The 115,343-nt window shown below is 33.1% G+C and carries 99 protein-coding genes and 2 pseudogenes; 69 read left to right on the forward strand and 32 right to left on the reverse strand.

Features of this window, described 5'->3' with window-relative positions:
* Positions 1 to 32: 32 nt before the first annotated feature.
* Complete coding sequence (locus CELAL_RS00830) at positions 33 to 638, forward strand: porin family protein (protein WP_013549013.1); 606 nt, start codon at positions 33 to 35, stop codon at positions 636 to 638.
* A 125-nt stretch (positions 639 to 763) separates the two neighbouring features.
* Here CELAL_RS00830 and CELAL_RS00835 read toward each other — a convergent pair whose 3' ends face one another.
* Entirely contained in the window at positions 764 to 1,315 is a 552-nt protein-coding gene (locus CELAL_RS00835; RefSeq protein WP_013549014.1) for a hypothetical protein, read from the reverse strand.
* A 375-nt stretch (positions 1,316 to 1,690) separates the two neighbouring features.
* Here CELAL_RS00835 and CELAL_RS00840 point away from each other — a divergent pair, with 375 nt between their 5' ends.
* Positions 1,691 to 2,143: a hypothetical protein gene (locus tag CELAL_RS00840; protein ID WP_041557386.1), complete on the forward strand. Its 453-nt coding sequence runs from the start codon at positions 1,691 to 1,693 to the stop codon at positions 2,141 to 2,143.
* A 14-nt stretch (positions 2,144 to 2,157) separates the two neighbouring features.
* Here CELAL_RS00840 and CELAL_RS00845 read toward each other — a convergent pair whose 3' ends face one another.
* Positions 2,158 to 3,021: a bestrophin family protein gene (locus CELAL_RS00845; protein ID WP_041557873.1), complete on the reverse strand. Its 864-nt coding sequence runs from the start codon at positions 3,019 to 3,021 to the stop codon at positions 2,158 to 2,160.
* A 309-nt stretch (positions 3,022 to 3,330) separates the two neighbouring features.
* Here CELAL_RS00845 and CELAL_RS00850 point away from each other — a divergent pair, with 309 nt between their 5' ends.
* The 17 genes from CELAL_RS00850 to CELAL_RS00930 all read left to right on the forward strand — a co-directional run bounded on the left by CELAL_RS00850 (position 3,331) and on the right by CELAL_RS00930 (position 20,080).
* On the forward strand, positions 3,331 to 4,473 hold the full coding sequence (locus CELAL_RS00850; RefSeq protein ID WP_013549017.1) for an alpha/beta fold hydrolase: 1,143 nt from the start codon (positions 3,331 to 3,333) through the stop codon (positions 4,471 to 4,473).
* A gap of 306 nt (positions 4,474 to 4,779) precedes the next feature.
* On the forward strand, positions 4,780 to 5,448 hold the full coding sequence (locus CELAL_RS00855; RefSeq protein WP_013549019.1) for a hypothetical protein: 669 nt from the start codon (positions 4,780 to 4,782) through the stop codon (positions 5,446 to 5,448).
* A gap of 97 nt (positions 5,449 to 5,545) precedes the next feature.
* On the forward strand, positions 5,546 to 6,442 hold the full coding sequence (locus CELAL_RS00860) for a hypothetical protein (RefSeq protein ID WP_013549020.1): 897 nt from the start codon (positions 5,546 to 5,548) through the stop codon (positions 6,440 to 6,442).
* 665 nt (positions 6,443 to 7,107) lie between these two features.
* Complete coding sequence (locus CELAL_RS00865) at positions 7,108 to 7,917, forward strand: RluA family pseudouridine synthase (protein WP_013549021.1); 810 nt, start codon at positions 7,108 to 7,110, stop codon at positions 7,915 to 7,917.
* Between the two features lie 123 nt (positions 7,918 to 8,040).
* Complete coding sequence (locus tag CELAL_RS21285) at positions 8,041 to 8,661, forward strand: leucine-rich repeat domain-containing protein (RefSeq protein ID WP_013549022.1); 621 nt, start codon at positions 8,041 to 8,043, stop codon at positions 8,659 to 8,661.
* 26 nt (positions 8,662 to 8,687) lie between these two features.
* Complete coding sequence (locus tag CELAL_RS00875; RefSeq protein ID WP_013549023.1) at positions 8,688 to 9,308, forward strand: hypothetical protein; 621 nt, start codon at positions 8,688 to 8,690, stop codon at positions 9,306 to 9,308.
* 175 nt (positions 9,309 to 9,483) lie between these two features.
* On the forward strand, positions 9,484 to 10,038 hold the full coding sequence (locus tag CELAL_RS00880) for a glycohydrolase toxin TNT-related protein (protein WP_013549024.1): 555 nt from the start codon (positions 9,484 to 9,486) through the stop codon (positions 10,036 to 10,038).
* 78 nt (positions 10,039 to 10,116) lie between these two features.
* Entirely contained in the window at positions 10,117 to 11,109 is a 993-nt protein-coding gene (locus tag CELAL_RS00885; protein WP_013549025.1) for an XAC2610-related protein, read from the forward strand.
* Between the two features lie 132 nt (positions 11,110 to 11,241).
* Positions 11,242 to 11,664 carry a hypothetical protein gene (locus CELAL_RS00890; protein ID WP_013549026.1) on the forward strand — a complete coding sequence of 141 codons (423 nt, stop codon included), beginning with the start codon at positions 11,242 to 11,244 and terminating at the stop codon, positions 11,662 to 11,664.
* A gap of 102 nt (positions 11,665 to 11,766) precedes the next feature.
* Entirely contained in the window at positions 11,767 to 12,534 is a 768-nt protein-coding gene (locus tag CELAL_RS00895) for a CDP-alcohol phosphatidyltransferase family protein (RefSeq protein ID WP_013549027.1), read from the forward strand.
* Between the two features lie 5 nt (positions 12,535 to 12,539).
* A complete protein-coding gene (locus tag CELAL_RS00900) occupies positions 12,540 to 13,136 on the forward strand; it encodes a methyltransferase (RefSeq protein WP_013549028.1) in 597 nt (198 codons plus the stop codon).
* 85 nt (positions 13,137 to 13,221) lie between these two features.
* Entirely contained in the window at positions 13,222 to 16,476 is a 3,255-nt protein-coding gene (locus CELAL_RS00905; RefSeq protein WP_041557389.1) for a WD40/YVTN/BNR-like repeat-containing protein, read from the forward strand.
* 80 nt (positions 16,477 to 16,556) lie between these two features.
* Positions 16,557 to 17,234, forward strand: coding sequence for a DUF2490 domain-containing protein (locus CELAL_RS00910; RefSeq protein WP_013549030.1), 678 nt, complete (start codon positions 16,557 to 16,559; stop codon positions 17,232 to 17,234).
* An 88-nt stretch (positions 17,235 to 17,322) separates the two neighbouring features.
* The gene (locus CELAL_RS00915) at positions 17,323 to 17,958 is read left to right on the forward strand and encodes a hypothetical protein (protein ID WP_013549031.1); all 636 of its coding nucleotides are present in this window, start codon (positions 17,323 to 17,325) and stop codon (positions 17,956 to 17,958) included.
* Positions 17,959 to 18,071: 113 nt separating this feature from the next.
* Positions 18,072 to 18,671: a superoxide dismutase family protein gene (locus tag CELAL_RS00920; protein WP_013549032.1), complete on the forward strand. Its 600-nt coding sequence runs from the start codon at positions 18,072 to 18,074 to the stop codon at positions 18,669 to 18,671.
* A gap of 76 nt (positions 18,672 to 18,747) precedes the next feature.
* Complete coding sequence (locus tag CELAL_RS00925) at positions 18,748 to 19,278, forward strand: RNA polymerase sigma factor (protein ID WP_013549033.1); 531 nt, start codon at positions 18,748 to 18,750, stop codon at positions 19,276 to 19,278.
* Between the two features lies 1 nt (position 19,279).
* Positions 19,280 to 20,080: an anti-sigma factor gene (locus tag CELAL_RS00930; RefSeq protein WP_013549034.1), complete on the forward strand. Its 801-nt coding sequence runs from the start codon at positions 19,280 to 19,282 to the stop codon at positions 20,078 to 20,080.
* A gap of 13 nt (positions 20,081 to 20,093) precedes the next feature.
* On the opposite strand, the gene CELAL_RS00935 is transcribed toward CELAL_RS00930, so the two are convergent.
* Positions 20,094 to 21,158, reverse strand: coding sequence for a VOC family protein (locus tag CELAL_RS00935; RefSeq protein WP_013549035.1), 1,065 nt, complete (start codon positions 21,156 to 21,158; stop codon positions 20,094 to 20,096).
* A gap of 6 nt (positions 21,159 to 21,164) precedes the next feature.
* Complete coding sequence (locus CELAL_RS00940; RefSeq protein ID WP_013549036.1) at positions 21,165 to 21,872, reverse strand: TIGR04283 family arsenosugar biosynthesis glycosyltransferase; 708 nt, start codon at positions 21,870 to 21,872, stop codon at positions 21,165 to 21,167.
* A 168-nt stretch (positions 21,873 to 22,040) separates the two neighbouring features.
* Between CELAL_RS00940 and CELAL_RS00945 the strand changes: the two genes are divergently transcribed.
* Both CELAL_RS00945 and CELAL_RS00950 read left to right on the forward strand, forming a co-directional pair.
* The gene (locus CELAL_RS00945) at positions 22,041 to 22,823 is read left to right on the forward strand and encodes a DUF547 domain-containing protein (RefSeq protein ID WP_013549037.1); all 783 of its coding nucleotides are present in this window, start codon (positions 22,041 to 22,043) and stop codon (positions 22,821 to 22,823) included.
* 57 nt (positions 22,824 to 22,880) lie between these two features.
* On the forward strand, positions 22,881 to 25,121 hold the full coding sequence (locus CELAL_RS00950) for an efflux RND transporter permease subunit (RefSeq protein WP_013549038.1): 2,241 nt from the start codon (positions 22,881 to 22,883) through the stop codon (positions 25,119 to 25,121).
* Here CELAL_RS00950 and CELAL_RS00955 read toward each other — a convergent pair whose 3' ends face one another.
* From CELAL_RS00955 to CELAL_RS00975, 5 genes are all read right to left on the reverse strand, one after another.
* Complete coding sequence (locus tag CELAL_RS00955) at positions 25,122 to 26,207, reverse strand: BamA/TamA family outer membrane protein (protein ID WP_041557391.1); 1,086 nt, start codon at positions 26,205 to 26,207, stop codon at positions 25,122 to 25,124.
* A 395-nt stretch (positions 26,208 to 26,602) separates the two neighbouring features.
* Positions 26,603 to 28,831, reverse strand: a complete 2,229-nt coding sequence (locus CELAL_RS00960) for a TonB-dependent receptor (RefSeq protein ID WP_013549041.1) — start codon at positions 28,829 to 28,831, stop codon at positions 26,603 to 26,605.
* Between the two features lie 9 nt (positions 28,832 to 28,840).
* On the reverse strand, positions 28,841 to 30,118 hold the full coding sequence (locus CELAL_RS00965) for a tetratricopeptide repeat protein (RefSeq protein ID WP_013549042.1): 1,278 nt from the start codon (positions 30,116 to 30,118) through the stop codon (positions 28,841 to 28,843).
* 83 nt (positions 30,119 to 30,201) lie between these two features.
* Positions 30,202 to 30,891, reverse strand: a complete 690-nt coding sequence (locus CELAL_RS00970) for a DUF4331 family protein (protein ID WP_013549043.1) — start codon at positions 30,889 to 30,891, stop codon at positions 30,202 to 30,204.
* Positions 30,892 to 30,928: 37 nt separating this feature from the next.
* Complete coding sequence (locus CELAL_RS00975) at positions 30,929 to 31,606, reverse strand: DUF4331 family protein (protein ID WP_013549044.1); 678 nt, start codon at positions 31,604 to 31,606, stop codon at positions 30,929 to 30,931.
* A gap of 175 nt (positions 31,607 to 31,781) precedes the next feature.
* On the opposite strand from CELAL_RS00975, the gene CELAL_RS00980 reads away from it, so the two are divergent.
* Complete coding sequence (locus tag CELAL_RS00980; protein ID WP_013549045.1) at positions 31,782 to 32,969, forward strand: LETM1-related biofilm-associated protein; 1,188 nt, start codon at positions 31,782 to 31,784, stop codon at positions 32,967 to 32,969.
* Between the two features lie 90 nt (positions 32,970 to 33,059).
* Here the strand turns inward: CELAL_RS00980 and CELAL_RS00985 are convergent, their stop codons facing one another.
* The 5 genes and pseudogenes from CELAL_RS00985 to CELAL_RS01005 form a co-directional block, all read right to left on the reverse strand.
* Positions 33,060 to 33,815: a LytR/AlgR family response regulator transcription factor gene (locus tag CELAL_RS00985; RefSeq protein ID WP_013549046.1), complete on the reverse strand. Its 756-nt coding sequence runs from the start codon at positions 33,813 to 33,815 to the stop codon at positions 33,060 to 33,062.
* Between the two features lie 73 nt (positions 33,816 to 33,888).
* Positions 33,889 to 34,263: pseudogene (locus CELAL_RS22540) on the reverse strand (2TM domain-containing protein).
* Complete coding sequence (locus CELAL_RS00995; protein ID WP_013549047.1) at positions 34,235 to 34,570, reverse strand: 2TM domain-containing protein; 336 nt, start codon at positions 34,568 to 34,570, stop codon at positions 34,235 to 34,237. The pseudogene CELAL_RS22540 and the gene CELAL_RS00995 overlap by 29 nt, the downstream one beginning before the upstream one ends.
* 26 nt (positions 34,571 to 34,596) lie before the next feature.
* Positions 34,597 to 34,899 (reverse strand): 2TM domain-containing protein, encoded by a 303-nt coding sequence (locus tag CELAL_RS01000; protein WP_013549048.1) that lies wholly within the window; start codon positions 34,897 to 34,899, stop codon positions 34,597 to 34,599.
* Positions 34,900 to 35,007: 108 nt separating this feature from the next.
* A complete protein-coding gene (locus CELAL_RS01005) occupies positions 35,008 to 36,339 on the reverse strand; it encodes a 2TM domain-containing protein (RefSeq protein WP_013549049.1) in 1,332 nt (443 codons plus the stop codon).
* A gap of 411 nt (positions 36,340 to 36,750) precedes the next feature.
* Here CELAL_RS01005 and CELAL_RS21290 point away from each other — a divergent pair, with 411 nt between their 5' ends.
* Both CELAL_RS21290 and CELAL_RS01015 read left to right on the forward strand, forming a co-directional pair.
* Positions 36,751 to 38,328, forward strand: a complete 1,578-nt coding sequence (locus CELAL_RS21290; RefSeq protein ID WP_013549050.1) for a sensor histidine kinase — start codon at positions 36,751 to 36,753, stop codon at positions 38,326 to 38,328.
* A 2-nt stretch (positions 38,329 to 38,330) separates the two neighbouring features.
* Positions 38,331 to 38,732: a response regulator gene (locus tag CELAL_RS01015; protein WP_013549051.1), complete on the forward strand. Its 402-nt coding sequence runs from the start codon at positions 38,331 to 38,333 to the stop codon at positions 38,730 to 38,732.
* Here the strand turns inward: CELAL_RS01015 and CELAL_RS01020 are convergent.
* Positions 38,725 to 39,186: an Lrp/AsnC family transcriptional regulator gene (locus CELAL_RS01020; protein WP_041557395.1), complete on the reverse strand. Its 462-nt coding sequence runs from the start codon at positions 39,184 to 39,186 to the stop codon at positions 38,725 to 38,727. The two genes, CELAL_RS01015 and CELAL_RS01020, sit on opposite strands and share 8 nt — an antisense overlap.
* Before the next feature lie 168 nt (positions 39,187 to 39,354).
* On the opposite strand from CELAL_RS01020, the gene metE reads away from it, so the two are divergent.
* The 4 genes from metE to CELAL_RS01040 all read left to right on the forward strand — a co-directional run bounded on the left by metE (position 39,355) and on the right by CELAL_RS01040 (position 45,964).
* A complete protein-coding gene (metE, locus tag CELAL_RS01025) occupies positions 39,355 to 41,676 on the forward strand; it encodes a 5-methyltetrahydropteroyltriglutamate--homocysteine S-methyltransferase (protein WP_013549053.1) in 2,322 nt (773 codons plus the stop codon).
* A 199-nt stretch (positions 41,677 to 41,875) separates the two neighbouring features.
* Positions 41,876 to 43,429, forward strand: coding sequence for an NAD(P)/FAD-dependent oxidoreductase (locus tag CELAL_RS01030; RefSeq protein WP_013549054.1), 1,554 nt, complete (start codon positions 41,876 to 41,878; stop codon positions 43,427 to 43,429).
* A gap of 211 nt (positions 43,430 to 43,640) precedes the next feature.
* Complete coding sequence (gene rluF / locus CELAL_RS01035; RefSeq protein WP_013549055.1) at positions 43,641 to 44,372, forward strand: 23S rRNA pseudouridine(2604) synthase RluF; 732 nt, start codon at positions 43,641 to 43,643, stop codon at positions 44,370 to 44,372.
* A gap of 302 nt (positions 44,373 to 44,674) precedes the next feature.
* Positions 44,675 to 45,964, forward strand: a complete 1,290-nt coding sequence (locus tag CELAL_RS01040; protein ID WP_013549056.1) for a DEAD/DEAH box helicase — start codon at positions 44,675 to 44,677, stop codon at positions 45,962 to 45,964.
* A 56-nt stretch (positions 45,965 to 46,020) separates the two neighbouring features.
* Here the strand turns inward: CELAL_RS01040 and CELAL_RS01045 are convergent, their stop codons facing one another.
* Complete coding sequence (locus tag CELAL_RS01045; RefSeq protein ID WP_013549057.1) at positions 46,021 to 46,353, reverse strand: single-stranded DNA-binding protein; 333 nt, start codon at positions 46,351 to 46,353, stop codon at positions 46,021 to 46,023.
* A 1,207-nt stretch (positions 46,354 to 47,560) separates the two neighbouring features.
* Here CELAL_RS01045 and CELAL_RS01050 point away from each other — a divergent pair.
* The 8 genes from CELAL_RS01050 (at position 47,561) to CELAL_RS01085 (ending at position 57,433) form a co-directional block, all read left to right on the forward strand.
* Positions 47,561 to 47,827, forward strand: coding sequence for a hypothetical protein (locus CELAL_RS01050; RefSeq protein WP_013549058.1), 267 nt, complete (start codon positions 47,561 to 47,563; stop codon positions 47,825 to 47,827).
* A gap of 466 nt (positions 47,828 to 48,293) precedes the next feature.
* Positions 48,294 to 51,494: an Eco57I restriction-modification methylase domain-containing protein gene (locus CELAL_RS01055; protein ID WP_013549059.1), complete on the forward strand. Its 3,201-nt coding sequence runs from the start codon at positions 48,294 to 48,296 to the stop codon at positions 51,492 to 51,494.
* Positions 51,495 to 51,752: 258 nt separating this feature from the next.
* The gene (locus tag CELAL_RS01060; protein ID WP_013549060.1) at positions 51,753 to 53,669 is read left to right on the forward strand and encodes a hypothetical protein; all 1,917 of its coding nucleotides are present in this window, start codon (positions 51,753 to 51,755) and stop codon (positions 53,667 to 53,669) included.
* A gap of 206 nt (positions 53,670 to 53,875) precedes the next feature.
* On the forward strand, positions 53,876 to 54,385 hold the full coding sequence (locus tag CELAL_RS01065) for a hypothetical protein (protein ID WP_013549061.1): 510 nt from the start codon (positions 53,876 to 53,878) through the stop codon (positions 54,383 to 54,385).
* 264 nt (positions 54,386 to 54,649) lie between these two features.
* A complete protein-coding gene (locus tag CELAL_RS01070) occupies positions 54,650 to 54,916 on the forward strand; it encodes a hypothetical protein (protein ID WP_013549058.1) in 267 nt (88 codons plus the stop codon).
* Between the two features lie 388 nt (positions 54,917 to 55,304).
* Positions 55,305 to 55,778 carry an arsenate-mycothiol transferase ArsC gene (locus CELAL_RS01075; RefSeq protein ID WP_013549062.1) on the forward strand — a complete coding sequence of 158 codons (474 nt, stop codon included), beginning with the start codon at positions 55,305 to 55,307 and terminating at the stop codon, positions 55,776 to 55,778.
* 222 nt (positions 55,779 to 56,000) lie between these two features.
* Positions 56,001 to 56,810 (forward strand): HNH endonuclease, encoded by an 810-nt coding sequence (locus CELAL_RS01080; RefSeq protein ID WP_013549063.1) that lies wholly within the window; start codon positions 56,001 to 56,003, stop codon positions 56,808 to 56,810.
* A 152-nt stretch (positions 56,811 to 56,962) separates the two neighbouring features.
* The gene (locus CELAL_RS01085) at positions 56,963 to 57,433 is read left to right on the forward strand and encodes a hypothetical protein (protein WP_013549064.1); all 471 of its coding nucleotides are present in this window, start codon (positions 56,963 to 56,965) and stop codon (positions 57,431 to 57,433) included.
* 425 nt (positions 57,434 to 57,858) lie between these two features.
* Here the strand turns inward: CELAL_RS01085 and tnpA are convergent, their stop codons facing one another.
* A complete protein-coding gene (gene tnpA / locus CELAL_RS01095) occupies positions 57,859 to 58,296 on the reverse strand; it encodes an IS200/IS605 family transposase (protein ID WP_013549065.1) in 438 nt (145 codons plus the stop codon).
* Positions 58,297 to 58,414: 118 nt separating this feature from the next.
* Between tnpA and CELAL_RS01100 the strand changes: the two genes are divergently transcribed.
* From CELAL_RS01100 to CELAL_RS01170, 15 genes are all read left to right on the forward strand, one after another.
* Positions 58,415 to 61,264: an NERD domain-containing protein gene (locus CELAL_RS01100; RefSeq protein ID WP_013549066.1), complete on the forward strand. Its 2,850-nt coding sequence runs from the start codon at positions 58,415 to 58,417 to the stop codon at positions 61,262 to 61,264.
* A 3-nt stretch (positions 61,265 to 61,267) separates the two neighbouring features.
* Entirely contained in the window at positions 61,268 to 62,695 is a 1,428-nt protein-coding gene (locus tag CELAL_RS01105; RefSeq protein WP_013549067.1) for a hypothetical protein, read from the forward strand.
* Positions 62,696 to 63,126: 431 nt separating this feature from the next.
* Positions 63,127 to 64,020: an IS1595-like element ISCal1 family transposase gene (locus CELAL_RS01110; protein ID WP_013548995.1), complete on the forward strand. Its 894-nt coding sequence runs from the start codon at positions 63,127 to 63,129 to the stop codon at positions 64,018 to 64,020.
* Between the two features lie 12 nt (positions 64,021 to 64,032).
* Entirely contained in the window at positions 64,033 to 64,296 is a 264-nt protein-coding gene (locus CELAL_RS01115) for a barstar family protein (RefSeq protein WP_262481880.1), read from the forward strand.
* A gap of 15 nt (positions 64,297 to 64,311) precedes the next feature.
* Positions 64,312 to 64,743: a hypothetical protein gene (locus tag CELAL_RS01120; RefSeq protein ID WP_013549069.1), complete on the forward strand. Its 432-nt coding sequence runs from the start codon at positions 64,312 to 64,314 to the stop codon at positions 64,741 to 64,743.
* Between the two features lie 147 nt (positions 64,744 to 64,890).
* The gene (locus tag CELAL_RS01125; protein WP_148229640.1) at positions 64,891 to 65,904 is read left to right on the forward strand and encodes a hypothetical protein; all 1,014 of its coding nucleotides are present in this window, start codon (positions 64,891 to 64,893) and stop codon (positions 65,902 to 65,904) included.
* Positions 65,905 to 66,117: 213 nt separating this feature from the next.
* The gene (locus tag CELAL_RS01130; protein ID WP_013549071.1) at positions 66,118 to 66,522 is read left to right on the forward strand and encodes a hypothetical protein; all 405 of its coding nucleotides are present in this window, start codon (positions 66,118 to 66,120) and stop codon (positions 66,520 to 66,522) included.
* Between the two features lie 400 nt (positions 66,523 to 66,922).
* Entirely contained in the window at positions 66,923 to 67,123 is a 201-nt protein-coding gene (locus tag CELAL_RS01135) for a helix-turn-helix domain-containing protein (RefSeq protein ID WP_013549072.1), read from the forward strand.
* Positions 67,120 to 69,918, forward strand: a complete 2,799-nt coding sequence (locus tag CELAL_RS01140) for a type I restriction endonuclease subunit R (RefSeq protein WP_013549073.1) — start codon at positions 67,120 to 67,122, stop codon at positions 69,916 to 69,918. The genes CELAL_RS01135 and CELAL_RS01140 overlap by 4 nt, the downstream gene beginning before the upstream one ends.
* The gene (locus CELAL_RS01145) at positions 69,918 to 71,576 is read left to right on the forward strand and encodes a type I restriction-modification system subunit M (protein WP_013549074.1); all 1,659 of its coding nucleotides are present in this window, start codon (positions 69,918 to 69,920) and stop codon (positions 71,574 to 71,576) included. Before CELAL_RS01140 ends, CELAL_RS01145 begins: the two co-directional genes overlap by 1 nt.
* Positions 71,573 to 73,096 carry a restriction endonuclease subunit S gene (locus CELAL_RS01150; RefSeq protein WP_013549075.1) on the forward strand — a complete coding sequence of 508 codons (1,524 nt, stop codon included), beginning with the start codon at positions 71,573 to 71,575 and terminating at the stop codon, positions 73,094 to 73,096. The genes CELAL_RS01145 and CELAL_RS01150 overlap by 4 nt, the downstream gene beginning before the upstream one ends.
* A complete protein-coding gene (locus CELAL_RS01155) occupies positions 73,077 to 74,816 on the forward strand; it encodes a restriction system-associated AAA family ATPase (protein ID WP_013549076.1) in 1,740 nt (579 codons plus the stop codon). Before CELAL_RS01150 ends, CELAL_RS01155 begins: the two co-directional genes overlap by 20 nt.
* A gap of 2 nt (positions 74,817 to 74,818) precedes the next feature.
* Positions 74,819 to 75,934 (forward strand): HNH endonuclease, encoded by a 1,116-nt coding sequence (locus CELAL_RS01160; protein ID WP_013549077.1) that lies wholly within the window; start codon positions 74,819 to 74,821, stop codon positions 75,932 to 75,934.
* Between the two features lie 324 nt (positions 75,935 to 76,258).
* Positions 76,259 to 76,663, forward strand: coding sequence for a hypothetical protein (locus tag CELAL_RS01165; protein WP_013549071.1), 405 nt, complete (start codon positions 76,259 to 76,261; stop codon positions 76,661 to 76,663).
* Between the two features lie 721 nt (positions 76,664 to 77,384).
* Entirely contained in the window at positions 77,385 to 78,320 is a 936-nt protein-coding gene (locus tag CELAL_RS01170; protein ID WP_013549078.1) for a hypothetical protein, read from the forward strand.
* Between the two features lie 117 nt (positions 78,321 to 78,437).
* On the opposite strand, the gene ltrA is transcribed toward CELAL_RS01170, so the two are convergent.
* From ltrA to CELAL_RS22765, 3 genes are all read right to left on the reverse strand, one after another.
* On the reverse strand, positions 78,438 to 79,691 hold the full coding sequence (gene ltrA, locus CELAL_RS01175) for a group II intron reverse transcriptase/maturase (RefSeq protein ID WP_013549079.1): 1,254 nt from the start codon (positions 79,689 to 79,691) through the stop codon (positions 78,438 to 78,440).
* 593 nt (positions 79,692 to 80,284) lie between these two features.
* Positions 80,285 to 80,968, reverse strand: a complete 684-nt coding sequence (locus CELAL_RS22760) for a group II intron maturase-specific domain-containing protein (protein WP_316928344.1) — start codon at positions 80,966 to 80,968, stop codon at positions 80,285 to 80,287.
* Between the two features lie 43 nt (positions 80,969 to 81,011).
* Complete coding sequence (locus CELAL_RS22765) at positions 81,012 to 81,557, reverse strand: reverse transcriptase domain-containing protein (protein ID WP_316928345.1); 546 nt, start codon at positions 81,555 to 81,557, stop codon at positions 81,012 to 81,014.
* A gap of 698 nt (positions 81,558 to 82,255) precedes the next feature.
* On the opposite strand from CELAL_RS22765, the gene CELAL_RS01185 reads away from it, so the two are divergent.
* Together CELAL_RS01185 and CELAL_RS01190 are read left to right on the forward strand one after the other, a co-directional pair.
* Positions 82,256 to 82,501, forward strand: a complete 246-nt coding sequence (locus CELAL_RS01185) for an AbrB/MazE/SpoVT family DNA-binding domain-containing protein (protein WP_013549080.1) — start codon at positions 82,256 to 82,258, stop codon at positions 82,499 to 82,501.
* Positions 82,492 to 82,815 carry a type II toxin-antitoxin system PemK/MazF family toxin gene (locus CELAL_RS01190; protein WP_013549081.1) on the forward strand — a complete coding sequence of 108 codons (324 nt, stop codon included), beginning with the start codon at positions 82,492 to 82,494 and terminating at the stop codon, positions 82,813 to 82,815. The genes CELAL_RS01185 and CELAL_RS01190 overlap by 10 nt, the downstream gene beginning before the upstream one ends.
* A gap of 156 nt (positions 82,816 to 82,971) precedes the next feature.
* Here CELAL_RS01190 and CELAL_RS01195 read toward each other — a convergent pair whose 3' ends face one another.
* Positions 82,972 to 83,940 carry an IS110 family transposase gene (locus CELAL_RS01195; protein WP_013549082.1) on the reverse strand — a complete coding sequence of 323 codons (969 nt, stop codon included), beginning with the start codon at positions 83,938 to 83,940 and terminating at the stop codon, positions 82,972 to 82,974.
* A 349-nt stretch (positions 83,941 to 84,289) separates the two neighbouring features.
* On the opposite strand from CELAL_RS01195, the gene CELAL_RS01200 reads away from it, so the two are divergent.
* A complete protein-coding gene (locus CELAL_RS01200; protein ID WP_148229641.1) occupies positions 84,290 to 84,724 on the forward strand; it encodes a YxiG-like protein in 435 nt (144 codons plus the stop codon).
* 94 nt (positions 84,725 to 84,818) lie between these two features.
* Here CELAL_RS01200 and CELAL_RS22925 read toward each other — a convergent pair.
* The 3 genes and pseudogenes from CELAL_RS22925 to gap form a co-directional block, all read right to left on the reverse strand.
* Positions 84,819 to 86,321, reverse strand: a pseudogene (locus CELAL_RS22925) (IS1182 family transposase); the annotation flags it as partial.
* Positions 86,288 to 86,449: a hypothetical protein gene (locus CELAL_RS22090; protein ID WP_169311394.1), complete on the reverse strand. Its 162-nt coding sequence runs from the start codon at positions 86,447 to 86,449 to the stop codon at positions 86,288 to 86,290. The gene CELAL_RS22090 and the pseudogene CELAL_RS22925, both read right to left, overlap by 34 nt.
* Before the next feature lie 287 nt (positions 86,450 to 86,736).
* Positions 86,737 to 87,726 (reverse strand): type I glyceraldehyde-3-phosphate dehydrogenase, encoded by a 990-nt coding sequence (gene gap / locus CELAL_RS01210; RefSeq protein WP_013549084.1) that lies wholly within the window; start codon positions 87,724 to 87,726, stop codon positions 86,737 to 86,739.
* Between the two features lie 581 nt (positions 87,727 to 88,307).
* On the opposite strand from gap, the gene CELAL_RS01215 reads away from it, so the two are divergent.
* The 3 genes from CELAL_RS01215 (at position 88,308) to CELAL_RS01225 (ending at position 90,114) form a co-directional block, all read left to right on the forward strand.
* Positions 88,308 to 89,036: a hypothetical protein gene (locus CELAL_RS01215; RefSeq protein WP_041557402.1), complete on the forward strand. Its 729-nt coding sequence runs from the start codon at positions 88,308 to 88,310 to the stop codon at positions 89,034 to 89,036.
* Positions 89,037 to 89,309: 273 nt separating this feature from the next.
* Positions 89,310 to 89,600 (forward strand): putative quinol monooxygenase, encoded by a 291-nt coding sequence (locus CELAL_RS01220; protein ID WP_013549085.1) that lies wholly within the window; start codon positions 89,310 to 89,312, stop codon positions 89,598 to 89,600.
* A gap of 19 nt (positions 89,601 to 89,619) precedes the next feature.
* Complete coding sequence (locus CELAL_RS01225; protein ID WP_013549086.1) at positions 89,620 to 90,114, forward strand: PPC domain-containing DNA-binding protein; 495 nt, start codon at positions 89,620 to 89,622, stop codon at positions 90,112 to 90,114.
* Between the two features lie 158 nt (positions 90,115 to 90,272).
* On the opposite strand, the gene CELAL_RS01230 is transcribed toward CELAL_RS01225, so the two are convergent.
* Positions 90,273 to 90,689, reverse strand: a complete 417-nt coding sequence (locus CELAL_RS01230; protein WP_013549087.1) for a winged helix-turn-helix transcriptional regulator — start codon at positions 90,687 to 90,689, stop codon at positions 90,273 to 90,275.
* A gap of 77 nt (positions 90,690 to 90,766) precedes the next feature.
* Between CELAL_RS01230 and CELAL_RS01235 the strand changes: the two genes are divergently transcribed.
* Both CELAL_RS01235 and CELAL_RS01240 read left to right on the forward strand, forming a co-directional pair.
* The gene (locus tag CELAL_RS01235; RefSeq protein ID WP_013549088.1) at positions 90,767 to 91,459 is read left to right on the forward strand and encodes a hypothetical protein; all 693 of its coding nucleotides are present in this window, start codon (positions 90,767 to 90,769) and stop codon (positions 91,457 to 91,459) included.
* 11 nt (positions 91,460 to 91,470) lie between these two features.
* Positions 91,471 to 92,262 carry a hypothetical protein gene (locus CELAL_RS01240; protein WP_013549089.1) on the forward strand — a complete coding sequence of 264 codons (792 nt, stop codon included), beginning with the start codon at positions 91,471 to 91,473 and terminating at the stop codon, positions 92,260 to 92,262.
* 1,053 nt (positions 92,263 to 93,315) lie between these two features.
* On the opposite strand, the gene CELAL_RS01245 is transcribed toward CELAL_RS01240, so the two are convergent.
* Positions 93,316 to 93,726 carry a hypothetical protein gene (locus CELAL_RS01245; protein WP_013549091.1) on the reverse strand — a complete coding sequence of 137 codons (411 nt, stop codon included), beginning with the start codon at positions 93,724 to 93,726 and terminating at the stop codon, positions 93,316 to 93,318.
* Positions 93,727 to 94,084: 358 nt separating this feature from the next.
* Here CELAL_RS01245 and CELAL_RS21310 point away from each other — a divergent pair, with 358 nt between their 5' ends.
* The 3 genes from CELAL_RS21310 to CELAL_RS01260 all read left to right on the forward strand — a co-directional run bounded on the left by CELAL_RS21310 (position 94,085) and on the right by CELAL_RS01260 (position 97,057).
* Positions 94,085 to 95,389: a sugar phosphate isomerase/epimerase family protein gene (locus tag CELAL_RS21310; RefSeq protein ID WP_013549092.1), complete on the forward strand. Its 1,305-nt coding sequence runs from the start codon at positions 94,085 to 94,087 to the stop codon at positions 95,387 to 95,389.
* 26 nt (positions 95,390 to 95,415) lie between these two features.
* Entirely contained in the window at positions 95,416 to 96,174 is a 759-nt protein-coding gene (locus CELAL_RS01255; protein WP_013549093.1) for a ThuA domain-containing protein, read from the forward strand.
* A 364-nt stretch (positions 96,175 to 96,538) separates the two neighbouring features.
* Positions 96,539 to 97,057 (forward strand): hypothetical protein, encoded by a 519-nt coding sequence (locus CELAL_RS01260; RefSeq protein WP_245529672.1) that lies wholly within the window; start codon positions 96,539 to 96,541, stop codon positions 97,055 to 97,057.
* A 144-nt stretch (positions 97,058 to 97,201) separates the two neighbouring features.
* On the opposite strand, the gene CELAL_RS01265 is transcribed toward CELAL_RS01260, so the two are convergent.
* Positions 97,202 to 99,496: a TonB-dependent receptor family protein gene (locus CELAL_RS01265; RefSeq protein ID WP_013549095.1), complete on the reverse strand. Its 2,295-nt coding sequence runs from the start codon at positions 99,494 to 99,496 to the stop codon at positions 97,202 to 97,204.
* Between the two features lie 26 nt (positions 99,497 to 99,522).
* Positions 99,523 to 100,818 (reverse strand): PQQ-dependent sugar dehydrogenase, encoded by a 1,296-nt coding sequence (locus CELAL_RS01270; RefSeq protein WP_013549096.1) that lies wholly within the window; start codon positions 100,816 to 100,818, stop codon positions 99,523 to 99,525.
* Between the two features lie 609 nt (positions 100,819 to 101,427).
* Between CELAL_RS01270 and CELAL_RS01275 the strand changes: the two genes are divergently transcribed.
* The 4 genes from CELAL_RS01275 (at position 101,428) to CELAL_RS01290 (ending at position 106,522) form a co-directional block, all read left to right on the forward strand.
* Complete coding sequence (locus CELAL_RS01275; RefSeq protein WP_013549097.1) at positions 101,428 to 104,085, forward strand: ligand-binding sensor domain-containing protein; 2,658 nt, start codon at positions 101,428 to 101,430, stop codon at positions 104,083 to 104,085.
* Between the two features lie 75 nt (positions 104,086 to 104,160).
* Complete coding sequence (locus CELAL_RS01280; protein WP_013549098.1) at positions 104,161 to 104,661, forward strand: sensor histidine kinase; 501 nt, start codon at positions 104,161 to 104,163, stop codon at positions 104,659 to 104,661.
* A 494-nt stretch (positions 104,662 to 105,155) separates the two neighbouring features.
* A complete protein-coding gene (locus tag CELAL_RS01285) occupies positions 105,156 to 105,947 on the forward strand; it encodes an aspartate dehydrogenase domain-containing protein (RefSeq protein ID WP_013549099.1) in 792 nt (263 codons plus the stop codon).
* Between the two features lie 194 nt (positions 105,948 to 106,141).
* Positions 106,142 to 106,522, forward strand: coding sequence for a hypothetical protein (locus CELAL_RS01290; protein WP_148229643.1), 381 nt, complete (start codon positions 106,142 to 106,144; stop codon positions 106,520 to 106,522).
* A 10-nt stretch (positions 106,523 to 106,532) separates the two neighbouring features.
* Here the strand turns inward: CELAL_RS01290 and CELAL_RS01295 are convergent, their stop codons facing one another.
* Entirely contained in the window at positions 106,533 to 107,426 is an 894-nt protein-coding gene (locus tag CELAL_RS01295; protein ID WP_013548995.1) for an IS1595-like element ISCal1 family transposase, read from the reverse strand.
* A 315-nt stretch (positions 107,427 to 107,741) separates the two neighbouring features.
* Here CELAL_RS01295 and CELAL_RS01300 point away from each other — a divergent pair, with 315 nt between their 5' ends.
* Positions 107,742 to 108,707, forward strand: coding sequence for a hypothetical protein (locus CELAL_RS01300; protein WP_013549101.1), 966 nt, complete (start codon positions 107,742 to 107,744; stop codon positions 108,705 to 108,707).
* Positions 108,708 to 109,052: 345 nt separating this feature from the next.
* Here CELAL_RS01300 and CELAL_RS01305 read toward each other — a convergent pair whose 3' ends face one another.
* From CELAL_RS01305 to CELAL_RS01315, 3 genes are all read right to left on the reverse strand, one after another.
* Positions 109,053 to 109,652 carry a leucine-rich repeat domain-containing protein gene (locus tag CELAL_RS01305; RefSeq protein ID WP_013549102.1) on the reverse strand — a complete coding sequence of 200 codons (600 nt, stop codon included), beginning with the start codon at positions 109,650 to 109,652 and terminating at the stop codon, positions 109,053 to 109,055.
* 283 nt (positions 109,653 to 109,935) lie between these two features.
* Positions 109,936 to 110,829: an IS1595-like element ISCal1 family transposase gene (locus tag CELAL_RS01310; protein ID WP_013549103.1), complete on the reverse strand. Its 894-nt coding sequence runs from the start codon at positions 110,827 to 110,829 to the stop codon at positions 109,936 to 109,938.
* A gap of 676 nt (positions 110,830 to 111,505) precedes the next feature.
* Positions 111,506 to 112,345, reverse strand: a complete 840-nt coding sequence (locus tag CELAL_RS01315; protein WP_013549104.1) for an oxidoreductase — start codon at positions 112,343 to 112,345, stop codon at positions 111,506 to 111,508.
* 626 nt (positions 112,346 to 112,971) lie between these two features.
* Here CELAL_RS01315 and CELAL_RS01325 point away from each other — a divergent pair.
* A complete protein-coding gene (locus CELAL_RS01325; protein ID WP_245529673.1) occupies positions 112,972 to 113,517 on the forward strand; it encodes a hypothetical protein in 546 nt (181 codons plus the stop codon).
* Between the two features lie 1,086 nt (positions 113,518 to 114,603).
* The gene (locus CELAL_RS01330) at positions 114,604 to 115,287 is read left to right on the forward strand and encodes a hypothetical protein (RefSeq protein ID WP_013549107.1); all 684 of its coding nucleotides are present in this window, start codon (positions 114,604 to 114,606) and stop codon (positions 115,285 to 115,287) included.
* Positions 115,288 to 115,343 lie beyond the last annotated feature (56 nt).

Below are 115,343 nucleotides of genomic sequence, written 5' to 3' on the forward strand. Positions count from 1 at the left end.
ATTCCTATAAATTAAAAGATATAAAATAGAAAATGAAAAAAACTCTACTCCTAACACTTTTCACCTTAATTTCCGCTTCGCTTCATGCTCAAAACTTTGAATTGGGAGCAAGAGCCGGTTTAAATAGTACCAAACTAAAATATGCCGAGGCTAGTACAGAAACACTACTAAGACCTATTATCAGTTTTATCACAGAATATAAGTTATCTGAGCGGTGGTCTCTAGAGGGGTCACTAGGCTACATTGGTAAAGGTGGTGGTAATTTTGAGGAAGAAGAAAAACTTAGCTCCGGCATAGACGGTCTTAGAACAAAGCTTGAGTATATCAGCTTCACCTTAATACTGCGGTATTATCTAATGAAAGAAAACAAACTGAGACCTTTCATTGCAATAGGTCCGGGCATCAGCTATACTATATCTGCTACACAAATGGGTAATGACATTAAAGATGACTTGCGCAGCACGTCTGACTTGAGTTCTAATTTTGGCCTTGGCGTGAAGTATAATGTAAAAAATAAGCTATTTCTAGAAGTAGTGGGTGGTATAGATAGAGGCTGGAGCAAAATCATCAGAGCAGAAGGTGAGAGTTTATTTAATCATTCTTTTGGAGTTACCGTTGGAGTAAAGAAAGTATTATAAGACCTTTAAAGTTGCACTTTACAATGATGCTTTGATAGCAAAATCCTACCATTGATTTTCATGCGCTATCTTTAGCTCAACCAGTACTTCGATAATTTTAGCACAAGTATTACTCAAAAACAACCCTATTTTATTTTCAAGGTATTATTTGAAGCATACATCATTTTATTAATTTCTTGCTTAATTTCATGAAGCTTATCTATTTCATTGGGTATGGTTACCACGTCACCTATTAAACCAGAAACTTTAAACTGAAGTCCTTTTCTTGTTTGATTGATTGATTTAATTTTATGCGCATAAAAGGTTTTATCATCATGCGCACCAAAGCGGTTTATGCGGTTGTAGAAGTACTTTTGCACATAATTTAGTTCCTCCATAAAGGTTGCGCTTGTCCCGATAGTAATTGATTCCTCTGCAATCCTAATAAATCTATGTCTACTTAATTTGAACAGCATATCATTCAATTGTTTTATCAGTAGAGAAAAAAGTACCGTAAATAATAAAACGACTAGAATTAAGGGGATCACAGGAATTTTCGCTCCGTCTTCTGAGAATAAATAAACGGTAAAACCAGTAATCAAAGTCAGTACAATGACTGTAGAAATAATGGTGATTTTTTTAGTTTTTTTCGCTAATTCCTCAATTTTTTTTTGATCTGTGATTGTATACGTTTTCATTATATCTTTTTTATTCAAAACAAGATTATAAAAATACTAAAAGATAATTAAGCTATTCTATTTCTTTTAATGCACCTCTCCTACTCGTTTTTTAATAATCCTTTCTATAGTATTAATTTGCAAACCACTAACACCAAACTCAGAATAGATCATAACATTAAAGATAACGTGAGCAATAGGCCTAATCTGAGTTCTAATTTGGGCTTGGGTCTAAAGTAAAATGTATATAAGAAGATAGGTCTAGAACTAGTAGGTCGTATAGATAGTGACTGGAGGAAAATCATCAGAGGAATTCTGTGACACGTAAAAACCCTTGCATAACTTCATACACAATTTCTAGCGTTATGAGCGTTAGTTACACTGTACCATCAGACTATGAAAAGAATTTTAATCATCGCACTAGTTGTAATTGTTGTCCTAATTATTTCGAAATTATTCAATTCCAAGCCAAAGAAGAAATCAAAAAATATTATGGAAGTAATTGAGGAAAATCCGCTATTTAAAATGATGAACGAAATGTCCGCATCTGAAGAAGAAACTGCCATAGCTGATTATGGAGAATTTGGGTACGAAGCATCGAACCCTATTCCTGTAAAATCTGAATTAGACATCTCTACGTATTTAGGAAGATTAAGAACTATAGCGGGTAAAAAAGTTGCGTATAAAAAACTAGGTATCACCAATACACCTCTTATAGAAACTCCGATTGCTATATATAAAATAACGCTACATGGCACCTTACTTGCTACGTTATATATAAGTGCAAATCAGTTTATAAACTCTGAGCGCGCACCAAAAAACTTTGAATTGGCCGCACTACCCCATTAAATAAACAAACCCTCCTAAAGCACCTCTTCTACATGTTTTTTAATGTTTTCTGATATTTTTTTTATGGGTAAATCATTAGCGTCAAACCCAAATGGGTCTTCAATTTCTTCGGCAATTAATTCTAAACTCGCCAATACGTAAAATACAAATATAACAACCGGAATAGCATAATACCCTAGACTAAATACATAACCAAAGGGCAAGGTCATCACATAGAAAAAGATAAACTTTTTAATAAAAGCACTGTACGAATACGGAATAGGGGTATTTTTAATACGCTCACACGCGCCACAGATATCTGTAAAGGATTGTACTTCACTATTTAAAATAATGAGTTGGTCTCCCGTGATAACCTTCTGTTCATACAAATCATATATTTTTTGATATATCATTTTTGCCACTTGGTTGGGGCGGTGTTTATGGTGATCAATTTCTAAATCTAGATCATCGTAAAGTTGTAAGCCCGTTTCTTTATCGGTTAAATGTTTCACTAAAATAGAAGCATAACTCGGTATCGTACGCTTAAAATAAAACCGATCATGCTCATTTTTTAAAATAACACTTAATTTAAGTGCTAAATTTCTACTATTGTTGACCAGGGCTCCCCATAATTTTCTGCCTTCCCACCAACGATCATAAGCCGTATTAGTTCTAAACACTAATAATAAAGAGATTACGAATCCCAACATACTGTGCATCACCGTGATGTTTGATAAATGGTTTTTATCAGACAATTGCCAGAATTCTAATTCTAAATACCCCACACCATACGTGTAAAGGCCAATGAAAATCATCATAGGAATAAGTTTTCTAAAAGTATCCGATTTGTGAAATCTGAAAATAAACGTTATCCAGTCTTTGGGGTTATACTGTACCATGAAGCAATAAATATTTTGAGAGCCAAAATTAGAGAATGTTAAAGTCATATGTAGTATAAATGAAGTAAAATTACCTATAGCACTGATGAACGCCTTTGGAATAACATAGTTTGTATTATTTAAAACCTCTAGCACTTCTTTTAAAAGTTTAAGAAATTTAATTATTGGTGCCAGAATACTTTAAATAAATAATAAAACAGATCACTATTTTTTTTATATGCGGTTTAAATACTCTAAATTAGTTGGTTCTGCACGTATAGTCATAAATATCAATCGTGTATAGTCCATCAACCTTAAACTAAAATACAAATGAAACATCAGTATGCTATCAGCTCATTATTTTTTATTTTATCGTTCTATATCTGTGCACAAAGTGTAGATAAACATGTAGATATGGGCGAATATACTATGCATTTTAAAATAATAAAAGGAGAAGGTACGCCAATACTTTTTGAAGCTGGCGGTGGTGATGATAGTACAGTTTGGGATCCTATTTTACAAAAAATTCATGACGCTACGGGAGCAACGCTTATTAGCTATGACAGATCTGGATTTGGAAAAAGTGAACTCAACCCGAAGCTGAAAAATGAAGCTGATTTCGGAATCGAGAATGGCATTAAAGAACTAGAAGCTGGTCTTTCTAAGTTGGGTTACACTGATAAAATTATGTTGGTTTCTCATTCTTATGGCGGACTCTACAATTTGTTATACGCACGTAAACATCCTAAAAAAGTTACTGCTGTAGTTTTAATAGATGTTACACTTAGTGATTTCTGGAATGAGGAATTATTGACCATGAGAGATATGAATATTGACATAAGTGCTATTCCTAAGCCTTCTGGTGACTATTATATGAATGCAAATTTTAATAAAATAATGCGCGATGTAAGAGGTTTAAAATTTCCTGAAAGCATGCCTATATTAAATATTTTTCCTGAAAACTCCTTTCCAGGTTTTCCTGAGATACTTTCTAATCGATGGAGAGAACTACACCAAGAACTAGGTGCTCAAAACCAAAATATAACGAATAGCATTGCTAAAGGAAGCAGTCATGGAGTATTTCAAGATAATCCTGCACTCGTAATCAACGCAATTAATAAAATGTATGCAGAAACATTAGACAAAAATCAGCAAAACATAGTATTGAAAAAAGCTTTAGCTATTGCCATGGAATTAGCTATTGAAACAAAAAGTACCAATCGTTCAGAAAATGATTTAATTGCATTAGGGTATTCATTTTTAGGAAATGCGGAATTAGATAAGGCTTTAGAGGTTTTTAAAGTGAATATTGCATTATTTCCGGAGAGTTCTAATGCATATGATAGTTATGGAGAAGCTTTATTGATAGCTGATCAAAAACCAGAAGCTATTGAAATGTATACCAAATCTATTGAATTGGATCCTAATAATGAAAATGCAAAAGCAGTATTGCTTAAAATGAAAGAAGAATAAGTTACAAGACTATTTGTAATTAAGAAGAACCACAAGCATTTATTTATAATAGAACGTTTACCAATTTCTTTTTGGTTAGTAGGCACTAAACTATAGTCTAATTCATGAAAAAATAGTTTAATCATTGCCATCATTAATAGTGCTATACTACTTATTTTTAAAGTACTAAAAACCAAACCGAAGAAAAAATCTTACAAACATTTAGTAATACAAGTAACCATTCATAAACTGGGCATATATTAAGCATCGAAAAAAACTATACACTGTTTTATCTGTACCTTTCTTTAACAAACAAATTTCACAACATTGAAGCTTAAAAAACCAAATAAGCCTTTTAAATATATTTCTACTTTTGAGAATGGTAGTAAAAGTAATCATGAGAGTTTCAAAAATTCATTTAATAGAAAGAATAGTTTATCTAAATCATCACTAGCTCCAAATACCGTTATTATTCAAAAATATAAACGCTTTTTAAATCCATATTTCTACGTATTAATTTTCATTTTATATTCGCAATTCATTTATGAAACTTCTTTCTCATTCTATTCTATATACTATATAGGCTTTAGTGCACTAATTTTCACACTACTCATCGTACATGCGCTAAATAATGGAATATTTAGAAACAAAAAATCTTTCATAAAAATCTCAAAACAAGGAATCATGATAACTGAAAAAAGAAAAATAATTTCAGTTGATTGGTCAAAAATTATTAGAACAGAAATTAAAATTGAAAATAACGATGAACCGCCAATTTTGCAAATTGTTACAGTGCACACTACACATAAAATCATCTTAAGCGGAGCCTCATTAAATTTTAGGGAATTACGGTATTTATTAGACGTATTTAAAGCAAGACATACGAATAAGCCTATGCTTTTAATTATGGAATTTGAAAATAAGTATTTTGAATTGAACAAAAAAAATAGAGACATGTACATTTTAAAAAAGGAAAACCCCAATATCTTTTTTTAAGCAGTAAAACTCAAAAATATACTATTTTTTTCTACACGGCGTTACATATACCATACCATTGTATTAAGAACCACACAACCCTACTAAATCTCCCCAAATGATTAAAAAGATAAGTGTAGCACTATTTATTTTATGCCTACTATCCTGCCAGTCAAAAGCAACCAAAGCTGAAATTAGCCAACTAAAACAAGAAGCCAAAAACCAAAAAATCTTAATAGACTCGCTACAGAATTTTAATCAGGGCTTGATTGGGTTTCAAGATTATTTTAAAAACGAAAGAGAAAATTATTATTTAGATAAAGATAAGCTCTTATTTCTACTAGAAGGTACCTCATGGTTTTCATTGAACAATAAAAAATTACTGCGATACTTTTTTGATGATTTTAACCTAAAAGAATATGATGTATTCAGAGGTATTGAAAATAGTTCTGTACTTTACCCTAGCTCTGATGATGTTCTAGATATATTTAATTCGGAATCTAGTTTTGTGATCCATATGGTTTCAAAAATAGATAGAAGTCCGGCTGCACTAGAAAAACTATGTACTCCGGAACTTAAAGAAATGACATATTCTTTATTAAAAGAAAACGACCTATACAAAGCCTCTGGTGCGTATGCAGGCGTAAAAGCTCTACTGCTGTCTTATGAGGATGTAGAAAATGACAAAGAATTTCTAGCTACTATTCATAAAATAGCCACGAATGCTACTAATGATTATGAAGAAGGTAACAAAGCCTTTAAAAATGCAATTTCAGCAAAAACTTCTGATGAAATTAGAGCTGTTTTAAGTGACGAAAATTACACTACGTATTATGAAAACACTAGATCTAACCAAGATTCAAGACTTATTGAAGTCTATTGTTTTTGGGCAAGACGTCATAAAGAAGGAAATATGGAATTTACGTATACCTTTTTAAAAGAATTGCATGAAAATGTGGCCAATGAGTTTGTGACTACTGACGCCTATTCTTCTATTGACGGACCTAATTCTTAAACTAAGCTTAATGTAGTTTAAAGGTCTGAGGTACTTTAATTAAATGCTGCAAACCATTGAATAATCTATTAATTTCTTAGAAACCGTCATATCTAATTTTATTAATTTAAAAGAGTTAGCTCCTTTTGAGCTGAAGATAAAGTATAGAAGCATCTTTTTTAAAACAATAAAGCGTATTGAAATTATCCATAAAGAAAATGAAATAATCGCTTATTTAGAAGTTACAAGAGAACATATAAAGAATAAGGTATTCACCCTCTTTATCCAACAGCAAGAAATTACTTTAAAAGGTAACAAGAATTTTGATTTTGATAGTATCAATCTCCAAAAAAAGCAACATTGGAAATTTATTAATCCCATAAAACATATAGCTACCACCAATAAATCATACTATGAGCACTAGAATCTCAAAGTGAATTTAAGCGCTAATGGTTTCGGAGTAATGCTATCTTGCAATTCCAATTTTATCGGAAGAATTAGAACAACAGAAATTGATATTAAAAACGATACTTTTGCACATCTTATATTTGCTATTTGCTGTGTAAATAGCATTAGAAATTATGTCTAAAACGTAAATGAATCTAACGCTTAATTAAATTATCAAACCAACAGAAACGCATACCGTCCCTCAACGCACTACTCCTATTCGGTTTCAAGAATATGGTGTGGGACTATTTAGTGCGGCCTTGACTAAATCTGCCTTAAAAAAAGCGATTAAAAAAAGGTACATTACTATTAATGGTATCGCAGCAACTACCGCTACCTTCATTCAGGGCGGTGAGCGCATATCCTTATACATTCCTGAAGAAACTACGGCTAGTAAAACATTAATTTTTCCGTTAAAGGTGTTATTTGAAGATGATTATTTGGCCATCATACACAAACCTGGAGGTATTTTAGTAAGCGGTAATAGCTTTAAAACGATTGCGAATGCACTAACACAAAACCTTAGTCCTAGTACCCTTCCTGATGCTACAAAGCCGCAACCAGTGCACCGTTTAGATTATGCCACCACAGGCATCTTATTAGCCGGAAAAACAAGTAGTAGTATCCGTGCTTTAAACAAAATGTTTGAGGATAAAAAAGTAGCTAAAACTTATTATGCGGTAACCATTGGAACAATGGATGTGGAAGGAGAAATAAGTACTACAATAGATGATAAACCATCGTACTCTATGTACACCGTAATAACATCAGCACCTTCAAAACGCTTTGGCACCCTTAATTTAGTACAGTTAGATCCTAAAACAGGACGAAGGCATCAATTACGCAAACACCTCTCTAGCATAGGAAATCCAATCTTAGGAGATAAAGAGTATGGCACAGCTTCCTTAATTTTAAATGGTAAAGGCATGTACTTACACGCCTATTCCTTGCAGTTTGTTCATCCGTTTACGAAAAAAGAAATAATCCTAAGAGATGATTTTCCAGAACGCTTCAAAAAATTATTCCCAATAGACACCCTTATTAAATAATATTTTGTTTAGAATTTTATCCTAAGTTTTGCGTTAAAATTATAGTGCATCAATTAGAAGCTTCCTAGTTGTTGCACCAACTAGTGCCTTATCATTTGATGCTAGGGTATTAAAACTATATTTATGGAACCTAAAACCGTTATACTACTACTCGCGCTAATTGCCCTCTTGGCCGGTATTTACACGATTTATGCCTCCATTAAAAACAAACATAAAAAGTATGCCCATCGCCAACTAAAACACAGAATTATTCAAAATGTATTAGGCGTAGCTGGTGCTAGAATTTTTTATGGCTTTTTAGGAATTGGACTTATTATTTTCGGGGGCTTCATTTTGTTTCATTTTTATGTAAAACCCAACCTAGGAAACGAATACAATAACAAAACAGACCAATTTACTTTAGTTTCTAAAACGCTTAGTACAGAAGACTATACCATGACCTCCAGTACTACGAGTACCTTAAAACAATTAGAAACAACTCTGAGCGCTACTGGAGAAGAAAAATTACAAGACTATGTTTCGGCAGATTTTAGTAACAATTACCTCAACCAAATTCCTGAAATTGTTTGGAAGATGAAAAATCTAAAACGGATAGACTTAACCTACAATAACATTACCGAAATAGATCTCACGCAACTCTCAAAAATGAATAGTTTAACTATGATTATTTTGAGTAATAACCCTATTTCTACTGCTAAAACTGAAACCTTAAAAGAAAACACCAACCTAGAAATCATACACTAAGAACCACAACCCAAATTGATTTACACATGCTTAAAAAAACCCTACTAATTTCATGCCTTGCCTTAGCATTTTCATGCAATGAACAACCACAAAAACAAAACACTCCCCTAAAATCTGTACAGGAAGAACTAAACAAAAAAGATAAGGCACTAAAAAAACTAGCCACACTTGAAATTCCTGAACCCCAAAACAATTTTACCTACAGAAGCGAAGCTTCTCCAGAAATCAAAGCTATTATAGAAACCTACGAAAAAATAGATTATTCTTTTTGGGAAGAGCATCCTGGTTTTAAACTCAACGTAACGAATGGTAATGAGCATTTAACCGTCTATAATTCTGCTGAAAGCATCCCGATAATGATTGCAGTAGAAAAAGAAGATGAAACTACAAAAAACCATTTTGAAATATACATGAGTGAAACTATGGAAACCATACTGGTCATAGAAAAAGAATCTCCTAAAGATGAAACCTTACCTACTATAGAAAATCACTTCTATTTCAAAAATAATAAACTGATAAAAAAAGTCTCTAATCAAGACTATGCTGCTAAAATTTCTGCAAGTGCCTTAGAAAAAGAAGAAAAGAGAATTAAAATTGCCTGTACGCGTCATGTAGATAAAGCTCTAATAGAACTCATGAATAGCTAAAGCTAATAAGGCAGGAAAACGACTAGAATACACCGGGAATTTAGGTGAAACTATTTTTCGGGTAGTTGATCATATCTCGAACTTTTTTCTATTTTTATAGCACAAACAGCTTTTAAGTAGGTGAATTTATCATTAATACAGCGTAGTTACGCACTTAAAACCTTGAAAGAATACTATGGAATTTGATGCTGAAAAATTTGATTGGTTGATTAATGAGTCCATCCTCACCTTTAATCTAGGTGGTGATCTTCTGATGCATTACCACAACCCAGAAGCGGTAGAAGACAAACATGATCCTTCTTGGCAGAATCAAGCCGTTTATTTTTGGTATGACAATGAACCTTTTGAACGGAAATCACTTCCGGATGAATTTGATAATTTCGAAAAACAGGTATTTACCATCAGCCAAATCCCGGAAGGCATAAAAATAAAATCGGGGCAAGCAATGCCTTGGTTCGGCAAACCTGGTGGTGGTACAAAATTGTTTTTTTCTTATTTAGAAAACCCTATTACCTTACAAGAAGCAGATAAACTAAATGCTATTTGTTATGTTGAAAAGGTACCTTTAACGATAGCTAATCTAGGGATACTTCAAGACCGTGATAACTATAGATTTATTACCGAAAAAGGAGTAAGTTTTGACGGTTCATTACCTGTTTTTGAAGGTGAAAAAACTTCCTTGTCCGCATTGTATGCGGCAGGAAAAATTAGTATCCTAAAATTAAAATAGCCTTTTTTATATAATCCTAAGTAAGCATGAATTCTTGTTTTAATTACAGCAAGATATGTCCTAACGTCTAGCGTAAACATGAAGAAACTTTTTATTTTATTTTTTGTTAGTACTCCATTCTTAATATCGGCACAAACCACCTATACCATTTTAGATTTTTCTACCCACTATAATGCACAAATAGAAATTGAACAAGGGTTTGAAAATCATGAATTTAAAAAAGGAAGCTTTTCTATTGTTAATACCACTACTGACAAACAAATGTTATTTATAGAAAGTGATGAACTCATTATTGAAACCGACCTTACTACCAAAGAAAAAACTACCTCGACCACTTTGCCTTATGACCGCCAAAACTTTCTGATTTTTCAAGATTTTAATTTTGATGGGCTAAAAGATATCGCCTATATGGACGGCCGTAATAGTTGCTACGGTGGGCCTTCCTATCAAATTTACCTGCAAGAGCATCAGGCTTTTGTTTACAGTCCTGAATTTACTAGGCTGTCTTATGAATATTGTGGTATGTTTCAAATAGCGGAGAAAACTAAAACCATACATACCATGACCAAAAGTGGTTGTTGCTGGCATCAATTTTCTGAATTTAAAGTCCAAAATAATATCCCTATTGCCATTAAAATTAGCGAAGAATCTATGAATCCAAATGGAATTCTATTAGATTATGTCGAAAAAGAACGGGTAAATAATCAAATGATAGAAACCAAGTATAGCACTTTACCAGACAGTGGGTTTGATATACAAACCATCTTTTCTTTTCAGTTTAAAAACAGCAAAAAAATGAATTTGGTTCATGCCTTCTCAAATCAGTTATACTATGTATTCACCGACAAAGAAGATAAAGTAGAACTTTTCTACGACGAGGATTTTATTTACCATAAAGATGAAAACACCTTAACATTTACCCGTAAGAATACAAGGTATCAAATTAGTGCTACGGGCATTACAGTACAGACGCCTAGCAAAAATATTCCTATGAATGCTGATGGTGAAACCATAGAAGGTGAATTAGCCAGCTTATTAAGTTTAACTCTTGATAATTTGCGTGTAGAATAACTAGTAAACCTGCGGAGCATTAACGGACATCTCTAAAAAATAAAACTGCTGCGGAGGATGGTAGGACTGTTCTCTTCCTGTTTAATAAAAAAATCAGTATCTTATAAAAAGAATAACCAAAAAACCATTTGTATGAATCCGACCTTAAGGAATATTCTAGCCGTAGCTGCCGGAATACTCATCGGTAGTATGGTAAATATGGGAATTATTATGAGTAGCGGTTTTATTATTCCCCCACCAACCGATGTAGATGTAACCACCATGGAAGGCTTAAAAGCTTCCATGCATTTGTTTACTCCCAAACATTTTATAATGCCTTTCTTAGCCCATGCGCTAGGAACCTTAGTGGGTGCTTTGGTTACCGCTAAAATAGCGGTAACCTACCGCATAGAGACTGCATTGATAATTGGTGTTTTTTTCTTGATTGGCGGAGTTGCAAATACCTATATGCTCCCTTCTCCTACTTGGTTTACCATTCTAGATATTTTGGGAGCCTACATTCCAATGGCATGGCTAGGCGGTAGAATGGGGATTAAAACGCGAGGAAACTTTTAGAAAATGTTAAATTAATGTTACTTTTGCGGCAACCGCTTTGAGAAGTGGACTAAGCAAGCGTGTTTCCGTTATTGGTTTTTCTTCTCAAGTGCGACTCTTTAAATGTCAAAATTACCTCAGAAGAATCAGTTTTTAGACTTGTCTGATTATGGAAGACCATGTGCTAGAATCATTGCTCAATCTTTAAAAAAAACATCCTTTACGCCCATTCATGTAACCATTGCTTTTGTCTTCTCTGGACTTATAGCTATTGTATGTATTTTTCATCAATATTATTGGGCTACCGCGTTTTTCTTAATTCTAAAATCTATACTAGATGCTGCAGACGGCGAACTGGCGCGTATAAAAAAAACACCCTCCTATACGGGTCGCTATCTTGATTCTGTTTCAGACATTCTATTGAATCTTTTATTAATGGGTACCATCTGGTACGTAACAGATGGGTCACTAGGCTATGCTTTTTTAGCATTTATAGGGATTCAGCTCCAAGGAACTTTATACAATTACTATTATGTAATCTTAAGAAATAAACACAACGGTGATACCACAAGTCGTATTTTTGAAGACAGCACTCCTATAGCTCTAGCAGGTGAAAAACAAAAAAATGTAAACATCTTATTTTTCATGTATAAGATGCTGTATGGTACTTTTGATAAGATTATTTACAGGATGGATAAAGATGCCGTTAAAAGTAGCAAACTCCCTAATTGGTTAATGACGGCTGTTTCTACTTTTGGTCTCGGCTTTCAATTGCTGCTCATTGCTTTAATGCTAGTGTTTGGCTTGAAACATTATATCGTTCCGTTCTTTATAGGCTTCTCTTTTTTTATTCTTATTTTTATAGGGATTAGAAGGTTTGTAAATCGGTAACTACTATGCACAATCAAGAAGAATCATACTGGACTACACGTTACAAAGAACATAGCACGGGTTGGGATATTGGCTATCCCGCTACACCTATTAAAACCTATATTGACCAACTTGAAGATAAAAGCATTAAGCTCTTAATTCCTGGCGCAGGTAATGGATATGAAGCAGAGTATCTGCTTAAAAAAGGCTTTACAAATGTTCATATCCTAGACATATCCGAAATTCCCTTGCAAGAATTTAAAAAAAGGAATCCGACTTTTCCAGATACGCATGTACACCATGCTAATTTTTTTGAATTGGAGGGGCAATTTGATCTTATTATAGAGCAAACCTTTTTCTGTTCTTTTGTACCTACAGTCGAAAACCGCGCTGCATATGCCAAACAAATGGCGGCTCTTTTAAAAGAAAAAGGAAAGTTAGTCGGACTCTGGTTTTCGATCCCTTTAACTGACGATTTAGAAAAAAGACCCTTTGGTGGTGACAAGACTTCATACCTAAATTACTTAAACCCTTATTTTACGTCAAAAACTTTTGAACCCTGCTACAATTCCATTCCACCGAGACAAGGGAATGAATTATTCGGAATTTTCATCAAGAAATAATACCATTCCCTTAACACCTTTTTAAGAACTCTTCTTTTTGCTTTTGGTATATTTAAACCGACTAATTAAACCAAAACTACTACAGATGAAAAAACTACTTTTTCTGATGATGCTATTCGCGTCATTTTCAACTTTCGCACAAGATTTTACCATGGATCTGATTCAAGATCTAAAACCAAGAAATATAGGACCTGGAGGCATGAGTGGGCGTGTTACGTCTATTGATGCGGTACACGCTAATCCTGAGATTATGTATGTAGGTACTGCTTCTGGCGGTCTCTGGAAATCTACTTCTGGAGGCATCAAATGGGAACCTATTTTTGATAAAGAGGTGACCGCGTCTGTTGGTGCCGTTGCTATTCAACAAAGTAATCCATCCGTTTTATGGGCGGGTACCGGAGAAGGTAATCCTAGAAATAGCTTAAATGGTGGCTACGGTATTTTTAAATCTCTAGATGGCGGAAAAAGCTGGAAATCTATGGGGCTAGAAAAAACTAGACATATTCACAGAATTGTAATAGATCCTACCAACCCTAATATCGTTTATGTAGGTGCTATTGGTTCTCCTTGGGGAGAACACCCAGAACGTGGTGTTTTTAAAACTACCGATGGCGGAATTACGTGGTCCAAAATATTATTTACCAATAACAAATCTGGTATTGCAGATTTGGTGATGGATCCTACCAACCCAAATAAATTAATTGCTGCCATGTGGGAACACAAAAGAGATCCTTGGTTTTTTAAATCTGGTGGTGAAGGCAGTGGTTTGTATATGACTCATGATGGTGGTAAAAACTGGAAAAAATTAGCCGAAGAAGATGGTTTACCTGCTGGCGAACTTGGAAGAATTGGAGTGGCTATTGCACCCGGTAAGCCAAATATTGTGTATGCCCTAATCGAATCAAAAAAGAACGCCCTCTACAAATCTGAAGATGGTGGTTTCAAATGGAAAAAAATAAACGATAAAGAAGATATTGGCAACCGCCCATTTTACTACTCTGAAATTTATGTAGACCCTCAAAATGAAAACAGAATCTATTCTGTATTTACGTATATCAATGTATCTGAAGATGGAGGAAAAAGCTTTACACAGTTAATGCCTGCTTATGGTGCAGATAATGGCGTTCACCCTGATCATCATGCCTGGTGGATTCATCCTAAAAACGGACAATTTATGATGGATGGTAATGATGGCGGAATGAACATTACCAAAGATGGTGGAAAATCATGGCGTTTTGTAGGGAATATTCCTGTAGCACAATTCTACCATATCAATACAGATAATGAATATCCGTACAACGTATATGGAGGAATGCAAGACAATGGCTCTTGGAGAGGTCCTGCTTATGTATGGAAAGCACAAGGTATCCGTAACAGCTACTGGCAAGAGATTGCTTTTGGCGATGGTTTTGATGTGGTACCAGATTTAGAAGATTCTCGCTTTGGTTATGCAATGAGTCAGCAAGGTTATGTATCGCGCTATGATCATGAAACAGGCAACAATTACATCGTTCGTCCTACTCCTCCAGAGGCTAAAACCGAGTTACGTTTTAATTGGAATTCTGCTATTGGTCAGGACCCTTTTGATACCAGTACGGTCTATTTTGGAAGTCAGTTTGTACATAAAAGCACCGACAAAGGCTTAACCTGGAGTGTTATTTCAGCGGACTTAACCACCAACGATCCTGAGAAACAAAAACAAGATGAGAGTGGCGGATTAACGATGGATGCCACGGGGGCAGAAAACCACTGTACCATTTTAGTTATTGAACCATCCCCGCTTGAAAAAGATATGTTATGGATTGGAACTGATGATGGTCGGGTGCATATTACTCAAAACGGAGGTTCTTCTTGGACCGATGTTACTGCCAATATAAAAGGCTTACCAAAAGGAAGTTGGATTCCCCAAATAAAAGCATCGAACAAAAATAAAGGAGAAGCACTCTTAATAGCGAATGATTACCGCAGGTTCAACTACACTCCTTATGCTTATCGCACTAAAAACTACGGAAAAACATGGGAACGTATTGTAGATGCTACCGATGCTCAAAGCTATACGCTTTCTATTGTAGAAGACATCATAAACCCTAACCTACTATTTTTAGGAACCGATGATGGTCTTTATATTTCCTTAAATGCAGGGTCAAAATGGCAAAAATGGACGGAAGGTTTCCCTACGGTTTCTACAAAAGATTTAGTGATACACCCAAGAGAACATGATTTGGTGATTGGTACCTTTGGTCGTGCCGCATGGGTATTAGATGATATTCGCCCTTTAAGAGCCTTAGCAGCAGATGCTACGCTACTCCAGAAAGACGCGCAATTATTTACGCCACCCACAGCATACCAAGCAGCATACCAACAAGCTAGTGGTAGCAGATTTGGAGCTGATGCAATGTTTAACGGTGAAAACAGAAAATCTGGGGCTATGATTACCTACTATCTAAAAGAAGGAAAGAAAAAAGCCGCTGAAAAAAAAGAGATTAAAGGTGAAGATGATGATGTTGATGATGTCGACAAAGAGGACGATGAAAATTCTGAAGATTCTGCTGAAAAGAAAGAAGAACTTACAGGAGTACAAAAGAAAGATTCTGTACAGTTTGATATTTATGACGGTACCCGATTAATTAGAACCTTAAAATATAAAACACCAGAAAAAGCAGGGTTCCACCGTATCTATTGGAGCATGGATGAAAAAGGTCCGGACAGACCTTCTAGAAAAATTAGCAAGCGTAAAAACGAAGCTGGTGGTACTGATGTTACCCCTGGCTCCTATACAATTAAAATGTCTTTTGGTACAGTAACTAATGAAACTACGATTGAAGTAAAATCTGACCCTAGAATAGAAACTTCTACAGCATCTATTAAGGAAGTATATACCCACTCTAAAACTATAGAGTCCTTTATGCAAACGGCTGCAGATGCTGTTAAACAATTGGTAGAAAGTAAAAATACCGCTAGTAAATATCAGAAAGAATTAAAAGAATTGGACAAAGATACATACGAAGCAGAACTTAAAGCATCTAAAGAAATCATCAAGAAAATAGAGGAGGTAATGGCGTTGTATATCGGAAAAGAAGACAAACGACAAGGTATTACCCGAAATCCTGAAATGACGGTGATGGAACGAATCGGTAATGCAAGAGGCTATGTTGGAAGCAGAAAAACGGGGATTACGACCACAGAAACTAATTTGATGGCTTTTGCAAAAGAAGATTTACTATCGGCCTTAGAAAAGACGAATACATTTTTCAATAACGATTGGAAAAGCTATAAAACAAAGATGGAGCAAGTAAAAAACTCTCCATTTAAAGCGATTAAAGAACTTACTATTAATTAATATTTTTCCTTGAGTACTATCGAGAGGATTTAAAACAGATCGGTCAGGTTTCGACCAAACTCAACCTGACCATTTTTACTATGAGAAGAATTCTATGTATTATTTCGATTTTAATTACCACAACAGCTATCAATGCCCAAGAAACAGGGGAAGACAATTGGGGGGCATGGTATATGTATTTTGGAACCAACAAGGTAAGCGATAAATTGAGTATCCACACCGAAGCACAGTTTAGATATTATGAAACTACGAGTAACTTTAATCAACTATTACTGCGTACCGGATTAAATTACCACATCAACCCTGATGCTATAGCGACGCTGGGCTATGGTTATATTACTACAGATGGTTCTTTTGATGAGCTTCCCAATGAAGAAAATAGCAAAGAACATCGTGTTTTTGAACAATTTATTTTAAAGAATAAAGTAGGCGAATTTCTTTTTGAACACCGCTATAGATTAGAACAACGCTTTTTAGAAAATTCAGGAGAAACAGATACGCAACATAGAGCACGATATCGATTACAAGTGACCCTGCCCCTAACTGATATTTTCTTTTTGAATGTTTACGATGAAGTCTTTATCAATTTACAAGATGATGCCTTTGGTCAAAATAGACTATATGGAGCATTAGGCGTTAACGTAACAGAGAACTTAGCAGTACAAGCGGGTTATTTGAAAAATCATTTTTCTGGCGCCAATTATGACCGCATACAAGTAGGCGTATTTTACAGTCCTGATTTAAGAAAGAAAAAATAACAAATCATTCAGAAATCTGTGGGGTTTGAATTAGAATACGCCCCAAAATAAGCGTAATTTTATCCTATCAAATTAAAATTATATAGTAATGAAAAAAACACTTTTAATAGTATCGTTTGCAATAGCTATTTTCTCTTATAGCTGCAAGGAAACAAAAAAAGACAACACGTCTGAAGAAAAAGAAGTTACAACAACAAAGGAAATGTATTCTTTAGTAAGTGATTCTACCAAAGTTAGCTTTACGGCTTATAAAACCACGGATAAACTTCCTGTTGGAGGAACTTTTAAAGCTATTAACATCAAAAATGCTACTCCTGCAGCTACTGCTTTAGAAGCTTTGAATGGTTTAGAATTTGGAATTCCAGTAAGCAGCTTATTTACAAATGACCCTACCGGAACAAGAGATCCAAAAATTACAGAATTCTTTTTTGGTGCAATGAAAAATACGGAACTAATTTCTGGTACTTTTAAGGTTGATGGTGATGCATGTTCATTAGAAATTGAAATGAACGGAGAAACTAGCTCAATTCCATTAGAAACTACCATGAATTCTGATACAAGCTATACGTTTTCAGGAATAATGGATTTAAAAAACTGGAATGCATCTGATGCCGTAGCATCTTTAAACAAAGTTTGTGAAGCATTGCATACTGGTAAAGATGGCGTAAGCAAAACTTGGGACGAGGTAGCTATAAAAGGAGACGTATTATTTACTAAAAAATAATGCTACCCTACTGCATTTGCGTTAGTTTTACTAGTTTTTGGAGCACTTAGTTCCCTTTACTAAGTTTAGTTTTGTGCGAGGAGAAAGAAACTCTCTAACTAAAACAACAACTTATGAAAAAATTAATATTTGCTCTAACAATTGCTGTAATAAGTATTTCTTATAGCTGTAAAGAAACAAAGAAAGAAGTTGAAGAAACCTCTGATGAGATAGAAAACAGCGCAAATGAAATGACTGATGATATGGAGGATACTATGGATGAAAAAACCATGACCATTTCATTAGAGCCTAAAAGCGATTCTAAAGTAAAAGGTGAAGTTACTTTTACCGAAAAAGATGGTGAAGTCATGATGGTGGCTACATTAGCTGGATTATCTGAAGGAGAACATGCTATTCATATTCATGAAACGGCAGATTGTTCTTCTGCTGATGGAAAATCTGCAGGTGGCCATTGGAACCCAACATTCCAACAACATGGGAAATGGGGTGATGAAGCTGGATACCACAGGGGTGATATTGGAAACTTTATGGCAGATGCTGATGGCAATGCCAAGGTAGAATTTAGTACAGATGAATGGTGTATTGATTGTGATGATGATACAAAAAATATTATTGGCAAAGGAGTAATCGTTCACCAAGGAGTTGATGATTTTACCTCTCAACCTAGTGGAGATGCAGGTGCTCGTGTAAGTTGTGCCGGTATTATTCAATAAGAATTATCACCTTAATAAAATTAAAAGCTGCTATTTAGCAGCTTTTTTATATATCTTTAATTTGTAAACATAATAAATGGAATTAGAAGAATTAGTAGAAAAGTTCCGAATGAAAGATGCAAAAGCGTTTGAAAAGCTGTATGGCATGTATGCTGACAACATAAGCGGAGTAATCAATAATATCGTAAAAAATAACGATATCGCACAAGAGATTTGTCAAGATGTATTTGTAAAAGCATGGAACAATGCAGAGAGCTACAATGTCTCTAAAGGGCGGTTCTTTACATGGATGTTGAATATTGCAAGAAATGCGGCTATCGATGAAGTGCGTTCTAAATCCCATAAAAACAGCAAACAAAACCTTTCTGCTGATTTTTTCGTAAATATTCTGGAAGACAAAAATGACCTTAATACTCAGGTAGATACTATTGGTATAAAAAGCTTATTAACGAACCTAAAAGAAAAATGTGTTCAGATAATAGACCTATTATATTTTAAAGGATATACTCAAAAGGAAGCAGCGGAAGAATTGGAAATACCGGTTGGAACGGTAAAAACAAGAAACAGAAGTTGTATTTCACAAATTAGGGGCAATATAGCAATATAGCATGGATATAGAAAAATACATAGCATCAGGAATTTTAGAGCTCTACGTTGCTGGTATCTTATCTGAAGTAGAAAACTTAGATATAGCCAGATACGCAGGTGAACACGCTGAAATACAAAAAGAGATAGAAGAAATTGAAGCTTCGGTTTTAGCCTTAACCAAAGCGGCCGCACCAAAAGGTGGGGCTCAAATTAATTTAGCAAAGGTGCAAGCTAAAATAGCGGCAACACAAGCCCCTAAAGTAATAGAGATGCAACCAACTAAAAACAATTGGAGTTCTTACATCGGGTGGGCAGCATCAATTATTTTTGCAGTAGGCCTATTCTGGATGTATTCTGAAAATAACAGTTTAAAATCTGATTTAGATGCAACCACGCAAGCCAATAGTGCTTTAGAAGAAAAGATAGAAGAGGCTAAAACATCTTTAGATAAATCACAAGAATTGTTAACAACAATACGTGATAAAGATATTCAAGTAGTTGCCTTAGGCGGACAAGCGGTAGATCCTAATTCTTACGCTAAAGCATATTGGAATAAGAGCGAGCAAAAAGTATTTATTGATGCGCAAGGCTTACCAGAACCACCAGATGGAATGGTATACCAAGTATGGTCTTTAAAACTAAACCCTTTAACTCCTACAAGTATGGGGCTTTTGGAAGATTTTATTACGGATGATAATAAAGTATTCGCTTTAAACAATCCTAATGAATCGGAAGCTTTCGGTATCACTTTAGAACCTGCTGGAGGTAGTGAAGCTCCTAACTTAGAGCAATTATATACCTTAGGTGTTGTAAACTCTTAATGTTGAGATAAAATTATAGATTCCGTTTAATTCGGTGTACCTGCATAGCTTTTACAAGCCATCTAGGTAACGGATTAAGCGGATTTCTTTTTTTTAGGTTGATGAAGATTCCTAGTTTTTTTAGAATGGGCACTTTATGTGTTTCAACAAATTCTATTAAGGTACCATCTGGGTCTTCTATATAACTAAAATGACCCGCAGCATCTCCCATATCAAAACTATCTGCACTATCTACGGTAAAAGGAAACCCAAGATTTTTTGTTTCATTACGTAGTGCTTTCATTCCATTAATATCAAAACATAGGTGAATATACCCCAGATCTCCCCAAAGCCTATCTTTATATATTTTGAGTGGTTTACGATCTAAAACTTGTATTAATTCTATTTCCGTAGGCCCTAAAAGTTCTCCAAACCCACCAATAGCTCTATTGTTATGTTTAAGAAGTACTCTCCTAAAAGAGTGGGCACCTCCAGGTAAGTCTCTAAAATCATTAAAAACACCACTCCTATCTGAAGTACATACTTCATACCCTAAAATTTCCTGATAAAACAGCAAAGATTCCTCAATATTTGAAACACCGATTACTGTTCCCATAACACCACCAGAAGTACTATTGGTTTTTGAAAAAATATAATCATCTTCTACAATTTCCACTAAATTATTCCAAGGATCTTTAAAGAAAAAATGAGATTTTTCTCCTTTTGTTTCAGTTAAATCTCCCAGAGTTTCTAGTGAAATTTTATTTAAATTTTGATGGATTAGAGCAACATCTGTTGCCCTTATTTTCATGCTATTGATTCCTAAATCCCCCAATAAAAAAGGAGTTTTTGAAGCTTGAGGAACGCGCCCTGTAAATTGCCAAATTTCGAGTCCGCCCCCACCTTTCATATTTAAGGCTAATAATGCATGCCTGCTTTCAATATTTTTGTTAGTATACTGCGTCATTAAGTCCGCCGTAGCGACATCTTCAAATACTAGGATATCAAATCCAAGATGTTCCCGATACCAATTAAAAACACTTTTTGCATCTGCAACGCCAATACCTATTTGTTGAATTCCATTAATTATTTTACGCATAAAACTTTATTCAACTTTAATATGATAAGGCATTTTTAATAATCTATTGTGAAGCGATCTTAACTTATTTGATGGATACCCCATTTTAAACAATAACACCAATAATAGGTTTGAAATATTTACTCTTAGATAAGAGTTCGATTCATATTTTCTAGCAGAAACTAATAAATCGTTATTTATAATTTTATAACTAATATTATTTTTTTTCATTCTTTTAAAAAACTCAAAATCTTCCATAATTAGTTGTTTGGCATCAAACTTTCCTAGTTGATTAAAAACTTCCTTTTCAATAAATAAGCATTGATCACCCCCTCCCGTAAAAATGCCATCATTAGCCGTAAATTTCGCATTTATCCTCAAAAGAATACTCTTACTATCAAATCGATATGAAAAAAAACCTGCTTGATAATTTAGTTTTGCAACCTTTTCTATATCCTTCAAAAAGCTTTTAGGCGGTAAAACATCTGCATGAAGAAAGGCCAAAATAGTCCCTTTAGCGTTTTGGGCACCATAATTCATTTGAACAGCCCTACCATTCTTTTGACATTCCAATACTTTAATTTTATCACTAGATATACTAATGGTCTCTGTATTTGCCGCAGAAAGTACCACTAATACTTCGGCTGGTGTTTCCTGACAAAGCACTTCTAAATAAGGAATAAGCTTTAGTAAATTTTTTTGCTCGTTATGTGCTGGTATTATTATTGAGATCATAAAAAAAACGTCTTTCTAGTCAAAAAGAAGTGCTAATTAATTTAATAAGGACACTTTAATATAAGTATTTACGTAATTTTAAATGAAAAGGTTTTTATTTACTGCGACCAAACCCATATCATAGTTATATCGTAAGTAAAGCAAGATACAATACAAATCTGAATTCAAATGAAAAGTAAAACAAAATATATAAGATTTTTCAGTATAATACTAACTATTTTTCTCACCAATGTTTACGCATCTGCACAGCAAGGAAAAGATTACAATACACTCTCTGAAGATTTTCTTTCAAAGATTAAAAACGGAGAAGATGTTAGTGCTATCCAACAAGAACTCGCGAACAGCAGCTTAGAAGATTTGGAAAATGCATTACGTACAGATGAAGAAAAACTAGCATTCTGGGTGAATATTTACAACGGATACATTCAACTTATTTTAAGTGATACGCCTGAGTTGTACAATGACCGTAGAGATTTCTTTAGTCGTGAACAGATTACTATTGCTGGAGAAACGGTGTCCTTTGCTAAAATTGAACACGGTATTATCCGAAAGTCTCAGTGGCCTTTAGGCTTAGGATTAATTCGTAAATGGTTCCCAAATAAATTTGAAAGAAAGCTAAGAGTAGATACGCGCGATTACAGAGTGCATTTTGCACTTAATTGTGGCGCTAAAGACTGCCCTCCAGTTGCTATTTATAATCCAAAGAAATTAAACGAGCAATTTAATAAAGGAACAAAAGAGTATCTAATGAAAACATCTTCCTATAATTCTGAAAGCAAGAATGTAGCGGTGACTTCTTTATTCAATTGGTTTAGAGGTGATTTTGGCTGTAAGAAAGGGGTGAAAAAAATTCTAAAAGCAAATAATATAATTCCAACCACAAAAGATATTGATATTACCTATAAAAACTATGATTGGACCTTAGATTTAGATAACTGGACTAACTTATAATTCATTAATTTTGAATGCCCACTACCGTGTTTCATTTGGGTGGTATGAATTAAATATATGCTTAAAATTCTTTCGTTTAAAAAAATCATCTTAGGTGTTTTTGTACTCCTATCTATTGGATCTGGCTTTTTACTTCCTAATTTAAAGTTCTCTTTTGATTTTAGTCAGTTTTTCCCAACAGGTGATGATGATTTGTTGTTTTATGAAGAATTTATTAAAGACTTTTCTACCGACGATAATTTTTTGTTGGTGGCTGTAGAAAATGAAGGAGGTATTTTTGATAAGGAGTTTCTAGAAAATTTTGATCAATTTACCCTTGCTGCAAAAACATTACCTCATGTCACGGAAGCCAATTCATTGACCAATTTATCGTATCCATTAAAAACTTCTTTTGGCTACACGAAGCTTCCTGTATTGCATATTAATGACGAAACACAATATACCGCCGATTGGGAAAAAATACAAGAAGACAATTTTTTCATTGGTTCCTTCATTGATAAAAATGCACACTCTTTAGTGGTCTTTCTAGAAACCGAAGACAATTTAGATTATCAACAATCTGTAGCATTATTAGATGCCACAAGAAAATTGTTAAGCGAACATAATTTTAGCTCTAACCACTTGATGGGGAGAACCTCATTCTATGAAGCATTGGTGCACATGCAAAAAAGAGAACTGACGGTTACCTCTATTGTTTCCTTGATATTGGTCCTTATTGTACTCTACATCATTTATAAACGAACCGCAATTGTTTTTATCACCCTAATATCCATATTTGTAGCCTTATTAATATTTCTAGGCACATTATCCCTATTAGGTAAAGAACTTAGCGCTCTAGCAGCCTTCTACCCTATTTTAATGCTCATTGTGGGTACTTCGGATGTGATTCATATCCTTGATAATTTTTTAGAAAAGATCAAAGTAGGTATTGCCAGACAAACGGCCATTGTACAGTCTTTAAAAGAAGTTGGCTTATCCACATTATTAACTTCTGTAACTACCGCTATAGGGTTTTTATCCTTGCTCTTTTCAAAATTGGTAGGCATCAGAGACTTTGGCGTAAATTCTGCCATTGGCGTACTTATCGCTTATATCACGGTAGTTTTCTTTACCAGTTCATTAGTTCTAATCTTTAAAAACTCAACCCTTCTTCCTAAAAAAAGCAAGTCCACTTTCTGGCAAACGTATTTATTAAAAATGAATGCTTTTACGATCGCTCAACCAAAAAGCATCATAAGTGTTAGTGTTATTTTTACGGTAGTTTGTGTATATGGACTAAGCTTAGTAAATACCAACTACACTTTTAAAACTAGCCTTCCTAACAACAGTAAAATTGCAGAAGATTTTGCTTTTTTTCAAAATGAATATTCTGGTTTTAGAACTATAGAATTGGCAGTACAAACAAAACAAGGGTATAAGATTACAGATTTTGCGGTAGCCCAAGAAATTGAGAAAGTAAACCAATTGCTTAAAGAAACAGAAAATGTAGATAACATACGCTCTGTAAATTCGATTTTCAAAGCATTAAACAAAGCAAACCATTTAAACAAGACCGCTTATTTTGTACTCCCTGATGAGGAAAAAGAATTTAACACTTACAAGAAAGATGCATCTAGATATGCGCGACAACAACTAGATAAATTTACCGATAGTAGCAAAACCAAAGCTAGGATTATTGCTAATGTTCTTGATATTGGTACTGATAGCCTCGTAAAAACTTATAATAAAATTGATGCTTTTGTCGCCAAAAATATAGATACTAGCATAGTAAACTTCAGAGTTACCGGCAAGGGTATGCTCATGGATAAAAATGCGTCTTATATTCAAGCTAGTTTATTTCAAGGCTTGTTAATGGGGTTATTATTAGTGGGGATTATTATGGCATTCTTGTTTAAAAATGTTAAGCTAGTTATCATTTCTTTAATTCCAAATATGGTTCCACTACTATTTGCAGGTGCCTTACTTGGGTTTCTAAACATTCCGTTAGACGCACCTGTATCTATTGTATTTGCAATTGTATTTGGTATTGCTGTAGATGATACCATACATTTTTTAGGAAAGTACAAAATTGCTATCTCCAAAGGATTGACCAAAGAACGTGCCTTAGAAACTACCTTCTTAGAAACCGGCAGAGCATTAATTATTACTACGCTACTGCTCTTTTTTGGATTTATGACCTTGTTGTTTTCTATTCACAACCCTAGTTTAATTATAGGGCTGCTTATAAGCGCTACATTATTTACAGCATTGCTTTTAGATTTGTTGCTGCTTCCGGTATTGATTCGAAAATTTATGTAATTAAAAAGCTTCTTTAATGGTAAAGGTAAAAATACCACCTTCACTAGACCTACCGTAATCTGCACGAATACGTACACCATCTCTTTTGTTGATAATATACCGAAGTCCTATTCCTCCTGAATTTTTATAAGGCGATGAGAAGACATCATTTAAATTAGGTGCTACAGTCCCTGTGGATCCAAAAACAACACCACCAAACCTACTAACGATAGGAAAACGATACTCTAAAGCAAAACTAGCTTCTGAATTATCTTGATAACGCCTGCTATTGATTCCTCGTGTTCTTTTACCTCCTAGGGTAAACTGATCTAAAAATGGCATTCCGTCTGTAGCAGTACCCAAAAATAAATTTGCAGCTAAAACTTGATTTTTACCTACTTTTTGGTAAAATCTGTTGTCCAAAATAAACTTGTTATAATTGAAGCTAGAACCCAATAAACTCGAAGAAACAAAATAACTTGCTTGGATAAAGAACCCTTTGGTAGGATAAAAAATATGATCACGAGAATCATAATGTATTACTGCTCCAATATTAGAAACTGCTCCGCCTTCCTTACCGATAACCTCAGAATTTTCTAAAATTCCATTTTCAGCTGACTTTAAGTTTTTAAAATCATCCAATTCATAGGTTAATCCTGCAGAAATATTAGGAAAAACTTGTCTCAAAACAGAAAGTCTAATTCTCGGAAAGCTCACTTCGTAAGTTTCTAAATCACTCTCCTTACTCTTTATTCCCTGACCAAAATAGTTATATACATACCTGTAATACCCTATTTCGCCTACATAACGCCATTTTTCTTCATTGGTATAAAGCTCAAAAGGTACGTATATTAGTATTTGATTTTTAGTGGTATAACTAGCCCCTAATTGTAGAGAAGAAGCTCTTGTGGTTCTAGGCTGATTTTTCATCCAAAAAGAGGCGACCCCCAAAGCTCCAAACCCAAAATCTGTTTCTGCCGTATAGAAGGCTATAGGAAGAATGGTTACATTCAGATTTTTAGTAGAATCTTGAGCCACATCTTGGCTATATCCTTTAAAAAAACATAGTACTATTAAAAAAAATATAAACCCATTTTTACGCATCATCCCACAAATATTGAACCTGCCAAAGCTAAGAATTATATTATGAAAGAAATTGAAATTAATTCTTACGCAGAAGCATCTACTTTAGCACCTATTTTATGGTCAGTCGTATGAAAATGACTCAGCTTAATTTCTTTGTCCAGTTTTTTTTGAGCAATATACACTAGGAGTATTAAATGTATCACTATATAGATTTCGATAAGTAGTAAAAAATAAATCATATTCCAAGGATTTAAATTAAAAGTATCTGTTGTTATTAAAATTATTTACGAGATTTTTATGAAGTAGGTTTTACCGTTCAACGAAAAAAAAATGTTTTAACAAAAAAAACCCCATAATCTTACGATTATGGGGCTTCAACCTAAAAACAAAAAGCAACCACTGCCTCTTACCTTCTACTAAAATGTATATGTTAAACTTCCTTTTATGAATAAAGGTGTTCCTGGAATAAAATGGATTTCTTCTACAGGTGCTGTTTCATTCTGAAGTCTTGATGTTGTAGCAAACTGTGTTTCATTCCATTCGGTATCCAATAAGTTTTCTATAGCAAAACCAATTCCTAAATTTTTAGACACCTTGTAATCAACATTTAAATCGGTTACAAAATAGCCTTCAGCTATAATAGAATTATCTTCGTTTGCTGGCCTATCATCAATAAAACGATATTTAATTCCGCCAGAAAATCTACCTAAATCAAGTACACTCAACCCTCCTGCCATCGTAAAATCTGGCGCAAGAGGAATATAATCTTCTCCAGAAGCCTCTTCTAGACTTCGTGCTTTTGTCAGGGTTAGATCTGTATTAAAAAACAACCAATCAGTTAATTGATAACGCACGCCAAAATCTACCCCAAAACGTTCTGTTTTACCACTAGGCTCTACGATACCTGCATCGCCCACATAGACAAACTCTTGTTCTAAATACAAATACCAAGCAGTTGCGTTCAAAAATACTTTAGGTGTAGGACGCCAAAGTGCTCCAAAATCTGTCCCATAAGCCGCAGGAAGTGTTTCTTCTTCGGTTGCAGCAACCACCACCCGCGTGTCATTAGAATGAAAGCCTATTCCTGATTTCAGGAAAAATTGTAAATTTTGACTACTTGAGTACAACACATTTAATTTAGGCGCCAAGAATGCTTTATTTTCTGCTGTATTGGTATACTGCTCTTGTAAATCATCTGTATACTGAAAGTTAAAATAATCTAAGCGTAATCCTGGATTAATAGTCCATTTATCCAAATTATAATCAAGACTAGCATAGGCAAAACTATTTGTTTCTTTTACGTCTCCTAGTTGTATATTTTCAAGCGTTGTTTTTCTATTTAAAGTATGTGATAATTCAATATCATTACTGTTATCTGTTCTAAAACCTATTCCTGTTTTTAAGACTACATCAGCAACACCCCAAGTCATATTTTTTTGTAATTCGGAATTAAAGCCAAAAATATCTCGGTTTTCTTTCTGTTTTATTTGATCTCCGTTCTCAGGATCTTCTAAAAAGAAGGTAAAATTAGAGTATAGTTCAAAATTATAATTAGAATAGAAAACATTAGATTTCACAAAAGTTTGGTCATCTATAATTTTTACGATTGATGCATTAATATTAGTTCTACTTGTAGTACCGCCCTCCGTATCATCAATTGACCCAAATCTAGAAATAGAGCCATTATCTACTGCTCGTTGTGGTATTTGACCAGAAGCATCCCAGGTGCTCGTAAAATGTGATGCAGTAATAGAAAGTCTACTAGCATCTTTGAGTTTTGTACTGTACTTTCCGAACAGGTTTAAGCGTGAAAAATTCTGTGGCGAATCAAAAGCACCATCAAACTGAGTATACTCTGTTGCGATATAGGCATTATCTGTATCCGAATTTACTAGATTAAACATACCCAATGCCCTATTCCAACCAAAATCTCCTACCTCGTAACGCACTATACTTTGGTCTATATGATCTTTTGTTTTAAAATCTACATATGCTGCTGTAGCAAAATTACCTTTATTCGCATAATAAGGTCCTTTTCCAAAATCAATATTATCTAAGGTTTCTGGAATCACAAAATGTAAATCTGCATAACCTTGCCCGTGTGCATGTGAAACCATATTTACAGGCATTCCATCTACAGCAATAGCAATATCTGTTCCGTGATCAATATCAAAACCTCTTAAAAATAATTGCTCTGCTTTACCACCACCTGCATGCTGACCAATAATTAAGCCCGGAACCTTTTGCAGTAATTCTTGCGAGGATTTTACAGGAGTTGTTTTTAAATCAATTGCAGAAATTACATTTAACCCATTTAATGTTGGTCTAATTACAATTTCATCAAGTTCAAAAGATTGCTCTTTTAATTGAATGGATATGCGCTGACTTGAAGAAAGGTTCTCAATGATGACATTTAATTTTTCATAGCCTAAAGCACCAATACGAAGCGTATCTCCTATTGCATTTCCTTCTAATTTAAAATAGCCTAATTCATTACTATGGGTATGTTTTTCTGATTGTACATTTAAAACATACGCCCCTTCAATAGGATTCTTCTTAGCATCTATCAATTTTCCTTTTACCTCCTGTGCATTCCCTATCTGGAATCCAAAAAAACAGCACAACACGATATAAATCTTATACATAATATGTAATTAAAGTGATTCTATTTTTGATTTTGAACTAGGTCCTAATTCATACACTGCTCCTAAAAGTTCTGATTTTAATTCTTTCGTCTTTTTAGTTAATCCGTTTTTCTTATAAATTTCGGCAAGCGTATAAAGTATCGCTGGTTCTGAAGATTTTCCTTCAAGATGGTCCCTTACAATAGACAAGGCTTTTTCTTTTTCTCCCAATTTTAAATAACTATACGCTAAAAAATTATAAGACTCTGGGGTTGGCCTATTAGCAACTTCTTTTTTCGCTAATTCAAAAGCTTTGTCCAACTGTTGTGTCTCATTTAAATACAGATCAATATTATATGCATTGTACATATCTCCATAAGATGGGTTTTTTACACTTTTTATATATTCATCGATATTTAAAAGTTGCATTTCGGTATTATTCATATAGGCTGCTATTTCTGCTTTTAATAAATAATAATCCGGAGCATGGTATGTTTTAGTTACAGCATCTAAAATCCGCAAGGCTTCTTTTGGGTTCTTTTCATGAGAGAAAACAATCCAAGCAATTCCCTTTTTTGCGTACGCATTTTCAGGCTCTAGTTCTAAAGATTTTAGATAATATTTATAGGAATCAGATAATCTACCGGCATGACCGTAATAATCTGCTAAATTGGTATAAGACCATAGGATAAGCGATTTTGTATAGGTTTTCTCTGCTTTATCTTTTGCTTGTTCCATATAATTAATAGTAGTCGCTAAATCACCCTTATAATCATTCCATTTTGCCGCACGGATTAAGAAACCAAAATTGGACATATCTGTAATACTATTCAAATAATTCTTTGCTAATGTATAATTCCCCAGCTCCATATGAATATCAAACAATAAACCATGTGTATCTGTTATACCAGAACCTATTTTTAAGGCTTCATTTGCTTGCACTAATGCTTCTTTAAAACGATGTTGCGAGATATAATTACGCGCTAAAGCTCTACGATATCCTGCTCTACCTGTAGCTGCAATTTCTACAGCTTTCTCTAAGGCTTTCTGAGATTTGATCAAATAAGAAATATCTCCTGTTGCTTTGAAGTAATTTTCATATTGGCCTGAAACAATACCAAAACTAGTTAATTGTATACTATCTGGTTTGATTTTGGAGTTCCAAAGTTCAAAATATTTTGAAGTTGTTTTAGGGGCTACAGAAGGTAAAAACTTATTATAATCTTCTGCATCAGTAATTTTTTTATTTCCTTCAGAATTGCACGAAAGCAAGGCTAGAAAAGCGAGTGTAAGTATGAAATATTTCATAGTGTGGTTTATTTTGTAATTAGGTTTTACTTTTAAAAATAAGAGGGCTGTTACACCCTCTTATAGCTCCTCTTCATAGTACCCTATTCAGGATTTCCTAAATAAGGAAAGGTAGTTGTAGGGTTAGCAGTAATACTAACACCATCTGATGTTAATCTTGGTAAATCTGCCATACCATCGCCATCTGTATCTTGACCACTAAAACGAATTCCTTCCGCACCTCCAAAAAGTAATATTAAAGAAACATCAATAACATCATCTTGTATCGTTCTCCCTGTTAAACCAATAACTGCTGGATCATTTAAAACGTTACCATCCATATCAGCATCTTCACCAGGTAAAAAATACGTTGTTACATTATTAGGTGCAACTTCTAAAACATCAGCAGCTAAATACCCTGTTAAAGTTGCCGCGTCTAACCCTAAAATATTGTTCTCGTAATCTACATCTGCAGCTGTAAAACCTAGTGCAACAGCATAAGCATCATGCAAACCTTCTAAACGCGCTTCAAAACCTGCTTGAAAATTAGCCGCCATTTCTGAAGGAATGGTTATGTTGTGCAAATCTTTAGAAGCATCATCACCATTTAATACCGTGTTGATACCTGGTCTACCCATATGATCTGCTTGAGCATAAGTTCCTGAAAAATCCATTTCAGCAATTTCCATTTCTTCTTCCATCATGGTAACAATATCATCATCATTATTACATGATACAAAAAGGGTAAGCGCTGCTGCATAAGAAAATGCATATACTATATTTGATAGTTTCATATTTTTAATTTTTTAGATATTTAAAATTTTATTTTTTTTATTGCTTAATGTTTGAGGTAACCCATGTTTTATAAACAACCACTCCTAATGCATTTGTAGCTGTTGGCGTACCAAGCATTGCGTTAGGAATGTCAATAGCAATTGACATCGTATTAGCACCATCAAAAGTATCTGAAGCATCTCCAGGAGCTAAAAACCCTTCTGGTGTAGCCGTTAATACTTTATTAAACTGAAAGAAATCAAAAAAGAAAGCATCCTGTCTAGGTCCTGCAAATAATTTAACACCAGAAGCTGTTGTCGTTGTTTTTGCCGTAGTAGCAGAAATTTCTACACTACCTAAAGGAGCACCTACAAGTACCTGACTATCTAAACCTTTTTGTGAAGGCGCAACTGGACCAAAGAAATACATAACCCCATCTCTAGGAATAGCTTGGATGACTTGATCCTCTACTAAATCTCCATCCAAATCAATATTAATTTCTGTAAGTACGTTTTCATCAAAAGTACCATAAGCTAAATCTGGCAATACACTTGATTGTAAGTCTACAATAAATACAGTGTTGTCTGAACCTGTAGTAGGCTCAAAAGCATAAAAGTCTGCAATATCTGCAGAGGTTCCGGTAGTGGATGGTGCATCTATATGATCTGCAGCGACTAAAATTGTACCGGTAATTGCTAGAAGCGCAAGACCAAAATAAGTTTTTGTGTTTTTCATGATTTAAATTTTTAGATTATTTATTCCCCAACACTTACGAGAAAAAGAAAGTAGGGTTTGTTTTTAAATGTTAAAATTATGTTAACATAATTTTGGCGCATTATTAGATTTCAAAATTCAAATAGAGATACTAATTACTTTTGTGTTAATTTCGCACTTTGAAAATGATTGATCAATGAACCCTTCAGCATCAGGTTGGATAGATAAATTTGGACACCTAGTAAAAGATTATCATGACCTCTATGATAATTTTGATGAACTATATGCACACTTAAAAAATATTGGATTCATTTACGGAATTAATGTAAGTATTCCAGAATTTATACATCCAGAACATCCGCTTTCTGAAGATGAAAAGGCAAAAATTAATTTACTTACCGCCTTATATTTCACCTATAGACAGAAAAGTAAAACGGTAACTTTTTCTAGTTTTCTAGAAGAAATATTTGAGTTTTATAACCAGCTTGGCATCAATAAAATTTCATTTTTAAACAAAATCCTAACTGGAAAAAAGACCTCTTCGCAGCTCGAAAAACTCATTGAATCTAGAATTTATTTAGACGATAATGTCATCAGCAAGAACTTTAATAGTATAATTACAAACTCATTATTATACATTGATGTCTTAACTTTTAAGAACTATTTAGAGCTAAAAACGGATCCAAAAAAGCATGCAGAAAAGTTAGAATACATTACCATAAATATAATTTACCATACTTTAAGTTCTAAGCAAAAAAATAAAAACGACGCAAAATTAGCACAGCTTTTTGAATCGTCCTTAACATTTATTGATAGCACCCAAGATAGTTTTGATGGTACCTACCGGAGTAAATTAATTAACAATTTTACGCCACGTGAAAACAGTTATTTTTTAGACGTTGCTTGCTTAACAGTATGGGAAGATCAGTCTCTAGAATACAAAGAATCTGAGTTCATTTTTAGCATTGGAAAAGACCTTGGAATCCCTTCCAAACAGATCTTAAAATCTCTTGAAGACGTTGCTGTTTTTTTTGAAAAAAATACGCTTCAAATTCCGCATTTAAAAAACAATAATTTAGCCATGCAATTTTACGATAGCATGTCTAAAATTGTAAATAAATTAATTTTAAGAAACAGTAAAAGGCTGCAAAAAGAACTCTCTGAAAGCAAAGAATTAGTCGCACTTTTATCTAAATCTACCGTAAAAGATCTTACGGAAGAAGAGAAGAAAAAAGTCCAAAAACAGCTCCTAGATATCTTTAAAAGTATTCCTTCTTTAGCCATTTTCATCTTACCGGGCGGGGCTGTTTTACTCCCTATTTTCATAAAATTAATTCCGAAATTATTGCCCTCTGCTTTTGATGATAATCGAGTAGATGAATAAGTATAATGCATAAAAAAAGCCACTATAAGAAAAACTTATAGTGGCTTTTTTTATTATTTAAACTATTTAAATCCAGTTTTTTAACCCACACTACTCTAACCAAAGCTTAAAATCACGAACACGCTCTCTACTCACAATGATTTCTTGCTCATTAAACTTAATTAATTTAATTTGAAGCCTAGAATTGGTGTAAGATACAATATCTTTTATACAATTTACATTCACATAAAACTTACGACTTACTCTAAAGAATATTTTAGGATCCAGGTCTTCTTCTAAATTATCTAAGGTAGTTTCTAAAAGGTAATTTCTGCCTTCGGTAGTTGCCGCATAGGTACCTTTGTTCTCACTGTAAAAGCATTCTACCTCATCTGCATTTATGATTTTTAGATGCTGCCCTACTTTGGTCGTAAATCGTTTTTTAAATTCGCGTTCAATAGGGTTAACCAGTAGCTTTTTTATATCTTCAAAATCAAGCGTTAATTGCTCCTTTTTTGGTGCTAAAGATTTGTATTTTTTAACCGCAATTTCTAGGTCCTCATCATCAATAGGTTTTAACAAATAATCAATGCTATTTAACTTAAAAGCTTGAAGTGCATATTCATCAAAAGCAGTGGTGAAAATGATAGCACTTTTTACTTCTACGGCTTCAAAAATCTCAAATGAAAGTCCATCTGAAAGCTGAATATCTAAGAAAATTAAATCGGGGTGTTCATTATTATGAAACCAATTTATAGCCTCTTCTACAGAATGCAAAAGCACAGAAACCTCAACACCTAAATCTTCAAGCAATCGATTTAATCTTCGCGCTGATGGTTTTTCATCTTCAATAATAATTGTTTTCATTTGGTCTTTTTTTTGGTCTTTATTTTAGAGGTGATTGGTTGTTTTCAAAAAACTACACTCTTCAATTTTTTAATTATAAGCTACTGGAAGATTCTCGTTCTTCATTCATGTATTTTTTTATTTTCCGATCTTCCCACTTACTCAAAAAACTTGGTCTGATTTTAAAAACTACGAGTCCATGAATTAATACTCCTATTCCCCAAATAATTGGTGCTCCATATACATTCCAATTTATCCAATTTAAGATTTGAGGATTACCTCAGGCTTCTTTACTTAAGAGGGTAATGATAAATTTTCCTTTAAAAATAAATACTAAAATATTTATAATTAAATAGATCGTAAGATGGTCATAAAAACCTTTTAATGTAGCAACTCGTTTTTGAGCTCGCTCTAATTTCGTTCTTTGTATAATTTCCATCTTAGCTATATTTATTAATATCACTAGCATCTTCTTCCAAATACTGTTTAATTTTTCTTTGCTCCCATTCTTTACTAAAAATAGGATTAAAACTAAACACTTTTGCCCCGTGAAAGAAAAGCCCTATGCCCCAAAATATCCAGGTAGAGAAGGTGCCAAAAGTAGTAAATGCTTCTATTAAACTTTCTCCTGAGCTCATGTTCCCTACAACACTAACTGCACTAATCATACAATTAACCAGGATATACACTGTTAAGTGAATATAAAAACCTTTTAAAGCTTTAATACGCTGTGCTGCTCTTTCTCTCTTATCGTCTTGTGTTGTGGATGTTTTCATCTGTATCGTCTTTTAGCTTAGTACTATTATTCCCATTTTTTCTTGGTCTCCTCTTCTTTCATAAACTCATCTATCTTGCGCTGCTCCCAATTTCTCCCCATGAGCACATCGTATCCAAAGAGTTTTATGGCTTTTACCGCAGTGGCTATAGAAACTCCTAAGACCACCCACAAGAACCAGGGGTTACGCCATTCATTAAGGTAATAGTTAATACTCCCGGTAATAACAATAGCTACTATGTATTTAAAAACTTTGTTATAAAAAGCCTTTATAGCTTCTACGCGTTCTTTAGCTCTAAAATATTTAGTATCGGTTTCTGAATTGTTCATCTGTAGTTATTTAGTTGTTTTGATACTTCAAAGATGTTACTATCTTGTCTTTTCTCTAAATACAAGGTACTGAGTTGTGTATTTTTAATGCTGAATTGTTATTTGCCTTTAAAATTGGTCATCATCCATATATTCTCGCATCTTACGCTCCTCCCAGTTCCTGCCAAAAAGCGGATTGTAGCCATAGGCATCCATTCCATGAGCGACTAGTCCATAACCCCAACCTAGGGCAGGAAATATTACCCAAGGGAAGCTTGTCGTATTGAAATTAACAAATATTAAAATAGAAATAACAATACAATAAGACATTAGGTTCCCATAAAATCCTTTTATTTTCTCTACCTTCTCTTTTGCCTTGTGGTATCTTTTATCTTCTAGATAATCTTCTTGAGTTTCCTTCATAGAAACCTGTTTTGTTAGCATCGGAATTGCTACTCTAAAATCTGAAGCTGTTTTAAGAATAGTTACTTTCCTATTGGATAGAATATTGTAACGCTCCTGTATGTTTTTTAAACCTACACCACTACTCTTTTTAACCACTTGCTTCTCCTGCAAATTATTACTCACCACTAATTGTCCGTTTTCTTCAAATACTCGTAAATGCAAAGGCCGTTCAGAAGTAACCACATTATGTTTTACGGCATTTTCTAGCAATAATTGTAATGACAATGGAACAATCCTTGCTTCTGGATTACTAGCTTGGTCTGGAGCTTCAAAAATAATACTATCTTCAAACCGCATTTTTAATAGGCGTATATACGTTTTTGCAAACTGCAATTCTTCATCTACAGATACCAAATCCTTATTTTTTTGCTCTAATACATACCGATATACTTTAGATAAAGAGGTCGTAAATTTTTGTGCTTGATGTGGATCTTCATCTATTAAGCTCGTTAATACATTTAAACTATTAAACAGAAAATGTGGATCTAATTGGTTTTTTAAAGCATCAAACTTTGCAGATGCTGTACTCGCTATAATTTTTTGTTCTTTTACTTTTTTATTCTGACTTAATCTGTAGAAATAAATGGCATGAAAAACAAAGGAAGCCAATAAAGTAATTAATAAGCAAAAAATATAGAATCTAGGGTTTTCACTCCAAATAAACATGTTCCAGCTTTCGCCCCCTATAAGTACTTCTATAGAGAATCGGATTAAAAAAACAGCGAACATAGTTAACAACACCCCTCCTAAAGCCCCAATAATTAGTCTAAATTTTTTAAATCTGACCCAAACTACTTTATCATTTAAATACCTAAAGAAGAGCGTATTTAAAACCGTTAAGGTTACCGAGTATATGAAGTAGTACTGCAAGTTATTCATAAACTGCGCATCAAAACTCACAGCGCTCCCTAATAAAATATTCATTCCCACATCTATAATCACAATACAGATGCCTATTAGAATACCTCTTAATACAATTTTTACTATCTGTTTCATTTCAAAAATTATTAAATCATTTTAAAAAAACGATTTTAACTAGATCACTTTGTCATCAAAAAAAAAAAAAAATAGAGAACTGCTTCAAAAATAACTAATGCTTAGCTGCTAATCTCCAATCTTCTTAAATCATAAAGTTATCTATTTTAAATAGTTCTTGTACAAATTTGGAATTATACCTCGGGTATTGAAACAAAAGACTACCGAAATGTAGGTTTCTAAGGATGGAATGCTATTTAGACAAAAAGTATCGTTAGTAGGGACTTAGAAAACAGCTATATCATTTTAAATTATTTGAAAGAAATAGTTTAATTTTTGTAGTATTAATCATGTTAATTTACTATTTTTATAAGATTGACAATCTTCCCCCCAGCACCTTAATACTATTTTCTATTTCATAAATAAGGTTCTATGAGTAAAAAATTAATTGCTACTTCAATAGTGTTATTTGTTATTCTAAGTATAACGATATGGTCCATAACCATCATTAGAATTAATAACTATGAGAAAAATCTCATTACTTTAGAACTAGCAGAATCAGATACTAAACTATCCTTAGCCAGTGATCAATTATTAAATCTTTACGAAACAAGCAAGAAAAAAGTGCTGTTTTTTAAAGACCTCGCAGAAGCTAATTACAGAAAAAATAAAACTTTTAATGACATTCGTGATGTGCTTTATCTTTTTCTTAAAAATGAAGACAATTACTTTCAAGCACGGATTATAAACACGAAAGGACAAGAAGTGCTTAAAATAGAAAACATGTATAATAGCATTTCTATATATGAACACAAGTATTTAGAAGACAAATCTAACCGGTATTACTTTCAAGAATCATTAAAACTAAAAAAAGGGCAGCTATTTATTTCTAATCTAGACCTAAATATTGAAAATAATAAGGTAGAACTCCCTTACAGACCTACGGTGCGTTTTTTTACTAAAATATATAGTCCAGATCAAGATTTATTGGGTATTGTAGGTCTTAATCTTAATGCCGAAACATGGTTGAATGGAATAGGAACTAACGATATTAATATATTAAATAACGCAAACGAAGTATTCTACAAAGAAAGTGGCAGGCAAGACCTCTATACCAAATCTAAAAAAGATTTAACATTAAGGGATACCAATGGCAAACCTATTTACAATGTAAAGGATGTTATCATTATGGGGATGTCTACTTGGACCCTGTATACCTCCATACATTCTGCTGCGGTAGAGGAAAAAATAAAAACTAATAAAAAGAAAAGTATCTCCTTCGCTGTTTTCTTAAACCTTGGTTTACTCTTTTTTATCTTTACCATTCATAATTTATATTACAAAAACAAGCATATATCTTCTTTAAATAACGCCATAAACCAGCGATTAGATGAAAGAAATACGTTGTTAAAAGAAATACATCATCGGGTAAAAAACAACCTACAAGTAATTACTAGTTTATTAAACCTACAATCAAGAAACATAAAAGATGAAGAAGTAAAAAGCATCCTTAAATACAGTCAATACCGCATTAAATCTATAGCACTACTACACGAGAATTTATACCGTAGTGAGGACCTAAGTAAGATTAATTATGCAGATTATCTAAAACAATTAGTCAACGGCTTAATCGTCTCTATGAAAGGGAGTACAAATGAGATACAACTAAATCTAGACGTGGATACTGTTCATTTTAATATAGACACCTCTATTCCTTTAGGCTTAATTATAAATGAGTTGGTTACCAATTCTTTAAAATATGCTTTTACTGATGGCATAGGAATCATTTGCATTTCCTTAAAAAGACAAGCGAGCAACTCCTTTCTATTACGCGTGAGTGATAATGGAAAAGGGTTTCCTAAAGGTATTAAATTTAGAGATACAGATACCTTAGGTTTAAAATTAGTACACAAACTGGTATTACAACTTAATGGAAACATAGAGAAAGACAACTTACAAACTGGGACCGCATTTATTATCACTTTCCAAGAAATCCAAGAACTCTCATAACTATGAAATGTAGCATACTCATCGTCGAAGATAATTTTATTATTCAAATGTTTTTAGAAGAAATACTTCTAGGTTGCGGAGAACACACGGTTAAAACCGCTAATAATGCAGCTAAAGCATTACTTGTTTTAGAAAACTTTAAACCCAATGTTATCCTCATGGATATTGGTATTGGTCCTGGGTTAGATGGTATAGAAGTTGCAGAAATTATTAAAGAAAAGTATCATATTCCCGTCGTATTTTTAACAGGAAATTCTGACCAGGCTACTATTGCAAGAGCCCATAAAGCAAATCCTATTCACTTTATATTCAAACCTATAGACGAGGAAAAACTCCTTGCCGAATTTTCTATAATTAAAGAAAAATTAATTGCCTTATCTTTTCAACTATCGCCTTTTACATAGGCACCATATAGGTTTGCTTGATTGTTCCAATAACGAAGGTACTATGAGCACTCCCTATGTTTTCTACAGAACCTAAGCTATTGATCACAAAATCCTGATAGTCTTTCATGTTCTTTACCAATACTTTTAGCATAAAATCATAATCTCCAGATATATTATAACACTCCGTTACTTCTGCTAGAGCTATAATATCGGTAACAAATTTATTCCCAATCGCTTTTGTATGCTGCTTTAAAGTAATATTACAAAATACAATAAGTTCCTTGCCTAGTTTCTCTGCATCCAGTAGTGCTACATATTTCATTATATAGCCTTCTTTTTCCAACTTCCGCAAACGCTCATATACGGGCGTTGGAGATAAATTTACACGTGCTGCAATCTCTTTAGTCGTGTAATTAGAGTTTTCTTGTAACAATTTGAGCAGGGCTAAATCCGTAAGGTCTAAATTTTCCATAGATAAATTTTCTAGTAAAGTGCAGTTCCAAAACAAAAATATTACATTTTATCTAAAAAATATAATAAAAACAGCTAAATACTCTTATTCAATTGTATAATTTAGATATAAATATGATTAAAACTAATTTTGACGGGACATAATATCTAATACACAAAACAGATAGTAATGAAAACAACAAATTTAGGATACCCGAGAATAGGTAGCAACAGAGCGCTTAAAAAGGCATTAGAGAACTATTGGTCTGGCAAAGCAACTTTAGTAGATTTAGAAGAAACGGCAAAAAACATTAGAACTGAAAATTGGCTGCTTCAACAAGAAAAAGGCATTGACATTATTCCTTCCAATGACTTTTCATTATACGATCAGGTATTAGATATGTGTATGACCGTAAACGCTATTCCTAAGCGTTATACAGCCTTGCAACAAAAAAATCACGCTACTCAAGACTTATATTTTGCAATGGCAAGAGGGATCCAGAAAGATGGCATTGACCTTACCGCGATGGAAATGACCAAATGGTTTGATACGAATTACCATTATATCGTTCCTGAATTTTATAAAAATCAAGCTTTCTCATATTGTAATTCTAAAATAGTTGATGAATATAAAGAAGCCTTGGCATTGGGCATAAAAACAAAACCTGTGCTTATAGGCCCTGTATCGTTTTTATTATTGGGAAAAGAAAAAGAAAATGGTTTTGACCGGATTGATCTTTTACCAAATCTTCTTCCTACCTATTTAAAAATAATTAAAGAATTATCGGCTTTAAATGTCGAGCACATTCAATTTGATGAACCTTTTCTTGCGACAGATTTAACCAATAAAGACCGCGAAGCAATTAGATACACGTACCAAACTATCGCAGATAAATTTCCTGATTTAAAAATTATATTAGCGAATTATTTTGATTGTTTTGGAGAGAATTTAGATACCGTATTAGAACTTCCTGTTCATACCTTACACTTAGATTTAGTACGTTGTAAACTGCAGTTAGATGATATTTTGTCCTCAAAAAAACTGAATAAAAATACCCATTTATCATTAGGGGTTATTGATGGTAGAAACATTTGGAAAAATAATTTTGAAGATTCTCTAGCCTTGATCCAAAAGGCAATTGCCCATGTGGGAGAAGAAAGAATTACTATAGCGCCATCTTGTTCTTTATTACACTCGCCTTGCGATTTAGATTTAGAAACAAATGAAACTAATTTAAGTGCCGAAGTAAAACAATGGCTTGCTTTTGCTAAACAAAAATTAGAAGAAGTAAATACGCTAAGAAACTTTATCACTAAAGTAAATTTAAGCAAAACCTTAGAAAAAGTGAATGAGAATAGCGCCGCAAATGCGGAGCGAAAAATATCAAAAAGTATTCACAATCCTAAAGTTAAAGACCGCGTTAAAGCATTAACTAAAAAAGATGATCAGCGCTTGAATGGTTTCACTCAACGGAAGATAATTCAGCAAAAAGCTTTGAATCTTCCATTATACCCAACCACAACTATTGGTTCTTTTCCTCAAACAAAAGAAGTACGTAGCCAAAGGGCTAATTTTAAAAAAGGGAATACTACTCCAGAGGCGTACCATAGTTTTATAGAAAAAGAAACTAGAGAAACTATAGCATTTCAAGAGAATATAGGGCTAGATGTTTTAGTTCATGGCGAGTTTGAACGTAATGACATGGTAGAATATTTTGGAGAACAATTAGACGGCTTTGCTTTTACCAGCTTTGGATGGGTACAGAGTTATGGTAGTAGATGTGTAAAACCACCTGTAATTTATGGAGATGTCTCGAGAGAAAACCCGATGACTGTTTTTTGGTCTTCTTTTGCACAGTCTATTACAGACAAGCCCGTAAAAGGAATGCTTACGGGGCCTGTTACTATTTTACAATGGTCTTTTGTTCGTAACGATCAACCAAGATCGGAAACCTGTACGCAAATTGCTTTAGCGATTCGCGATGAAGTAGTCGATTTAGAAAAAGCAGGCTTATCTATTATCCAAATAGATGAACCAGCCATACGCGAAGGACTTCCCTTACGTAAAGAAGATTGGAAAACATATCTTGATTGGGCAGTAAAAGCCTTTAGAATTTCTGCAAGTGGCGTAAAAGATGAAACACAAATACATACGCATATGTGTTATTCAGAATTCAACGACATTATTGAGCATATTGCAGCTATGGATGCGGATGTGATTACTATAGAATGTTCTAGATCGCAGATGGAGCTTTTAGATGTTTTCCGTGAGTTTAAATACCCTAATGAAATTGGTCCTGGAGTTTATGATATTCACTCTCCTAGAGTTCCAGACCGTTCAGAAATGGTTGCATTGATAGAAAAAGCAAAAGAATATATTGCTCCTGAACATTTATGGGTAAATCCAGATTGTGGTTTAAAAACCAGGCATTGGGATGAAACAAAAAAAGCATTGATAGAAATGGTAGCCGCTGCTCAAGAGTGCAGACAAAGAGTTGCTGTATCGCATTAAATTTGAATATAGTCTAGTTTTAGGTCGCTTCTTATGGTATTAAGAAGCGACTTTTTTTTTCATTTTTAAATGAATTCACCTTCATTACCCTTATTGTAAAAACCTTTTAAAATTAAAAAAAAGGCTTTTTAAACACCTACAATAACAGCCTAGCTCATATTTGTTCTCTTTTTAACAGAAATTGAAGTAATTTTGCGGCATGGTTAGAACATTTCAGCTTCGGGTTTCTTTAAAAGAAGAAACAATAGAGGGTATCCTTAATAAGAAAGCAGCAAAACATGTTGGTGCAGAAGAGAAAGATATTGTTGTAAAAGTATTGCGTAAATCTATTGATGCGCGTAAGCCTAGAATTTACATCAATTACAAACTTCAGGTATATATTAACGAAAAACCATCTGAAAATCCAGATTATATTTTTGAATATAAAGATGTCTCTAAAGCTAAAGAAGTGCACATAATTGGTTTTGGACCTGCAGGAATGTGGGCCGCACTTCGTTGTTTAGAATTAGGGTTTAAACCAATAGTTTTAGAACGCGGAAAAAATGTAAAAGACAGACGTCGTGATCTAAAAGCTATAAACCAAGAACATATTGTAGGCGAAGATTCTAACTACTGCTTTGGTGAAGGGGGCGCAGGAACCTATTCTGACGGAAAACTGTATACTCGCAGTATTAAACGGGGTGATGTACGTCGTATTTTCGAAAGCTTAGTACACCATGGTGCTACGGAGCAAATTTTGATTGATGCGCATCCGCATATTGGCACCAATAAATTACCTAAAATTGTCCAAAATATTAGAGAGGCAATTATCAACCATGGGGGCGAAATTCATTTTGATACCCGTGTGGTCGATTTTACGCTTCATAATAACAAAATAAAAGCTGTTCAGCTTCAAAATGGAAATGAAATGGCGGTAAACCGTGTTATCCTTGCTACCGGTCATTCTGCAAGAGATATCTATTATCTATTGCATAAAAAAGAAATTGCATTGGAAGCAAAATCATTTGCCATGGGCGTTCGGGTAGAGCATCCGCAGCATATTATAGATAGTATTCAATACCATTGCTCCGGAAGTAGAAATGAACTATTACCGGCAGCATCATACAGTTTAGTAGAACAGGTTAAAAATAGAGGGGTATATTCTTTTTGTATGTGTCCTGGCGGATTTATTGTTCCGGCAGCTACAGCACCAGGAGAAGTGGTGGTCAATGGGATGTCTCCTTCCAAACGAAATAACCTCTATGCCAACTCGGGTATTGTGGTAGAAATAAATGCTGATGAAGATTTACGCAAATACGAGCAACACGGTGTTTTAAAAGGCTTAGAATTCCAAAAAGATTTAGAGCGTTTAGCGTTTACCGCTGGCGGAAGAACACAAACTGCTCCTGCACAACGAATGACAGATTTTGTGGAAGGTAAATTATCGGCAGATTTAAATGCTACTTCCTACCAACCAGGATTAAAATCGGTTCCTATGCATTCCCTCCTACCGAAGTTAATTGGTAGTAGATTACGTGGTGGTTTTGCCGCTTTCGGAGATAAAATGAAAGGATATTACACCGCAGAAGCTAATATTGTTGGGGTAGAATCTAGAACATCATCTCCGGTAAACATCCCTAGGAAAGAAAATTTAGAACACCCAGAGATCGAAGGTCTTTTTCCTTGTGGTGAAGGTGGTGGTTATGCTGGCGGAATTGTATCTGCCGCAATGGATGGTGAACGCTGTGCAGAAGCAGCTATTGCAGGGCTTTAATATTTGATGATGGAATTTGGGTGCGTAACTATTCCATTATCAACACATCGCCTTTTAGTATTAGAAAAATCTTTTGTTATGTGTATCACATACTGTACACTAGAAAATAAGCAAGAATAAATCCTAGGTAAAGAGACCCAAAAAGAACATCTCTTTTTAAATTTCAGAAAAGCATAATATTCATGTAATTTTGCATCACACTAAAAAATAAATGTCAGACACTACTCCTACACGAATTAATAAATATTTAAGCGAAGTTGGTTACTGCTCAAGACGCGCTGCCGATAAGCTTATTGATCAAGGCAGAGTAACCATCAATGGTAAAGTTCCTGAAATGGGGACCAAAATAACTGCTGCCGATGAAATTCGCGTAGATGGTGAATTGATAGGTAAACCTAAAGGTAAACACACCTATCTTGCTTTTAATAAACCTGTAGGGATTGTGTGTACTACAGATACCGGTGTAGAAAAAGATAATATTATCGACTTTATCAACTATCCAAAACGTATTTTTCCTATTGGCCGATTAGACAAACCATCTGAAGGTTTAATTTTTCTAACAGATGATGGCGATATTGTCAATAAGATTCTACGGGCACGAAACAATCACGAGAAAGAATATATTGTATCGGTCAATAAACCTATAAATTCTGATTTCTTGCGACAAATGAGTAGCGGGGTTCCTATACTAGACACAGTGACCAGACCTTGTAAAGTAGAACGAATAGATAAATATACCTTTAGTATTATTTTGACGCAAGGACTAAACCGACAAATTAGAAGAATGTGCGATCATTTAGAGTATCGCGTAAAACGCTTACAACGGGTTAGAATTATGAATGTAGAGTTAGATTTAGAGGTAGGGAAATACCGCGACCTTACAGAAGCTGAGCTCTCTGAAATTAACCGTTTAGTAGAGGCTTCTGCTAAAACACACGATTAATTGTATTACATGGTAAAGAAGCACAAAGTATTAAGTACGAAGGGCAAAGATGTAAAAAACACAAAATTGCCTGGTTGCATTTAATACTTGATCTTGTTTCTTAGGGTCAGAACCCATCAATACCTACTAAAAATCCTTATTGAACACGTTGTTGCTCCTATTTATAATGAACAAGCACGTCACTAAGTTTTCTTTACTTAAGACTTAATACGTTGTTCTCTGCACTAATAACATAGATCAAACGGGGAAAATTGAAAAAATCCGAACTATTCCCCTACCTTTGTGGCTTATTATAAAAATACATGACATTTAAAGAATTAGGGATTGCAGAGCCTATTTTAAAAGCTTTGACTTCAGAAGGTTACGAAAATCCTACTCCAATACAAGAAAAATCTATTCCGATATTACTAAAAGGCAAAGATCTTTTAGGCGTTGCACAAACAGGAACTGGAAAAACAGCAGCTTTCGGAATACCCATTTTACATCACATATATACAAACAATAGTGGCATAGGTAAACGAAAAATTAAAGCTTTAGTAGTTACCCCTACTCGAGAACTAGCCATTCAAATTGGCGAAAGTTTTACTGCATACGCAAGGTTTACAGGGATTAAAAATACCGTTATTTTTGGCGGTGTTAAACAAGGTAAGCAGACTGATGCATTACGCCAAGGTGTTGAAATTTTAATTGCTACTCCTGGTCGTTTGTTAGATTTAATGAATCAAGGGTTTATCTCTTTACGCGATTTAGAATATGTGGTTTTAGATGAAGCCGATCAAATGCTTGATATGGGTTTTATACACGATGTAAAAAAAATCATCGCAAAATTACCTGCTAAACGTCAATCGCTTTTCTTTTCGGCAACCATGCCTAAAACAATTGTAGAATTATCACAAAAGATATTAGGCGAATTTGAGCAAGTAACGATTAAGCCTGAACAAGCTACCGCTGAAAAAGTAGAGCAAGCTATTTATTTTGTTCCTAAAGGAGATAAGGTGAAACTTTTGGTTCACTTAATTGAAACTAAAGAAGCTAAAGCAGTTTTAGTTTTCTCGAGGACTAAACATGGCGCCAACAAAATAGTTAAGTTATTAGACAAAGCAGGGATAAATGCTGCTGCTATTCATGGAAATAAATCGCAAACGGCAAGACAAAATGCCTTGAACGATTTTAAAGACGGAAAATTAACTGTTTTAGTGGCTACTGATATTGCTGCACGTGGAATTGATATTGACGATTTATCATTAGTCGTTAATTACGATTTACCAAACGTACCAGAAACCTATGTTCACCGTATTGGTAGAACCGGAAGAGCTAATGCCAGTGGTGTAGCCTTATCTTTCTGCGATAGAGAAGAAAGAGCCTATTTAAAAGACATTCAGAAACTCATAAAGCAAACGATTCCTACAGTTACAGATCATCCGTTTAAGGATGATGGCAGTAGACCCGTTGAAGTAGATACGGATGATAGACCTAAGCGACCAGGACAACAGAATCGTTCTAGAAACAGCGGTCAAAAACCGAATAATTCTAACAACAGAAATAAAAACAGGAACCGCAACAAAAATCGCAGTAGCGACGGACCTAAATAAAAAAAGAAAGCCTTGCAAATTTGCAAGGCTTTTTACATGTATACCTAATGGGTTATTTACTTCCCTAGCATCAACACTTCATTACATTTAATCTCTGTAATGTACCGTTTTTCTCCCTCTTTAGTTTCATAAGATCGGTGCATTAGTTTGCCTTCTACAGCAACTTGTTTGCCTTTTATTAAATAACTCTCTACAAGCGCTGCTGTTTTGCCCCAAGCTACTATATTATGCCATTGTGTATCTTCTACTTTATCGCCCTGAGCGTTCTTATAAGAATCGCTCGTAGCAATGGTAAACTTAGCCAGTTTAATACCACTATCTAAATTTACTATTTCAGGATCATTCCCTAAATAACCAATCAACTGTACTGAATTTTTAAGTGCGTTCATAATTTTAATTTTTATATCCTGATACAAGCTCAGGAACGGATTAACAGTTAAGACTATCGGAACACCATTGTTCTGACACTGCAAACTTAGAAAGCCCTTCGTATGTGATTCGGTTGGGAAGTAGTTACTTTCGTTTACAAACGTTTGTAAACGTTTGTTTTTGCTTTAAAACAACGTTATTTAACGTTCATACCTAGCATTAGCAGTCTATAACCCATAATTCATAAGTAATTAATAGAAAAATTAACGCGTTAGTAGTATCTTAGGCACATAGTACGGATATACGCAATAGTGCATATCCAATTGTTACCACACATTACCTATAATTGTTTTACAGTGCTTATGCTAAGTGAGCTGTATAAAAATTATACTGTTGACGTTTTGTGGCCTAGATCCCTGGCAGGATTCATATTTCCACCGAAAAGAGCGTTAAGAATCAAATGCTGTTTGAGCGATAGCGAGTTCATTTGATTTAGCGAATAAGGATGTGAAATATATCCGAAGGGTCAAGCCTTGATTTTTTTGGTTCGTTTTTTTATCAAGAAAAAAATGAATAAACAAGTATTCAAATCTTACCAAAAATTGCAATAAACTAATAATCAATACACTACAACAAATTTATTTTCATATTACCTTGGAAAGGAGTAACTTGAGAAAGTCGTGCAAGCGAGAAGCGTTTAAGCACAGAATGAACAAGTTACTCCCTACCCCTTAATTTGAACATCTATTTTTAGCAGATTTCTACGGAATTTAAGCCTATACTTCAAAAGGAATTTAGCTAGTTTAACGAATCCGAAACTCTTACTCAAACGCAACTCTTACGGGCGGATTTTAGCTTGTTTATGCGCAAAAGATTTTACACTCAAAACTAAATAGCAATCGCCAATCTTTACCCTAAATAAAAGCGGAAAAGCGTTATGTAGTCGTACGTTAGCATAAAAACGTGTGGTAACAAAACCTATAAGCAATGCGGAGGTATGGTGTTTAATTAAATCGTTTGTGTATATTTACTATGTCGCCAAATCAGTTTGATTCGACATTTAGAACGAAATAAAATTAAACGCAAATAAAATGCTTTGGCTAAGTGATTAAAGGGAAGTTAAGCGCAAGTTTGCTTCCGCACTGCTCATAGCTATATCGTTAGCAAAAATGGCTCAAAAAAATTTACAGTTGGCTTAACGCATAAGCGAAATAAAAAATACTAATAATGAAAGTAACGAACCTTACGGGATTAACAGACGAAGAACTATTGGTCGAAAAAAAGAAACTAAAGAAGTCAAAAATAATAAATGCTTTTGTTATTGGATTTCTTGTGAGCATTGTTATAGCTGGAATTGTTTCGTCGATTATTGGAAAAAATTATGTAGTACTTATTCCGTTACTATTTCCTATCTACTTTATTTATAAAATTGTTAGTAATTCAAAAAAAAATAATGAATTGGAGATACTCTTGAAGAAACGAAATCTGAATTGAACTACTACACAAACACAATTATTCGTAAATGGACATAATCAAACGCAACCGTTGCGCAGATGGACTTTTTAGCTAGTTTATGAAAATGGAATCGTTTTCTAATCGGTCTCCAATCTACATAAAGAGCCTGCGCTTACTCTTGTGTATCGCCACATTTGCTAACAAAACCTATACATAATGCGAACTTTTGGGTGAAACGGAATGGTCTGGGTATATTTGTGATGTCGCTAAATCTTTGGGATTTAGCTTTGGACAAAAAAAAGAAAAAGCGAAACCCAAAGGTTTAGCTTAGTGCGTGGCGGGAAATCCGTCGGATTTCAGCCCCGCACTATGCATAGCTCAGCCGTTAGGTGCAAGCTAAAAAAAAGCCAACCGCACAAAACAAAGAGTGCCGAAAAAGGCACACATTGTTTTTTTTGCCAACGCTCTGAATAATATTAACTTTGAGAAAAATGATAAAATAAATATGAGCCTATTTCAGAACTCTGTTCTAAACAAATATTTGAAAGGATTAGAGTCCGAAAAAGTCAATAAAGCTTACGAAAGATTTACTACACATTTTCATAATCCAACCATACAAGAGAATATTCGGAATTCCAAAGAGGAACAGTATCAAGGCGAATTCCTTATTGACCTTTTTGTAAACGTATTTGGATACGTTAAGAACCCAACGCCTGATTTCAATCTTACAACGGAATTAAAAAACATAAAAGGTTCTAAAAAGACAGATGGAGCAATTCTAAAAGGCGAAAAAGCACTAGCAGTAATTGAACTAAAAGGAACAAACACAACCGATTTAAGCAAAGTAGAAACCCAAGCATTTGGTTATAAAAACAACCAACCAGGCTGTAATTATGTAATTACTTCCAACTTCGAGAAGTTGCGCTTTTACATTGACAACGCTGTAGATTTTGAGGAATTTAACTTATTTCAATTAACAAGAGAACGTTTTGAAATACTTTGGCTTTGCCTCTCATCTGAATATCTTTTAAAAGACGTTCCAAAAAAAATAAAAGAGGAATCCTTAACGCAAGAGGAAAACATTACCAAAAAACTTTATAAAGATTACTCTTCATTTAGAAATGAAATTTTTGATAGTATTCAAAACGAAAATCCAGAATACGACAAACTAACTTTATTCAAGAAGACACAAAAATTACTTGACCGTTTTCTATTTATCTTTTTTGCCGAAGATAGATTATTACTTCCACCCAATTCAATTCGTTCAATCGTAAATCAATGGACTGATTTGCGAGATAAATATGATGAATATTTTCCTTTGTACGACCGATTTAAAAAGTATTTCGGCTATATGAATACTGGACATAAAGGAATGCAACACGATATTTTTGCATATAATGGAGGTTTATTTACACCAGATGAGGTTTTAGACAAAATCAAAATAAATGATGACTTACTATACAAACACACAGTTAAGTTAAGCAACTATGATTTTGAAAGTGAAGTCAGCGTAAATGTTCTTGGCCACATATTTGAGCATTCATTAACAGAAATAGAAGAAATTCAAAATGAACTTGAAGGCATACCTCACGATGGTGGCAAAACTAAACGTAAAAAAGAAGGTGTGTTTTACACACCCAAATATATTACCAAGTACATTGTAGATAAAACAGTTGGAATGCTTTGCGAAGAAAAGAAATTTGAACTTGACATTCAAGAGTCCGAATATGAGAAAGAACGTAAAGGAAGACAAAAATCTACATTAAAGAAATTAACTAAAAAATTAGAAGATTACAGAAAATGGCTTTTACAATTAACCATTTGTGACCCAGCTTGTGGTAGTGGCGCATTTTTAAATCAGGCTTTAGAATTTCTAATTACAGAACATCAATATATTGATGAATTACAGGCTAAATTATTTGGCGATGCATTGGTATTAAGTGACATTGAAAATGTGATTTTAGAAAATAATATTTATGGAGTTGATATTAACGAAGAAGCAATAGAAATTGCGAAACTAGCCTTATGGCTACATACAGCTGAAAAAGGTAGAAAACTAACTTCATTAAACAATAATATAAAGTGTGGAAACAGTTTAATTGATGACCCAAATGTAGCAGGACATAAAGCTTTTAATTGGCAACAAGAATTCCCAGAAGTATTTGCAAGAGGCGGTTTTGATGTGGTAATCGGAAATCCACCTTACGTCCAACACAGAAAAATATTTGAATTTAGTAATTTCTTCAAGTCAGCCTATAAAGTTTATACAGGTACATCTGATTTAAGTGTTTACTTTTTCGAAAAAGCTTTTAATATTCTAAAAAAGAATAGTGTATTAGGTTACATAAATACAAATAAATTTTTCAATACTGAATATGGAAAGGAGTTAAGAGACTTTCTAACAAAACATAATATACATAACATAATTAACTTTGAACAAAGTGCCATATTCAAAGATGCATTGGTGTCTAGCGTTATTTTAATAGCAACGAAAGAAGAACCAAATAATGAAACAAATTACATTGAATTTCATAAAGAATCAATAAACGCAGAAAAATTTCAAAGGGAATTAGAGAATAGAAATAGAACAATCAAATTAGACTATTTGAAAAATAATTCTTGGCTATTTGAAAACCCTTTAATAAAATCTTTAATAGACAAAATAAAGAATACAGGTTCGAATCTAAAGGAACTTGTAGGTATTAAAATAAATAGAGGTTTGACTACTGGTTTTGATGATGGATTTATCCTTCAGGAGGCAGATTATACAGAACTAATAAAAAAAGACTCTAAAAATATAAATATTATAAAACCTTTACTAAAAGGGAAACATATCAATCGCTATTATATTGAAGATTCTGGTTTATGGTTACTAAACACGCATAATGGAATGAGAGGTACTTTAGAGCCAATTAAAGTTGCCGAAGATTATCCGGCAATTTATGAACATTTGGTAAAGAAAAATATAGAATCAAATGGAAAATTAGAAAAGAGAAGCGATAAAGGTAACCATTGGTCAAATTTGAGAAATTGTGCATTTTTGGATGAATTTGGAAAAGAAAAAGTTGTTTGGGGATTAATTTCTGGTCATTGGAATTTTTCTTTAGACAGCAAGAATAATTATCTAACGAGTGCCTCATATTTTCTCACCTCAAGTATAACGCCTAACAGATTCATTTTAGGTCTATTAAATAGCAGATTAAATAAATTCTATTTCGAAAATGTTGGGGAGAAGACTGCTGGAGGAGCTTATGTGCTTAAGAAAGTAAGCGTGGAAAAATTTATAATTCCAAACTCAACTGAAAATCAAAAATTTAACCTTTGCAATAAAGTCATACATATAGAAGAAAAGACGTCAATTTTCCAATCTTTAAAAGAGAGTTTTATAAATCTTCTCATATCTAAATTTTCATTAGAGAGTTCAAGTAATAAATTGAACAAATGGGCTGAATATGACTTTGCGGTATTCCTTAAAGAGTTAGAAAAAATAAGAAAAAAAACAGCCAAAGAAAACGGAATTGAATACAAGAAGCTTTCATTGAATGAAGAGGCGGAATGGATACAATATTTTAATGAGCAAAAAGCAAAAGCACAGAGTCTACAATCTGAAATCGACAAAACTGACTCTGAAATTGACAAAATGGTTTATGAATTGTACGGATTGACAGAAGATGAAATAAGAATAGTGGAAAAAGCCACAGCTTAAGCCATACACATTTGCAATTCGCACCAGCCAATGCTACGCCAAAAATTGCAAAAGAGTATAACTTTGCCAACGCTAGCAAGTTTGCGGAAAGAAAAGCCAGACACCTAACACCGTATATAATTTATTGCTAGTTTTTGCTTATTTATGAAAATTCTCGCAGACTTTATATTTGTGATTTATTTACTAAATTAGTTGCTTGAAACACGCAACAAACCATATACAACAACGTTAGCTACCATTTGAACAAACATCGAGCTTATGCCAAAAAGTAGAGGAAGAAAGAAAAAAAAGAAAAAGACAAAAATAGTCTATGGAAAAACTTCTGGTGTGAAAAGAGAACTTGTTAATGGAATAGAATTAAAATTAGATGGTAAAAATATTACTGTAAAAAACAAGCGAACCAAAAAGCAACACGAAGAATACATTCAACAAGTAATAGCGAATAGACCTAAAAATCTAGAGTTTATTGAGAAGTCTATCGAAAGAGTAATCGAAATTTTTAAAACATTCGATAATTTTCAACTATTAGGTTTCCTTTCTTATAATCACTTTCTAAACCACAATAATTCAGATGATGATGGAATGGCTGAAGTGACTTTAGAATATGCGAATAGTTTTGCAACCGCTCTATCGAACAATCCTACAAAACAACCAACTACTGATATTTTCGAGGAGCTTAAGGATTTACTTACTAATATTAGAATGGCTTATAACGCCTATATTTCTACAGAAGGTTTAGTTGGAAATTATACCGAACAAGAAAGTCATTTAAGATTTCTAACTGTTTTGGAAGCCCTGCATATGCGAGGAGATGGATATATGAACCATATCTATGAAGTATTCAAAGAAATGTTTTCTGGACACGACCAATTTTTTATTGATAATTATGGTTTTAATTCAAATGACATTCTAGAAACGTTCATACAATTAGAAGATTCTTGGTATTGTAGGTTAAGATTACCTAATGGAGCGCCACATCCAAGTTCTATGAAAAGATTTAAGGAATGGTATGAGGCAAAAGGAATAAAATCGTTCCGAGCTGATGACCCACAGCCAATGATTGATTTTCTGGCAGACAATCCCGATTTCGTTTCGCGAGAAGGAAAACCTGATGGATTTTTAATCAATGACCCAAAACAGTTTCAAGAATTACATAAAATAAGATTTAGAAAAGAACAACATAAAAAAGTAGCTGAAGCGATTACTCAAGATTTCGGAGAAAATACAGATTTCCTAAACCCAAAGTTTCAAGGTTTACCATTGAATGAAACTTTAATATCCCAAAAACCTATAATCAAATACAAAAATGAACTCTATCTTTTTGCTTTTAACATTCTAACACGAAATATTTTTGATATTGCAGAATCCTTAATAAAAAATGCAAATAAAAAATATTATAAAGAAAAATATCTAGGTAATAAATACTCACTTTCGAGAGACAACTATCTAGAAAACAAAACAGCAGAATTACTAGATAATTTTATAAAAAAATCGACTTCATATCTCAATCTTAAATATAAACCAGGAATACTTGATGAAAATGACAATCTAGTAGAAACTGAATTAGACTTACTTATTGTTTCAGAAAAAGCCAATTATATTATTGAAATAAAAGCTGGAGGTTTATCTGCACCATCAAAAAGAGGTGCTTTAAAAAGTTTAACAGGTCAGCTTTCAGAAACTGTAGGTTATGGAGCTTATCAAAGCCATCGTGCTTACAAATATATTTTAGAAGATGACAATAATTCCTTTTATGATAAACAAGGAAACTTAATAAATGTAGATAATACCAAGAAGACATTTAGATTAACAATAACACTTGAACATTTATCTGGATTTATTTCAAACCTACACGAATTAAAAGAATTGGGAATCGTAAAACCTGACGTAGAATTCGCTTGGAATTGTAGCTTATTCGACTTAATGATATTTTCCGATATTTTAGAAAACGAAGATGACTTTATAGAATATTTAGAACAAAGAATTCCATTGTTCACGAGTGAAAAAATACGAGTGAATGATGAAATTGACTTATTAGGTTACTTTCTCGAAAACGGAAAATTAGTTGACGAGAAACTTCTAAAAAAAGTAGATGATTATTCATTAAATAAAACTTCTCAAGAGATAGATGAATATTTTCAAAAGGGAGGAAAAAAACCGAGGAAAAAACGGTAGCTAACAATGTATATAAAACATAGCTTTTATAGGCTTTACCAAAGGTTTTTGTGTATTTATGAAGACCGCCAAATTTTTAAATTTGGCTTTTAGAAAAGAAAAATAAAAAAGAAAAATTTAAAAATTCGGCTCGTGTATAATTCGAAAATTTAGCGTCTATTTATACGCTACGTTTCATATACTAGACGTTGTAAGCAATTTAAAAAATGGAAGACAATTTTAAATTAACTACTGAAGGAGTATTAATAATCGCGTCTTCAAATTCTTTAAAAGAGAAGTATAAAACCGAAGAATTTAATTACGATTTTCCAGATGGTCTTAGTCAGTTGATTTTGAATAACTCAATCATTGCAATAACAAATTCTGGCGGAGATAATTTGTTAATGGAATTCTCATTGGAAAAAGAGCTTGACATTATTGAATTTGATAAGGTTATTGAGCAATCAATAGAATTATCTGAAAATGACGAGTTATTAATCCTTTCACATGCTGAATTCACTATGATTTGTAATAAAGATGGAGATTACAAAAATGATAAATGTTGGCCAATAAAATTTTCAAAACCAATTGAAAAGGGAAAATATCTAGTGCAAATTGCTGTAATTGACGTTGAAGAAGAATTTGAAAAATACAACGCATATTTTAAGGTAAATATTAATCTAAAAAAGATTTCGGAAGTACTAATCCCAAATTTTGTTTGCGAATTGTGCGAGTAAAAACTGCTTACAACAAAACCTATAAACAATACGGGCTTAGGTTTTAAACGCCAAGTTCTGTGTATATTTATCATGTCGCGAAATCTTATGGATTTCGCTTTGAGACAAAAAAAGAAAAAACAAAACCCAAAGATTTCGCTACGTGCATGGCGGAAAGTAAACGCTAGTTTGCTCCCGTACTGTTCATAGCCTAATCGTTAGCAAAAATGGCTCAAAAAAATTTACAGTTGGCTTAACGCATAAGCGAAATAAAAAATACTAATAATGAAAGTAACGAACCTTACGGGATTAACAGACGAAGAACTATTGGTCGAAAAAAAGAAACTAAAGAAGTCAAAAATAATAAATGCTTTTGTTATTGGATTTCTTGTGAGCATTGTTATAGCTGGAATTGTTTCGTCGATTATTGGAAAAAATTATGTAGTACTTATTCCGTTACTATTTCCTATCTACTTTATTTATAAAATTGTTAGTAATTCAAAAAAAAATAATGAATTGGAGATACTCTTGAAGAAACGAAATCTGAATTGAACTACTACACAAACACAATTATTCGTAAATGGACATAATCAAACGCAACCGTTGCGCAGATGGACTTTTTAGCTAGTTTATGAAAATGGAATCGTTTTCTAATCGGTCTCCAATCTACATAAAGAGCCTGCGCTTACTCTTGTGTATCGCCACATTTGCTAACAAAACCTATACATAATGCGAACTTTTGGGTGAAACGGAATGGTCTGGGTATATTTGTGATGTCGCTAAATCTTTGGGATTTAGCTTTGGACAAAAAAAAGAAAAAGCGAAACCCAAAGGTTTAGCTTAGTGCGTGGCGGGAAATCCGTCGGATTTCAGCCCCGCACTATGCATAGCTCAGCCGTTGTGCTTCATTATCAAAAACTATGTCATCAACACCAGATTTATGATTAAAAAAATATTTATACTACTCATTGTTCCTCTAATATTAAGTTGTGGACAAAAAACCGAACCAAAAGAAATACTATTCGTCTGCACACACGGAGCGGCAAGGAGTCCTATTGCGGCAGCCTACTTTAATAAAATTGCTAAGGAGCAGGGTTTAAACTATCGAGCGGTTTTCAGAGGAACTGAACCTGATAGCGTGCTAACCAATGGAACTGCAAACGGACTAAAGAAAGATGAATTCAAAATAAGTGATTGGAAACCGGAATTGGTATCTGAAAATGATGCTAACAATGCTTTCAAAATTATAACTTTTGATTGTGAGCTTCCGCTAAATGTAACTTCCAAAAAAACAGAGCAATGGAATGGCACGCCACCGATAAGCAAGGATTATGACAAAGCACGTGATATAATTAAAGAAAAAGTAAATCGGTTAGTGGAAACTCTACAGGAACAAACATTGGAGCGGAAATAACGAAAGCACAACAAAACCTATGAACAATACGGGCTTAGGCTGTAAACGCTATGGTCTGTGTATATTTATAATGTCGCGAAATCTTTGGGATTTCGCTTTGACACAAAAAAAGAAAAAGCAAAACCAAAAGATTTCGCTAAGTGCATGGCGGAAAGCAAACGCTAGTTTGCTCCCGTACTGTTCATAGCTCAACCGTTACCTGCAAGCTAAAAAAACGACAATATGAAAACATTTCTATTCGCGTGGAATCCTAAAAAATGGAATTGGACAACTCTTGAACAGAGCATTGACCAAATCGAACAAACAGGTCGAGCGACAGAAAAATGGAGTGTAATAAGTCATAAAAAAATACAACCAGGAGACAGAGCATTTTTGATGCGACTTGGAGAAGAACCGAAAGGAATAATGGCTGCCGGATTTGTGTCGACACCACCATTTTTATCAAAGCATTGGAGCGGAGAAGATAAATTAGTGAATCGTGTAATGATTGACTTTGAAGCAATTTTAAACCCTGCAAAAGAACCGCTTCTTAACATTGACATTTTAAATCAAGGTAATTTAGCAAAAGTAAATTGGACACCTCAATCTTCGGGAATTGAGATTAACCCAGAAGTTACAGACGAATTAGAAGCTGTATGGTTTGACTTTTTGACAACCCAAGAAATCCGACATAATCCGTTCAAAGAAACCGAAAAGGACGAACAGAAAGTTTATACAGAAGGAACACCAAATCAAGTTTTGGTAACTAAATATGAACGAAATCCATTTGCAAGAAAAACTTGCATTCAACACTTTGGACTTTCTTGCTCTGTTTGCGAATTTGACTTTGAGAAAAAATACGGAGAATTAGGAAATGGATTTATTCACGTTCACCATTTAAAACAAGTTGCTAATATTGGAAAAGAATATAAAATTGACCCAATAAAGGATTTGAGACCTGTTTGTCCAAACTGTCACGCAATGATTCATAAGCGAAAAGAACCATACACGATTGAAGAAATGAAAGAAAAAATGAATAAAGCCAGCAGGTAACAATGTATATAAAAAATAGGCGAAATAGTGCTGAATTCAAGGGTTGTGGCTCGTATCAAACTTTGTGCTTAACCGAAAGTTTCGTGCTTCGTAATCGCCTACTTTTCATATACTAACCGTTGTACCACATTTAAGAAAAGCTTGTAACCTGAATGAAAATCTTTCCAACTAAAATACATTTGGTTACATTAACAGAAGATAGTTCGATAGCAATATCTGAATTACAAAAGAAAATGCTGTCGGAAAAGCAATTCGTTTCTGACTGGGATAAGCAAGTTTTTATCGGAAAAATAAATGATTCAGAATTTGAAGTTAAGTTATCCAAAAAAGTTTACGGAGCTTTCTGTGTGATAAAAGGTAAACTTGAAAATAAAAATGGGGTTTTGAAAATTGGAATAAACAAGAACTTTAAAACAGTTTTATTTGGACTCTTCCTACTCCCAATTATTGGATTTATAATTTCGTTAATAATAAACGGATTTGGAAACTCAAAAGAATTAATATTTCCGACAATAATGTTTCCAATCGCATTACGTTTTGTTTTTATCGAATTTGGATTTCGGATTATTTCCGAAAATGGACTAAATAAGCTGAGTAAAATAATTGGCGTTGAAAAAAAATAAAACGTGGTACAACACAACCTATACGTAATGCGGGCTTTAAAGCTTAAACGGCAAGGTTTGTGTATATTTATAAGGTCGCTAAATCTTATGGATTTAGCTTTGAAACAAAAAATAAAACTAAACAATAAGCTTTAGCTTCGTGCATAGACGGAAAGTAAAAGTTTCCTTGCCTCCGCACTACGCATAGCTGCAACGTTGTGCATAATGCGAAAATCGTGCTACAATTGAACATTTGAACTAAAAACGCCAACGCGCAAACAGCACATTTGGTTTTTTGCCGAAACATAAGCCAACGCTGAAAAAACCAAAAGAGCTGTTTTTTTTGCCAACGCTCGAAAAAAATACGGAAAGCCATAATGTGGAAATGAACCACTATGGACTTAAAGTCCATAGTTTCTGGCTGGTGACTTAAAGTCACCCAAAAGTCATCGTTCCAATATGAAATTTGTGTTTTCTCCATCATCTGGCTTTCTATGATGCTCCAAATACTCATTAACCATTTGATCAGTTATATTACCTGTACTCCAACAACCATAACCTATTCCCCAAAAGTGACGACCCCAATATTTTGACTTTAATGCAGGAAATTCTTGTTGAAGCTTTCGAGAACTTCTACCCTTTAACTTCTTCATCAAATAGCTTAGACTCATTGATGGTCGATATTCAATATGCATGTGAACGTGGTCTTTTGAAACAACTCCCTTCAATATCTGAACATCTTCAGAATCACATATTTGTAATAAGATTGTTCGACAACGAATCTGAATATCGCCTTCCAAAACAGAATAACGATATTTTGTACTCCAAACTAAGTGAGCAGTCAACCTCGAAACGCTATGTCCATTAGTCCTTTGTTCAGCCATAAATCAAAGGTAGGTCTTTTTAGAAGCTAAAGCGAAATGCACTAAAGTGCATAGTTTTAACTATTTTTGAGACCAATAAAAAAAGACTGTATTTTGACATACAAAACTGACCAAAAAAATGCTTGAAATACGAAAAGGTACAGCCTCAAAAAATTATGAAAACACGTTTTTTCGAGAATTCGCAGAAAATATTAAAAACCTTTTTGACAAGTATTCTCTTGATGGAATACTAATTGCAAACTCTGAATGCGAAACTGAAAAAAGGCTTCAAATAGATGCTTTACTCGTAACTAAAAATGCTGTTTGCATAATAGACTTCAAAAATTTTGACGGAATAATAACTCTACCAAAAAATGCTAAATCCGAATTTGAATTCGGCAGATGGACTAATCAAAAAGGCGATATTATAAAAGGTGGTAGTTCAATAAACCCATTTGTTCAGCTAAAAAATCAAAAAGAAAAATTTATACGAGTTTTTGATAAAAACATAAAAAACAGACTTCCAAAAACAGACTTATTCAATCCATTTCATACAGTTAGAGCAGTATGTTTTCAAAAAGAAATTGAATTAATCGGTTCAATTCCTTCAAAAGAAGAGTTGAATTTCTTCATAATTGATAAAAGTAATTATCTTGAAAAGATAAAAGATATAATTGATATTTCAGATAAAGAGGTTTCACTATCAAACGAATCATTCAATTTATTTAAAGAAGTTTTTCGTGCAGACAAATTCGACCTAAACGAAATGTACGAGGAAACAGTCAACTATGATGAATACTCGACAGAATTGGATTTTGATAATTTGTATTCAGACCAAAAATCTGCATTAAAGGAAATCACATCATTTATAAAATCTGAAGAAGAGCAAATATTTATACTTCAAGGTACATCTTTAAGTGGTAAAACACATTTAATTCCTTTCATTCAAGACATTGCTTTTAACCATAATATTTCCGAAGTCAAATTATTTGCTTCATCAGCAAGAATTGCAAACAATCTTCTCAAAGACAGCAATTTGGAATTCAACAGTATGTATTCACAAATTTATGGAGGAACGAGCCAAGATGAAGATATAATTGAAACAGACGAAGATGATAAAGAAAGAATCGATTTAGAAATAGTTCCATTAAAAAAATGTGATGACGTAGAAGAAACGATTTTTATAATTGATGAATCACATTTAATATCTGATAACTACCACCAATCAATAGATTTGAGATTTGGTTCAGGTAAATTACTTGAAGACTTTATCACTTTTTCAGATTTAAAAAACACAAAAAGAAAATTGATTTTTGTTGGAGATAGCTTTCAGCTATCAATTGGCAAAAAGGAAGAAAGTGCTTTAAATCCAGCTTATTTAGAAGACAAATACGAATGTAAAACAAGAGCGTTTCAACTTATAGATAAAGAAAATAAATCAGAAATTGTTAAACAAGCACTTTCAGCAGTAAACTGTATCAGACAAGAAAGATTTAATAATTTATCATTTACAATTGGAGAAAACTTCAAAAAATTAGAAAAGGAAGATTTGCTTCCTATAATTTCTAAAAGTTTAAAAAACAATTCAAATGCACATCTTTTGAGCTACTCAAATTATGATGCTCAAAAAATCAACTTCTGGATTAAAAAATCAATTCTAAAAAACGGAACTGATTTATCGGAAAATGATTTAATGATTTTTAGTAATAATATACGTGTCGAAGATGAAAACGACCCTTTTGCTGAACCAAAAAAAATATATAACGGTCAATTTGGTACAGTAACTTCAGTATGCGAACCTATAATAAAAAATAACTTAAAAACTAATTTAACTTTTAGAGAAGTAAATATCAAACTTCAAGATTCTGGGCATAATTTGAAATTTTTCAGTTTTGAGAACTTTAGGTTAAGTGACAAAGGAGAACTTTCAAAAGATGAAACCATTTCTTATAAAATTCTTTTAAATCAACTTGCAGAAAAAGAGTTAGAGAACTTTAAAAGCGGTAAACTTCATTCAGATGATGAACTTACAGAACTTTTGAAAAAATTAGAAAATGGCGAAAAGGTAAAAACTAAAGTCAATGGAAAAATTCAAAAGTTATTAAGCAATATGCCATCATCAGAATTCTACAAGTACAAAAATTCTGCTCAATTAAGATTTGGTTGGGCTTTGACTGTTCACAAAGCAATGTCTTATAAGTGGGATGAAGTCTTTTTTAACGTTGAAACTGGTGGTGGAAAAACTAATGAAACCTATTTTAAATGGATTTACACAGGTTTAATAAGAGCTACACACAAAGTAAATCTAATAAACTATGAATCTATAAATCCATTTATGAAAATGGATATTAAACCTTCTGCTATCGTTCAAAAAAATGACAAAAAGTTGTTTTTTGTTTCTGACTTAACGGCAGATTTATCAATAAGCAATAAAGATATTGCTGAAAAGTATAATTTTCCAAATGAAGATATTACATCTTCCCTACTTCAGTTGCATCAATTCGTTAATTCAAAATTAGAATCAAAGAAACAAAAGGTCAATTTAATTAATCATCCTAACTACCAAGAACTATATGAAGTTAAAGGAAGTGATGGGGAAATTGCAACAATTTCAATTTATTATAATAAAAAAGGCCAATTTAAACGTCCTACACTTATGAAATCCGAACCTAAAGAATTCGGCGATGAAGTGTTAGAAGTTCTTACTTCCAATAATTCGATTAAGGATTTTGAATTTATTAAAGATGATTGGAGAAAAAGTGCATATAAAGATTTAAAAATCGCTTTAAATTCAAACGATATGGACTTTGCTTTCATAATTCAAGCACCTTACAAGGACACAATAAAAATAAAAAGTTCAGAACAATCATTAATTGTTGATATGTATTATGATGGAGATGGTTTTTATTCAACTATTTCAGCTTCATTTTATGATGAACCTTTAATTTGGTCTGAATTCCAAGAAATCTTAAATAAGCTAAAAAATTAATCTATGGCTTCGATTTTTGATTTAAGTAGACATATATCGCAATTAAAACGTGAGAAAAAGTATAATGATGCTTTAGTGTTTTTTAAAGAAAACAAATCTGATTTCACAAATGACCAAATTTCTAATAACGAATATTTGATTTCAGATATGGTGGCTTGTTTAAGATATACAAACCATTTTGATGCAGGTTTTAAGTTTTTGTCTATTTATGGCATTGAAATTAATTCAGAAACAAATGAAAGGGTTTTAAATTCTTATGGTTGGCTACTTTGGTCTAAATACAAATCTGAAAATTCAAACGTAAATGATTCCGATAACGAAAACAACTACTTTGATGAAGATGAAGAAACTTTAGATAACGGAAACTTCCATTATGATAAAAATGAACTAATACAAAGGATTGAATTACTGATTCCAATTCTTTTGAATATTAATAATGATTATACAAAGACATTAACTTCAAACCTATTTTCGATTGTATTAAAAAGCGAAAAGAAAAAGCCAACACCAAACTGGAAATTAATTAATGATTTCTGTAATCATTTCAAACCAGAAGATTTATCGACAGAGTGTTCAACAATTCAAGTGGAAAGGAAAGGACAACTTAAAGATATGGAATTGGCATCTGATATGGAAAATTGGTTTGCTTATAAAACCAAATCACTATTAAAAATTGGAGAATGGCAAGAATGCTTTGAAACTTCAAGAAAAGCAATTGAAACCATTGAAAATTTTCATTATTCTAATGAAGTTTGGTTTGCTCGAAGAATAGCACTTTCAAAGAAAAATTTAGGAAATACAGAAGAAACAATCGAAGAGTTACAAGCCATTTTAAGAAAAAAGAAAGAATGGTTTATACAGAAAGAGCTATCCGAACTATATTTTGAAAAAGAAGACTTTGAAAAAGCTTTTAAATATTCTATTGATGCAATAATCAATTTCGGACCAATAGAATTTAAAGTTGACTTGCTTTATTTATTGGGTAGAATCCACAAAAACAAAAGTGAATCAGAATTAGCTTTTAAACACTTTTCGCTATCTAAACTAATCAGGCAAAAAGAAGAATGGAAAGTACCTCAAAAATTATTTGACGAACTGAATCAATTCGAAAAACAAGAAATTGTAGTTTCAGAAATTAATAAACTAAAATCTGAACTTAAAAAATATTGGAATAGTTTTAAGCCAAAGAAAGAAACCAGAGAAAACAATCCATCGAGTAGATTAAATGGCGAGATAGTCAGAATTTTACACGACAATGAAAGAGGGAAAGTAGGTTTTTTAAGAAGTAATGGAAGTGAACACTATTTTTCATTATCTAATACATTCCATCTGACATCCAAAATTTCGATTGGTTCAAATGTTGATTTTAATCTAATTCCAGCGGAAGACGGAAAAAAAGAACGAGTTAGAATTATAAAACTGAATGAATAAGCCAACGCTCAAAGCCATACACATTTACAATTCGCACCAGCCAACGCTACGCCAAAAATTGCAAAAGAGTATGTCTTGCCAACGCTCACATTTGAACTAAATAACAAACATCGGAAAACCAAGCAGAACGTGAAAAGCACTATGCACAACAATGTATATAAAACATAGCTATTATAGGCTTTCCGAGAGGTTTTTACTTCTTTATTAAGTCCGCCAAATTTTTATTTTTGTATATTTAGAAAATTAAAGATAAATAGAAAAAATAAAAATTCGGCTCGTGTATAATCCGAAACGGTAGTGTTTTTCTACACGCTACGTTTCATATACGGAGACGTTGTGCTTAATTTCCCGAAAAATGCGAATAATAGAAATAAACGGATAGAGGTCAGTAGCTAACTTCGTATCTTGATACTCAGTAAATATATTAAATTATGGATATTTTCAAGGGTCAAAATCTTCTAGAGTTCTCTGATTGCTTCAAAACGGACAATGATTGCAAAGAATATTTAGCAAATATTAAGTCTAAAACCCCTTTTAAATGTTCTAGATGCAATCATATAGCCTGTCAAACACGTGCTGATTTCTCTAGGCAATGTAATATTTGTAGACATACAGAATCCGCAACAGCAGATACTTTATTTCACAAGGTAAAGTTTGGTGTTCGCAAAGCATTTTTTATTTGTTTTGAGATGGCTACAAGCACGAAAAGCTTATCTGCAAGTTATATGGGAGTACGTTACGGAGTAACAGAAAAAACAGCTAGACTTTTTATGCTTAAGGTCAGAGAAGCTATGTCTTCGAGTGGGAATAATCCTATGGACGGAGTTGTTCATGTAGATGAATTTGTTTTAGGGGGCAGAGAAGAAACAAAAGTTGGCAGAAGCTACAATGCTAAGAAAAAGAAGGCGGTTACAGCTGTTCAGCTTACAGAAGATGGAAAGGTAAAAAGAATGTATGCTATGAAAATAGATGATTTTTCAGCACAATCCTTACAATATATTTTTGTCAACCATATCAGCCGAAACGCAAAGATTACTACAGATAAATGGAGAGGCTATAGTCCTATTGCAAAGGCTTACGACATCACACAAATAGAAAGTAATGGAGGGTTAAATTTTAAAGCGCTTCATACAATGATACATCAGGTTAAATCTTGGATAAGAACAACTTATTCTTGGGTTAGTGACAATAATTTAAATAGATATTTCAATGAATTTTGTTTTAGAATAAACAGATCTCAAAGTAAAGCTACAATATTCAATAATCTTATTGTTAAAATGGTCAATAATGATAAAATCAATCAAGCTGAATTAATAAGTAATTAACTACTGACCTCTATAAACGGAAATAAATTTTCAAATATGAAAGGATTTTATCGAGAAATAGAATCGAAAATGACTTTCGGACTGAATTGGAAAATTGGACGAAATCTCAATGCATTTAATGATGTATTGTATGGCGGATTTGGAGTTCACGATGTCGATGAAAAATATATCTTAAAATGGCATCGTAACGAAAAAAGCAAAACGGAATTGAAATATTATGACCGAATAATTGAAATAATTAAAGAACACGAAAATATTGAACTAGAGTTGACTTAAAATGTAAATCAAAAAATGACAAAAGATATAATTAAGGATAAATTTTTAGGTCCAATTTTAATAATACTTTTACTAGCAATTTTTAATATAAAAAGAACAAATGACTGGCTTTTCTTATTAATAATTCTTCTAATTGGATTTGCTATTTTGTCTATTGTAGGCTATTTAAGAAATGATTTATATATTAAACATTTCTCAATGGAAAATGAAATACTTTTAATTTATTTTCAAAAGAATTTCTCGAAAAATAAAGAAGATAAATTTTCCACTAATTCTAAATCGCTTGAATTAGTGAAATTTCGTTCGAAATCATTTCTTGACCCATTCCATATAATTACAGTTAGATTTCAAGATGAAAACGGTTTTTTTGATACAAAGTCATTTAAAACCAATAATGACAAGACATTTATTGAACTTATTTATGAACTGAAAAAAGAAAAAAACTAAGCACAACACCGTATATAATTTATTGCTAGCTTCTCGCCTACTTACGAAAGTCCTCGCGGACTTTCTTGGTCGGTAATTATTTACTAAATTAGTTGCTTGAAACACGCAACAAACCATATACAACAACGTTGGGCTCCATTAAAAAAAATGAAAAAAGTAAATATTGATAAGTCAATTTTAAAATCTAAAATAAATAAGGCAAGGACATTAAAAGAATGCTTTATGAATTGTGAAGAGAAGGCAATTGAAGCACATAGTTTGCAAAAAAATGGAGCTTTATTATTACTCGAGGAAGAGAAAAACTCAAATAGCAGTATTTATACCCTAACAGAAACAGAGATTGATTTAAATGACGAATTAAATTTCATACCCGTAGGAAAGAAAAATACATCAACTTTTTTTGGGTTTTGTAGCACTCACGACACACAGATATTCAAAGAGATAGAGAACGATACTACATTAATTGATTTAAAAAATTCTAAGCATTTATTTTTATTATGCTTTAGAGCATTCGCAATTAGTCATCATAGAAAAAAAGAAGATGTTCATTTATTTTCGACTAACGAAAAAGACACAATAGATTCTATAAAAGAATATGGTGACCTAAATGAAGTTGGAATTGAAAAATATTTAAAAGGCTCTAAACTTGCTGTGGAAGATATGAATCCTCAAAAAAGTTTGTTAATCGAAAACTTATTAAACGAGTCTTATAATTGTTTAGAATACTTTACTTACGAAGTAGACTATCAAATCAAATTTTCATCAACAATGGTTACCTCTCCTCCATTCTTATTTAATGGAACTGAAATTAATATAGATGAAGACCCTAACTTTGAATATTCAGACATCATTTCAACAATAATTCCTTTAGATAAAAGAAGTCTCGTAATTTTAGCTTCATTTAAAGACAAACCAAATGGATTAGAGTATCTAAATGAATTGAGGAAGTTTGAGAAAGATGAAAAAGAGAAAGCAATCACTTGGCATTTTTTAACTAATACTGAAAATGTAATTTTCTCACCTTTATGGATGGATAACTTACCCGAATCACGTAGGTTAATTTTGAAATTATATGAGGACTCCAAAAATCAAGAAACCGAATATTTAAAATATGATACAAAATCTTTTAACTTAAACTTATTCGAATTATCAAAAACGTAGCCCAACAATGGCTATAATTAATACGGGTTTTAGTGTTTAATCCAAAGTTTAGAGCTTTTAACCAAGTCCGCCAAATCTTTTTGATTTGGCTTTATAACAAAAAAGATAAAACAAAATAAAAAGTTTTGGCTAAGTGCTAAACCGAAAGTTCACTACTTTTAAGTCCCGTACTAACCATAGCCTAAACGTTAGCAAATATTTAAAAAGACACATATGAAAATTAAATACATTGCGCAGGAAAAGTCGATAGAAATAAATGACGGACTCAAAACGTCTTATCTAATAATTGGTTTTTTAATGCTCTTAAATATATTCAATGCAGTAATTAACTTGTATAAAATAAAAGATGGAGAATTGAATATGATTGGTTACATATGGATTTTCGTAGGTGCTATATCAATTGGAGCAGTAGTTTATGTGCTGTTAAAAAAGACAACACTCAAAAAAATACCATTGGACCAAATAAAACGGTTAAAAGAAAAACAAATTTTGGGAAGAAAAAGATTCAGTTTGGAATTGCAGAACGGAAAATTACGGGATTTGATAAAACTAGGTACGCAATCAGATATAAAGGAATTGAAAAAAATGTTTAATGATATCGGAATTGAAACTGATTAACCGAAAAAAAACATTTGCTAACAAAACCTATAAACAATACGGGCTTAGGTTTTAAACGCTAAGGTCTGTGTATATTTATAAGGTCGCGAAATCTTTGGGATTTCGCTTTGACATCAAAAAAGAAAAAACAAAACCAAAAGATTTCGCTAAGTGCGTGGCGGAAAGCAAACGCTAGTTTGCTCCCGTACTGTTCATAGCTCAAGCGTTAGGTGCAAGCTGAAAAAAAAGAAAACCCACCGCACGGTCAAGCACATTTCATTTTGCTCGTGCCTCACAAAATAAAAAGAGCTTCCCCTTCCCCACCGCCACCCACACAGAAAAACGAGAATAAAACTCACAACTTTATGAGATAAAATGAAAAATCTACTTACATTAGTTCCTGAATAAACAACGTCTGAAAATGAACAGAATTAAGGAAGTGTTGGAAGAAAAAGGCATTAAACAAATTTGGCTTGCCGAGAAATTGGGTAAAAGCTACAATATGGTCAATGCTTATGTGCAAAACAGACAACAACCACGATTAGAAATACTAATGAATATTGCTGAAATATTAGACATTGACGTGAAAGAATTAATCATTTCAAATAAAAAACAGAAATGAACGAATCAACAACCAGAAAAAAACTAATAGATGTTCATCTAAAAGAAGCAGGATGGGATGTGAATGACCTATCTCAAGTAGTTGAAGAATATACTGTTAATTTAAATTCTGAAAACCAAGCAAAAGAGCCGACTGCAAAATATCTCAATAATCAATTTTCTGACTATGTTTTACTAGGTAAAAACGGAAAACCTCTAGCTGTTGTTGAAGCTAAGAAAAGTTCTAAAGATGCAAATACAGGTCGTGAACAAGCAAAACAATATTGTTATAATATTCAAAAGCAAACAAAAGACATTTTACCCTTTTGTTTTTATACCAATGGTCACGACATATTCTTTTGGGATTTAGAAAATGCTCCTCCAAGAAAAGTAGTTGGTTATCCTACAAGAGAAGATTTAGAACGTTATCAATATATTAGGGAAGCTAAAAAACCACTTACAAGCGAACTCATAAATACCAAAGTTGCTGGTAGAGATTACCAAATAAGAGCTATTCGTTCTGTAATGGATGGTCTCGAACAAAAAAGACGTACGTTTTTAATAGTAATGGCAACTGGTACAGGTAAAACAAGAACGACCATTGCTTTAGTTGAAGCTCTTATGCGAGCTGGCTGGGCAGAAAAAGCATTGTTTCTAGTAGATAGGATTGCATTAAGAGACCAAGCATTAGAAGCTTTTAAAGAACATTTACCCAACGAACCTAGATGGCCAAAACAAGGTGAAAAAAGTATTGCAAAAGATAGAAGAATTTATATTTCTACCTATCCAACAATGCTCAATATAGTTCGTGAAGAAAAAGAATCATTATCTCCTCATTTCTTTGATTTAATTGTAGTAGATGAAAGCCACAGAAGCATTTATAATACCTATAAAGAAGTATTAGATTATTTCAACACCATTACTATTGGCTTAACAGCTACACCAACAGATGTAATTGACCACAACACCTTTAAAATATTTAATTGTGAAGATGGTTTACCGTCTTTTGCTTATACCTATGAGGAAGCTGTAAATAATATCCCTCCGTATTTGTGCAATTTTCAGGTAATGAAAATTAAAACCAAATTTCAAACGGATGGAATTAGCAAAAGAACAGTTTCCTTAGAAGACCAAAAGAAATTAATTCTTGAAGGAAAGGAGATTGCCGAAATCAATTTTGAAGGTGTAGAATTAGAAAAGAAGGTCATAAACAAAGGAACAAATACACTTATTGTAAAGGAATTTATGGAGGAATCCATAAAAGACATCAATGGTGTATTGCCAGGGAAAACAATATTTTTCTGTGCCAATATTGCTCACGCAAGACGTATTGAAGAAATATTTGACCAACTCTATCCACAATACAATGGCGAATTAGCCAAAGTAATGGTTTCTGAAGATTCTAGAGTTCACGGAAAAGGTGGTTTACTAGACCAGTTTAAAAACAAAGATTTTCCAAGAGTTGCTATTAGTGTGGATATGTTAGATACTGGTATTGATATTCGAGAATTAGTAAACTTAGTTTTTGCAAAGCCAGTCTACTCCTATACTAAATTTTGGCAAATGATAGGTAGAGGAACTCGTTTGCTAGAACCTACACAAATGAAATCTTGGTGTACGGAAAAAGACGTTTTCTTAATTTTAGATTGTTGGGATAATTTTGAATATTTTAAACTAAAACCGAAAGGAAAAGAACTAAAACAAGCCATACCTATTCCTGTTAAACTATTCGGTTTACGATTAGAAAAACTAGAGTTTGCACTTGAAGCTAGTATTCAAAATACGATTGAGGAAGAATGCGAAAGGCTACAAAAACAAATCATACTTCTACCTGCAAACTCAATAGTCATAAAAGAGAATAGTAAAGCGATTGCAAAAGTTAACAACCCTGATTTTTGGGAAAATATAAATTCTGAAAAAATAGACTTCTTAAAATCTGAAATACTTCCTCTAATGCGAACTATTTCTGGTGTAGACTATAAAGCTATGCGTTTTGAGAAAGATATTTTAGAGGTTTCTTTAGCTAAAATGCAAAATGAAGCCGAAAAGTACGATATGCTTAAAGATGCTTTAATAGAACGTATTTCTGATTTACCTCTATCATTAAACATAGTCGCCAAACAGCAAGAACTTATAAAAGATGCTCAACGAAATCATTTTTGGAACAACATAAAAGAAGATAATTTCAATAATTTAATTGACAAACTTTCTCCATTAGCTAGATATATAGATTCAAGAGATGCAAATTTGGGACCTTCCAAATTCAATTTTGAAGATGAATTAGCAACTAAGGAAATGGTTGAATTTGGACCAGAAAATGAAGCAGTAAGTATTACTCGTTATAGGGAAATGGTCGAAGAAAAAATTAAGGAATTAATGGCATCCAATCCTATTCTTCAAAAAATATTGGATGGAAACTTAATTACGGAAGAAGAAGTTGAAGAATTAGCCAATGAATTGCACGAAGAAAACCCTCATATTACTATTGGTCTTTTGCGTAGAGTTTACCAAAATAAGAAAGCCAAGTTTTTACAATTTATCAAACACATTTTAGGCCTTGAAGTATTAGAAACTTTTACGGATAGTGTTGCCAATGCTTTTGATGATTTTATTACCGAACATAATGATTTATCGAGCAGACAACTTCAATTTTTAGATATCTTAAAAAAATACATTCTAGAAAAAGGAAATCTAGAAAAGAAAAATCTAATAGAATCACCATTTACAATGATACACCCAGAAGGAATAAGAGGTGTGTTTTCGCCCAAAGAAATTAACGAAATACTACAATTAACAGCAAAAATATTAGCAGCATAATGTTACAAAACAACTCAAAATTAAAAGCATTAATCGTCAGTCTTTGGAATACGTTCTGGAGTGGCGGTATTGCCAATCCTCTTACTGCGATTGAACAAATTACGTATTTGTTATTTGTGAAAAGATTAGACGAACTAGAAAGTAAAAGAGAACGTGATGCTGAATTCACAAGTGAAGCGTATGAATCTAAATTTGATGGTGAATACACACCTTGGATAGACGAAAGTTTGTATCGCCCAAAACCTGAAGTTACTGAAACAGAAAAAGCAAGATTGTACAATAAACGAGAAAAAGCCTTAACGCCTAGACCTAAAAAAGAATTAAAATGGAGTTTCTTTAAAGCTATGCCAGCGGATGATATGCTAGTCCATTTTAGGAATAATGTATTTCCACATATCAAAGATTTGAATGATGAAACGTCTTCTTTTACCAAGTATATGAAGAATGCGGTTTTTATTATTGAAAAGCCTTCTTTATTGGTAGAAGCTATAAAAAAAGTAGACGAAATATTTTTAGAAATAGCAGAGGACGCAAAAGACGGCAAACAATCTTTTCAAGACATACAAGGTGATGTGTATGAGATGTTGCTAAAAGAAATAGCTACAGCAGGTAAAAACGGACAGTTTAGAACACCTAGACACTTAATAAAACTATTAGCAGAACTAACTGAACCAAAATTGGGACATAAAATAGCTGACCCTGCTTGTGGAACTGGTGGTTTTTTATTAGGAGCTTACCAATATATTTTAAGTGATTTGGTACGACAAAAAGAACCTGATTTATTAGTAGCAGATGAAGATGGTTTTGAACGTGCTTCTATCTCTTCTGTTTTAGATAAGAAAAACAAACAAATATTAAACGATAGCTTTTATGGGTTTGACATAGATACCACAATGGTGCGTTTGGGTTTAATGAACCTAATGATGCACGGTATTGATAATCCGCATATTGAATATAAAGACTCATTAAGTAAAAACTACAATGAAACAGGCGATTACGATATCGTTTTGGCTAACCCACCTTTTACGGGTAAGCTAGACAAAGGAGATGTAAACCCAGATTTAGGAATAGACACAGGTTCTACCGAACTCTTATTTTTGGCTCGTATTTCTAAAATGTTGCGTGCTGGTGGTAAAGCTGCCGTAATTATACCAGAAGGTGTTTTGTTTGGAGGCTCTAAAGCACAAAAAGCAACCAGAGAAATATTATTGAAAGACAACCAATTAGAAGCGGTTATTTCATTACCAGCTGGTGCTTTTAAACCGTATACAGGTGTAAAAACCGCTATTTTAGTATTTACCAAGGTAGAAGAAGACAGCAAAACTTGGCATACGGACAAAGTTTGGTTTTATGCCTTAGAAAATGATGGCTATAGCTTAGACGATAACCGTAGAAAACTAGAAGAAAACCCATTACCTGTAGTAAAGAGCGAATATACTGCTAGAAAAACGTCAGAATATCCAGACCGTAAAAATCACTTTTTTGTACCATTAGCCGAAATACAAGAAAACGACTTAGACCTTAGTTATAACAGATACAAAGAATACGAGTATACAGAACAAACCTATGAACCACCCAAAGAAATTTTAGCCAAATTAATGGAAATGGAAAAAGGCATTTTAGCAGATATGCAAGAACTAAATGACTTGATAGGATGATAACAGAAAAATTTAACGACCTATTTCGTTTTGCTAAAAAATCTAAATTAAAAGCAAGTGATGGAAGTACAAAAGGTGAATATCCTTTTTTAACTTCTAGCCAAAAAATAACTAAAAGAACTGATAGTCCTCAGTTTTTTGAAGAATGTCTTGTTTTTGGTAATGGAGGAAGTGCAAACATTCATTACCTTAATGAACCATTTGCAACAACTTCACATTGCTATATTGCAGAAAGAAAAGATAAAAAAGTAAATATTAGATTTGTATACTACTATCTATCTGGTAACCTACATATTTTAGAAAGGGGTTTTAAAGGTGCTGGATTAAAAAATATTTCTTCAAAATACATTGCAACCCTTGATATTCCTATTCTACCAATAGAAAACCAAAACAAAATAGTAGCACTACTAGACAAAGCAAGTGCTTTGGTGCAAAAAAGAGAAAAAAGCATTGCACAATTAGATGAGTTGTTAAGAGCTCAGTTTTTGGATATGTTTGGAGATCCTGTAATGGCTAACAAACACGATTCTGTTGAACTAAAATTCTATTTAAAGAAAATTCAGATTGGTCCTTTCGGCTCTCAATTACACAGAAAAGACTATATCAAAGGAGGAATTCCATTAGTAAACCCTGTAAATATAATTGACAATAAAATTTTTCCTGATAATGAAATAACGTTAACTGAAGAAAAATATAATTCATTACCTAATTATCACTTAACCGAAGGTGATATTATAATGGCTCGAAGAGGAGAAATGGGAAGGTGTGGCTTAATTACTGAAATCGAGAATAATTGGTTTTGTGGGACTGGTAGTTTATATCTGAGGCCTAAAAATATTGAACATTCAGTTTTTCTTCTTCTTGCTTTGACGGAGTTTAATACAATTGAGTATTTAAACAGAAATGCAAAAGGAGTAACAATGAAAAACTTGAATAAAACCATCATTTCAAATATTCCTATAATTAAGTGTGAAGACCATCTTATTCTTGAATTTAATTCTATTTATTACAGCATACAAGCCCAAAAAGAAACCTTAATTCAATCCAGAACGGAGTTAGAAGACTTGCTCAATAGTTTGCTACAAGAAGCTTTTAAAGGGAAAATAGAAGTTTCAAAAGAAGAAGTAAAAAAAAAAGACTCGATTATGTCTGAAATAAAAAAGAAAGAAGGTGAAAAAGTAGATATAACCAACCTTGATTTGGCTACGTTTTTAGGTATTCCAGATGAAATTACCTCTACACGAGAAAAATGGATGTTTGATTTAATTAGTCTGGATGAGTTTTACCAATTTTTACTAAAAGATACATTCAAAAAAGAAGAAGCTTTTACTTTAGGTAATATTGAAGAAAAACTACATAGTTTCTTTTATCACAGTGGTGATATGGACTTCCCTAATGCAAACTGGCAACAAATGATTTTCAAATTTTTAGAAGCGAAACCTCCATTATTAGAACAAATATTTGATAAAGAAACTGCAATCGTAAAATTAAAACTAACAGATGAAACTTTTAAGGCTTAAAATAAACCAAGAAAATGGTTTTAGGTCTTTACAAAAAGATTTTGAACTGTTTTTTCTAGATAAAGATGACTGGAGTGAAGCAACGGCTTTTAATCCGTATGTGTTTGCAGGTAAAAACGGTAGCGGTAAATCTAATGTTTTAGAAGCCTTATCAGAGATATTTTATCATTTAGACTGTATTTATTTAAGTAATAAACCAAGTTATTTTGATGAAGAAGTAATTAATAATATAGCAACTTTTGACTCTACACTTTCAAGGGTTAATGAGTACGAATTGGAGTATCTTACATTTATTAATAACAAAGATTTTTCCGAAATAAGTAACGAAACAGCATTAAACACAAAAGCACATATTGTTATTACAAAGCAAGAAGGTAAACGTCCAATTATAGATTGGGTAAATAAAAAAGATTTTGGGTTAGATTCAGACCTTTCTAGTTATCAAATTAAATACCTTTTGCCACAATATGTTGTTGGTTATGCTTCTGGAGAAAACGAAACTTTAAGTCTTCCGTTTTTTAAAAGTAGGTTTATTCAATATGACGCTTATTACAATAATCTAATTACCGAAACTACAACAGACCCAAGTCCTGAAAGTTCTTTAATATATGTAGATAAATCTTATAGTCAGTTTATCCTGTTGACTAATATGCTAATGCATACAAATAGTAATTTGGATAAGGACATATTATCTCCTTTTAAAGAATATGTAGGTATTGAGAAAATAGATTCTTTTCGGTTAATCATTAAAACAGATATTCTTAAAGAATTTGAAGACAAGAAATATCCATTATTAAAAAACTTAGATTTTGATACCAAAAAAGAACTTAAAAATACAAGTTCATACATTGAGAAATTAAAAAAATGTGCTACAACTTGGTACGAAGAAGAAAACTATAACTTTTTTGAAAACGAATCTAGCGATAGTAGTTTTCTAATATTAGATTACAAAGTAAATGAAGCTACAATAGAAGCTTTTCAATTGCATTTTGAAAATAACCCTTTAAAACTTTTTGAATTATTTCAACTGCTTTTAATTTTAGAAATACATTCAGTAAATGAAGAAAGCAAGAATAACACCTATGCTACAGAAAACATTTTCTTAAGTGAATCAATAAACTTTAGACCCATTGAGTCTCGAAGAGTCTTGAATATCAAGAATTTTGAAATCAAGAAAAAAGGCTTAGAAAAGAATATTTATACCAAAGCATTGTCAGATGGTGAGCATCAATTTTTACATTCTTTAGGGTTATGCTTACTTTTTAAAGATACTCGTAGCTTGTTTTTATTAGATGAACCAGAAACACATTTTAATCCAAGTTGGAAAGCAAAGTTTTTATCAAGTTTGCGTTTTTGTTTCGAGCAAGAAGAAGAAAACAAGAATGAGACTATGCGAGAAATGTTGATTACAACACATTCTCCATATTTACTTTCAGATAGCGACTCTAAATACGTTCAAGTATTCAAAAAAGGAGAAAAACCAGTTAATCCAGACTTTCAAACTTTTGGTACTTCTATAAATTCCATTGGAATTAAAGTATTTAATATGCCCAATACGGTTGGTAAAGTTGCTCAAAAAAGAATACAGGAGTTGAGAGAAGAGTTTGAACAGCTAGAAAGTGAAAATTATGATGCTTTTATATCAAAAGTAAAAACTGAAATAGGCGAATCCGTAGAACGTCTTTTGTTGTTAAATGAAGTTTATAAAAAAATGAAATAAACTTGTTATTTAACTACACATACATATCGCACGAAGTAGAAAAACTTCAAGAATACTTAGATTTTTTATTTGAAGATGTTTGGCTTCCTGCTGAAGGTAATTTTGATGCAGAAAAGTTAAAAGGCAATAAACAGCTATATGATTTTTATGTAAACAACCATTATGTGGATTATGATGTGTCTAACGACATAAACAATGATGAAGGTGTAGCTGCTAATTTTTTTAATAGTTCAATAGAGAAGATATTTAAAGCGTTTGCAGCCATAAATGATGATGATTTCAAACTAGAACTAATAGATTATTATTCTAACAACAATAATATTGAAGAAATATGCTCTAATCCAAAACTTCCTATTCTTACTTATAAAGATTTAGAAACTATACAAAAAAACCTAGGCAAAGAGTTAAAGGCATTTTACGAGAGATTATATGGGAATAAATCTCCTTTTAATTTAAAAGATTTTGGGTCGTTAAAAACCAAATCTCTTCCTGCTCATTACCAAGCATTTTTTACTCAGAATAATGAAGGAAAGTGCCCCTTTTGTGGAATCAAAGATTTAAAAGGAATTCACCACACCAAAAAAGAAGCATACGACCATTACATTCCTAAAGGGAAGTTTCCGTTCAGTAGTATAAATTTCAAAAATTTAGCACCAATGTGCAATGACTGTAACTCTAGTTATAAAAGCACAAAATTAGTTGTTGGTAAAATGGCTAATAGAAATAAAGCTTTTTATCCTTATGCAACTTCTCAACCTGATATAAAAGACTTTGAAATTAGTATAAAATTAAAGACTTCAGATATATTAAAGATTAAACCAAAAGATGTTGAATTAGAAATTAAATTAACTGATTTTGATGAAGAAATAGGAGCTTGGAAACGTGTTTTCGGTATAGATGAACGTTATAAGGCACTTATAGCTAGTAAAAATGTAGGGATTGATTGGTTTCAAATGGTAAATGAAGGTTATAAGAATGCAATCGCAATGGGACAAACTTTAACAAAAAAAGAATTTTTAGATATGAAGTTATTTGAAGCAAAATATAATCTTAAAGCTGAAAATGGATTTCTAAAAAGTGTGTTTTTAGAAGAATGTGAATCTATGGGATTGTTTTGAAATGATTAAGCCAACGCAAGTTCAAGCACATTTAAAGTTTGCTCGTGCCTCACAAATTTAAAAGAGCTTTCACGCCAACGCTAGCAAGTTTGCGGATAAAAAAAAGCCAGACACCTAACAATGTATAAAAAACATAGGGCGTTTGTGCTAAATCGAAAGTTCTGTGTATATTAATGAAGTCCGCCAAATATAAAATTTGGCATTTAAGAAAAAAATAAAAGCAAAATATTTATATTTAGCTAAGTAATAAACTGAAACGATAGTGCTTATTTATTGCCCTACGTTTCTTATACTAAACGTTAGCAAATATTTAAAAAGACACATATGAAAATTAAATACATTGCGCAGGAAAAGTCGATAGAAATAAATGACGGACTCAAAACGTCTTATCTAATAATTGGTTTTTTAATGCTCTTAAATATATTCAATGCAGTAATTAACTTGTATAAAATAAAAGATGGAGAATTGAATATGATTGGTTACATATGGATTTTCGTAGGTGCTATATCAATTGGAGCAGTAGTTTATGTGCTGTTAAAAAAGACAACACTCAAAAAAATACCATTGGACCAAATAAAACGGTTAAAAGAAAAACAAATTTTGGGAAGAAAAAGATTCAGTTTGGAATTGCAGAACGGAAAATTACGGGATTTGATAAAACTAGGTACGCAATCAGATATAAAGGAATTGAAAAAAATGTTTAACGATATCGGAATTGAAACTGATTAACCGAAAAAAAACATTTGCTAACAAAACCTATAAACAATACGGGCTTAGGTTTTAAACGCTAAGGTCTGTGTATATTTATAAGGTCGCGAAATCTTTGGGATTTCGCTTTGACATCAAAAAAGAAAAAACAAAACCAAAAGATTTCGCTAAGTGCGTGGCGGAAAGCAAACGCTAGTTTGCTCCCGTACTGTTCATAGCTCAAGCGTTGTGATGCCATTTGCAATACCGCTAAGACATTTTTTTAAAGTTTATGTGAAAAGGTTTATGAATAAAGAAATGGGAGATCTCCTATTTTGTTAGTTATAAATTACAGCCTTTAGGATGGAATTATAACTCAAGTATTGCGCTTGATGGCGTAGAAAGAAGACTTTCTAAACGTTATCACGTTAAAATACTTGTTATAAGGACGTTAAAATAAAATACAAAGTCAAATAATTATGGATTTATAACAAAATAGGAGATCGATTTTTCTGTTTCCCATACTAACGTTTCATGCTTCTACATAAAAACATAAGTATGGGTAATCTTTAAAAAAATGGATCTATTACGTTCGGTATTTTAAACGGTTACCTTTTTTATTGCTAATTTTAGAAAAGTAAAAATTAAAATAAAACGGCACACAACACGCTGTATAATTTATGGCCTAAACTAACTGATATGAATAAAGGCCACAAATTATACATCTATCGTTAGGTTTCATTAAAAAAACACTCTATTAAGAATGAATTCAAAGTATTTAGCACAATATTTAGAAAATGGAATCTGGAAAACTATTTCATGTTATACATATAAAAAACTTTGTAATCAAGAACCTACAAAATGGGAGCATTTAGACTTAAAATCCAAACCTATACAAGGAAAAAGATATAATGTTCATACTCGTTCCAGTTCATCTAAATTCTGTTTTAGCGGTTCTGGCCCTACAAATGTTAGCAAAAACAGAATGACTACAACTCACGAATTTATAACTGAAGTAATTTCTGAACTGGATACTTTAAATTTAAAAATAAATAATTACAGCTTAAAAATAATACCTGACACAATAATACACGAGAAGGAAATAATTAAGGTTTATTGTACTGAAAAAAAAGAAGTAGTTGAATATATCCCTGATTTGTTGATACGCTTTTCAAATCCAAAAACATTAGAGAAACGTTGGGGCGGTCAAATTGCGATTGAAGTAAATGTTACTCATAGTCCTGACGACACGAAGAGAAAACATTTTCAATTTTTAGGAATTCCTTTATTAGAAATTGATGCAACAAAAGATTTGAAATTCAAATTAGAAGGAAAAGAAGTTCAGGAAAAAGAACTCGATATTTATAAAAAAGAACTTGAATTAGCTCTTTCAACAGAAATAGAAGCTTCAATAAAGTATCCAACATTTTCGAATAGGTCATTAGGTAACCAAGTATATAAATTAAAACAAGAAAAAAAGGAACTTGAACAAAACCATAATGATAAAATTCAAAAAATAAGTAAATTAGCCAGAGACTATAAAAATTTAGATACTGATTTTAAGAACTCTAAAATTAATTTGACAAAAACTATAAGACAAAAAGAAAGCCAATTATTAAATATTGAGAAAAAATTAGCCGAATACAAAAACAGGAGTTTTATACAGAAATTAGCAGATTTACTCAGTAGTAAAAAATAACGAAAACCTAGTCGAGTAGGTAAAGAGGAGTTTCACCCCTAAACCTCTCACAGAACCGTACGTGAACCTCTCGATTCATACGGCTCTTGTTATACAGTCGATAATGTCTAAATAAATTTAGACCAATTTGTACCCCAGTTCCCAATGATAGAACAGATTTGGATATGATTTTGTAATAAACCTAAGCCATTTTACAGCTTTGATTTTGCTTCCTTTGAAGCGTTTATACTTGTTCAATATCCATCCGAGCATACGATTGTGTAGGTAATAGAAAAGAGGTTGCAGACTCCTACGACTTATCTTTCCATAATACCGAACCCAACCACGGATCTTGGGGTTCAGCAGATTTGCCAGATCCTGTATCCCACGTTGAGTTTTGTTATGGAAAGCAAGTTTACGGAGTTCTCCCGTGATTCGAACTTTAGATTTTCTGCTCATCTTACAATCAAATTGAAGGAAGCTTCCTCCCTTTTTCAATCTGAACCTTATCGGTTGAAAGCTGAATCCTAAGAAATCGAATTGTACAGGATACCCTTTGAGGTCTCTGCCATCCTTCTTACAGTACACTATTTTAGTCTTTTCAGGATGCGCGGTCAGACCGCACTCTGTCAGACGTTCTTTTAGAACTTCAAGTGTATGGACAGCTGCCTCATAACTTCTACAATGTACAATCAAGTCATCTGCATAACGCACCATCTTTACCTGTGGATGGTATTGCTCTAACCATTTGTCCACACAGTAATGCATATATAGATTAGACAAAAGTGGGCTGATCACCCCTCCTTGAGGTGTTCCTTTGCCCGTGGATATTTTAACCGTTCCATCTTCTAGTATTACTGGAGCTTCCAGCCACCGTTTGATGTAGAGCAACACCCACTTCTCCGAAACATGGCGTTCCAAAGCTTTCAGCAGAAGACCATGGTCTACATTCTCAAAGAATTCCTGTATATCCAGATCTATCACCCAGCTGTATCGTAGTACGTTTCGACGTACAACTTCAATAGCCGAATGTGCACTCCTGTTGGGACGGTATCCATAAGAGTTTTCTGAAAATATGGATTCCAACCTAGGTTCAAGGTACTGCTTCACCACTTGTTGTGCTATCCTATCGCTTACCGTGGGAATACCCAAAGGTCGGGTCTTGCCCCCTGCCTTTGGAATATTTACCCGCTTTACCGCAGGTGCAAAATAACTTCCTGATGCCAGTCTATTCCAAACCTTGTACAGTTCCTTGGAACGTACACTATCGAATTCCGATAGGGTTTGATGGTCTATCCCGGCACTTCCTCTGTTACTTTTTACCTTCTTGTAGGACTCCCACACCATTTCCTTGGTTATGGGAATCGACTTTGTTTGTTCTTTAAAAATCATCCTTACAATTTTAAGTTGTCCTTAAATTTAAACTGTATAACTGAAGTCCTTCGCTCCGCTCCCATTACAGGAGTTTCAACACTACTACAACTTCATCCGCAACCTATGCGCTCGTTAGTAATCGACTCACAGGTATTTCCTGCTTGTGTTTTCCTTTTGGCATAGCACATAGGCTTCCTGTGGTTCCACGATAAAGCCTGGATAAAAGTCATGCCCGCTTTATGACGGTTGCCGTATAGTCAGTAATTAGGTGCCCTCTACACTTATCCCCGATTCCTCGATATAAATCAGGTTTTGACAACGACTGGTCTTTTCGTCACTTCTTCGCAAGGTTCGCTTTCGCTCATCTCTTCTATCCCTACCTGACTATTTTAAATAGCCTTTTCTTCTATCGCTTCACACACCTTTGTTGCCTTGGATGTGTCATAGAAGTGGTTTGATGAGTTTTCCTAAAAACCCTCATCGGAGGACCTACCTCCATCTTTATCATAGATTACACAGCACACATCGAGTGGATGGCTCCGCCATCAAATGACGGAGTGCACCCCTCACACCACCGTACGTACGGGTCTCGTATACGGCGGTTCGTTATATCAGAACTTTACAACGTGGTAGTACGTTAGCATACTTTCATAACCTCTTTTTCTTAAGCGCTTTTCAGTAATAGTAGTTCTGAGTATAGGGCTTTGGGCTACTGCCCAGCCTCCCATTCTTGTTCTACTCCAAGCATACGCTTGTCCCTGTTTTATGCCTAAGCCAATAAGATTCTTGCGCTTACGCTCTGGTTTCTTCCAATCGTGCCATATGCAGTAGCGTAGTCGGTTACGTAACCATTCATCCAGCTTTTTAAGTTTGGTCTCTATATTTCCCAATCGGAAATTGTTCAACCACCCTCTATAGATGAGTTTTAAGCGTTGTAGCCTTTCTGCTAATGAAAATGGTAGCGTTTTCTTGGTAAGGTACCTGAGCTTGCGTTTGAGTGTTTGCCAAGCCGATTCACTTACTATTAACTGATACTTCCCCTTTACGCCTTTCTTATAGACTGGCGTAAACCTATAACCCAACACCTTGAACGTAGAGGGTCTACGAATACCACTCTTTGCTCGGTTTACAGGTAAATCCAGTTTCTCCTTTAAAAACAGATAAACCTCATTCCCTATCGCTCGTGCCGCTGCTTTTGATTTTGTGTAAATACTGAAATCATCAGCATAGCGAATGAACCTGAACTCTCGTACTTTTAGATGTTTGTCCAATTGGTCTAACATGATGTTAGACAATAACGGACTTAATGGGCTGCCTTGTGGTAATCCTTTTCTGCGCTTACACAGTTGCCCATTCTTTAAAAATAGGCGCTCGTAACCATTTGCGGATTAACCATAAGGTGGTCGGACATTTAACCTTGTTATAAATAAGCTGAAGTAGTTTATAGTGTTGGACTTCATCAAAGAAACTTTTAAGGTCGATATCTACTAAGTCTTGGTAGCCATCATTGATGTACTCTTGACTTTTTAATACTGCCTGTTGAAGGTTCTTCCTTGGGCGGAAACCGTAACTTTCTGATTCGAAATCGAGTTCGAAATGAATCACTAGTTGTTGGCTTACCGCTTGTTGAAGCCATCTATCTACTACCGTTGGTACTCCCAGTAATCTGGTCTTACCATTCGCCTTGGGTATCGCTACCCCTTTGATAGCTTGTGACCTGTAGCTTTTGGAAATAAGTTGGTGTACCACTTTTGAGCGGTGGGCATCTATAAATGCCTTTAGCTCTTGTACAGTCATTCCATCTATTCCTGCTGAACCTTTATTGCCGACCACCTTTTTACAGGCGTCACTCAAGTTTCTAGCTGCTACTACTTTTGCTATCATTTCGTACTGTTCTTGTCCTTCTAGGTATAGGCTATCCAATTAACGGATTCCTATACGAATCTAGACGTGATTTAACGTTCAGTCCTTCCTTACTCATGAGACCTCTAGGGTTTTTCCCTAGCTCGTTTCCTGTAAGTACTATGACCTCGGCTGACTTCTCTACTATACCAACTCGTGATTATAGAGATCTCCCCAGGTAAAAACATCTTCCCTGCCTGCCGGCAGGCAGGTTTCACTCCATCCCTGCCGTATCTACATACTTACCTTTTTGTAATCTTGGGGCGTTACAATGATGTGCTTGCTTACCCAGATGAATATGCCTCTGTATACGGTTCCTGTTCGTCAGTACCGAGTTTTGTAGTCTCGCTTTCTTCAGATGTAACTTCGCAGTTACCACCCTTGCGACTTACTAATGCTTCCAGACGTTACTCCAGCGCATAAGGGACTTACACCCTCTAAATAAATCCTTATATTGCTATAAGGTAAAGATGCCCATACTGGGCACACACAACGTATATAATTAATGGCTAGTTTTAGCTTGCTTACGAAAATCTTTCCAGATTTTCTATTCCGTTTTTATTTACTAAATTAGGTGCTGAAACACGCCACTAATCATATACAAACACGTTGCCATTAATACGAAAAAACTTTGCGGATTGAATAATTTGTACTAACTTTGTAATTACAAATATAAAGTTATGGAAACAGCAATTATAAAAATCGGAAATTCTAAAGGTCTGCGTTTAAGCAAGACTGTTTTGGAAAAGTATAATATTAAAGACAAAGTCGAAATGATTTTGGAAAAAGGGCAAATAATCCTAAAACCTATTAGTAGTCCAAGAAAAAACTGGGGAAAAGCATTTGAAGAAATGCGCGAGAATAATGACGACCGATTATTATTCAATGATGTTTTTGAGGACGAAAATTTTGAAGAATGGAATTAGAACAATATTCAATCGTACTCGTAAATCTTGACCCAACAATTGGTAGTGAAATTAAAAAAACAAGACCTTGTGTGATTGTTTCACCAAACGAGATAAATAAGTTTTTAAGAACAATCGTAGTTGCGCCAATGACGACTAACTTGAAAAATTATCCGACCAGAATTAAAGTAAAACATAACGGAAAGAAAGGAATGATTGCAATCGACCAAATCCGGACAATTGACAAATCTCGAATATTAAAAACGTTTGACCAATTATCGAAATCTGAAATACAGAAATGTAAAGATATTATAAGAGAAACTTTTGTGGATTAAAACTGAATTTTGAACAAAAAATGAAAAGTACTAATGGCAACAAAGAACTGAGGTAAAAAACAAACAAATTCTTCTTTAATCTGAGACAATATTATTCTAGGCTCATAGATTCAATAAACAGATTCTTGAGCTTTTTTTATTCAATTGATCTGCTATTTATCTAGGCAATACAGAAACGTAAGTTTCATCATATGGTCTGCCATATTTTGCGATAGCAAAAGACTGCTTTAATAGTTTGTTGGCAACGGCTATCAGTGCCAATTTCTTGCTCTTTCCCTTGTTCACGATTCGCTCATACACCTCTTTGCATGCCTTGTTGTGTTTACAGGCATTGAAAGAACATAGAAACAATAGATTCCGAAGCTTTCTATTGCCGACCTTACTTATTCGCGCACGACCTCTTACACTGCTCCCGGACTCTCGTATTGTTGGGGTTATACCTACATAACTGCAAAGCTGTGCTGCTGTTTCGAACTTACTGAAACCATCAGTGACAACAATTAAGAACAATGCAGTCTTTTGACCTATACCAGGTATCGATGTCAATAAGGTCAATTGCTCCTGTTGATCCTCTTTTACCAATGACAGAATCTTTGACTCGATAGCAGCTACCTCTTTGTTCAGCTGTTTCTTGTTACGTATCAAGGAACGGTAAACAAACTTTGAGGGTATGCCCAGAACAGCTTCCCCATGTATCTTGTTCTTGGTTGCCGTACGTTGTTTTAAATAGGTATCCAATAACCGGAACAACTGTAAGCATTCACTTTGGGTATCCGTCAAGGCATTGTAAATAGGAACCTCGTTGATAAGGGCATATTCACATATAGCCTTGGCATCGCTCTTGTCCGTTTTTACCTTGGCAAGTTTCATTTGAATAAAACGTTTGACAGATAATGGGTTTACTACTGAAACTATTACTTCATTTTTGTGAAGAAACTGCGCAAGTCTGTAATGATAATAACCGGTAGCTTCCATAACGACCAATGAACCTTTGGGCAATTCCTTAAGGAATTTCTTAAATCCAATTTCATCGTTCTTATACTGGTCGTGACCTTTGTTACTACCATGTACATCAAAGACATCTTTACTGATGTCAACTCCAAAAGTTTCTTTATATTTATTCATAAGAAATGTTTTATGAAAGAACCGGCTACTTCTGCTCACAACAACTTGAAAACGAGATCTAAAGTCTCACACCTGTCTGCCGACAGGCAGGGAACTGAACGTGATTTAAGTAGTAAAAGAGAGAGGATTATCAATGTTGTCGAAGTCTGAAGCTTCACCGTATATAGTAACCTTAATTCTCTCTTTTGTTCTTTCTTATTATATCAACAATTTACTGAGAATCAAACTTAAGCCGTATATAAAAAATTGCTGGTAAGTGCTTAATTCATTGGATTTTTCTAATTTTTAAGGTCAGTATTAAACCGAAAATTTGTGCATATTTAGACGCGACTTTTCATATACAAACACGTTGTGTGCAAGCTCAAAAATGAACTTAGATAAAGTAAAAATAGAAGAGATTTTTGATGTTCTTATCCATAAACACGGATTTGATGAACACAACCGAGACTATTTATTCCAAATTGAAACGAATTGGATTGATAATAATCACGGTAATTATATTTTACGGTTTAAAAATTGTTTTGATTTACACTCTGAATTGAATTCAACGGATTTTGATAATCTTGATTGGGACGGGACTTCTGTTATGGCATATCCTGGATTTAAGGAAAATACGGAATCCAAGAAAGCGTCGGAATTGAGCGCTAAAGTCGGAATGGACTTTAAAGAAATTATTTTAGAAACCGCATTGTACAAAATGACTTTTATTATTTCTGATTTTGACTTACGACGGTTAAATAATAATTCGGATTCGATTGACCAAATTGTATCTAAAATTGACTAAAAAAAGCCAGCACACAACAATGGTAACCGTTGCACAACTCCATAATTTATAAAATAATGACCTTTATAACCGCCTTTTAAGGCGGTTTCATTTTTCAATTAGTTAAGTAATTGGTTATTTTTAAAGTGCTTAAACGTGAGTTTTTTAGAGCATATAAGGTCTTTTTTAGAAGAATGAATAAAGACCCCATTCCTGCTCCACTTTTTACGTATTTTTGAGTAAACCTCAGGTACTTTTTCAGATTATAGGCTACTGCGGAAAGATGCATTACCTTATTGGCTTGTTTTAAGCCTATCGTATTTATTTTTCGTAAGCCCATAAACTGAGTTAAAGTACCAAATACAGGTTCAACTGTACTTTGACGTTTACCTTTCATGTATCTGCCCTGTGGACTGTGAACCCTAGCATTATTACGTTCGTATTCAGCTCTATAATAAGTAACACTAAATTTCTTTTCTTGAGCAATTTTCCCTAGACAACTAGTGCGCATTGGACAAGCAACACAAACATGTTTTCGTGCCCTATATTCTTTCTTCTTTGTTCCTGTTTTATAATCATTAAACTCTTTGGTAAATGGTATAATCTTTCCTTGTGGACACTGATAATAATCTTCTTCTCTATTATAAATAAAACCATTCGGTCCGCCTTTATAGGTCCCATGTGGAGGAATAAAACTTTTAAGTCCTTTTTGCTCTAAATAAGCATAGTTCTCGCCACTACTGTAGCCAGTGTCAGCAACACAATTCTTCCAAAACAGACCCTGTTTCCACAAACGCTTATGCAAACGTTCTACTATATCAGGTAATTGTTGATTGTCCTTACCATCAGCATGATACGCTTGTATATCTGTAATTACATGACTGGCCGTATCGACACTTAACTGATTCAAGTAATTAAGCTTCCGAGCCTTGCCTGGCTTTACTCTAATCCGAGCATCTGGATCTGTGGGACTATCTTGCCTCCGACGAACGGAGTGAGAGGAAGGCACTATTACTCGTATACCTGCCTCGCCGGCAGGCAGGCTTTGCGCCTTTATTTCCAGCTCCTGGCCGTTGATCTTTATCTTTTGACCATTTTTGGTTACGACTCTTTATTGCATTTAATTCCTTTTTACTAGCGCTAACACTACGCTGCTCTTCGCTAGATTTATCACCTTTGCTTTTACGGTGTGGTGTTTCTTTGTCCATAGAACTAAACACGCGAACCTTTCGTAAATGTTCTTCCAATTCATCCTCAGGTACTTTAAGCTCCAAGGTATCCATACTTGCATTCGCTTATATAGGGGCAGAATCTATCGTTTGGGTATGACCGCTGACCATGCCCTTTTCTATACACATACTAAGTACTTTAGTGAAAACTTCTTCAAATACTGACTCAGGAAACAACTGACGAGTCCTACTTATCGTACTGTGCCAAGGAAATTCATCATCTACCTGCCGGCAGGCAGGTATCATAACCAACATAAAATATCTAACCGCATTGAACAATGGGCTATAAGCTTACGGTCACTAATAATATTCTCTAAATAGCCAACCAAACACATCTTGAAAAATACTACTGGATCTATACGCTTTTGACCACTATCGCCATAGTAACGCCAAAACTAGGATAGCCTTTTAAATACGCTTCTAAATTATCAAACCCTAGAACCTCATCATCTAATTCTCCGTTTTTATCAGGTACAAAAAGAGAAGTAATAATATAGCCCAAATTCATGATCTGCATTTTCATTCCGTTTTTATTGGTAACTATATAGAGCGAAACCTCTTTACTTTTTACAGGTCCCCTATGTTCTTTTTGTACAGATTGTGTGTTTATAGGAAAACTAATAAGTACGAAAAATACTGCTAAGCAAAGTGTGTTCTTCTAAATTTGAAATTTAAATACCGCATCAAATCACAAAAAATAAAAAGGCGTATAAAGTAAAAACAGGTCAAACTATAAAAGCTTGACCTGTGTTTAAAAGATATACTCGACTCAGTTATAAAACCGATTTTCAGAATAAAATCAATCTATAGACTTAGTAACTGGCGCACCATTTGGTTGGTGAATCCCCATTCGTTATCATACCATGCCAATACTTTTAGCAAATCTCCGTCTACAACCTTGGTTAAAGATAGATCGGCAATTGATCCGTAAGGGCTTTTAATAATATCACTAGAAACTAAAGGCGCATAAGTGGTTTGTAACACTTTTTTGTAACGCTCCGTTTGTGCTTCTTCTTCTAATATTTTATTGATTTCTTCTGCAGTCACCGTTTTCTCCGTCACAATAGTAATGTCAGATAGAGAACCAACAGCAACAGGCACACGAATAGCCATACCATCAAACTTTCCGGCATATTCCGGTAATGCTTTAGTAGTAGCTACGGCCGCACCTGTAGTGGTAGGTATAAGATTATTTATACCAGAACGGCCCATTCTAAAATTACCTTTGTTAGGTGAATCTACCATAGCGTTAGAGCTGGTATCTGCGTGTATAGTAGTCATGATGGCTTTTTTGATACCAACACGTCTTCCTATAATCTCTATAATTGGGCTAATATTATTGGTGGTACAACTGGCACAAGAAAAGATACTGGTTTTACCATCTTCAGAATTTACACCGTGAACAACGGTTGGAATTTCAGGACTTTTAGATGGCCCAGATAAAACAACGGTTTTAGCTCCTGCTTTAATGTGACGATCAGCATCATTATAATTCGTAAAAATACCGGTGCTCTCTACAACCACATCAATACCTAATTCTTTCCAAGGAAGGTCTTCTGGGTTTCTTTCGTTAAAGAAACGAATTGCTTTACCATCTACTATAAGATTACCTTCTTCAAAAGCTACGGATTTTTCAAATTTACCATGGACACTGTCATACTCCAGTAAATAAGCTATGTTTTCAATAGACGCGATATCATTTACCGCAACTATTTCTAGTTCTGGTGTATCAAGAATTACTTTCAAGGTGGTACGGCCAATTCGGCCCATACCATTAATTGCTATTTTCTTCATAATGGAAGATTTAAAATGTTTGTTTTTAGGTTTCGTGAAAAAGGACGTTAAACAGTCGTTTTTTCACATATCTTTTGTCGTAAATAAACCTAGTAACCTACAGTTATTACGTTAAATTGATGTTAACGACATCTACCAGTATTTTTTATTATTACAAAAGAAATTTGTCGATTATAAGAGTTTAGTAGAAACTATACAGGAATTGACTTTTTAAAAGAAAGTAATAAAAGTATTAATTACCGGCTTTGACCCTTTTCAATTAAATCCTGATATTGAGTTTAAGAGTATAATAAGAGCTAATTCTGCAACTACATTTAAACCGTCTGGAATTATAGCATTATGTTTTAATGGGGTTCTTGAAGGTTATTACATTCAAGCTTGTATCTTTCTTGTAAAATATGATGATTATTGATAATGGTCTTGTTGAAAAAGTTATTACTTCAAACATAAAATTTTAGCAAGCACAAACTCTAAAACTATCTCTTTTGTAATCACTTTTATTTATATAAATATTTTATCTTTAAGCTAAAAATCAGACATACGAGCCTAAGAACTTTATGCATTTGACAAATCAATAATTAATGAGAAAAATTTTAAGTTTAATACTAGTAATTAGCATTTTTTCGTGTAAAAATTCGGAAAAGGAAAATAAAATAGAATCGAAAACAAAAGAGCTTGAAGTAAAAGAGCAAATATTAGAACTCAATTCTGAAGTTGAGAACAACATTATTCATTGTGAAAATGAAAAGTTCATTATTAAAATTGACAATCTTAAAAATGGTAATTTAAGATACACTTCTTGGGATAAGCCAAAGTCAATATTTAACGAACCAAACCTTATCCTTTATGACGGGAAAATTGAACAACAAGGAACAGGTGGAGGATATCATTACGTATTTAAAAGTGATGAATGGAATTATATCATTGAGAATAATTTAATGGGAGAAACCAAGGAATCAATGGGAATATTTTTAAAACTACTCAAAAATGGAAAACAGAAAGGCTATTCGAAAATGAACGATTTGACCCTAAAAAAGGACTATGACCTTAAATCTTATACAATTAATGAACTCATTGGAAATTGGTTGACACCACATTATGCCGTTAGAAAAGTAAGTTTTTTCGATAATGGAACATTCTTATTTGATAATGGAGATGGAAAAAAATTAAAGGGAAAATTTGAACTGAATAACAAATCAGTAAGCTTAAATTTCGAGAATGGACTTGACAAAACATTGAAAATTGGAAGTGGAAAAGAAAATACACGTTTTACTTTAATTGGCGAAGGAGAAAACTTTGTTAAAGAATAGAAAAAATAAAAACGTATATACCATACCGTGTGTATTTCATTGAGGGTTCTAACCAATCTACAAAGGCCCTACCAGACTTTATATTTGCTAACTCTAGTACTTAAAATACGTAACTAATCATACACAGCAACGTAAAAAAAAAACATTCTACGTAATGAGAAATAGATAAAAAAAATCAAAGAGAACTATTCAAACTCAATTAAAAGTTCATATTAAAGGTCTGGACTCACAAAAGAAAGTATATCAAAAAAATTAATTTAAATAGTATTTATTATGAGTAAATTAAAAATTATAGCTACAATTATTGTAAAACCTGAATTCAAAGAAGATGTTTTAAATATGCTGCAAACGGTAACCGATGCTACACGGAAAGAGGAAGGTAATATCTCGTATGTATTACATGAAGATATTAATAATAGCTCAAAGGTCATAATTTTGGAAGAATGGAAATCTCAGCAAGCAATTGATTTTCATAATCAAACAGAGCATTTTTTAATATTAAAGACCGAGCTTGGAGAAAAGGCCGATAGTTTAACGATAGATATAATAAGAGCGTCTTATTAAATTTAAAATTTAATACAAAATGAAAAATTTATTCTTTATAGTAGTCTGTTTTGCCGTATCTTTTTTAGCAAATGCACAATCAAATTCTAAACTGTACACTTACAAGCAATTTGGTGATAAATATGTTGTAAGTATTCAAAACCATTCTGAGATTACAAAAGCAATCACTGCGTTTGTTACAGAACATGATATAAAAGCAGGAACAATTACAGGTATTGGAGCTGTTAATGAAGCTACTTTACGAATTCGGGATCCTGCTACTAAAAAATTTGTAGATAAAACTTTCACCGAACAAATGGAAATTACCAACATAACAGGTAATATATCTCAACAAAATGACAAGCACTACATACACATTCATGTAACACTTGGGCGTTACGATTACACAGCATTAGCAGGACATTTGCTTACCGCTAAAATTAATGGCGCTGGAGAATTTGTTATAGAAAGTTTTGATGGAACCGTTAATCGTTATTCTGATGAGGAAACTGGTCTAAACTTGTACGATTTTTAGAAGTATATAGGCAATAAAGTACATAAAAAACAGGAAAATAGTAGTCCATTTAAGGCTTTTGGTTCGTGTCAAGCTTTTTGCTTAACCGAAAGTTTAGTATTTCAAAATCTCCTGTTTTTTATATACTAGCCGTTGTAAGATATTTGAGAGTAACATTATCATAAATTAAGCAACATACAATTATAACTCTCTTGAACCGTTTGAATAACATAAGACTTATCTGAATTCAAACCTTCTATATCGTTTATTTTATTAAATTCTCGCATATTAGCATCGCCCCACAAACTAAATTCAATGATTATTGGAGTTAATCGGATTCCTTTTTCTGTCAACAAATAAATATTCTCTTTTTTATTCTCAGGTATTTTTGTTTTGGATATTAAGTTATAAGATTCCAATAATTTTAATCGTGCAGACAAAATACTTGGAGCTATCCTCTCGTCCGAATCTGATATTTCTTTGAACGTCTTTTTATGTTTAATCAACATATCTCGGATAATTAACAAAGACCATTTATCACCTACAACATCGAGTGCAGAAGAGATTGGACAACCAGAACGAAATTCTTTTTTCATTTTTTAGGAATTATTACTACTAATTCGATAGTAATTATTACTTTTGCTTTCAATTCAATAGCAAAAATACAAAAATTATGTTAGCAGGTCATTTTACCACAGCACTAATAGCCAAACAAAAATTCCCAAAAGGAATCCTATTGTATTTTTTAATTATCTCACAATTGCAGGATATTTTATGGTTTACTTTTCATTATTTAGGACTTGAACCTACTGACCCGAGTGATGCTTTTGATGCTACCTTAAGTAATATGGCAGTTGATATGTTATATAGCCATGATTTAGCGCCTTTATTATTCTGGCTAGCTATCGCATTTGTAATCGGAAAATTATTATTTAAAAGCACGCAAATAGGATTAGTAAGTATGGTGTTAGTCTTTGTCCACTTTGTATTAGATTTCTTTTCTGGTCATATGCATCATCTGTTTGGAGCAGGTACAATGGAAGCTGGCCTTGGTCTTTATGCCTCCAGCACATATTTAGCCATTTTAATAGAAGCCATCTTCAGCATTGGCGCACTTTGGTATTTCTTTAGAGGTGAGGCAAAAAAAGGAATTATACGAACTACTAAAAATAAAGTAAGTATTATTTCTGTTTTCGCTTATGGAATTATTTTCATGTCACTAATTGCAACACGCTCTTTTAGAGAGCTTTTAAGTATTCCTGAATTTGATTTAGGTTTTAATACTAATATGCCTACGCTTATTTTTACGTATGCAGTTATGCTTTATTGCTTAAATTATTTTGTTCCGAAATACAAGGTTGCTTAAAAAACGGAACTATGATAGAAGGAATTGTCGGCTTTATAAAAGAATTGAAAATTCGTAACGAGTACTTATTTTATTTTGGCTTGTTATGTTTAATTCTGTCCATAGTTTGCATCGTTTTGACAAAAACAACGTCGACACAAATAAATGGAGTAAACGCTTGGTTTAAGCCTTTCAAATTTGCAGTATCAATAGGCTTATATTCTTGGACTATGGCTTGGTACTGCCATTATCTTTCCGACTTTAATGTCACACCTTTTAATTATATAGTACTAATATTGTTCGGTTTTCAACTTGCATATATTATTTTTCAAGCATCCAAAGGACAATTATCTCACTTCAATAGTAGCACACCTACCTATTCAATTTTATATTCATTAATGGGTTTATCAGCAGTACTTATTACACTATATACTGCTTATACTGGCTTACTTTTTTTTACACAGTCTTTTCCAAATTTACCTAGTTATTATGTTTGGTCAATTCGTTTGGGTATCTTTATTTTTGTTGTTTTTTCATTTGAAGGGGGGTTAATGGGTTCTCGTATGAACCACAGTGTTGGAGCTATCAATGATAATTCGAATTTGTGGATTCTAGGTTGGAGTAAGACTGTAGGCGATTTAAGAGTTTCTCACTTTATAGGAATGCATGCCTTACAACTAGTACCACTACTTTCCTTTTATATTTTTAAAAATACAAAAGCAACCATAGTTATTTCAATACTTTACGGTCTTCTTGCAACCACCACACTAATTCAGGCTTTAAAAGGAAAACCTATTTTTACACAAAAAATAGTAAAAGAATAGAACAAAAACGGCATATAACAAGCTATAAAAACAATTGCAGTTTAGATTTAAACTAAACCTACTTTTGTCTTTAATTAATAATAGTGCTACACGAAAGTAAGTAACTAACTATTCTATATACAAAAGCTAACTTAAGTTATACATACCTGTTTTTTTTGAAATTAAAAGTACCTAAACCTATGAAAGAAACAACTACTATTGTAATCTGTGGTGTTGGAATAGTTGGAGTAACAACTGCTTCTTATTTATTGAAAGAAAGAAGTAATCTTAGGTACTTTTAATTGATAAAAATCAGCCGTTATCATTTACGACAAGTAAGTCAGATAAAAATTTCAGAGATTATTTGCCTTAAAAAATTTTACGTCAATTTATGAGTGATAGCATTCTTTTAATCAAAGAATTAAGAGAACTATATGGAACAGATTCCTTTAATATGGGAACTACCCAATACATGCGTGATCCTAATCATAACTTATGACCGCTAGCTAGTAAGGAAGCAAAAAATGTTCCTGACTTAGGGCGTATATATCATGTAGATTAAAAAAGACGTATCACTATAAAACAAGATACCTCTCCTCTTATATTATACCCCAATAGCGTAGGTAGAGACTACTACGGAAAATATTATGATCGCTGCCTTTTTTAAAGGTAATTTTCTAGTAACAAAAATGGAGTGCTTTGTCCGCTAAAAGCGGTAATTTAAAGGTGCTGATGTCGTAAAACAAGATAGTAAAGGCAACTATTATGTAAGCAGTTGAGCCCTTGGAAAAGTTCGGAAAACAGAAGCTTCCACACTACTTATAGTAGGACTAGCATCTACCGCAGGTTTTCATCCAAACGAAGATAAAGACAGCTTATTAGTCCCCGATATGATAGCAGGAAAAATAGCTACAATACCCCCTAAAAATTAGTTTTGAAACAAACTTGTGTTGCGAACTCCAGAGAGCTGCTGCACTGATAAAAAAAATAAGCCTATTTGTTTGCACATTTTGACTCCTCCAAATTATTTTAACCTGTTTACAATACTATAATCTGGAGGAGTTGGCACCATACTTAGTAGCTTACTTTAGACTTGTTACCCAACTTATGCTCTATAATCGGGTACAAATCGTAAGTAGGATAAACTTCTGATCGAAAAGCTTTCCAAGCCGTTCTTTCTATGGCCAAATTCACCTCTTTGAGTTTTGAGGCGGGCAACTCCAGCACCACCATTTGACCTATCCCCATGACTACGTACCAATTGACTACAGAAACCCCTTCAGGAGGAAAATTTTTATAAAAACCCTGTTCATTCCTAATATCCTCTATCTCGTTTAGATTCATGGACTGATCGTGTTTTAAAAAAATGGTTAATAGCAATTTCTCTGATTTTTCGTTTTCCATATTTTCCTTAGCGGCAGCTTGTGCATTCGATAAATTGATTACAAATAGCATCATCAATGCTGTAAAAAGTATATTCTTCATGAGTTGTATTTATATAATAAGACTATCCATTTTATGGCGATTCTTTAAGAAAATCTCTAAGGGCTCTTTATGCTCCGAAGGTAAATAGTACAGGACTGCAACACTATAATAAATTGTGCATTGCATAGCATTCATGTGGCATTCCTTCTTGTTTGTTAGCAGTTATCTTAAAAACATTGGAATTTACACTCCTACAGGTAGGGTGATAGTCGCAGAGGTCTTACCAATTCTGGAACCCATTACTATGGCTTCAGGCAAGCATTATTACCCATTTGCAACACCCGTTGCAATCATAGCTTCAAAGCTTATAGTCATAGAACAGCAACTCATTTAAATTTACTACCACAAGATTTGAAGGATGAATTACAATTTTAGTTTACATCGGTTTACCCATAAAACCATAGCACTGCTTCTTTTAATAGGAACAAATACTGTTTTCTCACAAATGCACATTCCAAAACAATCAGATAGGTTACAGCAGTATCTAGGATCTTGGGTTAGTTCAATTGATTATAAGACGGACAGTGTGGCCAATCTACCGCTCATAAAAATGAACAACTATCCCAAAATAGATCATTCCGCAATGTCCGTAGAGGTTTTGCAATGGGATGGAAATAGCTACAAGCATACTTTAACAGAACTTATTGGGCACGACACCAAGACCGATTCAATTTTTGCTTTGGGTAAAAGTGTTCAAGGTGACATGTTCCTTGGCGCGGGAGAATTTACTAGCGACACGGACTGGATAATGAAAGACCGGGATTTTACCGGCAAAGAAACCATGACGGTTAGTTTTGATTTTAAAAATCAAACTGATGTTTATCTAAAGGGAGTAAACCCGCAGAACGAATTGCTCTGGCAAACCCGCTATATCAAAAAGAATCCAAAAGATAAAAATATTGGTATTCAACTGGTTTCGGTACACGAACAAATGCAAAAAAATCCTAAAGAGACCTTGAAATTCCTCGATAGAATGGGCTATAGTTATATAGAAACTTTCGTATATAAGGATCGTTCTTTTTATGGATTATCCCCTTTGGATTTTAAAAAATTGGTAGAAGATAACCACTTGAAATTTACGGGATCTATGACCTTCTATGACCTCCCTTCCAAGGACCAGCAAGCTTGGAAAAAAGCTATGAAATGGTGGAAGGAATGCATCGAGGACCACAAACAAGCTGGTGTAGAATACCTTACCATATCCAATAATCAAATTAAAGAAATTAAGACCCTTGCGGAACTAAAAAGGTATGCTGAATACTATACGGCTATTGGAAAACTATGCCAAGAAAGAGGAATCAGATTCGCCTACCACAATCATTCCGATGAATTTAAAACCGTAGAAAACAAGATCGTTTATGACTACCTCCTGGAAAACACTGATCCGGAATATGTTAGTTTTCAAGCGGACCTGTATTGGATGCATTTTTCACAAATAAACCCTATTGACTACTTCAAAAAATATGAACACCGTTTTATAAGCTGGCATGTAAAAGATTACAAAGAACTTGGGCAGAGCGGAAAAATGGATTTTGAGCGCTACTTTGAATATGCAGAAACAGCAGGCGTTAACTATATTGTGGCAGAAGTAGAAGCTTATAATTACCCTGTATGGTATAGCATTAATGCAGCTTGGAACTATTTATACTTTAACATATTATAACAATCTATTCTCAACATATAAACCTTATGAAAACAAGAATTTTATCATTAACCTGTTTTATCATTTTCACTTGCAACCAAATGGCTTTTGCCCAAGACCAATTTAAGGTGTTGTTGTTTACCGTACACGATACCTGGCATTATGAGTCTATTCCCACTGCGGTAGACGCTTTCCATAAAATGGCCACTGAACATCAGTTTAAATTTGATTGGACGCAAAGTCCCGAAGATCTTGCCTTAAAATTACCATCCTACGATGTGGTTGTATTTTTAAATGCCGATGCTGATAGCCTAACCGATGACCAGCTTGAAGTTCTAAAAACTCACCTCCATAACGGGAAAGGTTTTGTGGGCGTCCACTCTACTTCCGATAGTAAAATAAGAAACCTATGGTTTGATAATCTTGTAGGCGGAGTTTTCAAGGACCACCCTCAATTTCAAACAGCGGTACTCACAAATCATGACCTAAATTTTCCATCAAATCTTCACCTACCTGAAAAATGGTTGTGGAGTGAAGAATGGTACAATTTTGAACTTCTAAAATCAGAACATATTAAAGTACTCCTTTCTGTAGATGAAAACACCTATGATTACCAAAAGGGGTATGATGAAATACCACTATTAGGTATGGGTAAAAGCCATCCTATCGCGTGGTATCAATTTTACGAAGGAGGACGCTCTTTTTATACTACACTTGGGCATAAGCCAGAAGCTTTCCATAATCAGGCGTATTTAGACCATTTGTTTGGTGGTATCTACTGGGCTGCGAAAGGTGCGATAAAGTAATCATATTATTAACGAATTGTAGGACATATTACCACTTTATCTATGGTCTTTCTTTTCTCTAAGGTTAGGCTATAGATGTCATGGAGTATGTCATCAGAGGTGACCTACCCTTTTTATCATTTGTATTCCCTTTTAATAATTTTTAAGGAACTTATTACTATAAGTTAATTTCCGTACTTATGCTAGCAGGACATTATACCATCGCATTAATCGCAAATTAAAAATTTCCAAAAGGAAGTCTACTCTATTTTTAGTAGCCTCGCAGTTACAGGATTTATTGTGCTTTACATTTCTTATAACAGGCTTAGAACCTACAGGGTCCAATGATGTGCTAGATATTATATTGCGTAATATGACTGTGGATATGCTGTATATTCACGATTTGCTTCCTCAAATATTTTGGTTACTTTTCATCTTTCTCGCAGGTAAAATTTTATTTAAGAGTACCAAAATTGGTGTTGTAGGTACGGCATTAGTCGCTGGGCACTTTATTCTAGATTTCTTTTCAGGTAACCCACATCACCTATTTGGAAAAGAAACTCCAGAGGTTGCTCTAGGACTTTATGCAACAAATGTTTATTTAGCTATAGCCATAGAAACCGTTTTCTGTATTTTAATTCTGTGGTATTTCTTTAAACAAGAAGCACAGAAAGGAGTGCTACATACATCTAAATACAAAGCTTCTATTATAGGCCTCTTCGTATTTGGCATCGTTTTCATGCTATCAATTGCAACAACTTCTTTTAGACAATTATTTCATATACCAGATTTTGATTTGGGCTTCAATTCTAATGTACCTACGTTAATACTAACCTATCTAGCAATGATTTTGTATCTAAATTATTTCGTACCGAAATTTAACCTTGATGAAAACAATCAGTAAACTAGCAACTATCACTTTTAACGCATAAAATATACGTGCATATTTATGCTAAACATTGACATCATTATACACCAGCACGGTATCAGTACTCCTTATTGTTTCTTTTCAGTATTTAAACCTATTTTTTAGTTCTTAGCGCTTTACTCATAGGCCATACTCAATTTTTACGCCACCAAACCAATTTCTCGGCATTCCTGGATAATAATAACGAGGTTCTGAACCGCCAAATCCTGCGGCATTGATAAGTATTGAGGAGGCATAAGTTTTGTCGGTAAAATTGTTTACCCCTACATTAACTTCAACTGAAAGGCTATCTGTAATGGTGCTTTTATAAGATAGCTTGGTATTAAAAATGGTATATGCATCCGAATACAATGTATTGGCATCATCAAGAGGCATAGCTCCTATATGAAGTGCATTAGTATTTAGACTTAAATTTTTAAGTCCCACGCGGAGGCCTCCGTTTACTTTTTCTTTAGGCACTCCTGTTAGGTCGTTACCTGAATAACTTGCTGTTCTATCTACAAAGTCTATGAATCTATGCTGTGTAATTTCGGCATTGATATACGGAGAGACCATTAAGCCATTTGTAAAGGTGTGCACGTATGACATAGATAGTTCAAGCCCCTTATGTTCTGTTTTTCCCGCATTTCTACCTATATACTGATCATCACCAACACGCTCTGCCACTAATAAATTATCAATATCTAGTAAGTAAGCAGAAAACTGCAGGTGTAATGCTCGATTAAACGCATAGAACTCATTACCTACTTCGTAATTAACACCTATTTCTGGCCCCAGTTCGGGATTGATAATACCTTCTGGCGTTAGGGTTTCTTCAATAGATGGATAGTTAAATCCGCGGCTTACATTTACGTAAGCGTTTGCATTTGAATTTAATTGATATAACACGTTTAAATTGGGAGCAAAAATAGGATCAAAATTACGCTTAGCATCCTTATTATTCACTCCAATAGTAAACACATCTATAAAATCATAATTGGTCTTATTAATATTTACACCTAACTGCGCTTTTAGTTTTTCAGTGATAGGTAGTGTTATAGTGGCAAAAATAGTTAAGTTATTTCGGTTTTCTATATTGTTACTGAGAAGTGTTCCTTCTAAACTACCACTCCCATTAGTATCCTCGTATAAATTTTCTTTAGTTTTCCAATTGTATTGATCGCTATAAAACTCCCCTCCGAAACTTAAATTTGCTTTATTATCTAAAAAAATGAAGTCTTTTGCAAAGAGTGTACGCATTCCATAGCCATTAGTAAATTCGTCTAAAATATTAAATGGTCGTGGCTCATAATGATCTAAGTAGTTATAAAATATAGCCGTGGTATTACTAAAATTTTTAGAAAATAGGTGTGTATAATGTAACCCTGCAAGCACTTGCTTATTATCCTCGTAACCTTGCGCAGTACCCCAAGTAAATGCCGCTTGGGTGGGGTCTTCCTCAAAGGCCGTCTTGCTAATAGAACTTGGAATTTGCGCGTTGTAATCGGTGTAATTAAACAATAGGCCAATTACATTTTTTTCATCGAAAGAGTAGCTAGAATTTAAAAGAACAGTACTTCGCTCATACCTACTATTATCTCGATAACCATCAAACTCCATATGATCGTAATTAAGATTGAATGTGGAGTTATTAGCTGCGGTAGCCACAGAAATACTATTTTTCATCAAACCATAACTTCCTAGAGTATTACTGGATTTCAGATAGGTTTCACCAGCTGAAGCTTGTTTAGAATTCAATAATAGGGTTCCCCCTAAATTAGTCCCATACTGGGTAGCTTTTGGGCCCTTTACTACTTCTATATCTGCAATATCTTCTGAGTTAAAAGCATCAATAGCTGTAGATCCGGCTCCGTTGGTAATGGGAATACCATTAAAATAAGCTCTAATTTTATTTGTTCCATATAAGGTTCGAGAACCTACTCCACGGATCACAATTCTGTTTGTATTCAGGGCACCGCTTTGTATATAAACCCCAGGTGTCTCATTTATAGCAGCGACTAAATCAACAGGACTGTATTGATCCAATTTAATTGCTGTTGTTCTAGAGGTTGGAATAATAACTTTACTCTGCTTTTGATACGTAGAAGATATAATTACCTCCTCAAGAGTTTGCGGATTTTCTAGCACAGATAGTTGAAATATGGTACTATTCTTAGAGAGTACAACTTCTTTACTATAATAACCTGGATGTTGAAGTGTAATTTTCAAAGGGAGCTGATGCTTTTCAGCTAGGGTGAAAATTCCATCTACATCGGTTTTAGAAATCATTTTACTATTCCAAAAAATTGCAACTTCTGAAAGTGGTGTATTAGTTTCGTCAGTCACACGACCCTTAAAATTTTGAGCATGTGTTTTTTGTACTGTAGTGAGTATAAAGATAGCCACTACCAATAAATTTAATGATAAAAATCTCATGTTTTTCTAAGCTTGATTGAGAGAAACTATTTGATATAACTTACTTTCCAGATGGTATTAGCAGAATCATCATTGACTAATAAATCTCCTGTGGGCATAACGGTTACGCAAACTGGTCTCCCATATACTTCGGTATCACTGCTTTCAGAAATAAATCCGGTAAGAAAATCTTCTGGTTCGGACATGGGCTTACCCTCTTGAAAAGGAATAAACACCACACGATATCCAGAAAGCTCCGAGCGATTCCAAGAGCCGTGTTGTCCTACAAATACACCATTCTTATATTTTTCCGGAAAACTATTCTGATCATAAAAGGTTAAACCTAAAGATGCAGTATGTGGTCCTACAGACACATCTGGCACAATTGCTTTTGCTACTAAATCTGGCGCAGCGCCTTTTAATCTAGGGTCTGGTATATTACCGTAGTACGCATAAGGCCAACCATAAAAGCCTCCTTTTTTTACACTAGTTACATAATCTGGCACCAAATTATCTCCAATTTTATCTCGCTCATTTACAGCAGTCCATAGCTCACCATTTACTGGATTCCAGTCCATCCCTACCGGATTTCTGAGTCCGCTAGCATATATTATTTCATTACCGCCGTCTATATCCACCTCTAAGATATTAGCACGACGAACTTCTTCCTCCATACCATATTCGGCAACATTACTTGCTGAACCCACAGAAATATAAATTTTATCTTCAGCTTTGTTGGTAATAATATTCCGTGTCCAGTGATTATTATACCCACCGGCAGGAAGGTTTACAATTTTTTCGCCTTGAGAAGGATTTAATTTTGTTTGTCCTTTTTCATAAGGATATTTATAGAGTCCGTCTGTATTGGCTACGTAGAAACTATTCTTAATAATTAACATCCCCAATGGTTGTTTCAATTCTTCAAGAAAAGCCTCCCGCATTTCAAACGTACCGTCCTCATTGGTATCCCTTAATAAAGTAATGCGTCCTGCACTATTTCTAGTATTGGCTTCACATACAAATATGTCACCATTTGGTCCAATATAGGTCCAACGCGGATTTTGGAACCCATCGGCAAATTTGGTGACTTCAAATCCTTCTGGAGCCGTTGGCGTTTTACCAGCGGGCCAATCTACAAGTTTATTTTGTTTGCTTACAGATTCTGTGGCATATGGTTTTGGCAAAATAAGCGCACCAATAGCTGTTTGAACGGTATCTGCAGGTTGCTCAGAAATCCTGTTTTTTACATCTTCAGATACTTCTATTTTATTTTTTTCTTTAGTTTTACAGCCAAGGAGTACCGTAGCCATAGCGATGAGTAATAAGGTAGTAGTTTTCTTCATTGTTAAAGTTTTTATGAAAATATAAGATTCATGATATGTGTATTAACTCAAACGCTATTTTAAAAAAATTTTAACATAATTAATGTCATCTCTTTCTGATTTTTTATGGTGGTAATAAATTAAAAATTAGAATTTCAACTATCCTAATGCCCAAGAGAGTTGGTGTAAACCAGCATTAAGCAGCTAAGAAAAATAGCTTTCAAGAAGCAAGATAATTAAAACTATTATTATTCCAAAAAGTATCCTGAACGGTTTTTAAGTGCTTTTGACACTCTCCCATTTATCCTCTGAAATAAAATTCAATTTTAAAACTATAGCTTTAATTTGCGGACTAAACCTAGAGATATATGCTGTAATTGTATTCACTATTTTACACCATATTAAAAATTGCTTGACATCTCTTTTGTTTGAAAAAACCAAATTTTATTTCTTATATAAAGAAAGAGGTCTAAACTTTAGATGTTAAGAAAACTATAAAATTGGGTACACTTTTTATATCTTTAGGATTGGATAAAGATTATTGATACAATACATTTCTCAAAAAGAAGAACTTTGCTTTTCTTTTTGATCGTATTTTATGATTCTGGTTCTTTAAAAATTAACTGACACATGCAGTATTCCCCCTCCCATATATTCTTTGCTTTGGTATTTTGTATCCTAATGGCACTGAATCTTAATGGGCAATCAAAAAGTCAATTTTTAGAAAAAATTGGAATTGAAAATGGACTTTCCTCCAATTATCCTACCTGCATTATTGAAGACTCCAAAGGGTTTATTTGGATTGGCTCCAATAACGGATTAAACCGTTATGATGGCTATCAATCTAGAATCTTTAAACATGACCCAAACAATAGTAATACACTATCTGAAAATTGGATTACTAGCCTTCTAGAAGATAAAGATGGCAATATATGGATTGGCACAGAAGGTGGCGGACTTAATCATTACAATACTGCTACCGATGTTATCACGAGATTTACTCATAGAAAAAATGATTCAACATCTATTAGCAGCAATGTAGTACATCGCATATACGAGGATAGCCAGTCAAGATTATGGTTAGGCACAAAAAATGGTTTAAATTTACTAGATCGTGACAAACTAACTTTTCAGCATTGGATCCAGCCCAATGAATGTCAAAACTGCGAATTTTCTCTAAAAGCAATAACAGAAGATCACAAAGGCAACCTTTGGGTGGGAGATGAGTTTCAAGGTCTGTATTACTTTATTCCCTCGACTGGTACGTTTTCTCGGCCCCATTTAAACTCCTCCAATAAAAGCCAACTCCCATCAGAATTTATAAACGATTTATATTTTTCGAAAGGAATATTATGGATAGGTACGGATAATGGCTTGGCCATATTGAACACAAAAACAGAACCATTTACAGAGATGTCATTAGATGGTGAACATAAAAGTGCTGTTAGTGATATGTGTATCTGGAAGATTTATAATGACCATAAGGGAAGCATTTGGCTATGTTCAAATGGCAGCGGTTTAATAAACTACAACATGAAGACTCATGAGACTACTATTTACAAGGCTGATAGTAACTCCGCTTATAAAATTGGCAGTAATTCTGTTGAAGATGTACTCGTAGATAAATCTAGAAATATTTGGATGGCGACCCTAGGTAACGGATTGAACAAATTTAATCTTAAAAACTTGAATTTTCATCATTGGGAAAAAAATAACGACGATCGTAATTCATTGGTAAACAATAACGTCCGAGCCATAATGCAAGACCCAGACGGCAGCATATGGATAGGAACTAATAACGGACTCAGTAGATTTAATCCTAATTCTGAACAGTATAGAAATTATATATCCGATTTTAAATACAGAGCCGATGCCTATACTACCAAAATCCGTGCGATCTATCGTTCTCAAAATAATGACATATGGGTAGGTACACAAAGTGGCGGACTCTACACCTACGATCAAAAGCAGGATAAATTCAGCTTAGCCTTGGGTTTTGCAGATAGTCCGTTAGCCAGCAAAATAGGCCATATTCAAAGTATTTATGAGGTTGAAGCTGGCCAATTATTAATTGCCACTGTTGGAGCTGGCCTAGTTAGCTTTAATACCATAACTAGAGAGCTTAAACGCATCTACACCAATAATGAGCCCAATACCTTTTTATTTAACCTAGATGTAAAATGCATGTTAAAAGCATCAGATTCCGTATTATATATTGGAAGCAACAGCGGGTTACATGCACTCAACACCAATACGCTTAAAATTGAATCCTATGAAAATGAAGAAGGTTGTACGAACTGTATCAATGGAAACAAGATTAGATCCCTGTACCGTGATAGTTCTAATAAATTATGGATTGGCACTAGAAGCGGCTTAGCGATATTTGACCCGAAAACTAAAAAATTCAAAAATTATAACATTGAAAACGGTCTACCTAGTACTATTATCTTTGGAATTCTCCCAGGCATTGATGGCAATATTTGGCTGACTACCCCTAACGGATGGTCAAAAACTGACCCTGAAAATATACAATTTAAAAATATCACCGTACCCGGAAATAATATTCTAGATATGGGAGGTCATGCGCAAGGATTAGACGGAAACCTCATCGTAGGGGGTACCTCTGGGTTTACAATTTTCAATCCCAATACTATAAAAAGTAATGAATACATACCTAACGTAGTTTTTACGGATGTTAAAATCAATAATGAATCGACGTCCTTTAATCAAAGCATTTCCGAATTAAAAGTCATTGACCTACAGTACAATCAAAATAATATCACCTTTGAATTTGCTGCATTAGAATTTACCAATTCACAATTCAATCAATACAAATACAAATTAGAAGGATTTAATGATCAATGGATTGAATATGGTACTAAGCATGATTTGACTTTTACAAATTTAGATCCAAAAACATATATTTTGAAGATAAAAGGCTCTAATAATGAAGGGGTCTGGAATGAACAAGAAACCTCTTTAACCATCAACATTAGTCCGCCTTGGTATAAAACATTATGGTTTAGAATATTTAGCATTTTACTAATCATTGGATCCCTTTTCACTTTCTATTATTTACGTATCAAAAGATTAAAGAGAACCAAAACTATGCTTCAAATTGAAGTCACTAAACAAACAAAAGAACTCCTGCGAAACAACCAAAAACTGGAAGAGCTAGATCGAGAAAAGGATGGGATTATTGGAATTATGGCACATGACCTTAGAAGCCCTCTTAACAATATTCATGGCCTTACACAGCTATTAGAAGGGAATAAAAATTTAGATTAAGAACAAAAAACATATCTTAAGTATATAAATAAATCTGTTAAAAATGGTAACGGCTTAATCACTGATTTACTCTTTATGAGTAACGTCAATCATCCAGAAAAATCAATTGAATTAGAAACCATAAAACTTTCAGAGTTTATAGAAGAATGGGAAAAAAGCTATCTAACCAGATTAGAGAAAAAAAATCAGGAACTTAGAAAATTTATTGACAATAAGCCCTACATAATCCATGCAGATCAAAAATTGGTAACCCGTATTTTTGATAACCTGATGACCAACGCTATTAAGTTTTCTGACAAAGGAAGTAAAATTGATTTATCGGTAAAAGCTAGTAATGGTCTAATCCTTATTTCGTTTAAAGATTATGGCCCAGGTATGACTGATGCTGATAAGAAAAGAGCATTTAAAATGTTTCAAAAACTCTCTGCACAACCAACGGACGGAGAAAGTTCTCATGGGTTAGGCCTAGCAATTATTAAAACACTGGTTGAAAAGTTAAAAGGGTCTATTACAATAGAAAGCAAGTTGGGTCAAGGTACTGAGTTTATAATCAGTTTACCCGAAGAAAGAGTATAAACACCGCGCCACTTATCAATTAAAATGGTATGAATTTTTATAATTTTTCTCCGATACCAATACCTCCAAGTTTTACGATACAACTCTAAGATAGTATAATTGACAAGTGAACAAATTGGAATGGAACATATTCTTACCTTCTACTTATAAATTAGTGTTTAAACAAAGGTAACTTCATTGAAGTAGCTGAGAATTAAAACAACAAAAAAATAAGATTGATTTATTACCTATTTCGGGAGTATTTTTTAAACAAGTTACTAGAATTTAAGACATCATTTTTACAAATAGTAATAATCTGACTTCTAGATTTTCTATTTCTTTTTTGATTGTGCTAAACTACGTTTTAAAAAAGTTATATGACCTGATGTTTTAAAATTAGAGTAACATTTCTTATACTATTATCTCATTCTCAAACCTTTAATTCTTCAGATCTTTGGTTAAAAATTTTGTTGTAATTTTAAGAAAATATTTAACTCAAATAATAAATTAATAGTGTGAGAATAGCGATAATAGGTTTTGGGAATATTGGTAAATATCTTGCGAATTGGGTTATTAATGAGCCTAGTTTCGAATTAAGATATATTGTAGCTAGAAAAGAAATTGATAAAGAGCATATTGATTTCAAAAATCAATCTATAAAATTTAGAAAAGAAATTACTTCGGATCTGATTGAAGATGTAGATATTATTATTGAATGTGCAAATAAGGATGTCGTATCTCAGCTATTGAAATTTGAAGAAATAGATCGTACTGGTAAGAAAATGATAATTATAAGTACTGGCGGTCTCTATCAAAATAAAGAGATTATAAATAAGTTGAAAAAATGCGAAATAATTATACCGGTAGGTGCAATCGCAGGGCTGGATGCTATAAAAGCCATAAATGACGAAATTACTTCAATTGAACTAAAGACGACCAAACATCCTAAAAGTTTAGAAGGCGCTCCGTTTTTTGAAAATTCAAAGGTTGATTTATCTTCAATTAAAACTACTCAGATTATTTGGGAAGGTGAAGTAAGTGAAGCTGTAAATCTATTTCCTAAAAATATAAATGTTGCTGCAAGTATTTATTTTGCCTCTAAGTGTGACAATTTAAAAATTACAATAGTTGCTGATCCTAATGCTACCAGTAACATGCATGAGATCACTTGTGCAGGTGGTTTTGGAAAAATTTATACGCGTACAGAGAATCAACCAAGTCCAGATAACCCTAAGACTAGTTTTTTAGCGGTTAAAAGTGTCGTTAGTATTCTTAGGAACATGAATTCTACTATTAAAATTAACTAAACATATCGTTGTTCAGAATAGAAGTTTTATATGTTTTTTTTTAATTCAAATTAATTAAAATGTACTCCACATTAGGTAGGGCTCATAAATACAGGTTGTAGTCAAAATAGGTAAAATTCCTGAATTTATATTTTGATACTCTTGGAGTTTTTGAAGCTATTCTAACACTTTTATCTTTTTAAAATTACACATTATTGACCTTTATAATAAATAGAATGTTAGGAATATTTAAGCAAAATAGATATTATATCAAGTTGTTTATCAACCGTATTGAAATAAGAGATTTAACATATGGAAGAACAATCTCTGAAGAATCAAAAACAGCTTTTAATAATGAAAGAATATTAGTAGCAAATTTTGAGAAAGCAGAAGATTTTATTAAACATGTTTTTAAAAACAATGACCTTTTATTAAAAAATTCTATTGGAATTATTCAGCAAATGCAAATGAGCGAGAATGGACTTTCTGAGGTCGAAAAAAGAGTTCTTCTTGAATTGTTCTCTACAATTGGTATTAATGAAATACATATAGACCAAACTTTGGTTAATTTAACCGAAAAACAATTAGCGGAATAGAGGTCAGTAGTTAATTACTTATTAATTCAGCTTGATTGATTTTATCATTATTGACCATTTTAACAATAAGATTATTGAATATTGTAGCTTTACTTTGAGATCTGTTTATTCTAAAACAAAATTCATTGAAATATCTATTTAAATTATTGTCACTAACCCAAGAATAAGTTGTTCTTATCCAAGATTTAACCTGATGTATCATTGTATGAAGCGCTTTAAAATTTAACCCTCCATTACTTTCTATTTGTGTGATGTCGTAAGCCTTTGCAATAGGACTATAGCCTCTCCATTTATCTGTAGTAATCTTTGCGTTTCGGCTGATATGGTTGACAAAAATATATTGTAAGGATTGTGCTGAAAAATCATCTATTTTCATAGCATACATTCTTTTTACCTTTCCATCTTCTGTAAGCTGTACAGCTGTAACCGCCTTCTTTTTCTTAGCATTGTAGCTTCTGCCAACTTTTGTTTCTTCTCTGCCCCCTAAAACAAATTCATCTACATGAACAACTCCGTCCATAGGATTATTCCCACTCGAAGACATAGCTTCTCTGACCTTAAGCATAAAAAGTCTAGCTGTTTTTTCTGTTACTCCGTAACGTACTCCCATATAACTTGCAGATAAGCTTTTCGTGCTTGTAGCCATCTCAAAACAAATAAAAAATGCTTTGCGAACACCAAACTTTACCTTGTGAAATAATGTATCTGCTGTTGCGGATTCTGTATGTCTACAAATATTACATTGCCTAGAGAAATCAGCACGTGTTTGACAGGCTATATGATTGCATCTAGAACATTTAAAAGGGGTTTTAGACTTAATATTTGCTAAATATTCTTTGCAATCATTGTCCGTTTTGAAGCAATCAGAGAACTCTAGAAGATTTTGACCCTTGAAAATATCCATAATTTAATATATTTACTGAGTATCAAGATACGAAGTTAGCTACTGACCTCTATAGCGGAATATTAAAACAACCAATACCCGTGAAGAATTGAGTTCAAAAATTAAACTTATATTATCCAAAATTAATTACGTGGTTGTTATCTACATACTAAAATCTTCTGGGATTTTCTATTCAGCATTTAATTAATAAATTAAGTACTTAAACACGTTACCAATATCAAAAAAATATCAAGTTTACAGAAAATAGTTTTTCAAAAATAAAACTACTCAATAACACGCTCATCTAAATATCTTATTAATTTTTAAAGTGAAGAAATGAAAAAATTACTCTTTATTACCATCTCATTATTTTTGATAAACAATGGTAACGCTCAAGATAAAAAAAAGTATAAAGGATATATGCCATTTAATCATAATAACCTTTGGGGTATTGTAGATTCTACTCAAAAAACCATAATAGAACCCAAATATAATGACATTAGAATTTTAGGTGAATTAGATTATGTTTCTCTAGATGATGAAATAATTTTTGATTTAGAAAAAGGAACTCAACAAAAATCTCTAGGCACCTTTAAAACTGAAGTTATTATAAACAAACAACGATTTTATCTATTTAATAATGGAGATACTTCACTTTTAATAGACCTGAAAAATAATGAAAAAATAGCATTATCCCTTAAATACTCCAACTTTGAAAATGTAACGCTAACTAATCCTAATTCTGGCATTGAAAATGAATTCATAATTGGACAATTAGATTACGACAGCTATATATTATTGAAAAATAATAAAAAATTACCTTCCGTTATCTCAGGGAAAATCAGTGAACCAGATTTATTAGTTGATGAATCATCGAATAAAAACGTTTATTTCACTGCCATTAAAAACTCAAAAATATATGTTTATAATTCTAATTTAAAAGTAGTAAACACATTTTTAAACGATGAAAAACTAAATGAAAATCTAGAGAGCTTAGCAAAAAAAATAAACAGTGGTGGATTAAGTCAAAAATGTTTTACCTGTGCAGAAACAATGGGTAATGGTAGTTTTAGCGAAGATCCATTACTGCCTGAAATATTTGAAGTTTCATATCGATCAAATTATCTCAGTGTCATTTATAAAAACAAAAAAGGTGAAGAAATAGAAGTTCGTCCCTATCAAACTTTTGAAAAAGGTTGTGGGTATTTGGATGGTGTAACCTTTGGTAAAAACCTGATTTTTACAGATCTCAACTATGTTAGACCAAAAAAACTAATGTTTCCAAAAGAATATTTAGATTAACTATTTAATTCTCAAATAATAAATATAGCGTTATAATACAATGTCACAAATCTTATACAATATAAGAATCTTGGTTTTACAAAATGATTAATTCATTTTTTTTAGATCTCTATAAAAAAGGTGATTTAAAACAGAATAGACTAAAAATTTCACGAACAGTAGTAACGGTTACATAAATCATTAATGGGTAACCTAATGCTATTAACAACTGCCTTTTATTACTGTTTCATTTATAAAACAGTCTACGTTACTTAGCTGAAGATAGAAATAAACCAGCCCTATTCTACTTAGAAATAGTAAAGCTGGTTTTAAAAATAATTAAATGTTTTAATATCGTGTAAAAAATTAATAGGCTTGAAATGTAATATTCTCCATATCACAGCCATTAAAAGCACTCTTTATCTTACTCTCTAAATGCTTTGGGTAGGATACTTTTCTAAGTTTTTTGTTTTTCGCAAAAGCATCTGATGTAAGTTCAGTTATATGTTCTGGAATAGTTAACTCCTCAAAATCATTCTCTGCAAAACAATCGTTAGACAACCAAAATACCGACTTAGGTAAATCTAAAGTGGTAAGTGCATTACCAACAAAAGCAAACATATGTATCGTAGCAACTTGTCCTTTAATTTCAAGCTTTTCTATCTTATTTCGGCCAAAAGCTCCGCCTAGAATTTTTTTTACGTTAGAAGGTATTATAATTTCTTTAATTTCATTATCATAAAAAACATCTTCATCTATATGTTCTAAAAGTTTTGGTAAGGAAACGGCTTTGATTCCTTTTTTCCAAAAAGCTTCTCTAAATATGTAAAGTACTGGTTTATCATTTATATGATCTGGTATTACAATATCAGTAGATTCTCCCAAATATTTTACAATTCCTATAGCATCATCAAACTCTTTAAAAGAGTAATCTTCATTAACTAAATCTAAAATTAATTCTCCCATAATTATTAGGTTTTTTTTACTTTATATTAAAAAATAGAACTATTATTAAGTTATAAAAGTTCGTATTGCTTAATCGAAAATATAGATTAGAGAGAAGTCTTTAGTAAACATTTTATATTCGGGGCTGTTTTTTTTGTATTCGCAATTACTTCAAAATTATATTGTATGCAAACTAGATATTTATCCAAGTACGCCCCTTAAAAACAAGACTATTTTAAGACCTATTTTAGAAGCTTATCTTCAATTTCTTTTAGTTTTTATATATTTTTTTAGAGGTCAGTAGTTAATTACTTATTAATTCAGCTTGATTGATTTTATCATTATTGACCATTTTAACAATAAGATTATTGAATATTGTAGCTTTACTTTGAGATCTGTTTATTCTAAAACAAAATTCATTGAAATATCTATTTAAATTATTGTCACTAACCCAAGAATAAGTTGTTCTTATCCAAGATTTAACCTGATGTATCATTGTATGAAGCGCTTTAAAATTTAACCCTCCATTACTTTCTATTTGTGTGATGTCGTAAGCCTTTGCAATAGGACTATAGCCTCTCCATTTATCTGTAGTAATCTTTGCGTTTCGGCTGATATGGTTGACAAAAATATATTGTAAGGATTGTGCTGAAAAATCATCTATTTTCATAGCATACATTCTTTTTACCTTTCCATCTTCTGTAAGCTGAACAGCTGTAACCGCCTTCTTTTTCTTAGCATTGTAGCTTCTGCCAACTTTTGTTTCTTCTCTGCCCCCTAAAACAAATTCATCTACATGAACAACTCCGTCCATAGGATTATTCCCACTCGAAGACATAGCTTCTCTGACCTTAAGCATAAAAAGTCTAGCTGTTTTTTCTGTTACTCCGTAACGTACTCCCATATAACTTGCAGATAAGCTTTTCGTGCTTGTAGCCATCTCAAAACAAATAAAAAATGCTTTGCGAACACCAAACTTTACCTTGTGAAATAAAGTATCTGCTGTTGCGGATTCTGTATGTCTACAAATATTACATTGCCTAGAGAAATCAGCACGTGTTTGACAGGCTATATGATTGCATCTAGAACATTTAAAAGGGGTTTTAGACTTAATATTTGTTAAATATTCTTTGCAATCATTGTCCGTTTTGAAGCAATCAGAGAACTCTAGAAGATTTTGACCCTTGAAAATATCCATAATTTAATATATTTACTGAGTATCAAGATACGAAGTTAGCTACTGACCTCTATATTTTTTTTTGCCATTATAAAGATTAACCCCTCTTTTGATGGAACTTCAAAAAAGGCTTTTCCATGTAGTTAATTTTAGTTCGTTTCTTTAAAAACTATCCATTAATCTGAACAATTATAAATTCAAATTTTCTGATTACTCCATAACAAACAACCATCAGTCCTCGATTTGCAACTAGCAGCTTACTACTTACTTAAACTGTTACGCCTGCCTGTAAGAGACTTGTCTCATATTGGAAAATTTGAAAGCTTTATTCAACCAGTATCAAAATTTCTAAAAAAATAACGCCTGTTGACACCAATAGCCGTTACACCAGTCAGTAATTTGTAAAAAACTAATTTTAATGACCGCCTTTTAAGGCGGCTTCATTTTTTAATTCAGCAAATAATTGAATAACTTTGAAGCTCGTATTAAAACATTTTTTTAGATAAAATATCCTTTTTTTTAAAAGAAAACTTAAAGTTGAAAACTCCTACTCTACTTTTTACGCATTTCGAGTAAATCTCTCGTACACTTGCCAACAGTAAGTAGGACGTTCTTTAAAGTATACACTATTGCTTAGGTAAATAAAAAAACCGCCATTGAGGCGGTTTTTAATAGTTATAAAAAAGGTTGAAATAACCTATTCAAAATCACAGTCTTTTCCTAAGCTTTCAAACTTAGCTAACTCTTCTATTAATCCATTATTTACTTTTCCAAAAACTTCATAAGCTATTTTTCCTAAAGGTAAATGCACTGGAGCTTCTTCTAACTGTGCTAACTTATAAATAGCAGCGGCAGCTTTTTCTGGATTTCCTGGTTGGTTACCATTCAAAGCTTGTAAACCTCTTATACGTTCTCCTACAGTACTTTCGTAATCTTCTATTTTTGTAGTATCATAAGCTGCTGAACTTCCTGCCCATTCTGTTCTAAATGGTCCAGGCTCAACGTTTGTTACTTTAATATTAAGTGGTTTTAATTCTGCTGCTAAAGCTTCACCAATACCTTCTAAAGCAAATTTAGATGCGTTGTAAATTCCTAAACCTTGAGAACCTATACGACCTGCAATAGATGTAATATTTATAATATGACCAGAACGTTGCTTACGCATTTGTGGTAATATTTCTCTAATCGTAGTTAAAACACCAAAAACGTTAACTTCAAATTGTCTTCTAACTTCTTCATCAGAAATTTCTTCGACACTTCCCATAATACCATAACCAGCATTATTAACAACTACATCAATTTTCCCGAATTTATCAAAAATAGTTTTAACGCCATCAACAATCATTTGTGTAGAAGCTACATCAACAAGTACTCCAAAAGAATTTCCTGGATTTTCTTTATTAAATGCCTCTACTTGATCTTGTTTTCTAAAAGTACCTACCACAATTTGTCCTTGCGCTAATACCTCTTTAGCTAATTGCTTACCTAATCCTGATGATACACCAGTAATAAACCATACTTTTTTTTCTGTATTCATTTTTATTTTGTTGAAATCTTGTAAAAGAAATTGAACTGTTTTTTTTTTGCAAAATTACTAAAATTTTATTGTTATTAGGCTTCTTACAGTCTTATCAGGTTACTAAATCTATTTAAAAAGATAACTTCAAGTAATTTTGCTCCTTTCTCAAGATTAAATTTGTATAATTCCCTATAAACTACGGTACTTATATACATATCATAATGAAAATTCATATAGATTTTATTGTTGGTTACTAATTCTGAGTATTTTTCTATATTTATCATGTGAACAAAACCTTCCATACCGGATAAGTAGAGAGAAAAATTTTAAGTAAAAAAAAAAGTATTCTTACTTCCTACCTAATGTTTTATTAAAACAAGAACTCTAAATTGAAAATTCTACTAAAAACTATACTCAACTTACTACTATTTTCTTTCCTAACTGTTATAACACAAATTGGGGGAGTTATTTATGTACTAAGTGTACTAATTTCTAAAAAATGGTCTATAAATTTAAAGTTTAAAACGCTACTTATTTTTATGGGTCTGTATCTTTTTTCAACACTATTTATCGTTCCATTACTTGCACCCATTTTTGGTCGGGAAAAAGTAAAAAATTCAGAAAAAATAAAACCGACGAATTACATGACTGTTTTATTAAATAGGAATTATGTAAACCCCAAACTAAACCAATTATTAAATAAAACAGAAAAAGAACTAAGCGGAACGACTATTGAAATTCATTATTTAGATGCTAATTTTCCTTTTATCAATAAATTTCCACTGTTACCACATTTGAGTCATAATGATGGAAATAAAATTGACCTAAGTCTAATTTACGAAACTAAAAACGGCATCATTACAAATAAACAAAAATCTATTAGCGGTTACGGACTTTTTGAAAACCCGAATCTACATGAGTACAACCAAATAGAAAAGTGCTTAAATATGGGGTATTTTCAATATGATTATCCAAAATATTTAACCTTAGGAAAAATCAATGAAGAATTAATTTTCTCAGAAAAAGGAACAAAAAATCTAATAGAAAACATCTTAAAAAGTCAGCATTTAGGAAAATTATTTATTGAACCCCATTTAAAAACCAGAATGGGTTTAAAAGATAATAGAATACGATATCACGGATGTAAAGCGGTTAGACATGATGATCATATTCATATACAACTCAAATAAAATAATGCATAAATAACACCTTAATATTAAAAATTTCTTTTCAAATTTTAATCAAATGTCTTTGCTTTTTTTTACTCCAGATTTGACTTCTAAAATCATCTAAACTAAATAATACTCCCTTTAAACTACTTTAGCTAACATTAAATATAATTGCAACAAACTTTTGCTATGCACTATAAAGATCTACACGACAAAACACCATTACACTGGTGTTCGTTCACCTACTCATTGCGAATTTATAAAGTGTAATGATTGCATATAATCTAGTAAATTTAAACCTACGCAAAATCTTGTGTAAAATCTAAGCTATAATGGTATTAAACAAAAGAAAAATGACAGTTTTTTTTGGGATACTCACGACAATCCTACTCCTTATTAGTTTTTTGTTTTTGTATACCGATGTATTAAATCCATCTGCTAAATAAATTAATAATTCTAAGGAATTAGATGGCCTAATTAAAAAAGAAATTGTTAAAGATTTTAAAGTATCTGACATTCTTTTTTAGCTACCCTCAGGATATTTTGGTTTGTGGAAATGAACCCCATTTAGACCATTAAAGTACTCTTAGAAAGAAAATTGAACATAATAACTATAAATTTAAAAACCCACCTTTTAGTAAACCAACAAATTTTGAAAACGGGTATACGGAAAATGGGGTGGTAGTAATTATTGATCATATTTCTAGTTCTCATTTTGAATCAGAAATATTTAATTTTGAGTTGAACACGAGTGACACTTAAGGTAATCGAAACGTGTATGAAATTGAATTTGGGTAGCTCAAGAAAAATACGGTTAACCTAAAGCTGATTTATCCTGACACCTCTTTTAATAATAAGAAAAACAGCTCAGAATTAACGTTTATATATAGTAATCAAAATTGGAAACGAAAATATCCAAACTTAAACAAGGAGAAATAAGAAAATATTATGTATTTGGGCATAGTTTGGAATACTCTTCTTTCCTTTACGACCATAAACTTTCTATTTAGATACAAACTAACCCAAAATATGAGTACCTTTTAACTCCCCCTCTATGCTTATACAATCCGTTGTACTTAGGGGAACATCAATTAAAAAAAATAAAACATGAAACATATTATTACAGCACTTATTTTCACAGGAATTCTATTTTCTTGTAACTCATCAGAAAAATCAAAAGATTCTAAACAGGAATCTCCTGTATTAGAAACAGGAACAGAAGAAATCACTATAGATAATAAGACAGCACAATTAAAACCTATTAATACGGATGAAGCCTTGCTTGCAACAGCATTAATGGCTGCTCCCGAAGAAAGTAGAGCAGCATGTAAAGTTATAGGTTATAATATGGCTGGAGAATTTGTAACGATGAGAGAAGGAAGTAATCAATATATTGTTCTTGCAGATAACCCTAATCAAGATGGATTCAACGCTGCATGCTATCATAAAGATCTTGAACCCTTTATGGCTAGAGGAAGAGCTTTAAGAGCCGAAGGAAAGACAGGTCAAGAAGTCTTTGCTATTCGTGAAGCAGAAATGAAATCTGGTCAACTTAAAATAACTCCTGGATTGAGTTTGCACATTCTTTTTGGATCAAAAACAGTTTATGATCCAGAAACATCTAAGGTTGAAGATGCCCAACTCCGTTATGTGGTATATATGCCATGGGCTACATCTGAATCTATAGGATTGCCGGAAATTCCAATGGCTCCAAATCACCCTTGGATTATGAATTCTGGAACTCATAGAGCGCACATTATGATTTCTCCTTTACCTGAAGAGAAAGAATAGCATTATTAGGGTGCCAAAAGAAAAAAAATGCACTAGTAACAGCATAAAAAGACGTG

This window comes from Cellulophaga algicola DSM 14237, assembly GCF_000186265.1.
Lineage (GTDB): Bacteria > Bacteroidota > Bacteroidia > Flavobacteriales > Flavobacteriaceae > Cellulophaga > Cellulophaga algicola.

What these genes read in the sequence shown, in the direction of transcription:
- CELAL_RS01130 (WP_013549071.1), top strand. Translation starts at nt 66,118, where the DNA reads ATGAAAATTAAATACATTGCGCAGGAAAAGTCGATAGAAATAAATGAC.
- CELAL_RS00830 (WP_013549013.1), top strand. Translation starts at nt 33, where the DNA reads ATGAAAAAAACTCTACTCCTAACACTTTTCACCTTAATTTCCGCTTCG.
- CELAL_RS01070 (WP_013549058.1), top strand. Translation starts at nt 54,650, where the DNA reads ATGAAAGTAACGAACCTTACGGGATTAACAGACGAAGAACTATTGGTC.
- CELAL_RS01270 (WP_013549096.1), bottom strand. Translation starts at nt 100,818, where the DNA reads ATGAAGAAAACTACTACCTTATTACTCATCGCTATGGCTACGGTACTC.
- CELAL_RS01110 (WP_013548995.1), top strand. Translation starts at nt 63,127, where the DNA reads ATGGATATTTTCAAGGGTCAAAATCTTCTAGAGTTCTCTGATTGCTTC.
- CELAL_RS00875 (WP_013549023.1), top strand. Translation starts at nt 8,688, where the DNA reads ATGCTTAAAAAAACCCTACTAATTTCATGCCTTGCCTTAGCATTTTCA.
- CELAL_RS00880 (WP_013549024.1), top strand. Translation starts at nt 9,484, where the DNA reads ATGGAATTTGATGCTGAAAAATTTGATTGGTTGATTAATGAGTCCATC.
- CELAL_RS01135 (WP_013549072.1), top strand. Translation starts at nt 66,923, where the DNA reads ATGAACAGAATTAAGGAAGTGTTGGAAGAAAAAGGCATTAAACAAATT.
- CELAL_RS01170 (WP_013549078.1), top strand. Translation starts at nt 77,385, where the DNA reads ATGAATTCAAAGTATTTAGCACAATATTTAGAAAATGGAATCTGGAAA.
- CELAL_RS01225 (WP_013549086.1), top strand. Translation starts at nt 89,620, where the DNA reads ATGAAAAATTTATTCTTTATAGTAGTCTGTTTTGCCGTATCTTTTTTA.
- CELAL_RS01275 (WP_013549097.1), top strand. Translation starts at nt 101,428, where the DNA reads ATGCAGTATTCCCCCTCCCATATATTCTTTGCTTTGGTATTTTGTATC.
- CELAL_RS00945 (WP_013549037.1), top strand. Translation starts at nt 22,041, where the DNA reads ATGAAAAGTAAAACAAAATATATAAGATTTTTCAGTATAATACTAACT.
- rluF (WP_013549055.1), top strand. Translation starts at nt 43,641, where the DNA reads ATGTCAGACACTACTCCTACACGAATTAATAAATATTTAAGCGAAGTT.
- CELAL_RS01310 (WP_013549103.1), bottom strand. Translation starts at nt 110,829, where the DNA reads ATGGATATTTTCAAGGGTCAAAATCTTCTAGAGTTCTCTGATTGCTTC.
- CELAL_RS01265 (WP_013549095.1), bottom strand. Translation starts at nt 99,496, where the DNA reads ATGAGATTTTTATCATTAAATTTATTGGTAGTGGCTATCTTTATACTC.
- CELAL_RS00960 (WP_013549041.1), bottom strand. Translation starts at nt 28,831, where the DNA reads ATGTATAAGATTTATATCGTGTTGTGCTGTTTTTTTGGATTCCAGATA.
- CELAL_RS00955 (WP_041557391.1), bottom strand. Translation starts at nt 26,207, where the DNA reads ATGATGCGTAAAAATGGGTTTATATTTTTTTTAATAGTACTATGTTTT.
- CELAL_RS01295 (WP_013548995.1), bottom strand. Translation starts at nt 107,426, where the DNA reads ATGGATATTTTCAAGGGTCAAAATCTTCTAGAGTTCTCTGATTGCTTC.
- CELAL_RS21310 (WP_013549092.1), top strand. Translation starts at nt 94,085, where the DNA reads ATGAATTACAATTTTAGTTTACATCGGTTTACCCATAAAACCATAGCA.
- CELAL_RS01325 (WP_245529673.1), top strand. Translation starts at nt 112,972, where the DNA reads ATGACTGTTTTATTAAATAGGAATTATGTAAACCCCAAACTAAACCAA.
- CELAL_RS00975 (WP_013549044.1), bottom strand. Translation starts at nt 31,606, where the DNA reads ATGAAAAACACAAAAACTTATTTTGGTCTTGCGCTTCTAGCAATTACC.
- CELAL_RS01315 (WP_013549104.1), bottom strand. Translation starts at nt 112,345, where the DNA reads ATGAATACAGAAAAAAAAGTATGGTTTATTACTGGTGTATCATCAGGA.
- CELAL_RS00905 (WP_041557389.1), top strand. Translation starts at nt 13,222, where the DNA reads ATGAAAAAACTACTTTTTCTGATGATGCTATTCGCGTCATTTTCAACT.
- CELAL_RS01085 (WP_013549064.1), top strand. Translation starts at nt 56,963, where the DNA reads ATGAAAATCTTTCCAACTAAAATACATTTGGTTACATTAACAGAAGAT.
- CELAL_RS01150 (WP_013549075.1), top strand. Translation starts at nt 71,573, where the DNA reads ATGATAACAGAAAAATTTAACGACCTATTTCGTTTTGCTAAAAAATCT.
- CELAL_RS01245 (WP_013549091.1), bottom strand. Translation starts at nt 93,726, where the DNA reads ATGAAGAATATACTTTTTACAGCATTGATGATGCTATTTGTAATCAAT.
- CELAL_RS00940 (WP_013549036.1), bottom strand. Translation starts at nt 21,872, where the DNA reads ATGATCTCAATAATAATACCAGCACATAACGAGCAAAAAAATTTACTA.
- CELAL_RS00965 (WP_013549042.1), bottom strand. Translation starts at nt 30,118, where the DNA reads ATGAAATATTTCATACTTACACTCGCTTTTCTAGCCTTGCTTTCGTGC.
- CELAL_RS01125 (WP_148229640.1), top strand. Translation starts at nt 64,891, where the DNA reads ATGAAAAAAGTAAATATTGATAAGTCAATTTTAAAATCTAAAATAAAT.
- CELAL_RS01075 (WP_013549062.1), top strand. Translation starts at nt 55,305, where the DNA reads ATGATTAAAAAAATATTTATACTACTCATTGTTCCTCTAATATTAAGT.
- CELAL_RS00845 (WP_041557873.1), bottom strand. Translation starts at nt 3,021, where the DNA reads ATGGTACAGTATAACCCCAAAGACTGGATAACGTTTATTTTCAGATTT.
- CELAL_RS00995 (WP_013549047.1), bottom strand. Translation starts at nt 34,570, where the DNA reads ATGAAAACATCCACAACACAAGACGATAAGAGAGAAAGAGCAGCACAG.
- CELAL_RS01120 (WP_013549069.1), top strand. Translation starts at nt 64,312, where the DNA reads ATGACAAAAGATATAATTAAGGATAAATTTTTAGGTCCAATTTTAATA.
- CELAL_RS01140 (WP_013549073.1), top strand. Translation starts at nt 67,120, where the DNA reads ATGAACGAATCAACAACCAGAAAAAAACTAATAGATGTTCATCTAAAA.
- CELAL_RS22090 (WP_169311394.1), bottom strand. Translation starts at nt 86,449, where the DNA reads ATGCAGATCATGAATTTGGGCTATATTATTACTTCTCTTTTTGTACCT.
- CELAL_RS00910 (WP_013549030.1), top strand. Translation starts at nt 16,557, where the DNA reads ATGAGAAGAATTCTATGTATTATTTCGATTTTAATTACCACAACAGCT.
- CELAL_RS00885 (WP_013549025.1), top strand. Translation starts at nt 10,117, where the DNA reads ATGAAGAAACTTTTTATTTTATTTTTTGTTAGTACTCCATTCTTAATA.
- CELAL_RS21285 (WP_013549022.1), top strand. Translation starts at nt 8,041, where the DNA reads ATGGAACCTAAAACCGTTATACTACTACTCGCGCTAATTGCCCTCTTG.
- CELAL_RS01020 (WP_041557395.1), bottom strand. Translation starts at nt 39,186, where the DNA reads ATGGAAAATTTAGACCTTACGGATTTAGCCCTGCTCAAATTGTTACAA.
- CELAL_RS01005 (WP_013549049.1), bottom strand. Translation starts at nt 36,339, where the DNA reads ATGAAACAGATAGTAAAAATTGTATTAAGAGGTATTCTAATAGGCATC.
- CELAL_RS01305 (WP_013549102.1), bottom strand. Translation starts at nt 109,652, where the DNA reads ATGGGAGAATTAATTTTAGATTTAGTTAATGAAGATTACTCTTTTAAA.
- CELAL_RS01220 (WP_013549085.1), top strand. Translation starts at nt 89,310, where the DNA reads ATGAGTAAATTAAAAATTATAGCTACAATTATTGTAAAACCTGAATTC.
- CELAL_RS01255 (WP_013549093.1), top strand. Translation starts at nt 95,416, where the DNA reads ATGAAAACAAGAATTTTATCATTAACCTGTTTTATCATTTTCACTTGC.
- CELAL_RS00930 (WP_013549034.1), top strand. Translation starts at nt 19,280, where the DNA reads ATGGATATAGAAAAATACATAGCATCAGGAATTTTAGAGCTCTACGTT.
- metE (WP_013549053.1), top strand. Translation starts at nt 39,355, where the DNA reads ATGAAAACAACAAATTTAGGATACCCGAGAATAGGTAGCAACAGAGCG.
- CELAL_RS01040 (WP_013549056.1), top strand. Translation starts at nt 44,675, where the DNA reads ATGACATTTAAAGAATTAGGGATTGCAGAGCCTATTTTAAAAGCTTTG.
- CELAL_RS01045 (WP_013549057.1), bottom strand. Translation starts at nt 46,353, where the DNA reads ATGAACGCACTTAAAAATTCAGTACAGTTGATTGGTTATTTAGGGAAT.
- CELAL_RS00835 (WP_013549014.1), bottom strand. Translation starts at nt 1,315, where the DNA reads ATGAAAACGTATACAATCACAGATCAAAAAAAAATTGAGGAATTAGCG.
- CELAL_RS00980 (WP_013549045.1), top strand. Translation starts at nt 31,782, where the DNA reads ATGAACCCTTCAGCATCAGGTTGGATAGATAAATTTGGACACCTAGTA.
- CELAL_RS01280 (WP_013549098.1), top strand. Translation starts at nt 104,161, where the DNA reads ATGAGTAACGTCAATCATCCAGAAAAATCAATTGAATTAGAAACCATA.
- CELAL_RS00850 (WP_013549017.1), top strand. Translation starts at nt 3,331, where the DNA reads ATGAAACATCAGTATGCTATCAGCTCATTATTTTTTATTTTATCGTTC.
- CELAL_RS01155 (WP_013549076.1), top strand. Translation starts at nt 73,077, where the DNA reads ATGAAACTTTTAAGGCTTAAAATAAACCAAGAAAATGGTTTTAGGTCT.
- CELAL_RS01080 (WP_013549063.1), top strand. Translation starts at nt 56,001, where the DNA reads ATGAAAACATTTCTATTCGCGTGGAATCCTAAAAAATGGAATTGGACA.
- ltrA (WP_013549079.1), bottom strand. Translation starts at nt 79,691, where the DNA reads ATGATTTTTAAAGAACAAACAAAGTCGATTCCCATAACCAAGGAAATG.
- CELAL_RS00860 (WP_013549020.1), top strand. Translation starts at nt 5,546, where the DNA reads ATGATTAAAAAGATAAGTGTAGCACTATTTATTTTATGCCTACTATCC.
- CELAL_RS01065 (WP_013549061.1), top strand. Translation starts at nt 53,876, where the DNA reads ATGGAAGACAATTTTAAATTAACTACTGAAGGAGTATTAATAATCGCG.
- CELAL_RS00925 (WP_013549033.1), top strand. Translation starts at nt 18,748, where the DNA reads ATGGAATTAGAAGAATTAGTAGAAAAGTTCCGAATGAAAGATGCAAAA.
- CELAL_RS00970 (WP_013549043.1), bottom strand. Translation starts at nt 30,891, where the DNA reads ATGAAACTATCAAATATAGTATATGCATTTTCTTATGCAGCAGCGCTT.
- CELAL_RS00950 (WP_013549038.1), top strand. Translation starts at nt 22,881, where the DNA reads ATGCTTAAAATTCTTTCGTTTAAAAAAATCATCTTAGGTGTTTTTGTA.
- CELAL_RS01330 (WP_013549107.1), top strand. Translation starts at nt 114,604, where the DNA reads ATGAAACATATTATTACAGCACTTATTTTCACAGGAATTCTATTTTCT.
- CELAL_RS01300 (WP_013549101.1), top strand. Translation starts at nt 107,742, where the DNA reads ATGAAAAAATTACTCTTTATTACCATCTCATTATTTTTGATAAACAAT.
- CELAL_RS01165 (WP_013549071.1), top strand. Translation starts at nt 76,259, where the DNA reads ATGAAAATTAAATACATTGCGCAGGAAAAGTCGATAGAAATAAATGAC.
- CELAL_RS01105 (WP_013549067.1), top strand. Translation starts at nt 61,268, where the DNA reads ATGGCTTCGATTTTTGATTTAAGTAGACATATATCGCAATTAAAACGT.
- CELAL_RS01190 (WP_013549081.1), top strand. Translation starts at nt 82,492, where the DNA reads ATGGAATTAGAACAATATTCAATCGTACTCGTAAATCTTGACCCAACA.
- CELAL_RS00890 (WP_013549026.1), top strand. Translation starts at nt 11,242, where the DNA reads ATGAATCCGACCTTAAGGAATATTCTAGCCGTAGCTGCCGGAATACTC.
- CELAL_RS01260 (WP_245529672.1), top strand. Translation starts at nt 96,539, where the DNA reads ATGCTGTATATTCACGATTTGCTTCCTCAAATATTTTGGTTACTTTTC.
- CELAL_RS00920 (WP_013549032.1), top strand. Translation starts at nt 18,072, where the DNA reads ATGAAAAAATTAATATTTGCTCTAACAATTGCTGTAATAAGTATTTCT.
- gap (WP_013549084.1), bottom strand. Translation starts at nt 87,726, where the DNA reads ATGAAGAAAATAGCAATTAATGGTATGGGCCGAATTGGCCGTACCACC.
- tnpA (WP_013549065.1), bottom strand. Translation starts at nt 58,296, where the DNA reads ATGGCTGAACAAAGGACTAATGGACATAGCGTTTCGAGGTTGACTGCT.
- CELAL_RS00985 (WP_013549046.1), bottom strand. Translation starts at nt 33,815, where the DNA reads ATGAAAACAATTATTATTGAAGATGAAAAACCATCAGCGCGAAGATTA.
- CELAL_RS21290 (WP_013549050.1), top strand. Translation starts at nt 36,751, where the DNA reads ATGAGTAAAAAATTAATTGCTACTTCAATAGTGTTATTTGTTATTCTA.
- CELAL_RS01050 (WP_013549058.1), top strand. Translation starts at nt 47,561, where the DNA reads ATGAAAGTAACGAACCTTACGGGATTAACAGACGAAGAACTATTGGTC.
- CELAL_RS01055 (WP_013549059.1), top strand. Translation starts at nt 48,294, where the DNA reads ATGAGCCTATTTCAGAACTCTGTTCTAAACAAATATTTGAAAGGATTA.
- CELAL_RS01215 (WP_041557402.1), top strand. Translation starts at nt 88,308, where the DNA reads ATGAGAAAAATTTTAAGTTTAATACTAGTAATTAGCATTTTTTCGTGT.
- CELAL_RS01145 (WP_013549074.1), top strand. Translation starts at nt 69,918, where the DNA reads ATGTTACAAAACAACTCAAAATTAAAAGCATTAATCGTCAGTCTTTGG.
- CELAL_RS01240 (WP_013549089.1), top strand. Translation starts at nt 91,471, where the DNA reads ATGATAGAAGGAATTGTCGGCTTTATAAAAGAATTGAAAATTCGTAAC.
- CELAL_RS01060 (WP_013549060.1), top strand. Translation starts at nt 51,753, where the DNA reads ATGCCAAAAAGTAGAGGAAGAAAGAAAAAAAAGAAAAAGACAAAAATA.
- CELAL_RS01000 (WP_013549048.1), bottom strand. Translation starts at nt 34,899, where the DNA reads ATGAACAATTCAGAAACCGATACTAAATATTTTAGAGCTAAAGAACGC.
- CELAL_RS01230 (WP_013549087.1), bottom strand. Translation starts at nt 90,689, where the DNA reads ATGAAAAAAGAATTTCGTTCTGGTTGTCCAATCTCTTCTGCACTCGAT.
- CELAL_RS00840 (WP_041557386.1), top strand. Translation starts at nt 1,691, where the DNA reads ATGAAAAGAATTTTAATCATCGCACTAGTTGTAATTGTTGTCCTAATT.
- CELAL_RS01195 (WP_013549082.1), bottom strand. Translation starts at nt 83,940, where the DNA reads ATGAATAAATATAAAGAAACTTTTGGAGTTGACATCAGTAAAGATGTC.
- CELAL_RS01235 (WP_013549088.1), top strand. Translation starts at nt 90,767, where the DNA reads ATGTTAGCAGGTCATTTTACCACAGCACTAATAGCCAAACAAAAATTC.
- CELAL_RS00900 (WP_013549028.1), top strand. Translation starts at nt 12,540, where the DNA reads ATGCACAATCAAGAAGAATCATACTGGACTACACGTTACAAAGAACAT.
- CELAL_RS00935 (WP_013549035.1), bottom strand. Translation starts at nt 21,158, where the DNA reads ATGCGTAAAATAATTAATGGAATTCAACAAATAGGTATTGGCGTTGCA.
- CELAL_RS01030 (WP_013549054.1), top strand. Translation starts at nt 41,876, where the DNA reads ATGGTTAGAACATTTCAGCTTCGGGTTTCTTTAAAAGAAGAAACAATA.
- CELAL_RS01100 (WP_013549066.1), top strand. Translation starts at nt 58,415, where the DNA reads ATGCTTGAAATACGAAAAGGTACAGCCTCAAAAAATTATGAAAACACG.
- CELAL_RS01185 (WP_013549080.1), top strand. Translation starts at nt 82,256, where the DNA reads ATGGAAACAGCAATTATAAAAATCGGAAATTCTAAAGGTCTGCGTTTA.
- CELAL_RS00915 (WP_013549031.1), top strand. Translation starts at nt 17,323, where the DNA reads ATGAAAAAAACACTTTTAATAGTATCGTTTGCAATAGCTATTTTCTCT.
- CELAL_RS22765 (WP_316928345.1), bottom strand. Translation starts at nt 81,557, where the DNA reads ATGATAGCAAAAGTAGTAGCAGCTAGAAACTTGAGTGACGCCTGTAAA.
- CELAL_RS01015 (WP_013549051.1), top strand. Translation starts at nt 38,331, where the DNA reads ATGAAATGTAGCATACTCATCGTCGAAGATAATTTTATTATTCAAATG.
- CELAL_RS00895 (WP_013549027.1), top strand. Translation starts at nt 11,767, where the DNA reads ATGTCAAAATTACCTCAGAAGAATCAGTTTTTAGACTTGTCTGATTAT.